This window comes from Rhizobium sp. Leaf306 (assembly GCF_001423425.1).
Taxonomy (GTDB): Bacteria; Pseudomonadota; Alphaproteobacteria; order Rhizobiales; family Rhizobiaceae; genus Neorhizobium; species Neorhizobium soli.
This window is the reverse complement of record NZ_LMNX01000003.1, coordinates 749,582-864,924: the sequence shown is the minus strand read 5'-3', so window position 1 is coordinate 864,924 and position 115,343 is coordinate 749,582. Positions and strand designations below refer to the sequence as shown.

The 115,343-nt window shown below is 60.1% G+C and carries 97 protein-coding genes and 1 pseudogene (2 of these 98 running past the window's edge); 39 read left to right on the top strand and 59 right to left on the bottom strand.

The genetic code is table 11. From position 1 onward, the window contains the following. From ASG19_RS17315 to ASG19_RS17305, 3 genes are all read left to right on the top strand, one after another. On the top strand, window positions 1-513 hold the 3' portion of the coding sequence (locus ASG19_RS17315; RefSeq protein ID WP_062460040.1) for an acetamidase/formamidase family protein. The gene continues 432 nt to the left of window position 1, outside the view; 513 of the gene's 945 nt are visible here — the last part of the coding sequence; its start codon lies off the left edge, out of view; its stop codon occupies window positions 511-513. Further along, complete coding sequence (locus tag ASG19_RS17310; protein ID WP_062460038.1) at window positions 510-2,195, top strand: ABC transporter ATP-binding protein; 1,686 nt, start codon at window positions 510-512, stop codon at window positions 2,193-2,195. The genes ASG19_RS17315 and ASG19_RS17310 overlap by 4 nt, the downstream gene beginning before the upstream one ends. A gap of 236 nt (window positions 2,196-2,431) precedes the next feature. After that, window positions 2,432-2,866 (top strand): RbsD/FucU domain-containing protein, encoded by a 435-nt coding sequence (locus ASG19_RS17305; protein WP_062460521.1) that lies wholly within the window; start codon window positions 2,432-2,434, stop codon window positions 2,864-2,866. A 252-nt stretch (window positions 2,867-3,118) separates the two neighbouring features. On the opposite strand, the gene atzF is transcribed toward ASG19_RS17305, so the two are convergent. Genes atzF through ASG19_RS17255 form a run of 10 tightly spaced genes read right to left on the bottom strand, consistent with a single transcriptional unit; the run spans window position 3,119 to window position 13,530 of the window. Next, the gene (gene atzF, locus ASG19_RS17300) at window positions 3,119-4,936 is read right to left on the bottom strand and encodes an allophanate hydrolase (RefSeq protein ID WP_062460036.1); all 1,818 of its coding nucleotides are present in this window, start codon (window positions 4,934-4,936) and stop codon (window positions 3,119-3,121) included. Beyond that, window positions 4,933-5,286, bottom strand: a complete 354-nt coding sequence (locus ASG19_RS17295) for a cupin domain-containing protein (protein ID WP_062460034.1) — start codon at window positions 5,284-5,286, stop codon at window positions 4,933-4,935. The genes atzF and ASG19_RS17295 overlap by 4 nt, the downstream gene beginning before the upstream one ends. Next, window positions 5,279-5,947, bottom strand: coding sequence for a cysteine hydrolase (locus tag ASG19_RS17290; RefSeq protein WP_062460032.1), 669 nt, complete (start codon window positions 5,945-5,947; stop codon window positions 5,279-5,281). Before ASG19_RS17290 ends, ASG19_RS17295 begins: the two co-directional genes overlap by 8 nt. Beyond that, on the bottom strand, window positions 5,947-7,497 hold the full coding sequence (locus ASG19_RS17285; protein WP_062460030.1) for an ABC transporter ATP-binding protein: 1,551 nt from the start codon (window positions 7,495-7,497) through the stop codon (window positions 5,947-5,949). Before ASG19_RS17285 ends, ASG19_RS17290 begins: the two co-directional genes overlap by 1 nt. A gap of 1 nt (window position 7,498) precedes the next feature. Further along, window positions 7,499-8,563, bottom strand: coding sequence for a ring-opening amidohydrolase (locus ASG19_RS17280; protein WP_062460518.1), 1,065 nt, complete (start codon window positions 8,561-8,563; stop codon window positions 7,499-7,501). Window positions 8,564-8,580: 17 nt separating this feature from the next. Continuing rightward, window positions 8,581-9,282 carry an isochorismatase family cysteine hydrolase gene (locus tag ASG19_RS17275; protein WP_062460028.1) on the bottom strand — a complete coding sequence of 234 codons (702 nt, stop codon included), beginning with the start codon at window positions 9,280-9,282 and terminating at the stop codon, window positions 8,581-8,583. A gap of 10 nt (window positions 9,283-9,292) precedes the next feature. Further along, a complete protein-coding gene (locus tag ASG19_RS17270; RefSeq protein ID WP_062460026.1) occupies window positions 9,293-10,309 on the bottom strand; it encodes a formamidase in 1,017 nt (338 codons plus the stop codon). A 13-nt stretch (window positions 10,310-10,322) separates the two neighbouring features. Then, a complete protein-coding gene (locus ASG19_RS17265; protein WP_062460024.1) occupies window positions 10,323-11,249 on the bottom strand; it encodes an ABC transporter permease in 927 nt (308 codons plus the stop codon). After that, window positions 11,249-12,379, bottom strand: coding sequence for an ABC transporter permease (locus tag ASG19_RS17260; RefSeq protein WP_062460021.1), 1,131 nt, complete (start codon window positions 12,377-12,379; stop codon window positions 11,249-11,251). The genes ASG19_RS17265 and ASG19_RS17260 overlap by 1 nt, the downstream gene beginning before the upstream one ends. A gap of 23 nt (window positions 12,380-12,402) precedes the next feature. Further along, the gene (locus tag ASG19_RS17255; protein ID WP_062460019.1) at window positions 12,403-13,530 is read right to left on the bottom strand and encodes a BMP family ABC transporter substrate-binding protein; all 1,128 of its coding nucleotides are present in this window, start codon (window positions 13,528-13,530) and stop codon (window positions 12,403-12,405) included. A gap of 323 nt (window positions 13,531-13,853) precedes the next feature. On the opposite strand from ASG19_RS17255, the gene ASG19_RS17250 reads away from it, so the two are divergent. Together ASG19_RS17250 and ASG19_RS17245 are read left to right on the top strand one after the other, a co-directional pair. Continuing rightward, window positions 13,854-14,528 (top strand): GntR family transcriptional regulator, encoded by a 675-nt coding sequence (locus ASG19_RS17250; protein ID WP_062460017.1) that lies wholly within the window; start codon window positions 13,854-13,856, stop codon window positions 14,526-14,528. A 203-nt stretch (window positions 14,529-14,731) separates the two neighbouring features. Further along, window positions 14,732-15,409: an HAD hydrolase-like protein gene (locus ASG19_RS17245; protein ID WP_062460515.1), complete on the top strand. Its 678-nt coding sequence runs from the start codon at window positions 14,732-14,734 to the stop codon at window positions 15,407-15,409. Window positions 15,410-15,422: 13 nt separating this feature from the next. On the opposite strand, the gene ggt is transcribed toward ASG19_RS17245, so the two are convergent. The 10 genes from ggt to ASG19_RS17195 all read right to left on the bottom strand — a co-directional run bounded on the left by ggt (window position 15,423) and on the right by ASG19_RS17195 (window position 26,169). Beyond that, the gene (gene ggt, locus ASG19_RS17240) at window positions 15,423-17,012 is read right to left on the bottom strand and encodes a gamma-glutamyltransferase (RefSeq protein ID WP_062460015.1); all 1,590 of its coding nucleotides are present in this window, start codon (window positions 17,010-17,012) and stop codon (window positions 15,423-15,425) included. Between the two features lie 91 nt (window positions 17,013-17,103). Next, on the bottom strand, window positions 17,104-17,874 hold the full coding sequence (locus tag ASG19_RS17235) for a glutamine amidotransferase (protein WP_062460014.1): 771 nt from the start codon (window positions 17,872-17,874) through the stop codon (window positions 17,104-17,106). Window positions 17,875-17,970: 96 nt separating this feature from the next. Continuing rightward, complete coding sequence (locus tag ASG19_RS17230; protein WP_062460012.1) at window positions 17,971-18,813, bottom strand: ABC transporter permease; 843 nt, start codon at window positions 18,811-18,813, stop codon at window positions 17,971-17,973. After that, window positions 18,810-19,754: an ABC transporter permease gene (locus ASG19_RS17225; RefSeq protein WP_062460010.1), complete on the bottom strand. Its 945-nt coding sequence runs from the start codon at window positions 19,752-19,754 to the stop codon at window positions 18,810-18,812. Before ASG19_RS17225 ends, ASG19_RS17230 begins: the two co-directional genes overlap by 4 nt. Window position 19,755: 1 nt before the next feature. Beyond that, window positions 19,756-20,826: an ABC transporter ATP-binding protein gene (locus tag ASG19_RS17220; RefSeq protein ID WP_082476385.1), complete on the bottom strand. Its 1,071-nt coding sequence runs from the start codon at window positions 20,824-20,826 to the stop codon at window positions 19,756-19,758. Beyond that, complete coding sequence (locus tag ASG19_RS17215) at window positions 20,823-21,815, bottom strand: ABC transporter ATP-binding protein (protein WP_062460008.1); 993 nt, start codon at window positions 21,813-21,815, stop codon at window positions 20,823-20,825. Before ASG19_RS17215 ends, ASG19_RS17220 begins: the two co-directional genes overlap by 4 nt. Window positions 21,816-21,819: 4 nt before the next feature. Continuing rightward, window positions 21,820-22,722 carry a ribokinase gene (locus tag ASG19_RS17210; RefSeq protein ID WP_062460006.1) on the bottom strand — a complete coding sequence of 301 codons (903 nt, stop codon included), beginning with the start codon at window positions 22,720-22,722 and terminating at the stop codon, window positions 21,820-21,822. A 6-nt stretch (window positions 22,723-22,728) separates the two neighbouring features. Then, window positions 22,729-23,586 carry a BtpA/SgcQ family protein gene (locus ASG19_RS17205; RefSeq protein WP_062460004.1) on the bottom strand — a complete coding sequence of 286 codons (858 nt, stop codon included), beginning with the start codon at window positions 23,584-23,586 and terminating at the stop codon, window positions 22,729-22,731. Between the two features lie 95 nt (window positions 23,587-23,681). Beyond that, entirely contained in the window at window positions 23,682-25,202 is a 1,521-nt protein-coding gene (locus ASG19_RS17200) for an ABC transporter substrate-binding protein (RefSeq protein WP_082476384.1), read from the bottom strand. A 196-nt stretch (window positions 25,203-25,398) separates the two neighbouring features. Then, window positions 25,399-26,169 carry a GntR family transcriptional regulator gene (locus tag ASG19_RS17195; RefSeq protein WP_082476383.1) on the bottom strand — a complete coding sequence of 257 codons (771 nt, stop codon included), beginning with the start codon at window positions 26,167-26,169 and terminating at the stop codon, window positions 25,399-25,401. Window positions 26,170-26,470: 301 nt separating this feature from the next. On the opposite strand from ASG19_RS17195, the pseudogene ASG19_RS17190 reads away from it, so the two are divergent. Continuing rightward, window positions 26,471-26,762: pseudogene (locus ASG19_RS17190) on the top strand (FCD domain-containing protein); the annotation flags it as partial. 111 nt (window positions 26,763-26,873) lie between these two features. Here ASG19_RS17190 and ASG19_RS17185 read toward each other — a convergent pair. Next, window positions 26,874-27,923 (bottom strand): DUF2278 family protein, encoded by a 1,050-nt coding sequence (locus ASG19_RS17185; RefSeq protein WP_062459994.1) that lies wholly within the window; start codon window positions 27,921-27,923, stop codon window positions 26,874-26,876. Window positions 27,924-28,094: 171 nt separating this feature from the next. After that, on the bottom strand, window positions 28,095-29,561 hold the full coding sequence (locus tag ASG19_RS17180; protein WP_062459992.1) for a hypothetical protein: 1,467 nt from the start codon (window positions 29,559-29,561) through the stop codon (window positions 28,095-28,097). Between the two features lie 606 nt (window positions 29,562-30,167). On the opposite strand from ASG19_RS17180, the gene ASG19_RS17175 reads away from it, so the two are divergent. Both ASG19_RS17175 and ASG19_RS17170 read left to right on the top strand, forming a co-directional pair. Beyond that, window positions 30,168-31,196, top strand: coding sequence for a four-carbon acid sugar kinase family protein (locus ASG19_RS17175; protein ID WP_062459990.1), 1,029 nt, complete (start codon window positions 30,168-30,170; stop codon window positions 31,194-31,196). 2 nt (window positions 31,197-31,198) lie between these two features. After that, a complete protein-coding gene (locus tag ASG19_RS17170; RefSeq protein ID WP_062459988.1) occupies window positions 31,199-31,903 on the top strand; it encodes a FadR/GntR family transcriptional regulator in 705 nt (234 codons plus the stop codon). 92 nt (window positions 31,904-31,995) lie between these two features. Here ASG19_RS17170 and ASG19_RS17165 read toward each other — a convergent pair whose 3' ends face one another. The 3 genes from ASG19_RS17165 to ASG19_RS17155 are packed head-to-tail and all read right to left on the bottom strand — an operon-like array spanning window position 31,996 to window position 35,266. After that, window positions 31,996-33,117, bottom strand: a complete 1,122-nt coding sequence (locus ASG19_RS17165; RefSeq protein ID WP_062459986.1) for an iron-containing alcohol dehydrogenase — start codon at window positions 33,115-33,117, stop codon at window positions 31,996-31,998. Further along, complete coding sequence (gene pdxA / locus ASG19_RS17160) at window positions 33,114-34,073, bottom strand: 4-hydroxythreonine-4-phosphate dehydrogenase PdxA (protein WP_062459984.1); 960 nt, start codon at window positions 34,071-34,073, stop codon at window positions 33,114-33,116. Before pdxA ends, ASG19_RS17165 begins: the two co-directional genes overlap by 4 nt. Next, complete coding sequence (locus ASG19_RS17155) at window positions 34,070-35,266, bottom strand: exo-alpha-sialidase (protein ID WP_062459981.1); 1,197 nt, start codon at window positions 35,264-35,266, stop codon at window positions 34,070-34,072. Before ASG19_RS17155 ends, pdxA begins: the two co-directional genes overlap by 4 nt. Window positions 35,267-35,614: 348 nt before the next feature. On the opposite strand from ASG19_RS17155, the gene ASG19_RS17150 reads away from it, so the two are divergent. From ASG19_RS17150 to ASG19_RS17125, 6 genes are all read left to right on the top strand, one after another. Further along, complete coding sequence (locus ASG19_RS17150; RefSeq protein WP_062459979.1) at window positions 35,615-37,132, top strand: ABC transporter substrate-binding protein; 1,518 nt, start codon at window positions 35,615-35,617, stop codon at window positions 37,130-37,132. A 97-nt stretch (window positions 37,133-37,229) separates the two neighbouring features. Beyond that, window positions 37,230-38,144: an ABC transporter permease gene (locus ASG19_RS17145; RefSeq protein WP_062460512.1), complete on the top strand. Its 915-nt coding sequence runs from the start codon at window positions 37,230-37,232 to the stop codon at window positions 38,142-38,144. 8 nt (window positions 38,145-38,152) lie between these two features. Further along, window positions 38,153-39,088: an ABC transporter permease gene (locus tag ASG19_RS17140; RefSeq protein WP_062459977.1), complete on the top strand. Its 936-nt coding sequence runs from the start codon at window positions 38,153-38,155 to the stop codon at window positions 39,086-39,088. Continuing rightward, the gene (locus tag ASG19_RS17135) at window positions 39,081-40,706 is read left to right on the top strand and encodes an ABC transporter ATP-binding protein (protein ID WP_062459975.1); all 1,626 of its coding nucleotides are present in this window, start codon (window positions 39,081-39,083) and stop codon (window positions 40,704-40,706) included. The genes ASG19_RS17140 and ASG19_RS17135 overlap by 8 nt, the downstream gene beginning before the upstream one ends. 15 nt (window positions 40,707-40,721) lie before the next feature. Continuing rightward, on the top strand, window positions 40,722-41,603 hold the full coding sequence (locus ASG19_RS17130) for a dihydrodipicolinate synthase family protein (protein ID WP_062459973.1): 882 nt from the start codon (window positions 40,722-40,724) through the stop codon (window positions 41,601-41,603). Between the two features lie 503 nt (window positions 41,604-42,106). Further along, complete coding sequence (locus tag ASG19_RS17125) at window positions 42,107-42,652, top strand: amino acid ABC transporter permease (RefSeq protein ID WP_200933915.1); 546 nt, start codon at window positions 42,107-42,109, stop codon at window positions 42,650-42,652. Window positions 42,653-43,057: 405 nt separating this feature from the next. On the opposite strand, the gene ASG19_RS17120 is transcribed toward ASG19_RS17125, so the two are convergent. From ASG19_RS17120 to ASG19_RS17105, 4 genes are all read right to left on the bottom strand, one after another. Then, complete coding sequence (locus tag ASG19_RS17120; protein WP_062459971.1) at window positions 43,058-46,186, bottom strand: efflux RND transporter permease subunit; 3,129 nt, start codon at window positions 46,184-46,186, stop codon at window positions 43,058-43,060. Between the two features lie 29 nt (window positions 46,187-46,215). Beyond that, on the bottom strand, window positions 46,216-47,328 hold the full coding sequence (locus ASG19_RS17115) for an efflux RND transporter periplasmic adaptor subunit (RefSeq protein WP_062459969.1): 1,113 nt from the start codon (window positions 47,326-47,328) through the stop codon (window positions 46,216-46,218). A gap of 53 nt (window positions 47,329-47,381) precedes the next feature. After that, window positions 47,382-47,666: an EF-hand domain-containing protein gene (locus tag ASG19_RS17110; protein ID WP_062459967.1), complete on the bottom strand. Its 285-nt coding sequence runs from the start codon at window positions 47,664-47,666 to the stop codon at window positions 47,382-47,384. A 233-nt stretch (window positions 47,667-47,899) separates the two neighbouring features. Then, window positions 47,900-49,798, bottom strand: coding sequence for a mechanosensitive ion channel domain-containing protein (locus ASG19_RS17105; protein WP_062459965.1), 1,899 nt, complete (start codon window positions 49,796-49,798; stop codon window positions 47,900-47,902). A gap of 204 nt (window positions 49,799-50,002) precedes the next feature. Between ASG19_RS17105 and ASG19_RS23595 the strand changes: the two genes are divergently transcribed. Further along, window positions 50,003-50,350 (top strand): hypothetical protein, encoded by a 348-nt coding sequence (locus tag ASG19_RS23595; RefSeq protein ID WP_082476433.1) that lies wholly within the window; start codon window positions 50,003-50,005, stop codon window positions 50,348-50,350. 65 nt (window positions 50,351-50,415) lie between these two features. Here the strand turns inward: ASG19_RS23595 and ASG19_RS17100 are convergent, their stop codons facing one another. From ASG19_RS17100 to ASG19_RS17065, 8 genes are all read right to left on the bottom strand, one after another. Continuing rightward, the gene (locus ASG19_RS17100) at window positions 50,416-51,942 is read right to left on the bottom strand and encodes an ATP-binding protein (RefSeq protein ID WP_162238155.1); all 1,527 of its coding nucleotides are present in this window, start codon (window positions 51,940-51,942) and stop codon (window positions 50,416-50,418) included. A gap of 382 nt (window positions 51,943-52,324) precedes the next feature. Then, a complete protein-coding gene (locus tag ASG19_RS17095; RefSeq protein ID WP_062459961.1) occupies window positions 52,325-52,999 on the bottom strand; it encodes a response regulator transcription factor in 675 nt (224 codons plus the stop codon). Window positions 53,000-53,257: 258 nt separating this feature from the next. After that, a complete protein-coding gene (gene ugpC / locus ASG19_RS17090; protein WP_062459959.1) occupies window positions 53,258-54,328 on the bottom strand; it encodes a sn-glycerol-3-phosphate ABC transporter ATP-binding protein UgpC in 1,071 nt (356 codons plus the stop codon). After that, the gene (locus ASG19_RS17085) at window positions 54,325-55,152 is read right to left on the bottom strand and encodes a carbohydrate ABC transporter permease (RefSeq protein ID WP_062459957.1); all 828 of its coding nucleotides are present in this window, start codon (window positions 55,150-55,152) and stop codon (window positions 54,325-54,327) included. Before ASG19_RS17085 ends, ugpC (ASG19_RS17090) begins: the two co-directional genes overlap by 4 nt. Continuing rightward, complete coding sequence (locus ASG19_RS17080; RefSeq protein ID WP_062459955.1) at window positions 55,149-56,051, bottom strand: sugar ABC transporter permease; 903 nt, start codon at window positions 56,049-56,051, stop codon at window positions 55,149-55,151. Before ASG19_RS17080 ends, ASG19_RS17085 begins: the two co-directional genes overlap by 4 nt. Before the next feature lie 118 nt (window positions 56,052-56,169). Beyond that, entirely contained in the window at window positions 56,170-57,405 is a 1,236-nt protein-coding gene (locus ASG19_RS17075; protein WP_062459953.1) for a sugar ABC transporter substrate-binding protein, read from the bottom strand. Window positions 57,406-57,483: 78 nt separating this feature from the next. After that, entirely contained in the window at window positions 57,484-58,386 is a 903-nt protein-coding gene (locus tag ASG19_RS17070; protein ID WP_062460509.1) for a sugar phosphate isomerase/epimerase, read from the bottom strand. A gap of 14 nt (window positions 58,387-58,400) precedes the next feature. Beyond that, window positions 58,401-59,435, bottom strand: coding sequence for a Gfo/Idh/MocA family oxidoreductase (locus ASG19_RS17065; protein WP_062459951.1), 1,035 nt, complete (start codon window positions 59,433-59,435; stop codon window positions 58,401-58,403). Window positions 59,436-59,568: 133 nt separating this feature from the next. On the opposite strand from ASG19_RS17065, the gene ASG19_RS17060 reads away from it, so the two are divergent. Further along, the gene (locus ASG19_RS17060; RefSeq protein ID WP_062459946.1) at window positions 59,569-60,585 is read left to right on the top strand and encodes a LacI family DNA-binding transcriptional regulator; all 1,017 of its coding nucleotides are present in this window, start codon (window positions 59,569-59,571) and stop codon (window positions 60,583-60,585) included. A gap of 85 nt (window positions 60,586-60,670) precedes the next feature. Here ASG19_RS17060 and ASG19_RS17055 read toward each other — a convergent pair whose 3' ends face one another. After that, on the bottom strand, window positions 60,671-62,521 hold the full coding sequence (locus tag ASG19_RS17055) for a heavy metal translocating P-type ATPase (RefSeq protein WP_082476381.1): 1,851 nt from the start codon (window positions 62,519-62,521) through the stop codon (window positions 60,671-60,673). Window positions 62,522-62,824: 303 nt separating this feature from the next. Next, window positions 62,825-63,655: a universal stress protein gene (locus tag ASG19_RS17050; protein ID WP_082476432.1), complete on the bottom strand. Its 831-nt coding sequence runs from the start codon at window positions 63,653-63,655 to the stop codon at window positions 62,825-62,827. Between the two features lie 250 nt (window positions 63,656-63,905). Between ASG19_RS17050 and ASG19_RS17045 the strand changes: the two genes are divergently transcribed. Then, a complete protein-coding gene (locus tag ASG19_RS17045; protein ID WP_062459941.1) occupies window positions 63,906-64,607 on the top strand; it encodes a CBS domain-containing protein in 702 nt (233 codons plus the stop codon). Between the two features lie 131 nt (window positions 64,608-64,738). Here the strand turns inward: ASG19_RS17045 and ASG19_RS17040 are convergent, their stop codons facing one another. The 5 genes from ASG19_RS17040 to ASG19_RS17015 all read right to left on the bottom strand — a co-directional run bounded on the left by ASG19_RS17040 (window position 64,739) and on the right by ASG19_RS17015 (window position 71,398). Further along, the gene (locus ASG19_RS17040) at window positions 64,739-65,473 is read right to left on the bottom strand and encodes a CBS domain-containing protein (RefSeq protein ID WP_156466539.1); all 735 of its coding nucleotides are present in this window, start codon (window positions 65,471-65,473) and stop codon (window positions 64,739-64,741) included. Between the two features lie 69 nt (window positions 65,474-65,542). After that, window positions 65,543-65,902 carry a TraR/DksA C4-type zinc finger protein gene (locus tag ASG19_RS23590; RefSeq protein ID WP_082476380.1) on the bottom strand — a complete coding sequence of 120 codons (360 nt, stop codon included), beginning with the start codon at window positions 65,900-65,902 and terminating at the stop codon, window positions 65,543-65,545. Between the two features lie 143 nt (window positions 65,903-66,045). Then, the gene (locus ASG19_RS17030; RefSeq protein WP_062459935.1) at window positions 66,046-68,451 is read right to left on the bottom strand and encodes a phosphoketolase family protein; all 2,406 of its coding nucleotides are present in this window, start codon (window positions 68,449-68,451) and stop codon (window positions 66,046-66,048) included. Between the two features lie 73 nt (window positions 68,452-68,524). Further along, window positions 68,525-69,721, bottom strand: a complete 1,197-nt coding sequence (locus ASG19_RS17025; RefSeq protein ID WP_062459933.1) for an acetate/propionate family kinase — start codon at window positions 69,719-69,721, stop codon at window positions 68,525-68,527. Window positions 69,722-70,657: 936 nt separating this feature from the next. Continuing rightward, a complete protein-coding gene (locus ASG19_RS17015) occupies window positions 70,658-71,398 on the bottom strand; it encodes a response regulator (protein ID WP_062459930.1) in 741 nt (246 codons plus the stop codon). A 39-nt stretch (window positions 71,399-71,437) separates the two neighbouring features. Here ASG19_RS17015 and ASG19_RS17010 point away from each other — a divergent pair, with 39 nt between their 5' ends. From ASG19_RS17010 to ASG19_RS17000, 3 genes are all read left to right on the top strand, one after another. Next, a complete protein-coding gene (locus ASG19_RS17010) occupies window positions 71,438-72,262 on the top strand; it encodes a helix-turn-helix domain-containing protein (protein WP_244473959.1) in 825 nt (274 codons plus the stop codon). A 21-nt stretch (window positions 72,263-72,283) separates the two neighbouring features. Then, a complete protein-coding gene (locus ASG19_RS17005; protein ID WP_062459928.1) occupies window positions 72,284-74,200 on the top strand; it encodes a PAS domain-containing sensor histidine kinase in 1,917 nt (638 codons plus the stop codon). 440 nt (window positions 74,201-74,640) lie between these two features. Then, window positions 74,641-75,141 carry a cytochrome b/b6 domain-containing protein gene (locus ASG19_RS17000; protein WP_062460500.1) on the top strand — a complete coding sequence of 167 codons (501 nt, stop codon included), beginning with the start codon at window positions 74,641-74,643 and terminating at the stop codon, window positions 75,139-75,141. Between the two features lie 65 nt (window positions 75,142-75,206). On the opposite strand, the gene ASG19_RS16995 is transcribed toward ASG19_RS17000, so the two are convergent. Continuing rightward, complete coding sequence (locus ASG19_RS16995) at window positions 75,207-76,409, bottom strand: Xaa-Pro peptidase family protein (protein WP_062459925.1); 1,203 nt, start codon at window positions 76,407-76,409, stop codon at window positions 75,207-75,209. 215 nt (window positions 76,410-76,624) lie between these two features. Between ASG19_RS16995 and ASG19_RS16990 the strand changes: the two genes are divergently transcribed. Continuing rightward, the gene (locus tag ASG19_RS16990; protein WP_062460497.1) at window positions 76,625-77,329 is read left to right on the top strand and encodes a GntR family transcriptional regulator; all 705 of its coding nucleotides are present in this window, start codon (window positions 76,625-76,627) and stop codon (window positions 77,327-77,329) included. A gap of 101 nt (window positions 77,330-77,430) precedes the next feature. Beyond that, window positions 77,431-78,393 carry a dihydrodipicolinate synthase family protein gene (locus ASG19_RS16985; RefSeq protein WP_062460494.1) on the top strand — a complete coding sequence of 321 codons (963 nt, stop codon included), beginning with the start codon at window positions 77,431-77,433 and terminating at the stop codon, window positions 78,391-78,393. 144 nt (window positions 78,394-78,537) lie between these two features. On the opposite strand, the gene ASG19_RS16980 is transcribed toward ASG19_RS16985, so the two are convergent. Beyond that, window positions 78,538-79,803, bottom strand: coding sequence for an FAD-dependent oxidoreductase (locus ASG19_RS16980; RefSeq protein WP_062459923.1), 1,266 nt, complete (start codon window positions 79,801-79,803; stop codon window positions 78,538-78,540). Window positions 79,804-79,939: 136 nt separating this feature from the next. Between ASG19_RS16980 and ASG19_RS16975 the strand changes: the two genes are divergently transcribed. From ASG19_RS16975 to ASG19_RS16940, 8 genes are all read left to right on the top strand, one after another. Continuing rightward, the gene (locus ASG19_RS16975; protein WP_062459921.1) at window positions 79,940-80,872 is read left to right on the top strand and encodes a LysR substrate-binding domain-containing protein; all 933 of its coding nucleotides are present in this window, start codon (window positions 79,940-79,942) and stop codon (window positions 80,870-80,872) included. Further along, the gene (locus tag ASG19_RS16970) at window positions 80,865-81,773 is read left to right on the top strand and encodes an alpha/beta hydrolase (RefSeq protein ID WP_062459919.1); all 909 of its coding nucleotides are present in this window, start codon (window positions 80,865-80,867) and stop codon (window positions 81,771-81,773) included. Before ASG19_RS16975 ends, ASG19_RS16970 begins: the two co-directional genes overlap by 8 nt. Then, window positions 81,763-82,716: a LysR family transcriptional regulator gene (locus ASG19_RS16965; RefSeq protein ID WP_062459917.1), complete on the top strand. Its 954-nt coding sequence runs from the start codon at window positions 81,763-81,765 to the stop codon at window positions 82,714-82,716. The genes ASG19_RS16970 and ASG19_RS16965 overlap by 11 nt, the downstream gene beginning before the upstream one ends. Window positions 82,717-82,838: 122 nt before the next feature. After that, on the top strand, window positions 82,839-83,861 hold the full coding sequence (locus tag ASG19_RS16960) for an ABC transporter substrate-binding protein (protein WP_062459915.1): 1,023 nt from the start codon (window positions 82,839-82,841) through the stop codon (window positions 83,859-83,861). 43 nt (window positions 83,862-83,904) lie between these two features. Continuing rightward, window positions 83,905-84,672 (top strand): ABC transporter ATP-binding protein, encoded by a 768-nt coding sequence (locus tag ASG19_RS16955; RefSeq protein ID WP_062459913.1) that lies wholly within the window; start codon window positions 83,905-83,907, stop codon window positions 84,670-84,672. Further along, entirely contained in the window at window positions 84,665-85,510 is an 846-nt protein-coding gene (locus ASG19_RS16950; protein WP_062459911.1) for an ABC transporter permease, read from the top strand. Before ASG19_RS16955 ends, ASG19_RS16950 begins: the two co-directional genes overlap by 8 nt. Window positions 85,511-85,541: 31 nt before the next feature. Further along, on the top strand, window positions 85,542-86,573 hold the full coding sequence (locus ASG19_RS16945) for an alcohol dehydrogenase catalytic domain-containing protein (RefSeq protein ID WP_062459909.1): 1,032 nt from the start codon (window positions 85,542-85,544) through the stop codon (window positions 86,571-86,573). Continuing rightward, complete coding sequence (locus tag ASG19_RS16940) at window positions 86,573-87,295, top strand: hypothetical protein (RefSeq protein ID WP_062459907.1); 723 nt, start codon at window positions 86,573-86,575, stop codon at window positions 87,293-87,295. The genes ASG19_RS16945 and ASG19_RS16940 overlap by 1 nt, the downstream gene beginning before the upstream one ends. A 143-nt stretch (window positions 87,296-87,438) precedes the next feature. Here the strand turns inward: ASG19_RS16940 and ASG19_RS16935 are convergent, their stop codons facing one another. After that, complete coding sequence (locus tag ASG19_RS16935; RefSeq protein ID WP_062459905.1) at window positions 87,439-87,993, bottom strand: Pycsar system effector family protein; 555 nt, start codon at window positions 87,991-87,993, stop codon at window positions 87,439-87,441. Window positions 87,994-88,120: 127 nt separating this feature from the next. Here ASG19_RS16935 and ASG19_RS16930 point away from each other — a divergent pair, with 127 nt between their 5' ends. From ASG19_RS16930 to ASG19_RS16920, 3 genes are all read left to right on the top strand, one after another. Further along, window positions 88,121-91,765 carry a FecR domain-containing protein gene (locus ASG19_RS16930; protein WP_244476203.1) on the top strand — a complete coding sequence of 1,215 codons (3,645 nt, stop codon included), beginning with the start codon at window positions 88,121-88,123 and terminating at the stop codon, window positions 91,763-91,765. A gap of 36 nt (window positions 91,766-91,801) precedes the next feature. Then, entirely contained in the window at window positions 91,802-93,571 is a 1,770-nt protein-coding gene (locus tag ASG19_RS16925) for an adenylate/guanylate cyclase domain-containing protein (RefSeq protein WP_280136956.1), read from the top strand. Window positions 93,572-93,775: 204 nt separating this feature from the next. Beyond that, a complete protein-coding gene (locus ASG19_RS16920; protein ID WP_062460492.1) occupies window positions 93,776-94,399 on the top strand; it encodes a pyridoxamine 5'-phosphate oxidase family protein in 624 nt (207 codons plus the stop codon). A gap of 81 nt (window positions 94,400-94,480) precedes the next feature. Here the strand turns inward: ASG19_RS16920 and ASG19_RS16915 are convergent, their stop codons facing one another. Then, a complete protein-coding gene (locus tag ASG19_RS16915; RefSeq protein ID WP_062459900.1) occupies window positions 94,481-94,747 on the bottom strand; it encodes a hypothetical protein in 267 nt (88 codons plus the stop codon). A 349-nt stretch (window positions 94,748-95,096) separates the two neighbouring features. Between ASG19_RS16915 and ASG19_RS16910 the strand changes: the two genes are divergently transcribed. Then, window positions 95,097-95,747: a hypothetical protein gene (locus ASG19_RS16910; RefSeq protein WP_156466538.1), complete on the top strand. Its 651-nt coding sequence runs from the start codon at window positions 95,097-95,099 to the stop codon at window positions 95,745-95,747. Window positions 95,748-95,826: 79 nt separating this feature from the next. Here the strand turns inward: ASG19_RS16910 and ASG19_RS16905 are convergent, their stop codons facing one another. Together ASG19_RS16905 and ASG19_RS16900 are read right to left on the bottom strand one after the other, a co-directional pair. Next, window positions 95,827-96,420, bottom strand: coding sequence for a hypothetical protein (locus tag ASG19_RS16905; protein ID WP_062459898.1), 594 nt, complete (start codon window positions 96,418-96,420; stop codon window positions 95,827-95,829). Window positions 96,421-96,572: 152 nt separating this feature from the next. After that, on the bottom strand, window positions 96,573-98,789 hold the full coding sequence (locus tag ASG19_RS16900) for an EAL domain-containing protein (RefSeq protein WP_244476202.1): 2,217 nt from the start codon (window positions 98,787-98,789) through the stop codon (window positions 96,573-96,575). 363 nt (window positions 98,790-99,152) lie between these two features. Here ASG19_RS16900 and ASG19_RS16895 point away from each other — a divergent pair, with 363 nt between their 5' ends. After that, window positions 99,153-99,902 carry a transporter substrate-binding domain-containing protein gene (locus tag ASG19_RS16895; RefSeq protein WP_062460486.1) on the top strand — a complete coding sequence of 250 codons (750 nt, stop codon included), beginning with the start codon at window positions 99,153-99,155 and terminating at the stop codon, window positions 99,900-99,902. 214 nt (window positions 99,903-100,116) lie between these two features. Here ASG19_RS16895 and ASG19_RS16890 read toward each other — a convergent pair whose 3' ends face one another. The 6 genes from ASG19_RS16890 to ASG19_RS16865 all read right to left on the bottom strand — a co-directional run bounded on the left by ASG19_RS16890 (window position 100,117) and on the right by ASG19_RS16865 (window position 108,319). Further along, the gene (locus tag ASG19_RS16890; protein ID WP_062459894.1) at window positions 100,117-102,048 is read right to left on the bottom strand and encodes a beta-galactosidase; all 1,932 of its coding nucleotides are present in this window, start codon (window positions 102,046-102,048) and stop codon (window positions 100,117-100,119) included. Beyond that, entirely contained in the window at window positions 102,048-103,145 is a 1,098-nt protein-coding gene (gene ugpC, locus ASG19_RS16885) for a sn-glycerol-3-phosphate ABC transporter ATP-binding protein UgpC (protein WP_062459892.1), read from the bottom strand. The genes ASG19_RS16890 and ugpC (ASG19_RS16885) overlap by 1 nt, the downstream gene beginning before the upstream one ends. Beyond that, complete coding sequence (locus ASG19_RS16880; RefSeq protein WP_062459890.1) at window positions 103,142-105,244, bottom strand: alpha-galactosidase; 2,103 nt, start codon at window positions 105,242-105,244, stop codon at window positions 103,142-103,144. Before ASG19_RS16880 ends, ugpC (ASG19_RS16885) begins: the two co-directional genes overlap by 4 nt. Then, window positions 105,241-106,092: a carbohydrate ABC transporter permease gene (locus ASG19_RS16875; protein ID WP_062459888.1), complete on the bottom strand. Its 852-nt coding sequence runs from the start codon at window positions 106,090-106,092 to the stop codon at window positions 105,241-105,243. The genes ASG19_RS16880 and ASG19_RS16875 overlap by 4 nt, the downstream gene beginning before the upstream one ends. Next, on the bottom strand, window positions 106,092-106,910 hold the full coding sequence (locus ASG19_RS16870; protein ID WP_156466559.1) for a sugar ABC transporter permease: 819 nt from the start codon (window positions 106,908-106,910) through the stop codon (window positions 106,092-106,094). Before ASG19_RS16870 ends, ASG19_RS16875 begins: the two co-directional genes overlap by 1 nt. Before the next feature lie 173 nt (window positions 106,911-107,083). Next, a complete protein-coding gene (locus tag ASG19_RS16865; protein ID WP_062459884.1) occupies window positions 107,084-108,319 on the bottom strand; it encodes an extracellular solute-binding protein in 1,236 nt (411 codons plus the stop codon). Window positions 108,320-108,464: 145 nt separating this feature from the next. On the opposite strand from ASG19_RS16865, the gene ASG19_RS16860 reads away from it, so the two are divergent. Together ASG19_RS16860 and ASG19_RS16855 are read left to right on the top strand one after the other, a co-directional pair. Continuing rightward, window positions 108,465-109,388, top strand: a complete 924-nt coding sequence (locus ASG19_RS16860; RefSeq protein ID WP_062459882.1) for a helix-turn-helix domain-containing protein — start codon at window positions 108,465-108,467, stop codon at window positions 109,386-109,388. Window positions 109,389-109,585: 197 nt separating this feature from the next. Next, window positions 109,586-110,968, top strand: coding sequence for a gluconate:H+ symporter (locus ASG19_RS16855; protein WP_062459880.1), 1,383 nt, complete (start codon window positions 109,586-109,588; stop codon window positions 110,966-110,968). A 124-nt stretch (window positions 110,969-111,092) separates the two neighbouring features. Here ASG19_RS16855 and ASG19_RS16850 read toward each other — a convergent pair whose 3' ends face one another. After that, the gene (locus ASG19_RS16850; RefSeq protein WP_244476201.1) at window positions 111,093-111,509 is read right to left on the bottom strand and encodes a DUF393 domain-containing protein; all 417 of its coding nucleotides are present in this window, start codon (window positions 111,507-111,509) and stop codon (window positions 111,093-111,095) included. Window positions 111,510-111,724: 215 nt separating this feature from the next. On the opposite strand from ASG19_RS16850, the gene ASG19_RS16845 reads away from it, so the two are divergent. Together ASG19_RS16845 and ASG19_RS16840 are read left to right on the top strand one after the other, a co-directional pair. Then, window positions 111,725-112,720, top strand: a complete 996-nt coding sequence (locus tag ASG19_RS16845) for an FAD-dependent oxidoreductase (RefSeq protein WP_062459876.1) — start codon at window positions 111,725-111,727, stop codon at window positions 112,718-112,720. Continuing rightward, the gene (locus ASG19_RS16840; protein ID WP_082476376.1) at window positions 112,717-113,145 is read left to right on the top strand and encodes a DUF3429 domain-containing protein; all 429 of its coding nucleotides are present in this window, start codon (window positions 112,717-112,719) and stop codon (window positions 113,143-113,145) included. The genes ASG19_RS16845 and ASG19_RS16840 overlap by 4 nt, the downstream gene beginning before the upstream one ends. A 134-nt stretch (window positions 113,146-113,279) precedes the next feature. Here the strand turns inward: ASG19_RS16840 and ASG19_RS16835 are convergent, their stop codons facing one another. Together ASG19_RS16835 and ASG19_RS16830 are read right to left on the bottom strand one after the other, a co-directional pair. Continuing rightward, window positions 113,280-114,977, bottom strand: a complete 1,698-nt coding sequence (locus ASG19_RS16835; protein WP_062459873.1) for an extracellular solute-binding protein — start codon at window positions 114,975-114,977, stop codon at window positions 113,280-113,282. Window positions 114,978-115,071: 94 nt separating this feature from the next. Beyond that, window positions 115,072-115,343 carry the end of an NAD(P)-dependent oxidoreductase gene (locus ASG19_RS16830; protein ID WP_062459871.1) on the bottom strand. It continues 631 nt past the right edge of the window, so 272 of the gene's 903 nt are visible here — the last part of the coding sequence; its start codon lies beyond the right edge, outside the window; the stop codon is at window positions 115,072-115,074.

Genomic DNA, 115,343 nt, shown 5'->3' with positions numbered 1-115,343 from the left:
GGTGTCGCTCCTGCCGAACCGGGGACCCATTCGGTCGTGCCGCCGCGCCGTGTCGGGGGCAACCTCGATATTCGCGACCTGTCGGCCGGCGTCACGCTCTACCTCCCGGTTGAAGTCGAGGGTGCGCTGTTCTCGATCGGCGATACGCATGCCGCCCAGGGCGACGGCGAGGTCTGCGGCACGGCGATCGAAAGCCAGATGAATGTCGAGGCGACGATCGAGCTGGTCAAGGATGCGAAGCTCCAGTCCCCGCGCTTCACCGTGACCGAGCCGGTGACCCGCCATCTCGACGGCGCCGGATACGAAGTCACGACCGGCATCGGGCCGGACCTGATGACCGGTGCGCGCGAAAGCGTCATGCGAATGATCGATCTGCTGACCGTCGAACACGGGTTGAACCCAGTCGATGCCTATATGCTCTGCTCGGTCTGCGGCGATCTCAGGATCAGCGAGATCGTCGATGCGCCGAACTGGGTGGTGTCGTTCTATTTCCCGCGGATCGTCTTCGCGTGAACGAGCATTCCGCAACAGCTGCGATGCCGATCCTCAGCGTCCGCGATCTCGATGTCGATGCGCGGACGCCCGAGGGGCGCAAGCCCGTTCTGCGAAACGTGAGTTTCGATCTGGCGGCGGGCGAAACGCTCTGCATCGCCGGCGAATCCGGGTCGGGTAAATCCGTCACCTCACTGTCGATCATGGGACTGTTGCCGAAGGCCTCGCTGACGGTGACCGCGGGTAAGATCCTGCTCGGCGATCGCGACCTGACATCGCTTTCCGATCGGGCGATGCGCGCGGTGCGGGGTCGCGATATCGCCATGATCTTCCAAGAGCCGATGACCTCGCTCAATCCCGTGATCTCGATCGGCACGCAGCTGACCGAAGCGATCCGCGAGCATCAGGGTCGCGACAATGCGGACGCCGTGGCGCTTCAGATGCTCGACGCGGTGCATATGACCGAACCGGCTCGTCGGCTGAAGCAATTTCCGCACGAGCTTTCCGGCGGCATGCGGCAGCGGGTGATGATCGCCATGGCGCTGTCCTGCCGGCCAAAAGTGCTGATCGCCGACGAGCCGACGACCGCGCTCGACGTGACGGTACAGGCGCAGATCCTGAAGCTGATGCGCGAATTGAAGCGCGAGTTCGACACCTCGATCATCATGATCACCCACGACATGGGCGTGGTGGCGGAAATGGCCGACCGCGTCGTCATCCTGCAGAACGGCAGTATCGTCGAGCAGGGCGGCGTCATCGATATCTTCCACCGGCCGCAGGCTGCCTATACGCAGCAATTGCTGGCCGCCGTGCCGATCCTCGGTGCGCATGCGGGAATCGACGGTCCGCCGCGTGTCTCGGCCGAACCGAAGCAGCCGCTTCCCGCGCCGGATCGGTCGCCAGTCCTCAATGTCCGCGATCTCGGCGTCAGCTATGGCAGCGCTGCCGGCCGGATTTTCAAGGGCAAGCCGCCGGTGAATGCGGTCAGTGACGTCGCCTTCGATATCCTGCCCGGCGAGACGCTGGGTCTGGTCGGCGAAAGCGGATCGGGCAAGTCGACCACCGGAAAGGCCGTCCTCGGGCTTATTCCCTTCACCGGCCAGGTGATGATCGACGGCCGCAAGATCGGCATGCTTAGCCAGCGCGATATGCAGGCGGTGCGCCGGTCGGCGCAGATGATCTTCCAGGATCCCTATGCCTCGCTCGATCCGCGCATGGCGGTCGGGCGGGCAATCGCCGAACCACTGGTCATCCACGGTATCGGCAACAGAACCGAACGACAGGACCGGGTCGCAGACCTGCTTCGCCGCGTCGGGCTGCCGCCGGAGGCCGCCAGCCGGTATCCGCACGAGTTTTCAGGCGGCCAGCGCCAGCGCATCTGCATCGCCCGGGCGCTGGCTCTCGAACCCAAGCTCATCGTCGCCGACGAAAGCGTTGCGGCGCTCGATGTCTCGGTGCGCGCGCGCGTGCTCGACCTGATGCTGGAACTGCAGGAGACGATGGGGATCGCCTATCTGTTCATCAGCCACGACATGGCGGTGATCGAGCGCATGTCCCACAATGTCGCGGTGATGCGCGGCGGGTCGATCGTCGAGATGGGCCGCCGCCGGAACGTCTTCGAACAGCCGAAAGACGACTATACGCGGGCGTTGATGGCTGCGGTGCCGATCCCCGATCCCGCTGCGCGTCGCCATCACGGTTAAGGCGACGCGTATTCGTGGATTGCCTGACCTCGATGCGGGACTGTCTTGCCACGGTGCAGCGGCTGACGATAGACGCTTTACGACGAGGATAACGTTGGAGCGTCAACACGTATGCCGAACACAAGACACGGATTTCGTTGCTACTCATCGATTTTTTTGACAGCTTGTGCCGCAGATAGCCTTGGCCATCACACCAACGATACAACTCTATCAGCTATAACGGAACACGTATGACAATGTTGAAGAACATCCCAAAGCATTTGAGCCCGGATGTGCTGTGGGCACTCGCAGCAATGGGGCACGGTGATTGTCTGGCTGTGGTTGATGCCAACTACCCAGCTTATTCTCGTCATCAACGTGTCTTACCGATTGTGGGAGTGCCGCTCGTTTCAATCATCGCCGATATATTGAAGCTGATGCCGGTCGACGACTTTCTCGAAAAACCCGTAGTTAAAATGGTCCCTGACGGAGACCTGAGCTACGCCGCGTCGGTTCATTACGATGTCGAAAAGATAGTAAACGACACGGAGGAGCGGCAGGTTAGCTTCGAGCCCGTCGAGAGGACGAAGTTTTACGACGTTGCGGCTCGCGCATTCGCTGTTGTCGCGACTACGGATGACAGGCCCTTTGGTTGTTTCATTTTCACAAAGGGCGTCATCCGATCCGTCTAGTTTCCGTCGGCGCCATCGGTTCGATTTTGCGAGACTTCTGATATGGTTAGGCGTCCTTTGATCTCTGATTCAAAGCTGTCGGGATCATGACGTGGATGCGCTTTTTCATGTTGACGACCTGCGTGATGCGAATATCGGCCGCCAAGCTGCAGCGCCGTTCATGTCACCGAAGCCGTCTGCGGCTATGTCGGATCGAGTGCTGTCAGGTTAGAAGCAGATCGAGGTTAGGTAGAGACTACATGCCGCCAGCAATCAGCCGCTTTTGCAATAGGCGCGCCAGCCTCCGTATCGGCTAATGTCGCTTGCGCCTGTCTTGAGCGCGATCTGTTCGCACAGGAACCCCTTTGCCGACGTTCCGTCCGAAAGCGAGATCGTGCCGATCCCGAGAGGTGAGGGGATGGCTGCGACAAAACGGCCGAAGGCTGCGGGGGGCAGGCGCCAGATCTCGACTTCGATTTCGCTACCCTGTCCCTGGGCCACTTTCAGCATGCCCGGCTTGGCGGGAACGGTGCCGGCGAGGGCGTAAAGGCGGTAGTCTCCGGAAGTCCGCGCCGTTCGTGAAAATTTTCCATCGAGCGCGATGAGCTGTTGGTTGAGCGGCATTCCCGAAAGATGCGCGCCGACCACGACCAGATCGATCAGATCATCTGCCGTTACGACAGGCGGTGCCTCGGTCGGAGCCGGTAGCGGCCAGCCCGTCGCGCCGAGCGTCAGCCCGCTCGCGGCGTGAAGATCGCGGGCAAGCGTCGCTGTCAGCCCGTCCTTGCCGGCCGGCGCTAGAAGGGTGACGCTTGCCGGCAGGCCGTCCGGTCGCTTGCCGGTCGGGACAGCGATGCCGCACAAATCGAGCAGATTGACGAAATTTGTGTAGGTACCGAGGCGGGAATTCTCTCGGATCGGTTCGGCTTCCAGCTCCGCGACCGTGAAATGCCGGGGTGCCGTGGGCACGCAGAAGAGATCGACGGAGCCGATGACCGGCGCGAGTTTCTTCTTGAGTGCCTGCAGCGCGTACAAGCCGTTGAATGCGTCGGCCGCCGAGAGCGCTTTCGCTCCGCTGTAAATGCTGCGCGTTACGGGATGGAACTTGTCCTCCTGCGCATCGAAGAAATCCTTCACTGCTGCGTAGCGTTCTCCAACCCAGGCGCCTTCGTAGAGCAGGTCGGCTACCTCGTAGAAATCGGCAAAGGGAATTTCGACGAGGTTGTGTCCGAGACCGGTGAGGACGGCAAGTGCTTCTGCGTAGGCCGCTTCCATCGACGTGTCGCCGAAGAACCTCAGGTCGGCCGCCGCCGGCACACCGATCCTCAGCACGGGGGGCGCGGCGCGATAGCCTGTGGTCGGAGCCGTTCTCGAATAGGCATCGGTCTCATCCGGTCGGGCTGCGACCGAAAACACGGTCCAGGCGTCCTCCACCGTCAACGCGAAGACCGAAACGCAATCCAGCGTCCGGCACGCGGGAATGACCCCCGTGGTGGAAAAGGCGCCAAGGCTTGGTTTCAAGCCGACGATATTGTTGAGGCCGGCCGGAATGCGCCCGGAACCCGCCGTGTCCGTTCCTAGCGCGAACGAGACGATACCGTGTGCGGTGGCAACGGCCGATCCTGACGATGAGCCGCCCGGCACGAGTGTCGGGTCAATGGCATTCTTCGGGACCGGGTAGGGCGAGCGCAGGCCGACAAGGCCGGTGGCGAACTGGTCGAGATTGGTCTTGCCGATGACCAGCGCTCCCGCCTCCTTCAGCAGGCGCACGATGGTCGCATCTTTTTCCGGCGTGTAGGCGTAGTCCGGGCAGGCGGCGGTGGTTGGCATGCCCGCGACGTCGATATTGTCTTTTACCGCAAAGGGTATGCCGAACAGCAGCTTTGCGGGATCGAAGGCGCCGAGCTTTTCCGCTTCCGCCAGGATCTCGAGTTTATCGCCCAGGTGGATGAAGATACCGGGGTCATCGACCTCGGCAATCCGGGCAAACACGCGCTCGACGATCTCGGTGACGGTGCCGCCGTTGCGATAGAAATTCGACAGCGAGACGATGTCGAATGCGGGTAGATCCGTCGATGTGGAGTAAGTCATGCCATGCTCTCTTCAAGTATCTTCACGGGCCGGTCCCACTGGATCAGCACCACACATCCCTTATCGCTCCAGACCGAATGCTCGGTGCCGGCGGCGTTGACCACGTAACTGCCCTCACCGTAATCCCCCGCTTCATCGGACTGCACGCCGTTGAGAACGAGGATGGTTTCGAGCCCCTGATGGAGGTGGCGTGGCACGGATGCTCCCGGCTGATACTTCAGTATCGCCACGCCCGGTTGGTCGCCCTCGAACGCTCTGATCCAGTGGATCGTCACGTCTTTGCGGAACGGTCCGAATTCCAGGTCCTTCCAGCCTCCAGACGTCAGCATGGCGCGTGTCGTTTCAGGCATGGGGCAGTCCCTTCAGGATGTCGTCGATATGCGCCGTCCAGCCGACGATCGCGCCCTGAGCGCGGATCATGGCAATGGCAGCGGCCTTGAATTCGGGGAAATAGCTTTCGGTCGCCTCCTCGCAAAGCAGGCATTCATAACCACGGTCGTTCGCTTCCCGCATGGTCGTCTGAACGCAGACCTCGGTGGTCACGCCGGCAAAGACGAGCTGGGTGATGCCCTTCTGCTTAAGGATTTCGCCGAGTGCCGTCGCATAGAAAGCGCCCTTGCCGGGCTTTTCAATCACCACTTCGCCGGCGATCGGAGCGAGTTCCGGCAGGATTGCCGTGCCCGGTTCTCCCGCAATCAGCACACGGCCCATCGGCCCTTCGTCGCCGATCCGCAGAGCGGGGTTGCCGCGATCACGCTTGGCCGGCGGCAGGTCCGATAGATCGGGCCTGTGGCATTCCATCGTGTGGATGACGGGAATGCCCGAGGCGCGAAAGCCTTCGATGAGGCGTTTCACGTCCGGCACGATCCGGGTGATGCGAGAGACGTCGTTGCCGAGGCTTGCGCCGAAGCCACCGGCTTCCGCGAAATCGCGCTGCATGTCGATCACAACAAGCGCCATTTCGGCAGGTCGTGACGGGAAATCGAACGGTTCGGCCTTGATCATCGACATCAGTGATGCCCCGCCATATGTGCCCCGATCACGCCGATGTCGGCGCCACGCGCTGGCGTCTCGTAGACCAGCCGTCCCTCGGAAATGACGATGATGCGGTCGGACATTTCGAGAAGTTCGTCCAAGTCCTCCGAAAGCAGCAATACGGCCGTTCCGGCATTGCGCGCCTTCATGATGCGGGCCCGGATTTCCGCAACGGCCGAAAAATCCAGCCCGAAGCAGGGATTGGAAACGATCAGCAGATCGACGTCGCCTGTCAGTTCGCGGGCAAGCACGGCACGCTGTACATTGCCGCCGGAAAGCGCAGCAATCGGTGATGACGACGACGCGGTCTTCACCTTGAAATCGGAAATGAGCGCGGTCGCCCGTTCCTTCATGCCGGCCTTGGAAAGCCAGAGTGCATCTCGGCCATCGGCCTTGAGGTCGAAGGTTCGGAAGGACAGGTTCTCGCTAAGGGTCATCCGTGGCGCGCAGGCATTCTGCAGAGGCTCTTCGGGAATGAAACGCACGTTATTCGCCCGCGTTTGGGCACGTGTCGCCCCATAGGACGAGCCATTGACCTCGATATTGCCGGCACTGAGAGGTCGCTGGCCGGACAGGATCTCGGCAAATTCCTTTTGTCCGTTGCCGGATATGCCGGCAATCCCGACGATCTCACCTTCGTGGACCGACAGGTCGTCTATCTCGATCGTCTTCAGCCCGGATCGATCCGGCGCTCTGACGTTGCTGAGCCTGAGCACCGTCTCCGCAGACTCTCTCACCGGCGCGCGGCTGTCGAGTTCGGCGAGCTTCACATTGCCGATCATCATCGCTGCCATGTCGGCGGTCGAGAGGTCGCCGACCTTTCCCGTCCCGACCAGCTTGCCGCGACGCAGGATCGAGACGTCGTCGGCGAATTTGGTGATCTCGTGAAACTTGTGGGATATCATCAGCACGGTCAGCCCGCCGCTCTCCGTCATGCCGCGCACGAGGCCCAGCATCTCGTCGGCTTCGGCGGGCGTCAGAACTGATGTAGGCTCGTCGAGAATGAGGAAGGACCGACCGAGATAGAGCTGTTTGACGATTTCGAGCTTCTGTTTCTCACCGGCGGCAAGCTCGCTCACCGGCCGGTCGAGCGGGATCCGGAACGGCATACGCTCCATGAATTCAGCAAGTTCGCGGCGCTCCTTCGCCCAGTTGATCACGGCTGGCACTTCCGCCCGGCTGATCACGAGGTTTTCGGCACCGGTCAGCGAAGGGACGAGGGTGAAATGCTGGTAGACCATACCCAGCCTGTGGGTGGCCGCATCCCGTGGAGACGCGATCGCCACTTCGCGTCCGTCGACCGAAAGCGAGCCCGACGTCGCGTGGTAAAAGCCCATGATGCATTTGACCAGGGTCGACTTGCCCGCGCCGTTCTCGCCGAGAAGCGCGTGGAAGGATCCGGCCGGAACGCTGATCGAAACGTCATCCAGCGCCGTAAACGCACCGAACCGCATCGTCATTCCCAATGTTTCGATGCTGGCCGCCCGGCCACGCTCCGGAAGAGGGGTATCGCGAACAATGCTCACTTCATCTCTCCTTTTCTACGATGATGGCGACAGGCCCGCCGCCGGGTGGTCCCTGGTGTTCGGCGCCACCAGAGACGTATAGATCGGTCATGCCGAACACGCCCGCGAGCACGCCGCCGACAAAGGCGCGGGCATGGCGGGTGCCCGCAATGTCTGAATCGTCTAGCATCGTGTGACGCCGACCACCGACCATGCCGGAGGGGTCGGGTTCCGCCTTGGCCAGTACGGCTGCAATCGTCGCCCTTTCCGGCAGGCGCGCACGGGCGCCGTGCACGGAAGCAGTATCGATGGCGCTCGCCATGACGGCGTGATCGATCGCAAGCGGTCCGCTCCAGGCTCGGCTCATTCCAAGTACGATGATCTCGTGATCGGTCAGTTCGACGCCGGCGGATGCGGATGCGCGACGTGAAAAGAGGTCGTGACGGGAGCCGATGACCTCATCGGTAATGGTTGCGGCATCGACTTCGCCAAGTGCTAGGGCGACGCCCAGCGCCGAGGCTCCACGCGAAAGTCCCATGGACTTGAGTGTCTCGCGCGTGGCGACGGCGTGCCCCGTACTGTCTGCTTCGCCGATGCGGGCAAGCGTCAGAAGCGGGCATTTGATCTGGACGAAATGGACGTCCGCGGGGTCGTCGATGCCTGCATCCGCCATCGCGGTTCTTACGCCTTCGGCGACCATAAGCGCCTGTTCACGACGCCCGAGATGATGGAATGGGAGGTGGGGCGTTCTGGATGTACCGATGGCGAGAGCGGGCCCGCCTGCATCTGCGGCGTCATCAATCAAGCTCTCACGCGCAAAAACCGTCCAGTGCGGCGACAGGGCTCCTTCGGTGCCACCGGACATCACCAGCGAGACACCCTCGACGCCGTGGCGCGCGAACAGTGCCTCGAAACTCGCCGTGGCGAAGCCCCGCGTGAAATCGTTGACGCATCCGTTGCCCTCCGTCTTTCCGAGGATCGCAACGACGTTTTCCGGCTTCAGCCCTGCCGCGAACAGGGCTTCTACGCCCGATACATCGGACGGACCGCTCGCCGCGACGCGAAAGACTTGAGCACGCCTGGTCATGGTGGCGGCTTGCATCATCACGGGAGTGCCTCGATCAGCATTTTCGAGTTGGCCACCGCGCCGAAGACGCCGCCCTGCATCTTGACCATCTTGATCGCAGCGAGGTGGTTGCCGTAATCGGTCGCGCCGCAGCAATCCTCCAGAAGCAGGCATTCGAAGCCGCGGTCATTGGCCTCACGCATGGTCGTCGAGACGCAGACATCTGTTGTGATGCCTGTCAGAATGAGGTTCTCGATGCGCTTCTGGTGGAGGATCAGCTCCAGATCCGTCGCGCAGAAAGAACCCTTGCCGGGCTTGTCTATGATCGTTTCACCCTCGATCGGATAGAGTTCCGGAATGATGTCCCATCCCGGCTCGCCCCGGGTCAGGATGCGGCCGCAGGGACCGGGATCGCCGATGCCAGCACCGATGCGCTGCGAGCGCCAGCGCTTGTTGGCGGGAAGGTCGGCCAGATCGGGACGGTGGCCTTCACGCGTGTGGATGATGTGGTAGCGTTTGGCACGCATGGCCGCGAGCACCGATCTGATCGGCTCGATCGGCGCCTGTACCAGCGACAGATCATAGCCCATGTGGTCGACATAACCGCCCTTGCCGCAGAAGTCCGTCTGCATGTCGATGATGATGAGGGCGGTATTGTCGGGCCGCAGCTTGCCGTTATACGGCCACGGATAGGGATCGGCGCCGACATAGGTCTCGGTTGTTTCGACCATCGCATCCATGGAGTCTCTCCTATTCCGCTGCCGGCTTGAGGGTTTCGCCATAACGGCGCGACGGCTTGTCGAAACCGCAGGACGTGCCGTCGGTGACTTTGACCTCGTTCTCCCAGGGCAGCTGGTATTTGCCGGCGATCAGGTCGTGCATGTAGCTGTAGGGCGCATCGCCGGCGCCGCCTTCGACTGCGACGTAGCCGCGATGGCCGAACTGGTAGATATTGTTTTCCACGCCCCAGCCGCGCCGCGCCTCGCGCACAAGATCCGGACGGACTTCCGCTGTGATGATCTCGTTCGGCCGCCCGGACGTCCCGTGTGCAATGACCGAGCCGTCGAAATTGCAGATCATGCCTTCACCCATGCTGTCGAACGTGCCGTCCGAGCCGCACATGCAGACATTGGCGGTGACCATGAGATTGCAGAAGGCATTCGACTGGTTGGTAAAGCACCAGGCCTCGCGGATCGGGGCCGTATAGCCTGCCGTCCGGATCATGATCTCGGCGCCCTTGTAGGCGCATTCGCGCGCCATCTCCGGGAACATGCCGTCATGGCAGATGATCAGTGCGAGCTTTGCGCCCTTGGGCCCGTCGATGACAGGTATGCCGAGATCGCCGGGTTCCCAGGGCTCGACCGGCACCCAGGGATGCATTTTGCGATAATAGAGCTTCAGCTCACCCTGGTCGTCGATGACGATGCCGGAATTGTAGGGCATGCCGCCCGGGTTCAGTTCCATGATCGAGAAGCAGCCCCAGATCGCATTTTTGCGGCAGGCTTGCTTGAACGCAGCGACCTCCGGCCCGTCCAGCGAGCACATGATCTCAGGATTGATGTCCATCGAGAGACCGTGCAGCGCATATTCTGGGAAGACGACGAGATCCATGCCGGGCTGGTTGCGCCGCGCCTTCGCGACGAGATCGACGATCACCTGCGTCTGGCGGGCAAGGTCCGCTTTCGTCACTGTCACCGGCAATTGCAGCTGCACGAGACCGATACCGACGCCGTGTTCGGATTTGTTGAGGCCGCCTAAGCCATTCATGTCGCAACTCCTATCATTTCGTCAGGGAAAGCGCGCCCGGCGCGCCGGAAAGCGCGCGGTGGGGCGAGGATGTGGCAATCAGTATGGCAAGCGTCAGCACGTAAGGCGCCGCGTAGAAGAGGTAGTAGCCCTGCGTCACGCCCACCGATTTCAGCGCCGGTCCAAGCGCGCCTGTCCCGCCGAAGAGAAGTGCTGCTAGGAAGCAGTGGATCGGGTTCCAGCGGGCAAAGATCACGAGCGCCACGGCCATGAGGCCCTGGCCGGAGGAAATGCCCTCGTTCCAGGAGCCGGGATAGTAGAGCGAGAGATAGGCTCCGCCGACAGCCGCCAGCGATCCACCGAGCGCGGTGGCAAGCAACCGCACGCGGTCCGGGTTGATGCCCATCGCGCGGGCCGCATCGGTGGAGTCCCCGACGACCCGCAGGATGAGGCCGGGACGGGTATTGCGGAAGGCCCAGAACAGAAAGAGAGAAAGGGCAAAGCCGATGAAGAAGAGGACATTGATATTCAGCGCCGCCTGGACCTGCGGATAGGACGACCAGTTGCCGAGCGGGATGGACGGCAGCTTTGGCGCGGAAGGCTGGATGAAGGGCTTGCCGAGGAAGAAGGCGAACCCGAGCCCGAACTGCATCATGGCAATGCCGATCGCGATGTCGTTGACGCGCGGGAAGCGGCAGATGAAGCCATGAATGAGCCCGAAGACCGCTCCTGCCGCCATGGCCGCGAGCACACCGAGCCATGGCGAACCGGTGAGGACGGCGACGGCGTAGGCCGTCATGGCACCGAAAACGAGCGTGCCTTCCAATCCGAGATTGATGCGTCCGGAACGCTCGGTAATGGCTTCGCCGAGCGAGACGAAAATAAACGGAGTAGAGACGCGGATTGCCCCGGCGAGGATCGCAAGCGGCACGCCCCAGAGACCAATGTTTGTCTCGTCCATCACGTTCTCCTTTTCCAGAGGTCGGGATTGAAGACCTTGAACCTGCCGTAAAAGGTCTCGCAGAAGAGGATGACGATGAAGAGCGTGCCCTGCAGCGCAACGACGGTCGCATCAGGCAGTCCCATCCGGCGCTGGATCAGGCCGCCGGATGCCTCGAGCCCTCCGAGCAGAAACGCGATCGGGATGATTGCCAGTGGATTGTGGCGCGCCAGAAATGCCACGAGAATGCCGGTGTAGCCGTAACCTGCCGCAATCGAGCCGTTCGCACTGCCCTGCACGGCCGCCACCTCCAGCATGCCGGCAAGCCCGGCGAATGTGCCGGCGATCGCCGTGAAGCCGACGATCAGTCGACCGACCGGCAAGCCCTGGATCTGTGCGGCGCGTACATTTCCGCCGGCCATCCGAGCGGCAAAGCCGTAGCTCGTCATCTCGATCAGGATCCAGGAGCCGACGCAGGCTATGATGCTGATGACGAGGCCCCAGTGAACATCCATTCCGGGGATATCGCCGATCATATATCCGGGTGGCAGCGGCATGGTGGAGGGCTTGTTCAGGCTTGCCGGATCCCGCAACAGCCCTTCCACGAGCTGGTTCATCAGCGCGATCGCGATATAGGCCAGCAGCAGCGACGAGATCGTTTCGTTGACGCCGCGGTAGTGCCGCAGAAACCCTACCGCACCGATCCAGATGCCGCCGACGATCATGGACGCAACCGCCATGACGATGAGCGCCGGATAGGGAGGAAGGAAGCCGGTCAGTGGTGCGGCAACCGCTGCGGCTGCAACGCCGCCGAGCACGAGCGCGCCTTCTCCGCCGATGATGACCAGACCGAGGCGTGCCGGCAGTGCCACGCAGAGCGCTGTGAGGAGGAGGGGCGCTGCGCGCGAAAGGCTGTTTTGCAGCGAAAACCAGCTGCCGAAACCGCCGGTATACATGAGCTGGAAGAGCGCGACCGGCGACTTGCCGATCGCGAGAATGAAGAGGGAAAAGAGCATGAGGCCTGCCAGAATGGCAGCAGACCCGATCACGACAGGCTCCGCCCGCCGCGCCAGCCATTCCAGAAGCGGGCGGAACGTGGCTCCTCCGCCGGCATTCAACGAGAGCGCTGGATCGTTTGCTTGTACCGTCATGACGCTTCTCCCTTCACCTGATGTCAGGAAGTGGAGCCGACCACGCCCTCGACGAGGTAGGCCATGCTTTCGAGATCGATCGCATCCTCCGCATAGGCCTTGTCGGCAGCGATTACGGCATTGCCCTTGTTGTCGTTGAGGGGGCCCTTGAACACGGAAAGCTTGCCTGTCATCGCCTCGGCAAGCGTCGCATCGAACATCTTGCGGCCTTTCTCCGATACACCGGGACCAAGCGCGCTCATCTTGACGAACCCGTCCTTCAGTCCGCCGCGAACGAAATTCCCGAGCTTTTCGCCGGCCTGGGCCTTCGTGATGAAGTCCGTATAGACCTTGCCCCAAGCCCATTCGGCGCCGGTCAGGTATTTCTCAGGCGCAAGCGGGCTCTGGTCGGCGTGATAACCGCAAACGAACGCGCCGCGGCCGGCGGCGGTCTCGACAACGACCTTCGGGCTGTCGACGTGGCAGGTGATGACATCCACCCCCTGATCGACCAGCGCGTTGGTGGCTTCGGCTTCCTTGATGGCGAGCGACCACTCACCCGTGAAGATCACCTGGCAGGTGATGGTCGGGTCGACGGAACGAGCCCCGAGCAGGAATGCATTGACGTTCTGAACCACCTGCGGGATGGGCTTCGCCGCGACGAACCCGATCTTCTTGCTCTTGGTCGCGTTCCCGGCGGCAACGCCGTTCAAATACTGACCCTGATGGATGTAGCCGAAATAGGATCCCGTATTGGCCGGGTGCTTGCCCGCCTGCCACAGGCCACCGCAATGGCGGAACTGGGTGTCGGGATACTTCGCTGCCATAGCCAGCATGTGGGGATCGAAATAGCCGAACGACGTCGGGAAAACCAACGACGCGCCATCGAGGTTGATCATCGATTCCATCGTCTTCTGGACATCGACGGTCTCGGGCACGTTTTCCTCTTCGACGAGCGTGACACCCGGCATGGCCTTGATGACCGCAGCACCTTCGGCATGGGCCTGATTGTAACCGTAGTCATCCTTCGGTCCGACATAGATGAAGCCGACCGTCAGCGCGGTCTGCGCCAATGCCGTTCCCGGCGTGAGACCGGGAAGTGCGCTTGCGGCAAGTCCGGCCGCAGACACCTGCAGAAAATTCCGGCGGTTCATGGAAAGGAGTTTCGTCATCGTCATTCTCCCTCGCGGCGCTCGGCCGTTCGCTATTGGACAAGGGACAGCAAGCAACAGGCGTGCCACTTTGTAAGTCATTGAAAACGCTGGTGCCGACTGAATAGATAACAAGAACTGACAAAACTGCATGCAGTTTTGGACGAGCGTGCTGATTTTAGTGTCACTGTATGAAAAATATTCGGAGAAACCGAGATGCGCTCCCAGCGCTATCTAGGATGTCTGGACGAAAAGCATTTAAGTTCAATGCATTGAGGAAAGCGTTGACATGGCGGAACACGAACTGCATCTGTATGCACTACGTCTAAAGCGCCGAGAGTGTCTTGACTGAGGTGAAGCGAAGAAGATTAGTCCGGGCCGGGACGACTGTGGCGCAGATGGTGAGAGCCATTGCCGATATGATCGTGACCGGCGAGATGCCGCCTGGCGAAAGGCTCGACGAGCTTTCTCTCGCCGCCCGGTTCGAAGTCTCCCGGACGCCTGTCCGGGAAGCTTTGCGGGAACTCGGCGCAATGAGCCTGGTTGGCCGGGAGCCCAATCGCAGCGCCGTCGTGATGAACGTGACGCAGGCCCGCCTCCACTCCATGTTCGAGGCCATGGCGGAACTGGAAGGCATCTGCGCGAGGCTCTCTGCCGAGCGCATGACGGTCGACGAGCGACGTGGCTTGGATATCGAACATCGCAGTTCGATACATCTCGTGCATTCGGGCTCGCCGGAGGACTATTCCGCTTACAACACCGAATTCCACAACAGGCTTTACCGAGGAGCTCACAACGATCACCTTCTCGAACTGGCAACACAGACCAGGGCAAGGCTGGCGCCATTTCGCCGCGCGCAGTTTCGTCTGACCGGGAGGCTCTCGAAGTCATACGATGAGCATGACCGGATCGTTACCGCCATTCTGCGCGCCGATTGCAAAGCCGCCGGGCAGGCGGCCTTCGACCATGTGTCGATCGTCAGCGACGCCAGCGCGGTTTTTGTTGCAGCGCATGGTTGAGGTTTTGACGTCGCGGATTTTCGAAAGGCTAGCTCTTCGAGAGGCGAGGACGACGGTTTGCTTCCCATCAAGGAGTGCGAATGTTGGGCTGTGACGAGATCTCCGCAAAATTGCATTGAGACCGTTGGGAAAGACTATATTTGTCTTATTCAACGGCATACCGATTGGTGCTGCTGTATGACCTGTCCAATGAAAGCGTTTTCATGCCGTATGCCGCCGCACCTGCAATCCTGCTAGATCTGGATGGAACTCTAATCGCGTCGGAACCCGGAATTCTGTCGAGCTGCAGGGCAGCCCTTCGTTCCCTTGGACATGATACTGATCCTGCCATGGACATCAGGTCGATCATTGGCCCGCCGATCGAGGACGTCATGCGGTACCTGCTCGGACAGTTCGGCGACGACCGGGTCACCGAAGGGGTCGATGCCTACCGGCAGGACTACGGGTCGCGAGGCCTTCTTCTGAGTGAGGTCTATGACGGTATCCCGGAAGCTCTTTCCAGGATGAAGAAAGAAGCCAGGCTTTTCCTCGCGACATCCAAGCGCGAAACGTTTGCGCGCCGCATACTGGAAGACAAAGGCCTAGATGCTCTGTTCACCGGTATTTATGGATCGACCCCGGCCGGCGACATCGACCATAAGCCTGAACTGATTGCGCACATCATCCAGCAGCATGAGCTTGACGCGGATCGTTGTGTCATGATCGGCGATCGAAAATACGATGTCACCGGCGCCCATGCCAACGGCATGCGGGCTGCGGGTGTGCTCTGGGGCTACGGTGAGCAAGCCGAACTGGAGAGCGCGGGAGCGGATCGCCTGGTCGTACAGACCGCGGAACTGGCCGATGTCGCGCTTGGCATGGTGTCCAGCGCCGAACGATAATCCAGGCTGTCGCTTAATAACCGAGCGCGATGCCGTCCTTGCGGTGGTCGGTGGCTCCCAGCAGAACGCCCCGCTCGTGGTCGATGTAGATTGCCTGCGCACCGCCGATCGGTTCGTCCGCCCAGACGGTTGTGTGGCCGCGACGTTCCAGATCCATCCGCACGTCGTCGGAAATGGTTGGCTCGAGACTGAGCTTGCCATCGAAATAGAAACTACGCGGCTGGTCGCTCGCCTGCTGCGGATCCATGTCTCGATCGAGGATTTGGCTCAGCAGATGGCAATGGCCGACCGCCTGGTATTGCCCGCCCATGACCCCGAAGGTCATGCGCGTCTTGCCGCCCTCGGCCAGCATGCCGGGGATGATCGTGTGGAAGGGCAGCTTGCCGGGGCCGATGGCGTTGGGGTGGCCTTGTCTGACCACGAAGCCCGCGCCGCGGTTCTGCAGCAGCACGCCGGAGCGTGGCGCGTAGATGCCGCTGCCAAATGCGAAGAAGATGGAGTTGATCAGCGAGACGGCGTTGCCGTCGCGGTCGACCACGGTCACGTAGACGGTGTCCTTATGCGTCGGACCTTCCCAAGTGCCAGCCGGAGCGGCCTTTTCAAGGCTGATCTTCGAGCGGATCGCGTCTATCGAGCGATCCGACAGGATGGCATCGACGTCGGCCGTCATATGGGCGGGATCGGCGATCACCTGGTCACGCCGGGCATAGGCTGCCTTCGATGCTTCGGCGAGAAGATGGATGCGGTCTGCCTCCGACAGCGTCGGATCGCGCAGGTCGAAGCCGTCGAGGATGCGCGCAATCATCAAAGCGGCAAGCCCCTGGCCGTTTGGCGGGCATTCCAGCACATCCCGGCCCCGATATTTGGCCGAGATGGGTGCGGTTTCAAAGGCGGCGAAACTGGAGAAGTCACTTTCCTCGTGCAGGCCACCTAGCGACTGCAACAGGCCGACGATCTCCTCGGCCACCAGGCCCTTGTAGAAGGCGTCGCGGCCGCCCGTCGCTATGGCGCGCAGGGTGGCGGCCAGCGCCGGGTTGGTCATCCGCTGGCCGGTCACCGGCGCCTTGCCGTTCGGCAGGAAGTAGCTTGCGGAGCCTGCGAACTTACCGACGCGGGGGCTGTAGCGCGCCCAATCGAGCGCGACGCGTGGGGTGATGCAATAGCCGTCCTCGGCAGCGGCAATCGCTGCGGCCAGAACACGGTTCATCCCGAGGCTACCATGGCTTTCCATCAGCCGGCACCAGGCATCCACTGCGCCGGGTACGGTTACGGCATGTGCGCTATCGTCGGGGATGGAGGAGAAGCCTTTGTCGATGAAATAGGCTAGCTCGGCCTTCTGGGGTGCACGGCCGGATCCGTTGAGCGCGACTGGCGTTCCGCCGGCCGGTGAATAGAGCGCAAAACAATCTCCGCCGATGCCGGTCATCAGCGGATCGATGACCGACTGCAGCGCAACCGCTGCCACCGCCGCATCGACCGCATTGCCGCCGGCGCGCAGGATGTCCACCGCCGCGAGAGTCGCCTGCGGATGAGAGGTCGCAGCCATGCCGCGGTCCGAAATGGCGACCGAACGTCCCGGCTTGAAGAAATCGCGCGATGTCATGGCATCTGCTCCTGATCTGCGAAGATTGGGTATCGGCGGCTGGCCGGTGGTCTCGCATCCGGCCAGCCGCGTGTTTCGTCGTGCGCTGCCGTCAGCGTGTTTCGGTCATCCAGCCGAGGATGTTTTTCCAGAGCCTGGCGTAACCTTCCCATTCGCAGAAAGCCGGCGAAAGCCAATGAGGGCCGATGTCCGAAGTCCACGCCACGGTGCGGCCTTCGCCATGGGTGCCGGTCACCAGCAGCGGATGGCCGCCTTGGTCTTCGGGCAGGCGGGCGAGCACGTCCACATCGGCGCGGTCGCGCACCTCCACCTCGTTGACGCCCAGAAGCAGAGGCCATTCGCCGCTAAGGCCGGCCATCACCGGATGGTCGGGCTTGAGGACGACGGCGGTCGAACCCTCGGGTATTTCAACCCGATCGTCGTAGGGCAGGCAGGTGACGGGCAGCGTGTCCTCTACGGCCGTGCGGCGCCAGCGTGCCTTGCCGTCGATGCCCTGGAACGAGAAATATCCGCCGACCATCAGCAGTCCTCCGCCCTTTTCCACCCAGGCCTTGATGAGCCTCAGCCGGTTGGGCACGGTCTTGGAATGCAGCCATACGGCCGGCGGCAGCAGCAGCGAGTTGGCGCCGATATCAGAGAGGATGATCGCATCGTAGGCGTCGAGCCCGGCCATCTCGAAGGGGAATTTCTCGACTGCGTCATGGGCCGGCATATAGGTCAATTCGTACTGGCTGCCATCGAGCGCCTTGACCAGCGGCTCGGCGCCGAGGTGGAAGGTGACGCTGCCGAACTGGTCGAAGCCCTTGTAATGGGTGGCGGAGCTGATCCAGCTTTCGCCGACGAGAAGCACTTTCTTGGTCATGTCTTACCGGTCCTCGTGAGGAGTTGAAATATCGCTCTTGGTCGCGTCGGTTGCACCTTGAGCGAGGTGGAAGATGGCGGGTCCAGTGGCATCGGCTCAGTCGCGCGGATCGAGACGGTCGCGTAAACCATCGCCGAAGATGTTGAAGCCGAGCACAGTCAGGAAGATTGCAGCACCCGGAAACCAGGCGAGCCAGGTTGCCTGGTCGATAAAGCTGATTGCATCACGCAGCATGCTGCCCCAGGTCGGGGTCGGCGGCTGGACGCCAAGACCGAGGAAGGAAAGATAGGACTCCGTGATGATCGACGAGGCAAGCAGCAGCGATGCCTGGACCAGGACGGGCGACAGGGCATTGGGCAAAACGCTGCGGGTCATGATCGTCAGATTGCTAAAGCCGAGCGCCCGGTTCGCCTTCACGTAATCGAGGCTGGAGACCAACATGGTCTGGGCGCGGGTCACCCGGGCGATGGTCGGCGTGTTGATGACGGCGATCGCGATGATCGTGTTGGTAAGCGACGCGCCAAGCGCCGCTGTGATGCCGAGTGCCAGCAGGATGCCCGGAAAGGCCAGTAGAACGTCCATGCAGCGCATCAGAACCGCATCTGTTCTGCCGCCCAGGTAGCCGGCAACAAGGCCGATCGGCAGGCCGAAAAGAACCGCGCCACCGACGCTGATCACGCCGACAAGCAGCGATACCCGTGCACCGGACAGGATACGCGACAGCACGTCGCGACCGAGATCGTCGGTACCGAGAAAATGATCGGCTGACGGTGGGGCAAGCGTTGCCATGAAATCGGCAGCGTCAGGCGCATAGGAGGACAAGACCGGTCCGAACACCGCAGCCAGGACAAGGATGCTGACCAGCGCCATGCCGAAGGCACTGCGGCTGTCTTCCACAAGACGGCGTATCAACGAGTGAGATGCGGGAGCTGTGGTCATGCACGTTTCCTCAGTCTGGGATCGAGCGTCGCGTAAAGAAGGTCGGTGGCAAGATTGATGAAGACGAAGAGTACGGCGGATGCCAGGATGGCGCCTTGCACCACGGGATAGTCACGCGCGAAGATCGCATCGACCGTCAGCTTGCCGATGCCCGGCCAAGCGAACACAGTCTCCGTTACCACCACGCCGCCCATCAACTGGCCGAGCTGCAGGCCGACCAGCGTCGTTACCGGGATCAGGGCGTTTCGCAGCGCATGTTTCCAGACCACACGTCGAAAGGGCAGGCCCTTGGCGCGCGCCGTCCGGATATAGTCCGCATTCAGCACGTCCAGCATGGCGGCGCGGGTCATGCGCATGGTCGACGCGGCCATGGCGACGCCGAGCGTGATCGCCGGCAGGGTGATGTGGCGTAAAGCGCCAACGGGATCTTCGCCGATAGGCACATAGCCGGAGGAGGGGAAAATCTGCAGACGGATCGACAGGAAGAGGACAAGCAGGATCGCCAGCCAGAAGCTCGGCAGCGAAAGGCCTGCCAGCGAAATCAGCGAGACGCTATAATCGGCGACGCTGTTGCGGCGTGCTGCGGAAATCACTCCGGCCGGAATGGCGATGACCAGCGAGATCAAAAGCGCCGCTAAGCCGAGCTGCATGGTCGGCACCATGGCGGTCATGACCATGCTGAGGACCGGTCGGCCCGACTGGATGGAACGACCGAGATCGCCGATCAGAAGATGCCCGAACCAGGAGATGAACCGGAGCGGCAAGGGCTCGTCTAGAGCAAATTTTGCGCGCAGCGCGGCGATCGCTTCCGGCGTGGCATCCATGCCGAGCATGGCGGTGATCGGATCTCCGGGGATCATCGCGAGCAGCGTGTAGGAGAGCACGCAGAGGCCGAAGAGGACCGGAATGACCGAGAGGACGCGGGTGACGATCAGCTTCATGTCAGATGTCCTCAGCCTGTTGCGTTTGGCGGTCACGAGCGCGGCGATAGGCGGCCATGCGGGCAGAGGCGGACGTGCCCGGCAGGGTGTCTGGGAGCGTTTCGACCTGCGGAAGCGTCGTGGCGAAGAAACAGGCCGACAGGTGGGCCGCATTCACGGGCACGAGTGGCGGCTCCTCCTGCGTGCATCGGTCCTGCACATAGGGACAGCGCGCGGCGAACCGGCAACCGGCGATGCGGTTGGTCGGATCGGGTGGCTCGCCTGTCAGAAGCACATGCGATTTTCTCTGGATCTCGACGCGGGGTGCGGCGGCCAGAAGCGCCCGGGTATAGGGATGTCGGGGATTGTCGAAGAGTTCGCGGGTGGGCGCCTGCTCGACGATCCGGCCCGAATACATGACCGCGACATCGTGGGCCAGATGGCGAACGACGGCGAGATCGTGCGAGATGAAGATGAAGGCGACGCCGGTATCGCGCTGCAGGTCCTGCAGAAGGTTGACGACCTGCGCTTGCACGGAAACATCCAGCGCTGACACCGGCTCATCGCAGATAATCAGATCCGGCTGCACCGACAGCGCCCGGGCGATCGCGATGCGCTGCCTCTGGCCGCCGGAAAACTGGTGAGGGAAGCGGTCCAGCTGTTCAGCGGACAGACCGACCGCTTCCATCAGGGCGGCGGCGCGCTTCAATGCTTCCGGCCTGTCGCAAAGCCGATGCAGCAGCATGGGGCGGACCAGGACCTCGCGAATGCGTTCGCGAGGATCGAGCGATGCAAAGGGATCCTGAAAGACGACCTGAACCCGCCGACGAAAGCGGCGAAGGCCGTTGCTGTCGAGAGCCATGGCATCCTCGCCGTCGAGACGGATGCTGCCGCTGTCGGGATCCTGAAGGCGCAGCAGCAGGGAGCCGACCGTGCTCTTGCCGCAGCCGGATTCACCGACGACCGCAAGCGTGCGGCCACGCTCGACCGAAATGCTGACAGTGTCGACCGCATAAAAGCGCTTGGGCTTTCCCCAGCCGGTGGAGACGGAAAACGATTTCACCAAATTTTCGGCGGCGAGCAAGGGCGTCATGCCAGGTCCTCCACGGGCGCGCGCCAGCAGGCGACATGGTGGTCGACGCCAATCTCGCGCAGTGGCGGAAGCTTGGCGCATTCGGGTGCCGCAAACGGACAGCGCGGCGCGAAACGGCAGCCGAGCTCCTCCTCCCAGGGCGGCGGCATGCGGCCGAGGATGGGCTCGAGGCGTTCCACCGTCGCGCCCAGATGCGGCATCGCTGCCAGGAGGGCCAGCGTGTAAGGATGCTGGGCATCGGTAAACAGAGAGGCGGCCGGCGCTCTTTCGACAATGCGGCCGGCATACATGACCGCCACGTCGTCGGCGATTTCCGAAACCACGCCGAGATTGTGGGTGATGAACAGGATGCCCATGCCGGAGCGCTCGCGAAGCTCCATCAGCAAGGCAAGGATCTGCGCCTGAATGGTGACGTCGAGCGCCGTCGTCGGCTCGTCGGCGATCAGCAGCGACGGTTCGCAGGCCAGCGCCATGGCGATCATCACGCGCTGGCGCATGCCGCCTGAAAGTTCGTGCGGATAGGCATCGAGCCTGCGCTCGGCGGCAGGAATATGAACGCTCTGCAAAGCCGCGAGCGCCTTTTTCCGGGCTTCGGCCGCGGATACCTTCTGATGAAGCTGGACTGCCTCGGCAATCTGGTCTCCGATCGTGAAGACCGGATTTAGACTGGTCATAGGCTCTTGAAAGATCATCGCCATGCGGCTGCCGCGCAGCTTGAGCATGTCGCGTTCGGTCAGAGCCTTGAGATCCTGGCCTTCGAACAGCGCCTTCTCTGCCGTCATTTCCGAAATATCGTCCGACATTAACCGCATCAGCGACATGGCGAAAACGCTCTTGCCGGATCCTGACTCTCCGACAACGCAAGTGATACGGCCAGGGGCAATTTCCAGCGAAACATCCCTCACGATCCGAACTCGCTTGCCCGGCGGACCGAGGGCCACGGACATGCGATCGATGTCCAGAAGCAGATTCTGTTCTGTTTGCGCCATCACGTCAGGCCTCCGTTTTGCAAAGGGCGGAGAGTTCGGCAGGGCTGGGCAGTGCGCGGAAGGCGCCGGGACGCGTGGCCGTGATGGATGCAGCAGATTGGGCATAGGCGATCGCTTTCTCCAACGAATGGCCGAGCGAGAGGGTCGCGCACAGCGCGCCGCAAAACGTGTCGCCGCAGCCGGTCGTGTCCCTGACCTTGACGGCAATCGCTTCGTGGTGCCGAGTGGTGCCGCTCGAGTGCACCAGACAGCCGTCGCCACCGAGCGTGATGATGGTGGTTTTCGCGCCTCGTTTGTGAAGCCTTGCAGCCGCAGCACGGGGATCATCCAGACCACTGATGGCTTCGGCCTCACCGCGATTGACGACAAGAATATCGCAGTGGGCAAGCAGCGGCGTGGCATCCCACCAGATCGGGGCCGGGTTGAAGACCGTATAGGCGCCGCGGTCGCGTGCGGCCTTGAACCCGGCAAGTGTCGTCTCCTGCGTCAGATTTCCCTGGGCAAGGAAGAGATCGCCTGCCTCAGTGTTGGCGGCGAAGCGGGACGCGGCTTCTTGAGAGAAGGCGGCGGCACAGGCGCCGGCGGTGACGATGCTGTTTTCGCCATCGGGCAAGACCATCAGGAGCGAGAAATCGCTTGAGCCTTCCAGCCGCTGCGGTTCGAAGACCAGGTTTTGTTCGGCCCCGAGGATTCGGATGATCTCCTCGCCCATGCCGTCCTTGCCGATCGGGCCGGCAAAGCGCGTATCGGCCCCGGCGCGGGCGGCAACGACCGCCTGATTAAGGCCCTTGCCGCCAGGCGCACGCATGGCACCGTCGCCGAGCAGAGTTTCGCCCCGCTCGGGCAGGCGTGGCATCTGCAGGCTGATATCGAGCCCGGCATTGCCGAGTACAAGGACCTTAGCCACGCGCGGTCAGCTCCTTGCCTTCTTGACGGCCTGCATAAAGACGTTCAGGCGCTCGGGATCGACCGGGTTCCACCAGACGCCATCGCGTTTCAGGTAGCTTGCGACGATGACGGCGTCTGCGACCGAAAATATATCGCCGACATTGTCTGGCGTGACGCCGGAGCCGACGGCGACGGGAAGCGACGTGCCGCTATCGATGGTCTGGAGCTCTTCCATGGTGGCGGAATCGCCGGTGCGCTGGCCTGTGGCGATCGCTACGTCGGCGTCGAAGAATTCGTTGTCGCGGGCAAGTTCCTGGATGGTGCGGTCGCCGGTGATCGCATGGGCGCCGTGCTTGACGTGCACGTCGGCGAAGATCTTGATGTCGCGGGCGCGGAGGTACGCACGGTAGCGCGCAGCTTCGCCGGCAGGTCCGTCCATCAGGCCTTCGTTTGCGACATAGGCATTGGACCACTGGTTGACGCGCACGAAGGCGGCGCCAGCGGCCTTGGCGACGGCGATCGCCTGGATCGCGCCGTTGGCCAGAACATTGACGCCGACCGGGATGCCGGTTGCGCGACGCACCGCATCAGTCATGACAGCCATCGAAGCGGCGGTTTCCGGGCCGAGATTGTTCGGCTTGGCGAACGGGATGTCGCCGTGGTTCTCGACGATCAGTCCATCGACGCCGCCGGTCTTGTAACGCTCTGCCTCGGCAACGGCAAAATCGACAATCTCGGAGAACGGCTGACCGTCATAATCCGGCGAGCCTGGAAGAGCGAGGGAATGGATCACTCCGATGACGGCCTTGCGGCGGCCGAAAATCTGCTCGATGGCATTTGGCTTCACGCGGAAGACCGGTTTTGCCTTTGGTGTATCACTCATCTGGTTGCCTTTTTGCTTTTGCAGTCTTTTGGCACCGTCGCGACGCAGCAGGGCGCGCGACGGTGTGTCGTGAGGTTAGAGGAGAGCGGAAGGGATCACTTCTGCAGCCACGCGTCTCCAAGACGGAAGGCGGTGTCTGGGTAGGGGGTCCAGTGAAGCTTCTTGGTCGAGCCCTGCAGCGTTGAGTCGAAATGCAGGAACAGCATTCCGGCGTCGTCGGAAATCATCTGTTGTGCCTGCCTGTACATCGTAGCGCGTTCGGACTGGTCGGCGCTGACACGGGCCTTTTTCATCAGGCTGTCGACGTCATCATTGCTGTAGCCCGAGAAGTTGTTCGGACCGCCTTTGGTGAACCAGTTGTACATGTTGCCGTCCGGGTCCGGACGACCGGTCCAGGGCGACCAGGAGATATCGAAGTCCTTCTTCTGAAGGACCGAGATCAGGCTTGTCGCGTCAACCTGACGGACAGAGACCTTGAAACCGGCTTCCTGGGCCTGCGCCTGGATGATCTGTGCGACGCGAAGCTGCAGTGGCGACGCGACGACGGTGATTGCAAACGGTACACCGTCCGGATGACCAGCCTCGGTGAGGAGTTGTTTGGCCTTTGCAACGTCACGCTTGTAGGGCTTGAAGTTCGGATCGAACGCCCAGGTGATCGGTGGTGGAACGGGACCAAAGGCAGGCGAACCCGTATTGAAGTAGGCCACCTTGTTCACGACGTCCTTGTCGACGGAATACAGCAATGCCTGACGGACCTTCATATCGTTGAAGGGGGCCTTGGTATTGTTGATCGAGAAGGCATTGAAGCCGAGGCCCGGAATGTCGGCCACATTGACAGATGGATCGGTCTTGATCTGCGCCAGGCTCTGCGGCGGGACGATGTCGACCAGTTGGAGATCGCCACTTTTCAGGCCGGCCGTGCGCAGCGTTTCGTCAGGGATTGGTCGAATGATGACCTTGTCGAGGGGGGCACGTCCCTTGTGATAGCCGTCGAAGGCAGAGAGCACCATCTGGCCGTTTTTGGTCCAGCTATCGAGCTTGAAAGGTCCGGCACCAACCCCCTTGGTTGCGAAATCAGGACCGAGTTTCTGCAGCGCGGTCGGCGAGACGAAAAGGCCCGCACGGTTCGTCATCACCAAGGGAAACTGCGCGTAGGGCTGAGAGAACTTGACGGTGAAAGCAAGCGGCCCCGTAACCTCAACCGATGCGATCGGGCCGAGATCCGAACGACGTGGCGAACCGGTCTTTTGGTCCAGCATGCGGTCGAGATTGAACTTCGCGGCTGCAGCGTCGTAAGGGGTTCCGTCCTGGAACGTCACGCCCGGCTTGATCTCGAACGTGTAGGTGAGGTCATCGACCTGTTTGTAACTGGCAATGCCCGGGACGACCTTGAGTTCTGGCGTCATGGTCAGCAGGGGTTCGTAAATCAGGTATTGCTCGTAGAGCTCGAAATAGGAGGCGAAGAAGGCGGGATCCAGCGTCACGGGATCCGAGACGACGCCGATGTTCAGCGTGCCGCCTTTTTCGGGCGTCTGAGCGGAAGCTGCGACGGGCAAAAGAGACAGGGAGAGGGCTGCTAGGCCCAGAAACGAGCTGCGTATAGTCGTCAACGTCATGTTCCTTCTCTGGCGATTATTATTGTTGTTCTGTGTTCAGTATTCTTCGGGACGCACCTGTCCTGCGCCGGGAAGCCCGTCGGGACAGATGGATACGAATGTTGTGAGTATCGACGGCTGCCGAAACGGCACGGATAGCCGGCAGAGCCCCCGACCAAGCCGCGGGCTCCTGTGTTGCGATCAGCCTTTCGAGCTGTCAGGCTTTGATGAGCTTCACGTGGAAGCTGTAGCGTTCTGCGAGATAGTGCAGAACGACGTATTCCACTGGCTGCCTGTCGGGCATCCAGGAGGTTCGGTGGCAGATCAGCACGACCGCCGGCTGCCGGACGTTGAGGATGCGGGCCGTCATGGTGTCGGCCATTGCGGCTTCGATGCGTTCGTCGCCACCGGCGAAAACGATGTCGTCGCGCCGCAGTCTTTCGTAAAGCGAGCCGCTATCCAGTTCCTCGATCGTCGGAATACCCGACTTCTTGAACAGTTGCGGGCGCAGATATGTGATCGAGGTTGCAAGCGGCATGCCGTCCGCCAGCATTGTCCTGTCGATCTCCACCACGTCGTCGCCGGGCTGGAGTTGTAGCTCCAAAGCGATTGCCGCACTGGCGGACACGACCTTGACGGATCGTGTTCGATAGCCGGGTGTCAGACCGCGCCGACGCATGTCTTCCGAAAACGAGGAGATCTGGTTCAACGGACGCTCGACACGCGGTTCGATGACGATCGACCCGACGCCGGAGCGTCGCTTGATGAGACCTTCGGTTTCCAGATAGTCCAGAGCTGCCCGTGAGGTACTCCGGCTGACACCGAAGCGCTTGTTGATCTCCGCTTCCCCCGGCAGAACATCGCCAGGCTTGAAACTGCCGCTCTCGATGTCCGTCCGCAACCGGTCCGCAATCTGCGACCAGCGTGGTATCGGGCTTTCTTCAAGATCGGTATCATTCCAGCTCATGGTGATAGAGTATAACGTCATGACATTTCGTCAAGGCTATTTTTGAGCAATTTGCTGTGCGCTTAGTTTTTGGGCGAGTTGAGTATTATTGAACAGCGCTCGCCGATGGACGGTGCCGAGGTGACCGTTGAAGTGCGGTCCCTCCAACGCGGAAAGTATGTTCGTGGTCGAGTGCTCCACCGCCTTGGAGCCCTCCATCTTGGGGTAAGGTCAAGTCGGGGCGGCAGGACGGCTCGTCAACATAAGCCGTCCCGTCGCAAACGGAGCGAGCGTTGCTCTTCCACCATCGCCAGCTTCCTCACATTCAAAAGCGCTGAACTCTGACATCATCGAACACCAACGCCGATCCATGGGAAAAGCCGAGGAGTTTATCGCAGCAGATATGCAGTTTCACACGCGCATCGCGCAGATCACCGGAAACCCGATCTTAATTGCAGTCAGTGAAGCGATGCTGGCATGGCTGATGACCTATTACACGGACGTGCTGATCTGGACCGGCAAGGAGAAATTCACGCTAGTTGAGCATGAAGAGCCTCCATCGACTGGCGGCTAAGGATGTTGGCGGTGCGGTCCTTACGCACCTTGGACGGTCGCGGGCATCGTACACGCGATAGCAAGACCATAAAGGGACGGATGTTCTGACGGCAGGTCGATGGTTCTCGTCCGTTCAACTTGAAGGCTCGGAAGCGGATGTCGCGATAGTGCTTCTCTGTGGTAAAGTTTGGTCACGGCTGAAATGGAATGGTTCGCCCAGGTTGGCGCGCCTGACCCTTGGTGTAGGAAACACCATGCACCTTGACGCCATCGACGTTCAACAGAGTTATGATCCCTCCCTTGTTAGACAAAGCGGTTGGGGGCTTGATCTCGATGCTCATGGTCGCGCCAGCAGCGATCGTGCCGGAAAGCGTCATCGTATTCTTCTGCTTATCCTTGATCATCCATCCATCGAGCTGAACGGCAACGTCGGCCGTATTCAGTAGGGTGACGGTCTCGCGTTCGGGGGTGCGCACGTCGTTGACAAGTGCTGCGATGATTCGCACCAGTCCATCAGGAACGTCAAACGGCGGAATTCGGTCGCGATCGACCGGTGTATGTGGCTCACCATCGTGATCTGGATTGGCCGGGACGATCGGATCGGCGCTATCGTCGTCGGAATGCCAAGCTTGCGTCTGAAACTTGAGGAAGATCGCCACCCACTGGTTTTCGTTCGGGAATTCGAAAATCAGCGCACCATCTTGGAATTTGCCGTTGTCGCCCGCGAATTTACCGGGCGGGTTACCCTGGTTCATATGGATATCATGAATGCCGCGACCTGGCTTAAAACCGAAATACTTGTCCGCTTTGTCGGGTTCTGGACCCCAGATTTCGCCAAATGCATAGATCCACGAATCTTCATCGGACATGGCGCGCTGTACATAAGCGTCGATCTTTTCGTTCAGGTCGTTGTCTGGCCCTGTGGCTGAAAGCGGCAAGGGCTTTAGCTCCCAAGGCTGCATGAGATTGCTCCGAATGAAGTCGAGAGCGATGCCATCTGGAACGCTTGCTGCGCGGTGAAGCCCCTCGGACAACGCCGCAATCTCTTCCGTGATCGGATGCTCAAAGGCCGAGCGGACCAAGAACTGTACTTCGCTCCCGTCCTGTGATCTGACATTGATCGCAATGCGATGCATGGTTCCGTTTTCGGATACCAAAACCTGATAGTGGGGATTTGCGCCTGTTGCGAGGCGGTTGTTCGTCGGACGTCCCTTCAGGACGGCGTAGTTTTTCAGCGGCATGTCAGGGCTCCCACAGTTAGAATTCATCGAATAGCAGTGTCGTGACAATTGCAGGTTGGTTGATCGGCTTGAGAACGACAGTTTCTGTAAAGTCTGACGTCCTCCGATTGCGAGTGGATCAGTCAAAATGACAGGGCAAGCCAACGCGCCGCGTGGCTGCGGCAGTTTAGCCTAAAGCTTTGGCGCCGCCCGCCTCACGGCTTTTGCTGCGAACGAAATCTCGCCTGTGGCCGAGACCGTAAATCGATACGCCTCGTTCATAAGTTTCTTGCCTGAGTGAGTGAAAGCGAGCACCCGCTCACCATCTGTCCTAACGTGAGAGATACCGAAATTGGTTCGCTCAAAAGCGAACACCTTCCTCGCGGCATCCTTGGGGTCATTCACAGAGCCAAGGACCTTGAAAAAAGCCGCGAGCTCAGTGCAGAATATGATGGAAGGTGTTGTTCGCCCGGCTTTTCCAAGAGCTGCTATAAGAGTGGCGCGTGGGTGAATGTATTCCTTAGCTTCGCTCTCGTCTCCTGACGAAATCAACGACACGACCGGAGAGACCTCCTTGAGAAACTCCATGTCGAAGTCGGCGGACCCATGGTGAGGCGCCTTCAGGATTTCCGCGCGGACGGCTGCACCGGGTAGCGCCTCTCGCAACCGTTGCCCGGCCTCCTGGTTCATGTCGCCGGTAAAAAGAAACCGAACGTTGCCGTAGCGGAGACGGAAGTTGATCGAATGTCCGTTGATCGTATGAGACGCGGAGGGAGAGCCAACCTTGGCGGCGACAGTCCCTAACATGAGATTTGCATCGTCCGGTGGTTCACCCAAAAACCGCAAGCCGACATTCTTGTCGATAATATCGGTAATGGGGCCAAGAAGCTCCACCGAGATATTGTCGGCGGCGAGAAAGTCGAAGGCACCTACGCTTGTGTGATCAAGACGCCGCTTCTCAATCGGCTTCCCGGTTGCGCGTTCGACGCGTGGTCCCCACGCTTCGAGGGTCTCGACCCAAGTGTTGAACTTCCCGTTTCTGTCAACTTCCGGGACGGTAGCTTGATCGTCCACGAGGTCGACAATGAATATCCTTCCATCTGCCTCTACGGTCCTGCCGAACATCTCGGTTTCTTTTCGGCGTTCGCCGGTAAGCTTCTTCAGCGGGCGTTTCACGATGCCATTGTGAAAAATCCGCTTCGGGGCGACAAATATCCGCTTTTGAGGTCTCGTATCGGTTTCCGACTTTCGCAGTTCGGTAAGGCCATCAAAATGGTCGGCGTCACCGTGCGTGATGAGAATGAGATCGACAATCAGTGGATCGTCATCGCTTGTTTTCGGAAATCGCGCATTGGCATGCCGAGCAAAGAGCTGGTTGTCGCCGCCGTCGATGAAGATCACTTTACCGCTCGGCGTTTCGATGATCAGGCCATCGCCTTGCTGGACGTCGACCATCGACAGACGGAGCAATGCATCCGACCGAAGTCGAGCCCGCCCATCGATAAATCCTCGGTCTACAACTCCCCGGAGACCGACGATCTCAACCTCTTTTTTGCCCTCTGGCTCAGACAGGACATTGCAGCCATCACCCCAGTAGTACTGGGCTTCCGAACCGTCGGGTCGCCGAAGATTTACGATGTCGTCATCAAGATATTGCATCGAAACTCCTCCACAGAGAACGATCAGCAACAAAAGTTTAGATTAGTATTCTATCGAGTCAACTAGAGTCTAAGATTAAAATCGTTCAAAAGCAGTCATAAGTTATTCATAAGGTTCAAGAATATTGTATTTATCAATGCCATATAAAAAGAGTGACTGAACTCCGTCAAAGATGCGAAGCATAGGCCTTTAGTGCGGATCGCAGCGGTTTGCGCTTGCCTTGTCGGGTGGCGGATCGCGCACCATGCTCTCTCGGTGTCCTGCTGAGGCGGGCAGTCAGGCAGGAGCATCAGTGTTATGTAAAGCAGCCGCGTGACGGCTGACGGCTCCTAAACCGATCGACCGTGTCTCAAATGGACGCGATCCAAGCCTGCCTCGATCTGGCAATTTGTGCGACAGATAGCAAGCTGAGGCTGTAGGAATGCTCCGGACGAAGACGCTCGCCAAGATTCGCAATGTCGACGAAAAAGTCGAGCAGCGCGTCAGCTGGCCCAGTCACGTCGTGGTTGACGGTGACCATACATTTGTCATTTCACTCCATACCCATGTTGACTTATAAGCACTTTTCCGTGGTATAAAGCTTACAACATAAGTAGGTGGAGGCGTATGTTAGTCATTCTTGCGGACGACCTGACCGGTGCGCTCGACTCGGCGGCGCCTTTTGCCGGGCGAGGTATTCGCACCGACGTGGCGCTCAACCTTGATGCAATTACGGGGATCGTCGCCGATCGCCCCGACGTTCTGTCCATCAACCTCAACACCCGCGAAACAAGTGCCGGCGAAGCACGTGCCGCCACGGCTGCGACAATCACCTTGCTGCCGCCGGGAACGCGGCTGTTCAAGAAGGTCGATTCCCGCCTCAAGGGAAATATCGTTGCCGAACTGGACGCCATCCCTTTCACACGTGCCCTCGTTGCGCCTGGGATACCAGAGTTCGGTCGGGTGGTTGCGAACGGATGTGTCACGGGCTTTGGTATCGACGCTCCGATCGTGATCGCCGACAGGCTCGGTGCGCACACAGCTCGTGCCCATATCCCTGACGCTAGCTCAGCCGCCGACATGGACGTTGCGCTCGACGTCGCTGAGAACAACGGGACCGATCTGCTGATCGGCGCTCGCGGTCTTGCAGAAGCGCTCGCCCGTCGCATGACGAACAAGGTCGATGCGCAGGCAGCGACCATCCCGTCCGGTCCGATCACATTTGTCATCGGATCGCGCGATCCGATCACGCTTGCGCAGATCGACGCCCTGCGCAACGGCCACAGCCTGACGTATCTGCCTGCGCCGAACGGCCGGCTGGACGCGGAAAGTGGGACAAGACCTGATCTGACGCTGGTGCACGCGACGCCGGGTGAGGAAGAGCTCGATGCGCAGCTTGTGGCGGAAGCTCTGGCTGACGGCGTGCACGAGAACCTTGCCGGTTACGACGGAACGCTGCTTCTCTCCGGTGGAGCGACGGCCGAGGCGGTGCTGCGTCGGCTGGGCCTGTCGAGGCTGCGTCTGCATGGCGAATGCCTGCCGGGTCTTGGTCTTGCGTCGGCACAAGGGCGCTGCATTATTGCAAAATCGGGTGGCTTCGGTCATCCCCATACGTTGAAGCAAATTGCAGACATGGTCCTGCGAAAGGCAGGTTGACGATGGGACTGGAAACGGGAACCGCCCGCAAGGGCCTTGCGGATATCGTGTTCGAGCGGATGTTGCGCGCAATCAAGTCCGGTGCGTACAAGCCCGACGAGCGCCTGCCGACGGAACACGATCTGGCCGCCGAATTCGAGGTGTCCCGACCCGTCATCCGCGAAGCACTGAAACGGCTGCGCGACCAGAGCCTGATCTATTCAAGGCGCGGTGCCGGCAGTTTCGTCCGCTCGGTAGGCTTGCGGAATCCGCTAGGTTTCGGCCAGCTGGAAAACGTTGCCGATCTTCTCAACTGTTACGAATTCCGCCTGACGATGGAGCCTGCCGCAGCTGCGGCCGCTGCCGCCCGTCATGATGCCGACAGTCTGAAAGCCATCCGCCAGGCGCTCGAACTGCTGCGCGATGCCACGAACCGTCAGTCACACCGCGAGGATGCCGACTTTCAGTTCCACCTCGCCATCGCCCGTGCCGCGCAGAACAATTATTTCACCACGGCCATGGAAGCCCTGAAGGATCATATTGCCGTCGGTATGAAATTCCACGGCGCCTCGATCAAGCGCGAAGCGTCCGGCCTGTCGCGCGTGTTTGGCGAACATGAGGCCATTGCAACAGCGATCGCCAACAGCAACGAGGATGATGCGCGCCGTCTGATGTTCGAGCATCTGAAGGGATCGCGGGAGAGGCTCTTTCAGTCGTCGCATCTGTAGGCTCGATCTTGAGGATCGCGAGCGATTTGACTTCGGTATGGTACGCAAAAGGCGGTGCTGGCGGCACCGCCTTTTTCACTGGAGCGAGGATCTCAGAAGCTCGCGCGATAGATCGCCAGAACGTCATCCACGCTCATATCGGCCGGGTTGTTGTCCATGAGGCGACGGATAGCGTGCGCATCTGCGGCAAAGCGCGGAAGATCGGCTTCGGTCGCGCCATGTTTTGCCAATGACATCTCGATGCCGAGATCAGCACAGAAGCCATAGGCCTGCGCGGACAGGTCGGCCTGCGAGAGATTTTGGCCTAGCCCCAGCGCCTGTGCTACTTCCGCAGTCTTGTCCTTTGCCACTGGCGCGTTGAACGCCAGGACGTGGGGAAACACGATGGCATTGGCCAGCCCGTGCGGCAGATGCAGCAGCGTGCCGAGCGGATAGGCGATGGCATGGCCTGCCGCGGTATTGACAGGCCCGAGGCAGATGCCGCCGTAGTAAGACGCCAGCATCAGACCTTCGCGTGCCTCACGATCTGCGCCGTCCTTGACCGCGCGGCTCAAGAATTTGCCGACGAGGTGAATGCCCATGCGCGCAAAACCGTCGATCATCGGATGCGAACGCTTGCTGGTAAATGCCTCCACGCAATGCGCCATCGCATCGACGCCGGTTGCAGCGGTGACGGCCGGCGGCACCGAATAGGTGAGTTCCGGATCGAGAACCGCGAGATCGGCAATCAGGTACGGAGATTCGACGGCGATCTTCGCGCCCTTTACGGTGTCGGTGATCAGCGAGCGGATGCCGGCTTCGGAGCCTGTTCCAGCCGTGGTGGCAACCTGCGCCAGACGCGTGCTGCGCCCCGCCACCTTGTTGGGGCCGGCGACATCGGACAGGGTCTGCTCGCTATCCCAAAGGGCCGCGACAAGCTTGGCGACGTCCATGACGGAACCGCCGCCGAGGCCGATAACGAGATCCGGCTTTGCGGCACGGGCAGCTGCCAGCGCGGCATCAAGCGTTTCGATCTCCGGCTCGCCGGGAATGGCATCGAACAGGGTAACCTTCCCCGGCAGTTTCAACCGGTCGATGAAGCCGGCTGTAATCGGTGTTGCGATTACCAGCGTGGAGGAAACCGCTCCAGCCCAGGTGCCGACCTCGCCGACACTACCGGCGCCGATGACAAGTCGTTTTGGTTGATGCAAGACGATTAATGGAGCGCTGCTCATGTCTGCTCTCCCTTGCCGCCAGCTACCAGCTTGCGGGCATAGGCAATGGCCGACAGCATGTTGCCGTGGTTGGCGATGCCTTTGCCGGCAATGTCGAAAGCTGTGCCGTGGTCAACAGAGGTGCGGTCGATCGTGAGATCGACGGAGACGTTTACAGCCGTATCGAAAGCGACGAGCTTGATCGGGATATGGCCCTGATCGTGATACTGCGCGACGACGAGGTCGAAGCCGCCGGAATAGGCACGGTGGAACACGGTGTCTGCCGAGATCGGGCCGTAGGCGTCGATGCCTTCGGCGCGGGCGGCAGCCACGGCCGGCGCGATCTGGTCGTCATCCTCGGTGCCGAACAGGCCGTTTTCACCGCAGTGCGGATTGATACCAGCAACCGCGATGCGTGGACGCTCGTAACCCGTGCGCTTCAGGTGATTGTTGCCGGCCTTGATGGTGGCCAGCACCCGTTCGGTGGTTGCGCGGCGGATCGCTTCCTGCAGCGAGACATGGGTGGAAACGTGGATGACCTTCAGCTTTTCCGAAGCGAGCAGCATATAGGCGGCTGCCGATTTCGTCAGGCTGCGCAGCATGCCGGTATGGCCGTCGTAATGATGGCCGGCAAGGTTGAGGGCTTCCTTGTTGATTGGGGCGGTCACGATGCAGCCGATCACGCCGGCTTCGGAATCGCGCACGGCCTTTTCGATAAAGCGGAATGCCGCATCTCCGGCGACCGGTGAAAGCTGGCCCCAGGGTAGCGGTGCCCCTTCGATCGGCAGGTCAACGACATAGGCCGCAAGATCGATCTCGACGTTCAGCGCCTTGCGGGCGGCTTCCAGCGTCGGCAGGTTTCCGTAGATGCGGGTGACGGCACGATCCGCGTCGCTCATTTCGGCAAGCGCCCGTACCGTGATCTCGGGTCCGACGCCGCAGGGGTCACCCATGGTGATGCCGATGATGTTGCTCATGCTTGTTCTCCCGCTGCTGAACTGGCCCAGCCTGGCGCCAGACGAACGTATTTGATGGAGCGCCTGTAATAGGTGTAGGCGATATGAAGACTGCCGTCGTTACCCTCAAGCAGCGACGGATAGGACATTTCCTTGTTGTGACCGTCGATCGAATTGTTCGACAGGCAGGTGCCGGGACCATCCTCGATGATGATCCGCTGCGAGAAGCTTTTTGCTCCGTCGTCGGAAATGCAGACGGCAACCGGCGCACGTGGCACACCCCAGATCGGCACGCAGCCGCCATCCGGATTGGCATCCGGCCGGTCGTCGCCTTCGCCCAACTCGTCGTAAAGCGAGGCGCGGCGGTCTGTGGACATGTCCGCATTGGTCGGGTTGCAGATCATCGCGATACGGCCATCCTGCAGGCGGGTTGCGGCGATCGATGAATTGTTGTTGGGAACGTCGGTCGCTTCGGGCGCGGACCATGTACGCCCGCCGTCGGCACTCTCGGCGCGAAAGACGAAATCGGCCTGCCTGCGGCGGAACACGGCGGCGTACTTGTTGTCTCCTATGGACACCGGGCTCATATGGACGCAGCCGGTCGACTGATCGAGGTCGTCCAGACGCCAAGTTTTGCCGTGATCTTCGGAAATGCCGAGGGCTGCGCGATCATGGCTGCCGTTCCATTTCTGGCCAGGACGCTGGATGCAGCGGAAGATCGGCAATAGCCAGGCTCCATCGTCGCGAACGGTCAGCGGTGCTCGAACGAAGCAGCCGCGCGGCAAATCGAGATAGCGTCCATCGCTGACCGTCAGTTTGGTCGCGTCACCGGCATCGCGATTTACCTCCGCCATGCGGATACGGCATTCGTCCTGATTGCCTGAAGGCTGAGACGTGTGGAACAGGAGCAGGCCGCCTTCAGGTGCCGCAAACAGAACCGGGTTCTGTTCGGAATGGGCGGGGTCGAAACTCAACCGCTGCGGCTCGCCCCATGTGTCAGACCCCGGCGCCAGAACGGAAGCAAAGATCGAGATATCCGACTTGCCTTCCAGCGTGCCGCCGAACCAGGCGCAGATCAGCGCGCCGTCTTCGGCGAGGTGCAGGAATGAGGCGTGGTTCTGGATCATCGGGGAAGCCAGCATGGCCTCGTGTCGTCCATTTCCGACGGCTTTCACCGTGCCGGTCATGACGGTTGCAATCTGTTCAGGCGTCATCGGCGTCTCCTCTGGCCACCGTGAAAATCACCAAAATAACAAAGTTGTCAAGTTTGAAGGACTTTGAAATTTGAAGATTGAGGCCAGTTCTTCAGCCTCATCATCATGATAATAAATGGATTTATCCTCACGAAAGTTTGTCCAAATCCTATAGCGGAATAATTAATTTGACAAACTTGGTCAGACATCAGATGGTCTGCGTCAGCCCGCTTATGGCGACGAAACGGACGGAGGCATCCCGACCGACGCACAGGGCCACACGGAGGAATGCCTGAAGCGCACAGTCGGGAGACCATCGCAAGATGAGCACTGACCAGTGCGATCCGCAGCTAGAGGGAGGAGAATGACATGAAAACTTCGCATCTATTTGGAGCCTTTCTGTGCTCTGTCCTTGCACTTGGTACCGGTTTTTCTCCGGCGCAGGCTGCGTCGAGCGACATCAAAATCGTCTTGCCTGAGGAAGCCGACCTGCTTGAGCCCTGCATGGCGACGCGCTCCAATATCGGCCGCGTCATCATGGAGAATGTCAGCGAAACGCTGACCGAGCTCGATGTGCGCGGCAAGCAGGGCGTGATGCCGCGACTTGCTGAAAAGTGGGAGCAGACCGGCGACGGCACCTGGCGCTTCCATCTCCGCCAGGGCGTGACATTCTCCGACGGCAAAGCCTTCGGCGCCAAGGACGTCAAATACAGCTTCGATCGTATTTTCAGCGACAAGAACATCTGCGAATCCCGCCGTTACTTCGGAGGCATGAAGTTCGACGTGAAGATCGTCGACGACACCACCATCGATTTCAAGGTCGATCCGGTGCAGCCGATCCTGCCGCTGCTGCTGTCGCTCGTTACCATCGTTCCTGATGGCACGCCGCTCGAATTCATCCGCGAGCCCATCGGCACCGGCCCCTACAAGCTGTCCAACTGGACGCCGGGCCAGCAGATCGTGCTCGACGCGCGTGACGACTACTGGGGCAAGAAGCCAGCGGTTACCAAGGCGACCTATCTCTTCCGCTCCGATCCGGCCGTGCGCGCTGCTATGGTTCAGACCGGCGAAGCGGATCTTGCTCCGTCGATCTCGCAGGTGGAAGCGACCAACGAGAAGACGGACTTCTCCTATCTCGACAGCGAAACCGTCTATCTTCGCATCGATGGCAATATCGCGCCGCTCAATGATGTCCGCGTCCGCAAGGCGCTGAACCTGGCGATCGACCGCGAGGCGTTTATCGGAACGCTCGTGCCGCAGGACGCGGTGCTTGCGACGGCTCTTGTGCCGCCGACGACACTCGGCTGGAACCCGGATGTCAAGGTCTTCCCGTATGATCCGGATCAGGCAAAGAAGCTGCTCGACGAGGCGAAGGCTGACGGCGTTGCTGTTGACACGCCGATCACCGTCGTCGCGCGGACAGCCAATTTCCCGAACGTGACGGAGATCATGGAAGCCATCCAGGCTCAGTTGCAGGATGTCGGTTTCAAGATCGACCTGCGCTTCGTCGAAGTAGCCGAGCATGAGGTCTACTACTCGAAGCCGTTCAAGGAAGGTCGCGGTCCGCAGATCGTTGCCGCCATGCACGACAATTCCAAGGGCGACCCGTCCTTCACCATGTTCTTCAAATACGACTCGAGGGGCACCCAGTCGGGTTACTCCGATCCGAAGGTCGATGACCTCGTTACCCGCGCTTCGGCTGCAACCGGTGATGAACGTGCAAAGCTGTGGTCGGAGCTGATCGCCTATGTCCACGACGATCTCGTGGCTGACGTGTTGCTCTTCCACATGGTCGGTTATTCCCGCGTGTCCGAACGTCTGGAGTTCAAGCCGAGCATTGCGACCAACTCAATGCTGCAGCTTTCCGAGATCAGCATCAAGAACTAACCCCGGACCATAAGCTGAGGACGACCCTGATCGTCCCAATCGAAGTGAAATGGGCGGCGCTCCTGCCGCCGTCCATTCCAGCAAGATCGAGGTCACCATGCTCACTTTCGTTCGCAAGCGCGCCTTTGCCAGCCTCATCTCGCTCGTCGGGTTGCTGGTCATGGTGTTTTTCCTGTCGCGCCTGACAGGCGACCCGGCTTCCCTTTTTCTCCCCGTCGAAGCATCGGCCGAAATGAAGGCCGAGTTCCGTGCACTGCACGGCCTCGATCAGCCGCTTCTCGTGCAGTTCGGCCAGTATGTCGGCAATGTCGTAACCGGTGACCTCGGCGAAAGCCTGCGCAAGGCGCGCCCGGCACTCGATGTCGTTCTCGAAGCCTTCACCTGGACGCTGTGGCTTGCCGTCATCACCATGACGCTGGTCACCATCGCGGCCATCGTCGTCGGCTCGCTTGCCGCGTTTCGCACCGGCGGCTTCTTCGACCGGTTTTCCTCGATGGTGTCGCTGATCGGCGCTTCCGTCCCGGATTTCTGGCTCGCGATCGTCGCGATCGTGGTGTTTGCCATCCAGCTGTCCTGGTTGCCGACCTCGGGCACGGGCACGCTTTCGCACTGGATCCTGCCGATCTGCGTGCTGTTCGTGCGCCCATTCGGTATCATCGTGCAGCTGGTGCGCGGCTCGATGATTTCAGCGCTGTCTTCGGCCTATGTGAAGACGGCTCGCGCCAAGGGCGTCAAATCCGGGCCGATCATCTTTATCCACGCCCTGCGCAACGCCATGCTGCCGGTCATAACCGTGATCGGCGATCAGGCCGCCAGCCTTCTCAACGGCGCGGTGATCGTCGAAACCATCTTCGGTTTCCCGGGCGTCGGCAAGCTGATGATCGACAGCATCCTGCAGCGTGACTTCAACGTCGTGCTCGCGGCGATCCTTGTCACCGCTTTCGCCATCTTCCTCATGAACCTCGTGATCGACCTTGCCTACGCTTTGCTTGATCCACGCATCCGCTACTGAGGATCGACATGACCATGGCCGTCCCATCCCCAACGCCCGACAATGCCATCGCCGCCGAGCCGGGCTTCTTCGTCCGCATGGCACGCATGCTGTGGGCCGACAAGTTTGCGCTCTGCGCCGCCATCTTCCTCGTCTTCGTCATTGTCATGGCGATCATCGGCCCGACCCTTCTTGATGACCTCGCCACCAAGCAGAACCTGCGCGGCCGCAACCTTGCGCCGTTCGATTTCAGCCGCGACTGGTTCATTTGGCTCGGCGCCGATGCACTGGGACGCCCGCTCTGGCCGCGCATTATTGTCGCCACTCAAAACACGATCATGGTCGCTGCCGGTGCCGTGCTGATCTCCGCTGTCATCGGCACGCTGCTTGGCTTGATCGCCGGCTTCGCGTCGGAGCGAACGAGCCAGATCATCATGCGTATCGCCGACGTCATCATGTCCTTCCCGTCGCTGCTGGTCGCGGTGATCGTGCTCTATATTCTCGGCTCCTCCATCCTCAACCTGATGCTGGTCTTGTCGATCACCCGTATTCCGGTCTATCTGCGCACCACCCGCGCGGAGGTTCTCGAAATCAAGAGCCGCATGTTCGTGCAAGCCGCCCGTGTCATGGGCGCATCGTCGAAGCGTATCCTCTTTCGCCACATCCTGCCCGTCGTCTTCCCGACGCTGATGACGCTTGCCACGCTCGACTTCGCCTATGTGATGCTGGCCGAAAGCGCACTTTCGTTCCTTGGCATCGGCATCCAGCCGCCGGAAATCACCTGGGGCCTGATGATTTCTCAGGGGCGCCAGTACCTGACCAATGCCTGGTGGCTGTCCTTCTGGCCCGGGCTTGCAATCATTCTGACCACGCTGTCGCTCAACCTTCTGTCCAACTGGCTGCGTATCGCGCTCGACCCGGTCCAGCGCTGGCGCCTGGAAATGAAAGGATCGAAAAATGGCTGATCATCTTCTCGAGGTCCGCGATCTCTCCGTCGACTTTCACACCGTGACCGGCACCGTCCACGCCGTACGCAACATCTCCTACTATCTCGACCGTGGCGAAACGCTCGCCATCCTCGGCGAAAGCGGTTCTGGCAAATCGGTATCGTCAGCGGCGATCATGAACCTGATCGACATGCCGCCGGGCAAGATCACGTCCGGCGAGATCCTTCTCGATGGCAAGGATCTCTTGAAAATGTCGGGGGAGGCTCGCCGCGCGGTCAACGGCCGGCGCATCGCGATGATTTTTCAGGATCCGCTCAGCCACCTCAACCCGGTCTATAGCGTCGGCTGGCAGATGCGCGAGGCGCTAAAAACCCACGGCATCAGCACCACACAGGCGCAGGCCGAAGCCTTGCGTCTCTTCAAGCGCGTGGCGCTGCCGGATCCTGAAGCTGCGCTCGACAAATATCCGCACGAGTTTTCCGGCGGCCAGCGTCAGCGCGTCATGATCGCCATGGCGCTGGCGCTCAAACCCGACCTGCTGATTGCCGATGAGCCGACCACCGCGCTCGATGTCACCGTGCAGGCGGAAGTGCTGGCACTTTTGAAGGAATTGCAGCGCGAAACGGGAATGGGTGTTCTGATCATCACCCACGATCTCGGCGTCGTCTCTGAGGTCGCCGACCGCGTCGTCGTGATGGAAAAGGGCCAGCTTGTCGAAAGCGGCACGGTGCGCGACGTCTATCGTAACCCGCAGCACGCCTATACCAAGAAGCTGATCGCCGCCGCCCCCGGCAAGGGCGACATGCATGAGCCGGACGCACACGGCGCATCGATCCTCAGCGTCAAGGATGTCCGCAAGTTCTATGGGGGATTCGAAGCGCTGAAGGGCGTGTCCTTCGAGCTGAAGCCCGGTGAAACCGTCGCCGTCGTTGGCGAAAGCGGGTCGGGAAAATCGACGCTTGCCCGCGTCCTGTTGCGCCTCGAAGAGCCAGATGGCGGCACTGCGCGCTGGAAGGGCAAGGACCTCTTCACGATGTCGCCGGGCGACCTGTTCAAGCTGCGCCGCGATCTGCAGATGGTGTTTCAGGACCCGACGCAGTCGCTCAATCCGCGCATGACGGTCTATCAGCTGATCTCCGAGGCCTGGGTCATCCACCCGGAAATCCTGCCCAAAGCCAAATGGCGGGAGCGTGCCGCCGAACTGCTCGATCAGGTCGGCCTGTCGCCTGAGCATATGGGGCGCTATCCGCACCAGTTTTCCGGCGGTCAGCGCCAGCGCATCGCCATTGCCCGCGCCCTTGCGCTCGAGCCGCAACTGATCGTCTGCGACGAGGCCGTGTCGGCACTCGACGTGTCTGTCCAGGCGCAGGTGATCCGGCTGCTCGACGGCTTGCGCAAGAAGATGGGCATCGCCTTTATCTTCATCGCCCACGACCTGCCGCTGGTGCGCGATTTCGCCGATTACGTGATGGTCATGCAGAAGGGCGAGGTCGTCGAGTTCGGCACTGTCGCGCAGGTCTTCGACAATCCGCAAATGCCCTATACGCAGGCGCTTCTTGCCGCGAGCCTCGATCCGGATCCGGATGTGCAGGCCGCAAACCGCAATGCGCGCCTCGCACGCGTTTCCCAGATTTGATCCCGGAGTAGAATAATGACCAAGAAAGCCTTCGTCGCGATCGTGACATGCTTCAACGACGACGAGACCATCAATTACGAGGCCACGCGCGCCCAAGTGCGCCGTCAGGTCGCGGCCGGCAACAATATCATGTGCGCCGGCACCAATGGTGATTTTTCGGCGCTCACCCACGGCGAAAAGATCAAGCTGCTCGAAGAAGTGGTCGATGAAGTCGGAGGCAAGGTCGATGTCATCGTGAACGCCGGCATGCCGGCCACTTTCGAAACGCTGCAGCTTGCCAAGGAATTCGACCGGATCGGCGTGACCGGCATCGCCGTTATCACGCCCTTCTTCATCGCCTGCACGCAGGATGGCCTTGTGCGCCACTTCTCGACGGTCGCTGATGCCGTCGACACCCCGGTCTATCTCTACGATATCCCGGCCCGTACCCAGAACCATATCGAGCCGGAAACCGCCCGCAAACTGGCGACCCACGGCAACATCGCCGGCATCAAGGATTCCGGTGGCGCGCAGGAAACGCTCGCCGCCTATCTTCAGGTTTCCAAGGAGGTCGAAGGTTTCGAAGTCTATTCCGGCCCCGACCATCTCGTGCTTTGGGCGCTGCAGAACGGCGCTGCCGGCTGCATCTCCGGTCTCGGAAACGCCATGCCTGACGTGCTTGCCGGCATCGTCGGCGGCTTCAATTCAGGCGATATCGCAGAAGCCGAACGTCAGCAGGAGATCTACACCGCTTTCCGCACCGCTCTCTACGCCCACGGCTTCCCGCCGGCCATGGTCAAGCGCGCGCTCTACCTGCAGGATCCCTCCGTCGGCGCCAGCCGCCAGCCCGCACTGCTGCCAAATGCCGAGCAGGATGCCCGCATCGGCGAAACGCTGAAGACGTTCGGACTGCTGTAAGCAACGACTGAGATATTGAAGGTCCGGACCGGAATCGTACTGCAGTCATGCAGCGCTGACGGATCCTGATGCTGCGATCAGCTATTCTGGGGCACTCGGTCACGAAGAGTGGAGTCAGGCAGCACGAGGCCCGATTAACATCCAAGACTCGTCCGAGAACTGGTTTGGCGAGAGATGCTCCCCAAATCGAGCGCCGGCTGCCTCTGCAGATCTAGCTGGAGAGATCACGCACTGCGGAGCTTCCAACAAGAGTCGACGATCCATGGGGTCTCGGGATCAAGAAGGATGAATTCGGCCTGCTGAAGGCGGTGAACAGCGCCCTCGACGAAGCCGAATCCTCTGGCGAGGGACGAAACATCTAAGACAAGTGGTTCGGCGACGCGACGGACTACAAGCTGAAGCGCTCTTTCACCATCGGCCCGATCGCCGCCGAATAATCGAGGTCAACCGGCAGGTTGCGATCCCGTGGCAAGGAACGTGACCTGGCTTTGCGTGAGGCGAGAATGGACCTACTCACGGCTGATCAGATCCAGCAACTGCTTTGGGGGCTGAAGACCACCATCCTGCTGTCCGCGGTGTGCTCGTTGATGGCTTTCACCATTGCGCTCGCATTCTTGGTGGCCAGAGCAACCGAGATCGCGACCTGCAGATGGATCGTTGATGCGTTTGTCGCCTATCATCGCAATGTGCCGCTGCTCGTGCAGGTCATGTTCTGGTATTTCGGCATGCAGGAATTGTGGCCGGAGGGCCTGCGCTCCTGGCTCTACGACCACAATGCCGAATTTTGTTTCGCAGCCATTGCGCCGGCACTCGGCAATTCCGCCTATCTCGCCGAGGACATTCGAAGCGGCCTCCGCGCCATTCCGCACACCCAATTCGAGGCGGCACGGTCGCTTGGCTGCAGCTACATGCAGACCATGCGCTACATCGTCGTACCACAGGCATTGCGCATTTCCCTGCCGTCGCTCGTCGGACGCGCCCTGCGACTGTTCAAAAACACCAGCGTTGCAATGGCTATTAGCGAGGCGGAACTCACGTACGAGACGTGAGAGGACGAAAACCTGACCTTCAAGACGTTCACCGTCTTCGATATTGCCACCCGCCTCTACCTTATCGGAACCCTGTTGATCATGGTTTTCGGCTCGTGGCTGGAAAAGCGGACCCGCATCGGTAAGAAGGACGCTTCCCATGCTTGATATTATCCACGAGTACTGGCTGAGCTTCCTGGTGGGGCAGTATCCGAACGGGCCGCTCGGCGGTCTAGCGATGACGCTGATTGTGGCGGTCATCAGCATTCTCCTGTCCTTACCGCTCGCCATCGGCCTGGCACTGTCACGCCTGTCGGCCTTCCGCTGGCTGCGCCTGACGAGCACATCCGTCGTCAACATCGTGCGCGGCATACCACTGTTGATGCTCATTTTCAGGTGCTACTTCGTCATTCCGATCGCGATTGGTTATGCGGCCAGTGGAACGCGACGTTTGAAGCGCTCTTCCAATCTCTGCAGGACGACGAAGAGCGACGGTACGAAGACGACGGTCAGGCAGGTTGAGCCCATCATGCCGGTCAGAACCGCGATCCCGATCGACTTTTGCGCGCTCGCTCCCGCCCCGGTCTGCAGCACGAGCGGCACGACGCCGAGGATGAAGGCGATCGACGTCATCAGGATCGGTCGAAGCCGCGTGATCGCGGCCCTTATGGCCGCATCCACAATCTCTGCGCCGTCATGCAGCCGCAGATGCCGCGCGGTTTCAACGATCAGGATCGCGTTTTTGGCCGACAGTGCGACGAGCAGCACCAGACCGATCTGCGTGTAGAGGTTGACGGCGGCATTGAGCGACAGCAGCGTCGTAGCCGTTCCGATCAGCGCAAGTGGGACGGTCGCGATGACGCTGAACGGTGCGTACCAGCTCTCATATTGGCCAGCCAGAACGAAATAGACCAGAAGCAGGCTCAGGCCGTAGACCAGATAAATCTGTCCGCCGAGTTCTCGTTCCTGGTAGGACACAGCCGTCCATTCCCGTTCGAAATTGTGAGGCAGCAGCGACTTTGCGATCCCGTCGAGTGCATCGAGCGCCTGGCCGGTCGAATAGCCTTGCGCCTGCGAGCCGATGATTTGAGCGGATGGATAGAGATTGTAGAGGCTGATCAGCGCAGGCCCGGTGGCCAGCTTCACATCTCCGATCGAACCCAGGGGCACCATCTGGCCGGAGGCGCCGCGCAGCCTGATCCGCTCCAGGTCGGCGACTTCGGCGCGCCTCGAGGCGTCTGCCTGTACATAAACCTGGAAAATGCGGTCGAAGAGGTTGATCTGGCCGGAATAGGACGATCCGATGTACTGGCTGACAGCGTCGTAGGCCCCGCCGACATCGATCTCGGCGCGCTGAGCCTTGCTTCGGTCAATCGAGACGGCAAATTGGGGGGCGTCGGCACGGAACGGACTGAAGGCTTCGCGGAATGTCGGATCAGACCCTGCTGCACGGGCGATGCTGGCCGCCACTTCTTCCAAAGCCGCATAGTCGAAGGCGCCGTCACGGGCCTCTACCTGCATGGTGAAGCCCGCCGCGTTGCCGATACCCTGGATTGGAGGCGGCGGAAGCACGAGCGCCTGTCCGTCCGGGAGATCGGCAGTCAGGCTCCGCAGGGATGTGTAGAGCGACAACAGGTCATCTCCCTGTTGTCGAAGGCTCCAGTCCTTGAGGATCAAGTAGAGGACACCCGCGTTGGAAATGCTGGCATTGTTGTTGAGGGCGGAAATGCCGCTGATTGCGACCGCCGTTTCAACGGCATCCAGCTTCTCGACCCGCCCGCGTAGGTTTTCGATTGCGCGGCGGGTGCGCTCGAGCGACGCGCCCTCGGGCAACTGGACAGATACCAGAAAATACCCCTGATCCTCGATCGGCAGGAAGGCCGTCGGCACCTGTGTCAGCAGGGAGAGCGAGAGCGCGACCAACAGCAGTGCCACCAGCGAGACTGTCACACTGAAACGGGCCATGATCCTCACCAGCACTGCATAGACCCGTTCGACGGCGTCGTAACTTGCGTTGAAACCGCGGTAGACGATGTTCTCGCGCGGCTTCAGGGCATGTGGTTTCAGCCATAGGGCGCATTGGGTCGGCTTCAGGGTCACGGCGTTGACCGCGCTGATCAGGGCCGTGGCGGCAATGACCAGCGAGAACTGGCGATACATTTCGCCACTGAGGCCAGGCAGAAAGGAGGCCGGGAGGAACACGGCAAGCAGCACAAGTGTGATGCCGATGATCGGGCCCATCAACTCGTCCATGGCAAGCGCTGCCGCCTCGCTTGGCGTTTTTCCGTCATCGAGATGGCGAGCAGCGGCCTCGACCACGATGATTGCATCGTCAACTACGATGCCGATGGCAAGGATGATGGCGAACAGGGTGGAAAGATTGATGGAGAAACCGAACAATGCCAATGCGCCGAAGGCGCCGATGATGGTGACAGGCACCGTGGTGGCAGGCACCAGCATCGCGCGCCAATCCTGCAGGAAGATGAGGATGACAACCAGCACGAGGAACGCGGCTTCCACCAGGGTGTGGTAGACATCACCGATGGCGGCCTTGACGAACAGCGTCGTGTCGAACGGCACGGAGTGGCGAAGCCCTTCGGGGAAGTCGGTCGACATGACCTCCAGTTTCGCCTTGACCGCCGCTACGACGTCAAGCGCATTGGCCTCGGGCAACAGAAACAGTGCGAGGCCTGCCGCGGGCTTTCCATCGAGACTGAAATCCTGGCTGTATTGCTGAGCACCCAGCTCTACCCGTCCCACGTCGCGCAGGCGCACGACATCACCATTGTCATTTGCGCGCAGGACGATGTCTTCGAAGGCCGCCACATCGGCGAGCTTGGAGTCGAGCTTCAGCGTGTATTGGAAATCGCGCCCATCCGGCACCGGTGGAAGGCCAAGCTGGCCGGCGGACGATGTGCGGCTTTGCTGGCGGATAGCGTTGTTCATATCTGACGGCATGAGACCGCGTGCCGCCATCAGGTCCGGATCCATCCAGATGCGCACCGCATAGTTGCCGGCGCCGAAAACCGAAACACTACCGACGCCGGGGATGCGAGCGATCTGATCGATCAGGTTGATGGTTGCATAATTGGTCATGAACAGGCTGTCATGATCCGGGTTGTCAGAGGTGAGTGCTACAATCGCCAGAATAGCCGTCGAGCGCTTGGCCGTCTGCACGCCTTGCGCCTGTACGGCATCCGGAAGGGAAGGCGTCGCACTCGCCACACGGTTCTGCACAAGGATCTGCGCCGCGTCGGGATCGGTGCCGATGGCAAAGGTCACGGTGAGTGCGTAGGTGCCGTCACTGGTGGAGGTCGATTGCATGTAGAGCATGCCCTCGACCCCATTGACCTTTTGCTCGATCGGCAATGCCACATCCTGGACGATCGTCTCGGCGTTGGCGCCGGGATAGCGTGCTGTGACCTGCACCGAGGGCGGTACGACATTCGGATATTGTGCGACAGGCAGGCCGACCAGCGCCACCAGACCGAGTATGACGGTCAGGAGCGCGATCACGTTCGCAAGCACCGGTCTATCGATAAAGAACCTGGCCATCCTGGGCATTTCCTGTTTCTGTAAGCAGATCAATCGAGTGCCGTCACGACTTCGACGACTTCTCTGGCACGCAACCCAGCCCCGCCCTTGACGATCACGCGGTCGCCCTCCCTTACGCCGTGGACAACTTCCCGTCGGCCACCGGCGGTTTTTTCTCCGAGCGCGACCTTGACGGTTGCGACCCTGCCTTCGGCATCGACGATTTGAAGCGTTCGGCCCAACTGGGAATTGCCGATCGCGGCTTCCGGCACGGTCAATGCCTTGCGCGTGACGATCGGGACTCGGACGCGGGCAAACATGCCCGGCGATAGCAGGCGTTGCGTGTTGGCAATGACGCCGCGAAGGGTCATGGTTCCAGTCGCGCTGTCCAGCTCGGGGGCGATGTAGTCGAGATATCCACTGTAAGGGTAGGTCGCGTCACCCTGAAGACCGGCTTCAACTCGGATCGCCCCGAGGCTCCTCAGGTCTATATGGCGCTCAGCCATCGCGCGGCGAATGGCGATTACCTGCCGCTCATCGGCCGAAAAGATTACGTGGAGCGGGTCCGGTTCGACCAGCGATGCGAGCTTCGGAGCCGATGCGGCATTGATAAAGGCGCCGAGATCGGCCGCGCGTGCGGATAGGATACCGTCGAAGGGCGCCTTCACTTCCGTGTAGCTGAGGTTAATGTCAGCACTTCGCACCTTGGTCTTGGCGGCTTCGACCTGTGCCTCGGCTGCCAGTCGCTGTGCCACCGCCGATTCATTTGCGCTTAGCGATACGACCTGCTTGGCAGAAAGCCCTTCCTGCCGGGCCGCGTTTGAGACCGCCTGTTGCAGGTTGGCCTGTTGCTGACGCAGTTCTGCTTCGGCAGCTGCGAGGCTGATGCGATAGGGTTCGGGCTCTATGAGAAAGACGACGTCACCTTTTCGCACGGTGTCGCCGTCGTTGAAGTTCACTTTCTCGAGCGTACCGGAGACTCGGGCGACGAGGTCAACCTGGTTGACCGCGCGGAACGTTCCTGTCGTCTCCAGGTACAGCGTCACCTCGACGAGGGTAGGTGCCTCAACCATGACTTTCCGCTTCTCGGCCTGGGCGCAGGCCTGCCCGACCCAGGCAATCAACAGAGCTGCGGCCACCAGGGGCAACAGTGCATGTTTCATGGAAAGATCCTTCCCTTGCGCATGTCGTGGCAGGCCTGCTCAGGGAGCGGCAGCTATTTCAGCGACTGCAACTCGTTCGGCGTCAGGAGTCCGTTCTTGTCCTTGTCGATCCGGCCAAACGCCAGGTTGTAGCGACCGGCCTGCTTGACCTTGAGGGCTATCGGCTTTCCGGACGCGGCCATCGTGTCGATAAAGACCTTGAATTCGGGTTGGTCCAGCATCGTGTCGGCGTTCTTGTCTGCGGTCATGAAGGCCTCCTGTTGCGCATAGCCGCTCGAAGCGACGGCGAGCCCCCCGAAGACGACCAGAACAGGGGTGATCAGCTTAACGTTTGCCATTTCGATCTCCTTTGAGTGTTGCGATATCCGCCAGGTTGATCCCTGTGTCGGGAGCCTCCTGCCGGGCGGACGCGGTCAGCAGTCCATTCTTCAGTTGCGGAACTGCCAGCATCAACTAATCCGGACCAATTCTTCGCGACGAGGCCGCAGGACTTGCTCCAAGGGACTGGTCAATGTCCCTGCGATGCTGGACGGCACGATCAACCAAAGGCTGCAGTGAAGCCATCCCATGTTCATGGGGTCTGCACCTCGTCCAGCGTGCCAGCCATCGGGTCTGCCGTGGCGCGCCTTTCAGCAAGGGAGACATGGACGCCATCTGGCGCCAGATCGAAGCCGGAGGCTTCGAGCACTTCAAGCAGCAGAGAGCGGATCAGGGGAATGGCGGTCACCGCTGCGGCACGCGCCAAATTGAAGCTCAACACCAGCTCCCTGGTCTGCAGATGGGCTTCAGGCGGGCTGATGGCGATCTTGCCGACGATATCGGCCTGAAGCCTGGTTTCGCTTCGAAGGGTCGACGCCGCCAACCGCAGTAACCGCGCGTGCCCGACGGCGTCCGTTTCGTTCTCCAGTCTCAGGCTCACCCGAGCGAGGACGAGTCCGCGACTGCGGCTGACAACGGTCTCGATCTGGCCGTAGGGAATTGTATGCAGCCTGTCATCCAAGCCGCGCAGTCTGAGACTGCGGATCAGTATCTGCTCCACCCTGCCGGGAGTGGAGTCGATCTCAATCTCTTCGCCGAGCCGGAAAGCATCGTCCAGCATCCAGAAAATGCCCGATATTACGTCCTTCACCAACGCCTGGGACCCGAGACTGATGGCCAGACCCAAAATGCCGGCGCCGGCTATGATGGGAGTGGTGTCGACCCCTAAAACCGACAGGGTCACCAGCGAGAAAATCGATCCGATGAGCCCCAGCAAGACTACACGAAGGATCGGCAGAACCGTTGTCATACGCGCAAGGTGCAACTCCGCGTCTTCCAGCGAGGTGAGAGCCTCCTTCGGCATCATGCGCGACTCTACCCATGCGTGGGTAACCGCGGCGAGCACGGCAGCGAGCACCAATACCAAAAGCGAAAAATTGATCTGCCGCGAGTATTGCGGCCAATCCTGTTGCGGGATGACCGCAAGCGTGCCGACCAGCCAGTACTCGACGATCAGCCTGAGGATGACAGCTGCCGCCAAGGCATCGATCACCACCCGCACCACGAACAGTCGACGCATCACCTCGGGCTTGCGCGACAGCTGGATCGAGAGGGCGATCGAGCGATCGAAGGCCAGCGCCAGCATAAGGGCGATCGTTGTTCCCTTGATGCCCTGGTACAGGTCAAACTGCTGCATCAGCCAGCCCCATATCCACAAGCCTGACACCAGCAGGATCATCCAGGCGGCGACCATGTGTAGCAGCGGCGTCAGGCCGTGCCGGCGCAGAAGATGCAGCAATCGCAGAGCCGCCGCCGTCATGGCAAACGCGCCGAGTATCGCCAGCAGCCGCACAGAGTTCGGCGGCATGCCGACGCGGGCGGCTGCTGCCAGAAGGCACACCATCAGGTATCCGCACGCCAGGATCACGGCGCTTCGCCGAAGTCCTTTTTCCGCGCCGCTCTCGTCCAGCGGCAGAAGCCGCAATTGAGGAGTGCGGGGCGAAAAGACAATGCCGAGAAAGGTAATGGCAGACAGCCAGTAGATGACGGAAACGAGAAACTCCCTGGCAAAACCATCCCCAAGCGGATCGGCGCTCAGCAGTCGAACGGCTATTGCGCGCCCCACTGCGATGGCGGCCAGCAACGGCACAAGGCTCCAGGCCGTCCGTTTCAAGACGGCGAGGAATGGGACGCGTTCGCGCGCGGCAGCCTCGCGTCGGCCTCTCAGACCGTAACTGCTGAGCAGAAAAATCAGCATGACGACACCGCCGGCGCCAAGGCTGAGGGCAAGAACCCTGGGCGCCGAGGTCATGGACACCGTGCCCGCCCATAACAGTTCCTGATCAAGATGTGGCAGGGCGAGCGCCGTGTCCACCAACGCCGTCTCGAGACGATCGAAGACCTGCTCTGCGCTGACGATCCAGTCCGCGACGTTGACGACAGACTGATCGGGGGCCGGGGACGGGCCTGTTGCAGTCGCGGAGACGTCCATCGTGCCAGTCCCGTTCGCACTTGCAGAGAAACTACGGCTCGCCGGGCAAACCGGCCTGGCGAGCAACCGATAGTTTCAACCATTAGGTGCGTTTAAGATGCGCATCCACCCCATGTTCATGGCGTATTCGCGGCACCGGAAACGGGCATGATGGGGTCAAGCCGGTATCCGTCGGCGCAGTTCAGAATCCGGGAGACATTCGCCATGAAACATCGCCCAAATGGTTTCAAGGCCGCATTGGCCCTTACCTATCTTGCCGTGCTGGCAGCGCCAATTTTCACGGCCGCGCCGGCGGCGGCCGTCGTGTATTGCAACGCCGTCGGCGTCCCAAAAGGCTGCGTGGTGCGCCCCCCGGCCGCGGTGGTCGTTTACTGCACGGCGCCGGGGGTTCCGCTTGGTTGCGTGGCGCGTCCCGTGGCAAGGACCGCGATCTATTGTACTGCTCCGGGCTTGCCGGTTGGGTGTGTCCGCAGGCCGGGCGTTCGCGCACCCGGTCTCGGTGTAGCGCCGGTCAATCGTGGTGGCCCGAGGAACCGTCTCGGCATCAGATAGTCCAGGCGATGAAAGTTTCTCCGCGCTCGGTTCCTATGACCTTATACGCGCGCTCCCCGCTGGCATCAGCCCCCTTGGGTGGCTTCGGGGAAGTCGGCGGGTAGCAGCAGCGAGACCGTCGTGCCGAGCGGTGCGCTTGTGACGGACAAGGTCACATCGCAGAGGGCTGCGCGCTTTTTCATGTTGAGCAAGCCTCGGCCCTGCACCGTCCCCGCCCCATTCACCGCATCGACCGCAAAGCCGCAACCGTTGTCCCTGACGGAGATCTGGCCCCTCGCGTCGCCGTCGGGGCCAGCTATGGTCTCGATCATGATCGTCACCATCGATGCGCCCGAGTGTTTGATCGCATTGGTGACAGCTTCGTCAAGCAGCCTGATAACCTGGATAACGTGCCTTGGACGAAGGCCCGGATAGACCGGAAGTCCGTGTGGCGACTGCACGCTCCAAACCAGCTGCATGTCGTGGGCGCGCAACTGGCCTGATATCCGCTCCCTCCAGGAGCCAAGGGCAAGCATGAGGTCGCCATCGATCTCTTCCATTGCGTTGATGACCAGACGAAGATCGCGCAGCGCAGCGCGAGCGGCATCTCCGATTGTATTCGTTGTATCTCTCGGCTGTTCGGCAAGAGCGACGATGCTGACGAGTTGCCCGCCCAACCCGTCATGCAGGTCCCGCATCAATCGCGTCCGCTCCGAGGCCAAAGCCGCCGCCCTTGCGCGTTCTTCTTCGCGGGAAAAACTTGCCCTGAGCTTGACCTCGGCCTCCGACACTTGCTTCACCAACCGGTCGGCGAAACTGTCGGCATCATTCAAAGCTTGGACGAAACGCCAGGTCAGCCAGACTCCGATGACGATCAGGACGATCGAATAACCGAACCAGCCGATAAAGATCCGTTCACCCGGAATGAGCCGGCTGACCGTCAGGATATCGTTCAGGGCGCATCCCAGCATGACTGAGAATACAGGCGCCATTATCAGCGCCTTTCGGTTTCCGCGCAGAGCTGCGTTGCCCAAAAGGAGGCAAGCAACGGCGGCGCAGAGAGCAATCGTTGGTGGCCCTAGCGGCAGGAAGATGGCGTGAAGTAAATCATGCTGTCCCGTAAGGCCCGCAAAGGCAATGATAATGCCCGGTACGAATGTAAGATGTAGCCACCGCGGTGGCGGCATGTCGATGAAGCGTACGATGAAGTGCAGAACCAGCGGCGCTTGCGTAACAACGGCAGCGCCGACGAGGCCGAGAGTTTGTGGTGATGCTGGCATCGAGACGAAATACTGAAAAAAACCGATCAGCATGGCGAGCGCAAGCAGCCCATAGCTGCGATCGTTCCGGCGGTTGATCCAGATCAGGCCGAGGATCGCTCCTAATGTCGCCTGTCCGGCAACGAGGATGAGGGGCAGGGTCTCGAACATGATCGACCGCTGATCGTGAACCGGTCTCAGGACCTTGTCCGGACCGGCATAAACGCTGTCCAGATAGCCGCCGACCGGCCCCCATGTGACGAGGTGAATGATCAGCTCATTGCGCCCCTCATGCAGCAGGCTTTCCGGAATCGTCGCTATGGCGGACGTATTGCGGTCGGGTCTGCGGCTCATAACATTCCGGTGCGTATCGTGGATCATTGAGCCGTTAACCTCGAATTGTACGCCCGTGGTAAAGCGCGGCACGAAAATGCTCCATGCCAAATCTTTCTGTGTAGTCGGTCGTTCGAGTGAGACGCGATAAATCGCGGAGGAGGTTGCGTCTTCGGAGACGGGGCGAAAGTCCGGGAGGTCCACAGAACGGAATTGGCCTGTCGCGTCTTGAAGCTCAACGCCGCTCAGTTCATAGACCGCGGGAGGCAAGGGCGGGCCGATCTGGCGGGCCAGGATGCAAAGGACGATGATGACAGGTTGCAGCGCCAGGTACAGCAGCAGCCAGCCGATCCTGCCATGCGGTCGAGCCATCCTTCCAACTTGGTGAGCGGCAGCTTTCATCCTAAAGCTTTATCAAGCCCTGCTGCAAGGCTTCGAATACGGCCTCACCGCGGGTATTCACCTCGAGCTTGCGATAGATGTTCTTTATATAGCCGGGAACGGTCTGGCGTGAAATACCCAGATAATCCGCGATGTCGGCGTAGCTGAAACCCTTGGCGATGCCCCAGAGAATGTCGATTTCGCGCGCTGTCAGCTTGGCGGTATTCAAGTCCGTCCCGACGACGGGATCCTTGACGCCTTGCGTCCGTTTGACGATGAAACGGGCAATCGAGGCCGAGATTGGCGAGTGGCCCCGCATAAGATCGCGCACCGTGTCGGCGATGTCGGTCAGCAGAGCGTCCTTCAGCAGATAGCCGTTGGCACCGAGTAAAATAGCGGAAATGACGCTTTCTTCATCGCCCAGGATGGAGATGACCAAGATCTCGGTGGTCTGGCTATGCTGGCGGACGTCGCGTATCAGGTCCATGCCATGGCCATCGGGTAGCTGGAGGTCAGTCAGAAGCACATCAGGATAACCAGACCCCAGCACTTGGCGCGCCTCCGAGAGCGTTCCCGCCTGAAGAACCGAAAATGCGGAAGCATCGGACAGGCCGTCAGCGATACGCTGACGTGTTGGTCCATCGTCCTCGACGATGACAACGGATATAGGTCCGGCTCTCTCCGTTTGGGTGTTCAAGATAACACTCGCTTTCAGGCCTCGGCTTGGCCAGAAAGGATTATTGAGCAAATTCCCAAACCGCGCCAGCCATGAACATGGGGGTGTGGCGGGTCAGAATTGGCGGACCGCAAGGGGAAAATGCGGAGAAGAAAGCCGCAGCGGAAAAACAACGGTGCCAGCTGCGCTCAGCAAAACCGGCCAGAACGATTTCTGAAAGCCGTCGGACGCAGCCACCCGGCTCAAGCGCGTGGTTACGCTTGTCGCCACAGGCATCAATCATTCAATCCGACTGTCCGTTTCCGCATCGAACAGATGAATGTGTTCCTGCAGGAAATTCAATCCGACGGTTTGACCGCCGGTTATTGGAACTCGTCCGTTCACGACGACGACACATTCGGGCGTCGTTGCCGTTGTGACGAAGGTCGTTGACCCTGTCGACTCGACCAAGGCCACTGGTGCTTCCAACAAACCCTTGCCGTCTTCGGCGATGGTTAGATGTTCGGGCCGCAGACCGACGACAAGATTTCGATTGGCCGGAATGGTTCTGTCGAGACCGATCGTCTGTGGCCGGCCAAGATCCAGGATGAGGCTTTTTCCATCCAGTCCTGTCGTTGCCGGAATGAAATTCATGGCCGGCGATCCTATAAATCCGGCAACGAAACGGTTGACCGGTCGGTCATAGAGTTCAAGCGGCCGGCCCTGTTGCTCGATCACGCCCTGGCGCATGACCACGACGTGATCAGCCATTGTCATCGCTTCGATCTGGTCGTGCGTGACATAGACCGAGGTCGCGCCAAGCCGGTCATGCAGTGCCCTGATTTCCTTGCGCATATGGACACGCAGGGCGGCGTCGAGGTTGGACAGTGGCTCATCGAACAGAAAGGCTTTGGGATTGCGGATAATGGCCCGGCTCATCGCGACACGCTGTCGCTGTCCGCCGGAGAGTTCGCGGGGATAGCGATGCAGCAGGTCCGACAGGCCGGTAATGGCGGCCACGTCCTCTGCCGCCTTCTTCGCCTCCGCCTTCTTGGTGCCGCGAATGCGCAGGCTATAGGTGAGGTTTTCCTCAACCGTCATATGCGGGTAGAGCGCATAGGACTGGAACACCATGGCGAGATCCCGCTTGCGGGGAGGTACATTGTTCATGCGGTCGCCGGCAATAACAAGGTTACCTTCGGAGATCGATTCAAGCCCTGCGAGGGCGCGCAGAAGCGTTGATTTGCCACATCCGGACGGTCCCACCAGGGCGACGAAAGCGCCTTTGCGAATGGTGAGGTCGATGTTCTTCAGCGCGTGATAGGCACCGTAATATTTGTTGACGCCCGACAATTCAATTTGATTGGTCATTTGAGAGCTCCCGATGTGAGGCCGGAAACGATGCGGCGCTGCAGAAGGACGAAGATGGCAAGGATCGGGGTTACGTACATCGTTGCGTACGCCATGATGTTGTTCCATTCGCTGGTGTTTGGACCCATGAACGAGTTGAGACCGACACTTGCGGGCTGCAATTCGATGTTCTGGATCATCGACTTCGAATAGACGAACTCGCCGAATGCCTGCATGAAGATGAGGATGGCGCTGACAAGAATACCGTTGCGGGCAAGCGGGAGCACGATGTTGAAGAAGGCACCGATGCGCGAATTGCCATCGACCAAAGCGGCCTCCTCAAGCTCCATCGGCACAGCCATGAATGTTGCCCGCACGAGAACCACGAAGAACGGCATGCTCTTTGCCGCTATCGCCAGGATGACGGCAAAGCGCGGGTAGTCCAGCAAACCGACTTGAGAGAACCCGACGAAGATCGGCGTGATCATCAGCGATGCGGGCAGAACCTGCAGCATCAGAATGAGGAAAAGGCCCACATCCACCCAGCGGTTACGGTAACGCGCCAGGACATAGGCGCAGCCCGTACCGAGAACCGCGATCAGCGCTACCGAGCCGAAGGCGATGAAGGTCGAGTTCCACAGATAACGTCCCATGTTCCGGCTTTCCCAGACATAGGCGAAGGTGTTCCACTGCGCTGTCGATGGCCAGAAGCTCGGCGGCGTCGCGAACATTTCCGAACCCGTTTTGAGCGCCGTGACGTACATCCAGTAAAGCGGAAAGAGGTAGATCGCCGCCATGATGATGGCGATGGCGAGCATCAGGCGGTTTCGGTTGGTTTCAGTCATCCGCGCACCTCATGACGGGTCGAGCGCACATAGACGATAGCCGCAAACATCACGAACACGGTCATGATGACCGAGATCGTGGCACCTTTGCCAAAGTCGTATTGCCGGAAGGAGAGGTCCCAGGCCCAGTATTGGGCGACATTGGATGAGTTGTTCGGCCCGCCATCCGTGATTGCCGCGAACAGATCGAACTGTTGCAGTGTGAAGATAAGCCCGAGCGAAATGATCGCGCCGATGGTGGAGCGCATCATGGGCAGTGTGATGGTCCAGAAGCGCTGCCAGGCGTTTGCACCGTCCAGCTCGGCTGCTTCATAGAGATCGCCGGGTATGGCGGAAAGACCGACGGACAGAAGGATCATATTGAACGATGTGCCAAGCCAGATATTGGCGAGCACGACCGCCCAGAGCGAGAAATTGGGGTCTGAGCGCCAGAAGATATTGCTGTCGATCAGGCCGCTTTCACGCAGAAAGAAGTTCAGGACGCCAAAGTCCCCCGAGAGTATCCAGTTCCAGATCGCACCGACGACCAGACCCGGCATGACCCAAGAGACCAGAAACAATCCACGAAGCCACGATGATCCCGGAAAGTTGACCCAGAAAAACAGCGCAAGGCCAAACCCGATGAGAAACTGGCCAGCGATCGAGCCGACCACGAAAATGACGGTGTTGAAGAGAATGGGCAGGGTTTCGGGCTGCTTGAACAGATCGATGTAATTCTTGAAGCCGACGAATGGCCTGATGATGCTTCCCAGACTGAACATGTCCACTTCCTGAAAGCTCATCAGGATATTGTAGAGCAAGGGCAAGCCCGCAAGAATGAACAGGAAGGCAAAGGGAACTCCGACCAGGCCAATGTCGAAGCCGCGGCCGTCCGTGATGCTGGAAAGTATCCTTTTCATGGAAACCCCATAAGATCCGGTGTGGAGCTGTCCGCTCTTGACGAACGAGACAGCTCCTTCCGGGAGGAAAAGGTGGATGGCACGAGTGCCATCGGCTCCTGAGAAAGGCAGTCCTGCCTCAGCCTTCGATTAGCTTGATCTTCTCTGCAGCCTGATCGAGCGCGGCCTTAGGCTCCATCTGTCCGGTCAGCGCCGCCTGGACGGCATCTTGAATTGCCTTGGAAATCTTCGGCCATTCTGGCGAAGGGCCGCGTGGCTTGGCATATTTCAGCTGTTCCACGAAGGTCTTGAGGGCCGCATCCTTAAGCGCATTTCCGGTCGGCGGGATCGGCAGGTCGGAACGGGCAGGGATCTGGCCGAAATCCTTGTACATGGTGACGTCTTTGGAGGCGAAGAACTCAAGCGCCTTGAACGCCTCTTCCGGATGTTTGGTGTTGGAGAAAATTGCCCAGTTGTAGTCGCCCATAGCGGAAGAGCGCTCGGCACCTTCCTGCGGCACCGGCAAGAGCGCGGTTCCCCAGTCAAACTTGGCATCGGTCACCATGCGGTCGATTTCCCAAGGTCCGGATATCGCCATCGCCGCATTGCCCGCATTGAAGGTTGCCGTGGAATCCCACTGGCTGCGCGTCAATGTGTCGGGAGATGTCATTTTGCCGTCGAGCAATTGCTTCCAGATCGTCAGCGCCCGGACAGCCCCATCACTGTTGATGGACTTGTAGGTGGCGCCGCCCATCTGTGCCCAGGGCAGGAACTGGAACGTGCCTTCCTCATTGGCTTTGGCCGAGAAGGTGATGCCGTAAACATTCTTGGATGGGTCGGTCAGCTTCTTGGCGGTCTGAAGCAACTCATCCCAAGTCTGCGGCGGCTTTTCCGGATCGAGGCCCGCGGCCTTGAACAGATCCTTGTTGTAGTAGAGCGCGATCGTATTCGTCGCTTTCGGCACGCCGTAATATTTTCCGTCCCAGGTGGCGGAGGCGAGCGGGCCGGGGAAGTAGTTTTCCGGCTTGATCGTGCTTGAACCGGCAATCATGTCGGTAAGGTCCAGAAATGCCTTGCGGGACGCAAACATGGCATGATTTGGGTTGTCGATTGCGATAATGTCAGGTGCTTTACCGGTCGAATAGGCTCGCATCGCCTCGCTGACCACATCGTCGAACTGAATCTGGCGATATTCGATCTGGATGCCGTTCTTCTGGGCGTTGAATTCCTTGATGAGATTGGGGGCGGGCTGAATGTCGCGGTCGAGCGACCATAGCGTCAGCTTGACGTCTTCTGCTTGAGCGCTGAGCGCAAAAAGCGATGCAGTTGCTGCAAACGCCGTAGCGATGGCGATCGTATATGTTCGGATACCCATTTTGTCCTCCTTTGTGGTTCTCCGGAATGCACTTTCGCGCGGCGCGGCCTCCTCCTTGCCGCGCCAACATTGAACGATCTAAACCGGGTCGACGACGAAATCGCCGCCGCGCGCCTGTTTCAGGTGATTGAGACCGTGAACCTGTCCGGTCATCTCCAGCCCATCCCGATAGACCGGGTCGTGCCAGCCTTCGATGTCGATGGAGCCGGACCAGCCCGCCAGTCGCAGCTCGGAGATGATGTCCGTCCAGTTGCTGTCGCCGAAACCGGGTGTGCGCATCAAAACGAACGGATGTTTGCCGAAAATGCCATGTTCGCGAATGACGTCCCACCGAATGGTCGCATCCTTGCCGTGGACGTGAAAGATCTTCGAAGCCCATTTGCGGATCTGCGGCAGTGGGTCGATGAGATAGACCATCTGATGGCAGGGTTCCCACTCAAGCCCGATATTGTCATCGGGGGTCTCGTTGAACATCAGCTCCCAGGCATCCGGATTGTGAGCGATATTCCAGTCGCCCGTCGCCCAGTTGCCGTCCATGGCGCAGTTCTCAAAAGCGATTTTCACACCCTTGTCCGCCGCCCGCTTGGCCAGCTCACTCCAAATCTGCTTGTAACGTGGAAGGCTGTCGGGCAGGGGCTTGTTGCGGATGCGGCCAGTAAAGCCGGCAACGCACGTCGCTCCAAAATGGTGGGCGTTGTCGATGCAATCCTTCCAACCCTGCAACGTCTGAAGGTCCATGTCGGTCTCTTCGAGCGGGTTACCGAACATGCCAAGTGTCGACATCGTAATGTCGCGATCTCCAATCGCCTCGCGGCAGCGCTTGCCGAGCTCGGCAATGTCCTGACCATTGGTCGTCTGCCAGAAAAAGGGCTCGAAACTTTCAAACCCCATGTCGGCGATCTGCGAAATGCGTCCTGCAGCCTGCCCCTTCGAGGCGCTGACCATGGTGCCGATGCGAATGGATTTTTCCTGCTGGTTGATCAATGTCACGGTCCCTATGCTGAAATGTCGACGGATTGGCCCGACTTGGCGCTTTCGATGGCGCCAAGCACCATGGCCAGGCTTTTGATATTGTCGTGGTTGACTGTTTCGGGTTCGCGCCCGGTGCTGATGGCATCGAGGAAATCGGCGATCACGCTGGCGTGGCCGTGGGTTTCCTCGTCTCTGGCAGGGGCAGGCACGTCAATTGACGTAAAGCCCGGGAGGAGGCCGGGATCGTTCCCGGCAACTGCAGCCCTAAACGTGTCTTCGCCATCCCAGGTCAGCATGCCTTTCGAGCCGACAATGCGCCACGCGCTTTCCCAGCTGGTGCGCTCGCCTTCGGCACACCAGGAACCTCGATAGGTAAAGACCACATCGTCCGAGAAGCGGAAAATCGCATTGGCCGCAGCGCCATGGGCGTACCATGAGCCGGCCGGATTGGTTTCAACGCAATAGACCGAGAGTGGCGCCTTGCCGGACACGAAACGCGCTGCATCAAACGTATGGATCGCCATGTCGAGGAGCAGGACATTCTCCATCTCTTCTCGAAAGCCACCGAAATGTGGGCCGAGGAAGAAATCGGAATGAATGCCCGTGACCTCACCGATCGCGCCGCTTTCGACCAGACGACGCATGCGGCGGACGCCTGCAATGAAACGTCGGTTCTGAACGACGGCATGAATACGACCCGCTGCGCTGGCGGCACGGCGCAGATCCTGCGCTTCCTCCATGGAGGTTGCCATCGGCTTTTCGCTTAAGACGTGGCAGCCGTGGGCGAGGCCGGCGCTGACCACCGAATGGCGAGCGTTGGGGATGACGACATCCAACAGGATATCTGGCCTGGTCTCCGCGAGAACAACTTCCAGATCCGTCCCGATAACCGCTTGTTGAAGATTGAATTCGGTTGCAAGCGCCTCAGCTGTCGCTCGGTCGAGATCAACGAGGCCAACGATTTCTATGGCATCTTTGATGTGGGGCGTGTCCCGCACCGCCCGGAGCCAGCCTTTGGCCATAGCTCCGCATCCACACAAAACAGCATTGTATGTCACTGGTATCCTCCTCCTTACGGAAATCGAAACTCCTCTTCCGATTTTCCGTAAACGTTTACGGTAGTATGGACAGGAGCCAGAATTTGTCAATATTGTTTTGGGCGACGCATTCGGGTCCGCGGAAAGGCAGTTCATGAAGGGCATTCGCCAGCTGGCAAATTATCTAGATATATCAATAGGAACTGTGTCCCGCGCCTTGAACGGAAAGGCGGACGTGAATGAAGAGACGCGGCGCCGGGTTCTCGAAGCGGCCACTAGACTGGGCTATGTCGCCAACCAGTCGGGGCGTTCTCTGCGCAAGGGGTCGACAGGCGTCATCGGCTTCATGATGCAGACGGGACCCGAAATTACCGGCCAGGGCGACACGTTCTTTATGAGTGTCTTCGACGGCGTGCAAACCGTCCTTGCCCGTCACAAGCTCGATCTCGTCGCGCTGCTGTGTTCATCCGACCAAGACCCGGACGCCTATCTTCAGCGCGTCGTCGCGCGTGGCTTCGCGGATGCTGTCATTCTCTCTGCCACCCGTCTCCACGATGCGCGTTTTGAACTGCTCGCTCGCCACAATATTCCCTTCATCACCTTGGGGCGAAGCCAGACCGATGTCGGCCAGCCTTGGATCGATCTGGATTTCGAGGGCATGGCGGAGGTCGCCATCGAGCGGCTTGTGAAAAGCGGTCACCAACACATCGGCCTGATCTGGCCGAATGGTGATCTGAACCTCGGCCATCTGTTCGTTCACCGATCCCAGGAGGTTCTTGCCCGGCACAATCTGTCGCTTTCGCCGGAGCACATTTTTCGTGCCACGCCGAGCGAAACGGGTGGCTATGGCGTGGCTCGTCAGATCATGGACTGCGAAACCCGTCCGACGGCTGTTGTCCTTGTCAACGAGACGTTGGTGACCGGGCTCTACCGTGGGCTGGAAGAGGTCGGGCTGATGCCCGGCAAGGACATCGCCATCATCGGGCGGCAGAGCCCGCAGGCCCAGTTTCTCAAACCAAGCCTGACCTGCTTTAGTCTTTCTCTTCGCGATCTCGGCATAAGCCTTGCCGAGGGTCTGTTATCTGTCATGCCGGAATACAAGCTGCACTACCCTGATGCCGTCAAACGTTTGGTATGGCCCATGGACCTGATTGAAGGTGAGAGCAGCTGAGAACTGCCGCCTCTGTAGATCGGGTCGTCGATCCAAGCCAAACCAAGCAGTGGCGGTAGAATAGACAGGCGCGACGCCAATCGCGTTATGACAGACGCGAGGCGGAAGGTCGGATTCTTAGGGCACGCAGGGCGTTGAGGATGACGGCGATATCGATGATTTCCTGAAACAGTGCTCCTTGCACCGGCGTCAAATACCCCGCTGCGGCGAGGATCATCGCGCCTACCGATAGACCGATGCCCGCAAAAACACTCTGTAGCGCGATCCGTCGACAGGCGTGCGCAATCGCGATGCCCTCCACAATCCTGTCGAGCCTCTCGACCAACAGAACCGCATCGGCCGACTCGATGGCGGCAGCTGAGCCATGCGCACCCATGGCAAGTCCGATATTCGCTGCAGCAAGGGCAGGCGCGTCATTCACGCCATCGCCGATCATCATCACCGGCGCACGTGTCTTTTCATCCTTGACGATGTCGATCTTTTGGCCTGGCGAGAGGTTGGCTCTGACCTCATCGAAAGGCAGGCCGGCGGTGATTTGGCGTGCGACAATCGCGCGGTCACCCGTGGCCAGAATGATCCGCGTTACCCCAATTGCCTTGAAACCGTTCAACGCCGAAGCAGCTCCCGCCCTGAGTTGATCCGAAAACAACAAGATGCCGGCAAATTTCCCGTCGATCGCGACCGCTGCGGCGATGGTTCCTGGTGTGTGTGCGTCGTTGATTTCAACGCCGTAGGCCGAGGCGATGAAGTTGATGCCACCGATGGCAACCTTTCTGTCGCCAACCGTCCCGGCAATTCCTTCGCCGGGTTCCTCGCTCACCTGTTCCGGCGAAACAAGGCTCAAGTTCCGGGCATGCGCTGCATCAACCAGCGCCTTGGCTGCCACGTGGCTCGATGCTTGATCGAGCGAAGCGACGAGCCGCAGAAACTCGTCCTCCGGCCAAGATGTAGAAATTTCTCGCAGGGTCGGTCGGCCATCGGTCAGCGTCCCTGTCTTGTCGAGCACCAGCGTCCGGATCATGCTTAGCTCTTCAAGGATTTTTGCCCCCTTGATCAGAAGACCGGAGCTTGCCGCCCTTGAGACACCAGCAGCCCAAGCAATCGGTACGGCGAGGATGAGTGGGCAGGGTGTTGCGACCACGAGGACAGCGACGGACCTGACGGGATCCCCGGAAATCCACCAAGCCAGCAAAGCGATTGCGATTGTGACGGTCAGGAAGACCAACGCGTACCGGTCTGCCATGCGGGCCATCGGCGCCTTGCTCTGCTGGGCCGCCTCAACAAGCTTCAAGATGCCCGCATAGGTACTGTCGGAGGCTGCTTTTGTGGCGGTCATATTAAAGAGGTCACCGACATTGGCGGCCCCGCTCATGACGATATCGCCCGGGCGTTTCTTGGCAGGCAGCGGTTCGCCTGTCAGTGCGGACTCGTCAAGAACAGCCTCGCCGTCATTCACGGTTCCGTCGACCGGCACCAGATCGCCACGCCGAACAACAAGGCAGTCGCCAACCGCTATGGAATCGACCGACACTTCCTCCATCTGGCTTTCACGGCGCCTCGTTGCCACATGAGGTGCACGCGAAAGAAGCGCGGTCATCTCGCGTCGGGCTCTGCCCTCGGCGACATTCTCGAGATATTGACCGCCGGAATACATCAAGGCCACGATCGTCGCCGCAAGGTATTCGCCGAAAAGTAGGGCTCCGCCCATTGAGAGAAGCGCGATGACATCCAAACCGATTTCACCGGCGCCAATCCGCGCGATGATCTGGGCAACGAGGGCGACCATGACGAGGCCGGTCGCAAGCGCCAGCGATGTGACATAGAGATCCTGAAATCCGCCGTGCCAGGCGATCAATCCAATAGTCAGCCCTATGATCGGGGCCGCGACGAGAAGGGGCCGTAACGGCCGGAGCCAGTGTTCCAGGGGCATAGTCATCCTCGTCTTCAAGCGATTGCTGTTGAGGCAGGGGACCGTCACCGGGATCCGCTACCAGGGACCGACCGCATGATCAGGATTGCAATCTTAAGAGTGCGGTATTCCCAACCCCGGTTGCCGCCGAGACGATTTGCATAGGATCGACCGGGTCAGCGACGCGGGAACGTGCCGGGCGGACCAAGCCATGAACCACGAGAACCATCGGGCGCGCGACGGCCGTGAGGCCGTCAACGCGCCGGACGGAACGAGAGGCCCGACCGCAGCCGATGCCCCTAAGGTTCGGAGACTGTGCGTGACAGCCGCTCATCGGGCCATGAATATCGGAAAATCCGAAGATTCCAGCAAGGTTGCCGTCACACCGCCGAAGATACGTTCATGCAGCCGCGAATGGCCGTAGGCTCCCATGACGATCATGTCGCAGCCGGTTTCCAATGCATGCTGCGTGAGAATGTCCTCGGTTGCTCGGCCGCCGCTCGCCAGCTGTTCGACGACAACCTTGATGCCATGTCGTGAGAGAAATGCGGCAACGTCTGCGCCAGGCTCGCCCCCGTTTTTGAAGTAGGCACCATCCGGATCGACGAGAACGACATGCACGGCATCGGCTCGTTTTAGAATATCCAATGCATCCTTGGCGGCTGTTGCGGATTCCGCTCTGGAATTCCAGGCGAGAAGAACATTTTTGGGCGGAAAAGTGATGTTGCCCTTGGAAGGGATCAGCAGGATCGGCGTGCGGGCGTCAAAGGCTGCAGCCGAGACCACAAGACGTCGCAACCCTCTTTCGCGCCGGACGCTGTTGCCGAGAATGACGAGGTCGGCATACATGGCGCGCACGCCGATATTGCTCTGGAGAATGAAGTTGTCGTCGTAAAAGTGATCGATATCAAAGGAAATGGCGCTCTGGCTGCACAGCGCCTCGGCGGCCGTCTTGACGTTGACCAGCGCCTTTATCTCTTCCTGCCGTTGCTCAAGCCAGGCGGTCCCCACGGGATAGTCGGACGTGATCGGCTGCAACGCCGTGCCGATGACCATGATCGAAAGATGCGCGTTTGACTCAATTGTCAGCTCGATGGCCTTGGCAATATCGGCGTTGGCGCCGTGTTCACCGACGACAGCAAGAATAGTTTTGAACGACATGGTTGGCTCCATCCATTTCAGAGGTCTTGGATGAAGCAAGCCTAGAAGCCTCGGAAGAGATGGCGATGATCTTTGTCAATCGATGGGTACGAAAGCGCTTTCGGGAGACCGAACAGGACCATTATCTTCAGACCGGCCTCTTCGCACGCGCGTTGCCCGGACTGGGGCGCTCGAAGCGGTGATCGTTGATGAAGATCAAGGACGGCCCCAGCCGCGGGTTTAACCTCGCCCCAAAGAGGGAGAAAAGACCATGCAGACCGTGCGATCAATCATGACGGCAGATCCGATTTCTGTTCACCCAGACGCCAAGATCTGGGAGGCGGCCAACACCATGTTGGATTGCGGGTTCAGCGGTCTGCCCGTGATCGATAATGACGAGCAGGTGCTGGGCGTGATCAGTGAAAGCGATTTCCTGCGACGCGGGGAGCTTCGGTCGCAGGCTTCGCCCGGGATATGGCGTAGGCTGTTTTCGTCACGCGGTGCGTTGGCGGAGGATTACGCGAAAGCTTTCGGGAAAGAGGTGAGCGAAGTCATGTCCTCGCCGGCGATCACGGTCGAGCCATGGATAACCGTCGAAGATGCCGCGAACCTGATGGGCGATCGCGGCATCAAACGCCTGCCGGTTGTCGAAAATGAAAAGCTTGTCGGCATCGTCACGCGAGCCGACATCATGCGCACCCTGATCCGACAGATGTCAGCGTCCGCCGTCGATCGGATCGATGCGGATATCAAAGCCGGACTTGAGGCTGAATATGACCGGCAACGGTGGGGTGACACCATCACGGTGGCCGTCGACGCGACTGTGGTCACACTGGAAGGCAGGGTACTGGATGCACGCGAAAAGACGGCTGCGCGGGTCGCGGCTGAGAACACTCTGGGTGTCACCAAGGTGATCGATCAGATTCTGGTTGTCGGACTACCGGAAATGCCAGTCTCACCTCCAGGATTTTAAGCCGAACAGTGCCTGCGCAGGACGGACCGTACGAAATCGCTCGCGCATGATCGTCTTCGTTTTGAGGGGCGGTCGCCGCCTGCGCCGCCTATGTGGACAACCGAAAGGCGTCAGAAAGGGCGAACGTCGCGTCAGTGGTCCAGTGTCTCAACGCAGTTGGTTTCGAAAATCAGGCCGGCTACACCAGCAACGCTTTCTGCGACGACTTGCATGGCACGCCGTTGCGCAGGCGAGGGGACAGGGCCGAAGATTTCGACGATCGAATTCCTGACCTCAACTGTAAGTCGCTCTGGCTCGAGGCCGAGCTCCGAGCGCAGCCGCGTCAAAACTGCAAGCCGCAACGCGACATCTCCTTTTGCCACCGCATCGCGGTTTGCAGTCACGGCCCGTATGATATCGCTCCGACTGATGATCCCCACGAGCCTTTCCGACTGAAGAACGGGCAACCGTTTGATACCATGCGTCCTGACAAGCGCTGCAACATCCGCAAGCGATTGTTGTGGCGAGACGGAGATAACGTCCTTTGTCATGGAATCTGCCACGGTGGTGCCGTGCGCTCGCACGTAATTTTCGAAGAAACTATCGTCAGGATCTTTCGGTGGAGACTGTGGGCCGAGATTGAAAACGCTCCGACTCAAGAGATCGCCTTCCGTCAGCATCCCGACGACTTGACCATCGTCGCTGATCACCGGCAGACCGCTGACCTTGTGATCGAGCATCAGCTGGATCGCATGTTTGATACTCGTGTTCGCCGACACGCAGATCGGCCTCTGTGTCATGAAGTCCCTTACCAACATCAAACAATCCTCTCGCAGCTTTTGTTCACTTTGACAGATGCGATGCTGGAGACCTTTGATCTTGCGCAACGCAAGGCGCCCGAGACGCAGCCACCGCCGGAATTCACGCCGTCGCCCGTAACGCCGCCATAGGGCTGTCTAGAGATGCTGAAGCGCGTGTGCGCAGGATTGGCAGAACGGCGTGTGCGGGACGACGTCGAGACGTTGGTCGCTGATGGCATTGCCGCATTTGGCGCAGATACCGAAAGTGCCTTCCTTTACCCGGTGAAGGGCGGCCTCGATCGCCAGCAGCTCCGTTTGCCCCGCCTCGCCGAGCTCATCCAGAACCTCGTCGTTGTTGCGTTCGACCGCACGATCGTCGTCGTCGCGATTACGAGGTTGTTCAAAGTCATGCTCGATTTTTTCGAGGCGTGTTTGCAGATACTGCTGGCGTTGGAGGAGGATCGCCTTGAACTTCGTCTCGCGCTGCTGCCGCTGCTCAAATGAGAATGTCGTCATCGTGTCCCCGAGTTTTGAGTGTGAGACCGGATAGTCTTCCACTCGCAGGAAAGGGCATTGATCGTGGTCAAGGGGACTTGGTGCTTCCGCTCAAAGCAGCCCGAGCGTGATAGGTCGGGCTGCTTCGTTTGATGTCCGGCCTTTTATCCAACCGTCTTGGAGGTTTTCCATTTCCAGTCGCGAATTTCCGGCATGTCCTCGCCATGTTCGCGGACATAGCGTGTGTGTTCCGCCAGCTTGTCCTCAAGCATCGCGATCACGCTGCCTGCCTTGTCCTTCAAACCGGGTACGCGTTCGATCGCCTCTATCGCGAGATGGAAGCGATCGAGTTCGTTCAGCACCGTCATGTCGAATGGAGTTGTCGTCGTGCCTTCTTCGATGAAGCCTCGAACATGGATGTTCTGGTGGTTGGTGCGTTTGTAGGTCAGCCGGTGGATGAGGTAGGGGTAACCGTGATAGGCGAAGATCACCGGCCTGTCGGTGGTGAACAGACGATCGAACATCTCGTCTGAGAGACCATGGGGATGCTGGTCCTGCGATTGCAGGGCGAGCAGGTCGACGACATTGACGACGCGGATGCTGAGTTCCGGGATCGCGTCCCGCAGCAGGCAAACCGCCGCCAGCGTCTCGAGCGTCGGCACGTCACCGGCGCAGGCCATCACCACGTCGGGTTCGACCGCACCGTCCTCGTTGCCAGCCCAGTCCCAGATGCCGATGCCGGCCTCGCAATGCCGGATCGCTTCGTCCATAGTCAGCCATTGCGGTTCAGGCTGTTTGCCGGCAACGATCACGTTGACGCGGTCCCAGGTCTTCAGGCAGTGGTCGCCGATCCACAACAGAGTATTGGCGTCCGGCGGCAGGTAGATGCGCACGATATCCGCCTTCTTGTTGGCAACGAGATCGAGGAAGCCCGGGTCCTGGTGGGAAAAGCCGTTATGGTCCTGCCGCCAGACATGCGAGGTGAGCAGGTAGTTGAGCGAGGAGACGGGCTTGCGCCATGGCAGTTCACTGGACACTTTCAGCCACTTGGCGTGCTGGTTGAACATCGAATCGATGATGTGGATGAAGGCCTCGTAGCAGGAGAAGAGGCCATGCCTGCCGGTCAGCAGATAACCTTCCAGCCAGCCCTGGCAAAGATGCTCTGAAAGCACCTCCATCACACGGCCGTCACGGGACAGATGCACGTCGTAGGGCTCGATCTTCTCCATCCAGACGCGGTCGGTGACCTCAAAGACATTTCCGAGCCGGTTCGATTCCGTTTCGTCCGGGCCAAAGATGCGAAAGTTCGAATTCGCGTCGTTGCGCTTCATCACGTCGCGCAGATACTTCCCGAGGATCTCCGTCGTCTGCACCATGTCGGCGCCCCGCGTCTTTACGGGAACCGCGTAGTCGCGGATGTCGGGAACGATGAGTTCCTTGCGCAAAAGGCCGCCATTGGCGTGGGGGTTGGCACCCATGCGGCGTTCGCCGCCGGGCGATAGCGCCTGCAATTCCTCTTTCAGCCGGCCGTTGGCGTCGAACAGATCGTCCGGATGGTAGCTCCGCATCCAGTCCTCGAGGACCTTGCGATGCCCGTCGTCCTCACGGCAGCCGGAGACCGGCACTTGATGAGCGCGCCAGAAACCCTCGACCTTCTTGCCGTCGACTTCCTTTGGTCCCGTCCAGCCCTTGGGGCTGCGAAACACGATCATCGGCCAGCGTGGGAAGCCTTCCGACACCGCACCGTCGCGGGCTTCGGCCTGTATCGTGCGGATGCGATCGAAAACCGTCTCGAATGCCGCAGCCATCTGCCGGTGCATATCGGCAGGCTCATGGCCCTCCACGAAAAACGGTTCGTAGCCGTGTCCGCGGAAGAGGTGTTCGATGTCTTCGTCGGTCATGCGGCCGAGAAGCGTTGGGTTGGCGATCTTGTAGCCGTTCAGATGCAGGATCGGCAGCACCGCACCGTCGCGGGCGGGGTTCAGGAACTTGTTCGACTGCCAGCTTGCGGAAAGCGGTCCGGTCTCTGCCTCGCCATCGCCGACGACGCAGGCGACGATGAGGTTCGGATTGTCGAACGCTGCGCCATAGGCGTGCACCAGAGCGTAGCCGAGTTCGCCGCCTTCATGGATCGAGCCCGGGGTTTCCGGGGCCGCATGGCTCGGAATGCCGCCAGGGAAGGAAAACTGCCGGAACAGTTTCCGCATACCTTCGGCATCCTCGGAGATGTCCGGATAGATTTCGCTATAGGTGCCCTCGAGATAGGTGCTCGCCACCATGCCGGGACCGCCATGGCCGGGACCGCAGACATAGATCATGCTGAGATCGCGGTTGCGGATCATCCGGTTGAGATGCGAGTAGATGAAGTTGAGGCCGGGCGTCGTGCCCCAGTGGCCGAGCAACCGTGCCTTGATATGCTCCGGCTTCAAGGGCTCCTTCAACAGTGGGTTGTCGAGAAGATAAATCTGCCCGACTGAGAGATAGTTTGCCGCCCGCCAATAGCGGTCGATGAGCGTCAGCTCCTCGGTGCTGATCTCAGGCGTGACGGGCAGGTTGTTACGTAGCTGCATCTTCTTGCTCCTTCGAAAGGGCGAGTGATCGAAAATTACTGTCGTGACTGGGAGCGACGCCTCCGGGGTGCCGTCAGGTGGCGGGATTTTCCCCCGCGCGAAAAACGGACAGGCACTCCTCCGCGATCATCTGTTCTTCATCCGTAGCGATGACATGAAGGGCAACGCGGCTTGCCGCGGTGCTGATCGTGAGCGCGTTGTTTTGATTGGCCGAACCGTCCAGCTCTACGCCCAGCCACAAAAGCTGGTCTGCAATACGCCTGCGGATCTCCGGTTGGTTCTCGCCAATGCCGGCGGTGAAGACGAGGCCGTCGAGCCCGCCGAGCGTGGATGCAAGCCTCCCGACCTCGCCGGTGATCCTCAGTGTGAAGAGATCGATTGCCTCCCGCGCTTCTTCACTGTCGTTCTCCAGGAGCTCGCGCGTATCGCCGCTAAGGCCTGAAACACCCAGCAGGCCGGACTTGTGGTAGAGCATGTCCTCCACGTCTTCGACCGACTTGCCGAGCGGCCCCAGAAAATGCAGCAGCACACCGGGATCAAGCCAGCCGGGTCGCGTTGCCATCGGGATTCCGTCCAGCGTCGAAAAGCCCATGCTGGAATCGCGGCTGAGACCGTTTTCGATGGCGCAGAGGCTGGCGCCGCTTCCCAGATGGGCGATGATGACCTTGCCGTCCGCAATACCGGCCGCCTTGGCGGCCAGTGCACCGGCGACGTAGCGATAGGACAGTCCATGGAAGCCGTACCGCTTGATACCCTCGTCATGATAGGCGCGCGGAATTGCGAGACGCCGCACGAGGTCGGACTGTGTCGCATGGAAAGTCGTATCGAAGGAACCGGTCTGGAACAGATCAGGGCGCAGGTGCCGGACGGCTTCGATCATCCGTAGCGCCTGGGGCTGATGGAGTGGCGCAAGTGCCGTCAACGACCGAACCTTCGCAGCAGTCGCGGTCGTCAGTTCCACGGGACCGTCGAAGACGTCGCCGCCATGGACGATGCGGTGACCGGCGGAGGTGACGGCGTCGAGATCGAAATGGGCACTCAGTTCCCCGAACACCTTGTCCATCAGGCCGGCAAGATCGTCGCCGGAAGCGCCTTCCAGCGACAGTTCGAACTGCGCCGGACCTTCCTTCAGATGCAGCGACACGGGGTCGCTTGCAAAATCGACCACGGCTTTGCCGATCCGCTCAGGCCTTTCACCGTCCACTCTGAAGATGCCGATTTTCACGGATGAAGATCCGGCATTGAAGGTGAGGAGAAGCTTGTCCGTCATAAAGGCGTCCTTGTTTCACGTCCTCTTGCAGCCCGCGGCTCGACACGGCGCTGTAATGGCAATCATTCAGTAGTCCTGCGACCGCATGGCTGGGCTTTGGGGCCGCGTGTTCAAAACGGTCGTTCTCGGTGGCTCGCCTCCGGTAACTCTTTCACCCGGAATGGTGCGGCTCTCATTGATAAAGCGCAATGCAACGGGGCGTTGATCGTCGAGCCATTGTGGGTCAGGCGTTTGTGGCGCAGCGGATGTTGGCAGAGGTCCAGTTGAAGACCGTCGCCTGATTTCCGAGCAGGCATGCCTTCCAGGTTCATCGGGCGAATGGATAAGCACATCCTTGCGCTCTCCTTCGATCCTCACGCTACGCGCTGAAGAAGGCGCTTCAGCGTCCATATTGCGTCTTTCTTCACCCGCGCTGACCCTTCGACATCTGCAGTCGTTGCGTTGACCGCCGTCAATGCAGGCTCAGCCGGTCCACCAAAGATTAACGGTGCAATGGGGGGATGGAGATGGATGCGGACTATACGGTCAGTGCGCTTCGAGCCTCGGACGTTGCTCGTGCTTACGCAATCGTTCGGCATCTCTTTCCGAACATTGCTCTTGCCGAGTGGCAGGCAGCGACTTCCACAGAAGACCTCCGGAGAAATTGGCTTACTGTAATCGACCCGGCAGGGGTTGTCCGCGGGATTTCCCTGGTATTTGTCAGCCCGCAAAGTGGCTTGAGCAAACAGCTGGAAGTTCCTGTTCTCGCGTCCGTAAGTCTCCTCAATGAGCACAGCGTGGCAGGGCGCTTGTTGGAGTATGCGAAACGCCGCGCTGCAGAGGAAGGATGCAATCGCATCCACGTCTGGCCCGTCGCCAAAACCGACCACTGGCTTCTGGGCGACACCTCGACTTTCAAGGTACCGCGGGCCGGTTTAACGTATGACCTATCGCCCTCTAAGCAACCTTCGCCGCGCTGACGCGTGCGGCGAACATGTAGCCGACGCCCCGGATGGAGCGAATGATTTGCGGCTGTTTGGGGTCGATCTCCACCTTGCGCCGGATCCGGACGATTTGAGCGTCGATTGCCCGATCATAGGCATCGAGATGGCGCCCTTTTGTTTCCTCTAGCAAGAAATCTCGCGACAGCACGCGTCCTGGATGGGCCACAAAGGCAGCGAGGAGGTCGTATTCGCCTGTTGTCAGATGGATACCTTCGCCATCCGCTGATGACAGCTCGCGTCGCGTAAGGTTCAGAGCCCAGCGGTCGAAATGGACGATCTTGTCGGTCTCTTCCTGCTCGGGAGGTTGCACGTTTCGCCGGCGAAGAATGGCTTTCAGCCTGGCGTGCAGCTCCCTGAGGTTAAACGGCTTCGCGAGATAGTCGTCGGCGCCCATCTCAAGCCCGATGATCCGGTCCACAACGTCATTTCGACCGGTCAGCATGATGATCGGGGTATCGGACGCCGCTCGCACCTCCCGAACAAGATCAAAACCATCGGCCCCTCCGGGCAAAGAGACGTCCAGCAGGATGAGATCGACCTGTGTGTGCGCAAGTTGCAGGCGCATCTCCTCACCATCCTTGGCCTCGCTGGTTAAATAGCCCTCTTCGTTGAGATATCGCTTCAACATTTGAGTGATCCTCACATCATCATCGACGATGAGGATGTGAGCTGTCGCAGGATTTTGCCGCGCCATTATCCCCTCCTGTTACAATGTGTTACGCAATTCCATAGATTGTCACGGAAACAGCATCCGCCCGTCACGCCACGCGAGTCAACTGCGCGCATCGAGATTGGAGGCACGGTTATGCTCAGTACAACTCAGAATTATGAAAGTGGGACGACTGCTCTTCACGCAGTCCATCACCAAACCAGCCTTCACAGCCTGTTCTGCAAGCAGCCGTTTGAACATTTGACAGCGGGAAAAGCGCTTTTCTTTGAGAGCGACGATGCGGTCGATGTTTTCGAAATTCTCGAAGGTACGTTGAGAATTTTTCGGATCATCGCCGACGGACGGCGGGTGATTACCGGCTTCCTCTATCCAAACGATATCGTCGGCATCTCGCTTGGCGGGCGTTATCTCTACAGTGCCGAGGCGGTGACGTCTGTAACCCTGAGGCGATTGTCACGACGCCGGTTCGATGCAGCGGTGACCGAGAGTGATCACTTGCGCCCACAGCTCTTCGCTCTGGTCTCCGACGAGATGGCGGCAGCGCAGGATCAGATGGTGCTCCTGTCATCCAAGAACGCGGAGGAACGCCTTTGTTCCTTTCTGCTGGCGACACTCCGGCGCCAAGCGGCTTCCTCAGGCAACCGGACCACGCTGGAGCTTCCCATGGGGAGGCAGGACATAGCCGATTACCTTGGACTGACAATCGAAACAGTCTCGCGCACCATGACAAAGCTCATCGGCAAGGGTGCCATCCAAATCGACGGTGTGGCGGCTCGAAACGCGATAACGATCTGCCGTCCGGTTCTGCTTGCGCAGATGGCCGGAGATGAAGATGATCGTTCCCGCGAGCCCCGGTTAACGATCGTCCGCGGGGGACGGTCCCACTGAGCGTGCGATCATGGGAAAGCTATGTCATATAGAGGCAGTCGAGATGAGCTCGAACGACAGCTTTCTGCTGTTACAGGCTTGCTGGATGCGGCAAACATCATTGTTCACGGAACGGATGGTATCATCCGCAGCTGGACTGCAGGATGCGAAAACCTCTACGGATGGTCACGCATCGAGGCCGTTGGCCAAGAGGTTCACGAGCTTCTCGGCACGCAGTTCCCTGAATCTGTTGAAGAACAACGAAACCGGTTCTTGGCTGCGCAGTCTTGGAGCGGCGAAGTCATCCATCACCACAAGGATGGCCGCCCTCTCTTCATTGCGACCCACTGGGTTCTTCTGTCGCCGCTGGGCTCGGCCGAGCAGGTCGTGGTCCAGACAAACAACGATGTCACGGCGATGAAAGTGATGCAGGAAACCGTCGCCGAGCGCGAGGCCCACCAGCTTTCTATCCTGGATACCGTTCCTGACGGGATGGTCGTCATTGATGAAGCGGGCATCATTTCATCGTTCAGCGCGGCTGCGGAACGGCTGTTCGGATACAAGGCAGCAGAAGTCTGCGGACTGAATGTCAAGGTTTTGATGCCCGATCCCGACCGCGCGGCGCACGATAGCTACATTTCCAATTACCTGACGACCGGCGAACGGCGCATTATCGGATATGGCCGGGTTGTGACCGGACGACGCAAGGACGGCTCGACCTTTCCGATGGAGCTTTCGGTGGGCGAAGCAGCAACCCACAACAAGCGGATCTTTACGGGCTTCATCCGGGACCTGACGAGCCGACACAAGATCGAGGAAGAACTGCGCCAATCGCAGAAGATGGAGGCCATCGGCCAGCTGACTGGCGGTTTGGCTCATGATTTCAACAATCTCCTGACCGTGGTCAGCGGCAATCTGGAAATGATCGATAACAAGCTTGAGGATCCAAAGCTTCGAGTGCTTCTGCGTGAGGCGCAAAGCGCGGCAGATGACGGTGCCAAACTGACAAGCCAGCTTCTCGCATTCGGACGGCGTCAAAGCCTCAATCCGAGAACGGTGGATATAGGGCAACTCGTCGGCGGCTTTTCGGACCTGTTACGCAGAACCCTTGGAGAAGCCGTTGAGCTTCGCACGGTTATATCAGGCGCGGCCATCGAGGCTTCGGTCGACGGATCGCAGCTCCAGAATGCCATCCTGAATTTGGCGATAAATGCGCGCGACGCTATGCCAAAAGGCGGAAGGCTGACGATCGATATCTCCAGCGTCAAACTCGATGCTGACTACGCGAAAACCTATCCGTCGGTAAGGACTGGTGACTTTGTCTTGATCTCAGTAACGGACACGGGTTCGGGAATGACGGCCGAGGTTCGCGAGAAGGCTTTTGACCCGTTCTTCACAACGAAGGGCCTTGGTGCCGGGACAGGTCTGGGTTTGAGTATGGTCTACGGTTTTGCCAAGCAATCCGGTGGAAACATCCAGCTCTACAGCGAGCCCGGGCAGGGAACGAGCGTCCGGCTCTTTCTGCCTTCCGCCCGGTCAAAAGCTGACGAAGAGATCACGCATTTCGACACGGCAGAAACCGCTCCGTTGCCCCGAGGCCGGGAAAAGCTTTTGGTCGTCGAAGACGATCCGAGGGTGCGTCGAGTGGTGGTCGCACGGCTTGCAGACCTCGGCTACCAAATCATCGAAGCAGCAACTGGAATTCAGGCGCTCGAACTTCTCCAAAAGCACGATGACATCTCGCTCCTCTTTACCGACATCGTCATGCCAGGCGGCATGACAGGCAACGAGCTTGCGGATCAAGTGAGGATGGCAAAGCCGACGATAAAGGTTCTGTTCACGTCCGGATACGCCGAGCCAACCATCGCAGGTAAAAAACTGGCTCAGTCAGGACGATGGTTGCGGAAACCACATACTGCTCGGGAGCTCGCGACGGTCTTACGCGAACTTTTGGATTGACTCCCCTGAACACGGCGTCTGTTTTTCTTCTGCTTTCGCATACGCTTTGAATGATCGGTCTTTCACCCCGTGTAATTATATCCGTGACCGCAACGGCTCCCGCGGATGAAGCTTTCCACGGCGACCGGCACGGTGTTCGGGCCGTCCGGAACGGGACGTCGTGGCGGCTGGGTCTCTCTACCTGATGCAATCGCAAAACGCTTCGAGACCGCGTCATGGCAGCGGAGGCAGGCGTTGGGAAATGACCCTGAGCGCCTTCAGTTCAATGTCAGCTTCGGCCTCTAGTCGATCATCCTGACAACCGAAGGAATGAAACGGTGCGTGTGAAGCTGAAGTCCCCGCACCAGGCGATCTCGATGATCAAACCCAATGCCCCGTCGACGCTCACCATCCGATCGCCCCATGCGACGTCTGAGACAACCACGATGGAAGGATCACCAATGACAACGTCTAGACCTCTATCATTTTCCGTATCTCAACGCGTCCTGCACTGGCTTACCGCTGCGCTCGTCACTTTCAACCTCGTCCTGCCCGATGGCATGAGCGACTGGAACCGGAGTATGGAGCGAGACGGGATGGCCTCTGCCGACCAAGTGGCAAGTGCCAATATTCACGCCTATGTGGGCGTTTCTATTCTGGCTCTCGTCGTTCTTCGCCTGATCCTCCGCTTCACCCGTGGCGTTCCGGCATCCCCGCCGCAGGAACCCCCGATTTTTCGGATGGCTGCCACAGCCGCGCATGCCGCGCTCTACATTCTGCTCGTCGCAATGCCGCTGACTGGCATGGCTGCATACTATCTTGGCTACGGCAGTGCAGGGGAACTGCATGCCGATGTCCTCAAAGTCGCCTTATGGGTGCTGATCTCCGGCCATGTGCTGGGCGCTCTTGTCCACCAGTTCTATTGGAAAACAAATGTTCTGCGCAGGATGACGACTGGCTAGAAGGCTTCGCCGGCCGACACAGGTGACGCCGGCCCCGGCTCACGCCCTCGGATAGACTCGCCTCGTCAATCAAACGGCCGCTCGAGAGAGGACGACGGCTGCGTGAAGAAGGCGGGCCCCTCTTTGGTCATGTAGATGATGTCTTCCAGGCGGACGCCGCATTCCCCGTAGAGTGCCAACATCGGTTCGTCGGAAAACACCATGCCTGGAGCAAGAGGTGTCTTGTTGCCGCGAACGATGTAGGGGTCTTCGTGCATGTCCATGCCGAGCCCGTGTCCGGTCCGGTGCGGCAGGCCGGGAACCTGATAGTCGGGACCGTAGCCGGCATCGGTCAGCACCTTGCGGGCGGCAAAATCAACCTCTTCGCAGGCGATCCCGATCTTTGCCGCGTCAAAGGCGGCGCGATGGGCTTTCTGTTCGAGCGACCAGATCTCGCGCTGGCGTTCCGTCGGCTCTCCGAAGACATAAGTGCGGGTGATATCAGAGCAGTAGCGGTGGATATGCGCGCCGAGATCGATCAGCACCATGTCGCCCGCCTTCAGCGTCTGCGCGTAGGGAACGCCGTGCGGATAGGCGGTCGCTTCGCCGAACTGCGCAGCGGCAAAGATGTGTTTCATACCGAGCTTGGCATGCGCAGCGGCAATGAAATCGGTGACTTCCGTTGTCTTCACGCCCTCGTAGAGACCTTCCCAGACGGCCTTGTGAACACGAAGGCTCGCGGTCATCGCGGCCTGGATGATCGCGATCTCGTTCGCCGACTTGATCTGCCGGCACTGGGCAATCAAGTCCTTGGCGCCGGTAACCGTCAGGCGGTCGCCGAGATGCGTGGTGATCGGGCTGGAAAATGCGAATGGCGTCGCCGAATCGAAGGCCAGAATGTTCCCGTCTGCGGCAAGGCTGCAGATCAGGTCAGCGACCAAACGGGCCGGATCCTCATGCTCCTCCCAGACCGCGATCTCGCCGGGGATCGTGATTAGCGTCTGGGTCTTCGGCTCCTCGAAGGCGGGGCTGATATAGATCGGAGCGCCGCGCGAAGGGATGATCGCACCATGCATGCGTTCGCTCGCCCCGAGCGTCATGGCGGTAAAATAGGTGAGGCTCGTCGATGTATCGAGATAGACCGCCTTGACGCCTCCGTCGCGCATCAGCCCCTGCAGCTTGGCTATGCGCGCGTTCAGTTCCTCCTTCGAGATCGGCGGAACCGCGGCAGCAATATTGTCAAAACCGGCAAGCGACTGTTCGAACGATATGTAGGCAGGGGCACTCATGCTGGGACTTTCCTGAAAGCGCTGTTCGGCCGGCGGGGCCTACGCGAGGGGTGAGATCTTTGAGCGTGCGCAGTTGGCGTAGCGGTAGCGTTTGGCGATGAATATGCTGCTGGCGACGGTCGTCAAGACTTTCGTTCGAATTGCCGGACGGGCTGACGACGAGGAGAGGATGCAGTAGTGCATGAATGACAGATAAAAACTTTGTGGGTGCCGGCATGGACGACAGCAATCAAAATCATGCGCTGGAGCGCAAGAGGGGGTCCGGCGCGAGGCAGGTCTATGACCTCTTGCGGGATGAAATCCTTGATCTTCGCCTCGCCCCCGGAAGTGCGATCGACGAAGTGCAACTGGCAACGCGGTTCGGCATGTCGCGCACGCCGATTCGTGAAGCTCTGGTGCGGCTTGCCGGAGAGGGGCTGATCGAGACCCTGCCGAACCGGTCGACCATGGTGTCGAACATCGACTTTCTCGGCATGCACGCCTATTTCGATGCGCTGGGTTTGATGTACCGGGTCACGACGCGGCTCGCCGCGCAGCACCATAAGGCAGGTGACCTCGACAGCATTCGAGTTCATCAGGCAGAATTCAAAGCGGCTGTCGAAGCCCAGGACGCCTTGGCCATGATCGCAACCAATGCGGACTTTCACGCGGCGATCGCTGCGGCTGGCCGCAATGAATACTATGCGCGCTTCTTCGAGCGTCTGCTGGGCGAAGGGCGGAGAATGCTGCGTCTCTACTACCAATCCTATGATGATCGGCTGCCATCCCGCTTTGTGGACGAACACGAGGAAATCATCGCGGCGATCGAAGCGCGAGACGTCGAGGCCGCGGACAGGCTCGGCCGCGCTCACAGTGAGCAGATCGAAGCCCAGATCGAGCGGTTGCTGACCCGCCATGATAGGCTCGACATTGTCCTGTAGGTATTTGTATTTTTCTTGTCGACAAGATTGAAGAAGACGCTATGCTGCTCGTCGATAGGGACAGGGGCGCGTTTCCGTGCGCCGAAACGAAGGAGCTTTCCGTGACTGCAAGCATATTTTCGGGCGTCGTTCCGGCGCTGATGACACCGTGCACCGCAGACCGCATGCCGGATTTTGACGCGCTGGTCCGTAAGGCACAGCAGTTGATCGAAACGGGCATGTCGGCAGTGGTCTATTGCGGATCCATGGGTGACTGGCCCCTGCTCACAGATGCGCAGCGCATGGAAGGCGTCTCGCGTCTGGTTGAGGCTGGCATCCCCGTGATTGTCGGCACTGGCGCGATCAACTCCGCATCTGCCGTCGCGCTTGCCGCACACGCCCAGAAGGTCGGCGCAAATGGTCTCATGGTCATCCCGCGGGTTCTGTCGCGCGGCTCTGTGATCGCCGCCCAGAAGGCGCATTTCAAGGCAATCCTGTCCGCTGCACCGGACCTGCCTGCGGTCATCTACAACAGCCCCTATTACGGCTTTGCCACGCGCGCCGATCTGTTTTTCGCGCTTCGCGCGGAACACCCCAACCTTGTTGGTTTCAAGGAATTCGGCGGTCCGGCCGACATGCGCTATGCGGCCGAAACCATCACCAGCCGCGATGACGACGTTTCTTTGATGATCGGCGTCGATACCGCCGTCTACCACGGCTACGTCAATTGCGGCGCAACCGGCGCCATTACGGGCATCGGCAACGTTCTTCCCAGGGAAGTGCTGCATCTGTGCAACCTCGCGAAAGCCGCGGCCACGGGTAACGCCGATGCACGCTTGCGCGCCAAGGAACTGGAAGAAGCGCTCGGCGTGCTTTCCTCCTTCGATGAAGGCCCGGATCTGGTTCTCTACTTCAAGCACATGATGGTCCTGAAGGGCGACGCAGAATATGCGCTGAACTTCATCGAAACGGACGTGCTCAGCGACAGCCAGCGCGGCTATGTGGAAGCCCAGCTGACGCTGTTCGACACCTGGTATGCCGACTGGTGCAAGCTCCCCGGCGCTGTACAGACCTGCAAGCCCTGATCTTTGCGCTCGCGGGTAAAACGGTTCCTGTTTCCGCGACGATAAAAGCCGTGGCCGTGTTGAACTCAACGCGGCCCCGGCACTGCGGTGATCAAAGTCATTGTTGTCCCGCAAATTTCCGGCCGCCAGTGAACCTGCAGGATTTCAAATCAACGCGCCCTGGAGCGTAAGCGCTGCCCGCACGTCGTCGGCCGAAACTGTTGCGCTCGAGGCGCGCAATGCTGCGGCAACGCCGGCTGCATGCCCTGTTGCGAAAGCGGTTCCCATCACCCTCAGCGAACCATAGGCTGCCTGATCGGCCCCGGCGACGCGGCCCGCGAGGAAAAGATTGGAAGCTCCGGCAGCCTCGATCGATCCCATCGGGATGTCTGCAAATCCTTCTCCCCCAAGATCGACGAAACGAACTTTCCCAGGCGCCTCGTGAACCTCCATCGGCCAGGCTGCGCGGCCGATACCGTCTTCGCGCCGCTCGCCTTTTGCCAGGGCTGCACCGGTCAGATCGTTGCGCGACCGTGTCCGGCGCGTTTCGCGGATGCCGATCTGCGGTCCGGTCGCTGCGATGAAGGCCGTTTCAAAGCCCGGTAGCTGCCGCAGCAACTGAAGGTTTCGCCACGCTTCTCGTCGTGCCTGGCGTTCCGCTGATCCAAGACTTGCGCCGCTCAAACCGTCCGTGTCGAGGTCGATCGTCATCCACCAGTAGTCGTTCGATGTCGGAAGCCGCAGCATAACGCCCCCGTCTGCACGGTGGATTTGCGTATCGCCGCTCTCGTTGTGCCTTGCAATCAGGTCTGCCATCCGCGCCCGGTCGAATGAAACCCCTGGCGCTACTCCGCCGATGCGAACCGGCAATGAGGCCGGCTGAACCTTGTCGCCTGCCATGCTGTTGACTGTCATTTCGAACCCGGCGAGCGATGCGAGCGCTGCCTCGCCACTGGCATCGACGAATCCGGCGGCAGTGATCTCGTAGCAACCGGCGTGGTCAGTCACGGTGATTGCGGTCAGGCCGTCCGAGCCGGTTGCGACGGCTGTCACGCGAGAGTGCAGCAACACGTCGATACCGGCAGCGTCGGTCATCTGGTCGAAGCCGAACTTGATTGCCTCCGGATCCAGCATGACGATCCAGTTGCCGCTGCTCGACCTGATCGGCGCGACCTCCTGGCCGAGCGTGCGGAGGGTGTGCAAGAGATCCGCACCTATTCCGCGCACGGCAAAGACCGGTTCGGGGCCTTTCTGGTAGAAGCCGCAATAGGCGAGAACCAGAGAATTTGCGGCTGCGCCGCCGAGAAATCCGTACCGCTCGACGAGCAGAACTCGTGCGCCCGATCGGGATGCGGCCACCGCCGCGCTCATGCCGGCTGCACCGCCTCCGACCACCACGACATCATATCGACCACCACGCATAATGCTCATCCTATGGTTCTCAATCGATGATGCTCACTGCGGTTGCGAGCATAAAAGGCGACGATAGGCGGCCGCGGGTATTGACGCCAATACAGTTTCCGAACCAGGGTATAACCCGGATTTATAGGACGGAGACCCGTGGCGGATGCCGAACCCCAAGCTCAAGGAACGGCAGATCGAGATTTTTCGGACGATCATGGCGACGGGTTCGCTGACGGTTGCCGCAAGACATCTCGGCGTTTCGCAGCCCAGCCTGTCGACCGCGATCAAGCGTCTGGAGGACCAGCTCGGCATCGCGCTGTTTGCCCGCATCTCCGGCCGGCTGGTCCCGACGCAGGAGGCCGAACTCATTCTTGCCGAGGTCGAGCATGTTCATCAGCAGTCGGAAATACTGTCCGATGTCATCTACTCGATTGCCCGGGGCGACGCGTCCACCTTCCGCTTCGGCTCCACGCCAAGCCTTGGCGCCCGGCTGATCCCGAAGGCACTGAAGCGCTTGCAGCAGCAAGGCACCGCCGGCACTTTCTACAGCGATTCCTTGTCGCAGCGCGATGTGCGTGACTACCTCCTCTTTGGCCAAGGGGCCTGCGTCGCGACGATCGCGGAGGTTAACGATCCGGTTATCCAGACTGTCCCGATCGCCACCGCTGGCCTGGTCTGCGTGGTGCCTGCTGGCCATCCGCTGGCAGGTAGACGGTCCGTCAGGCCAGCGGATCTTTCGGACGAACAACTAATTTCGTTTGGCGCGACCACGACGCACGGTCTTCTGATCGATCAGACCTATCAGCGCTGGGGCGAGACGCGCAAAACGGCGGTCTACGTCCATTTTGTCGACGCCGCTCTCGCCTTCGTCGCCGAACGTATCGGCATCAGCGTTCTCGATGCCTTTTCGGCAATCGACTGCGATGTCCATGGGTTGGTGGCAATACCGATCGAAAACAGCGCCAGCGTTTCCGCCTATGTTCACGTCTGCGACCGTCGTCCAAGACAGAAAGGCGTCGACAGCCTAATAACCGCGCTCCGAGAAATCGCGGCAGCTGTGACAAACACGCAAGCAGGAGCAAAAACCGATGAGTAGACCGGCAAACGCCCTGTTCCCGGGGTTCAAGGACCGTCGCGTCCAGACGGCTGATGTCGATTTCGCCGTCCTCACCTCAGGCTCCGGCCCTGCCATCCTGCTGCTGCACGGCTATCCGGAAACCCGTTCGGCCTGGCACCGGATCGCGCCCGTGCTCGCTGCTTCCTATTCCGTGGTCGTGCCCGACCTGCCGGGTTACGGCGATAGCCGGGTCACCGGGACGCTCATGGATATGGGGTCCAAGCGCCGGATGGCGAAGAGCCTGCACGAGATGATGCGAGCCCTTGGGCACGACCGCTTCGTCGTCGTCGGCCACGATCGCGGCGGAAGGGTTGCCTATCGGCTCGCGCTCGATTTCGAGGAGGAGGTGCGCGCACTGGTTTCCGTCACCGTCGTGCCGACGCCGGAAATGTGGGAAGGGGCAGGCAAGGCTTTCGGGCTTGGCGCCTGGCACTGGTTCATGCTGGCGCAACCCGCACCGCTGCCTGAAACGCTGATGGCGGCCGATCCGCGTTTTCTTATCGACTTGACGCTCGCCAAGATGGCCGGCGACATCCGCCTGATCGATCCTGCGGCGCTGGAAGACTACCGGATGGCCTTCGACAGTGACGAGGTCCGTCATGCGATGTGCGAAGACTACAGGGCTGGCGCGTCGGTGGACGAGGCAGACGACCTTGCCGATCGCAACTCCGGTCGAAAGATACAGGCGCCGGTGCTGGTGCTCTCCGAACAAGGCCGGCTCTACGGTGGCGGACGCACGCCGCTCGACATCTGGGCTGACTGGGCGGTCTCGGTAGAATGCGAGGGTCTTCCAGGCGGACATCTGCTGCCCGAAACGGCGGCTGACCAGATGATCGAGAGGTTGCTGGCCTTCCTTGGGAAAATCACCGATGCCCGCTGAGAACGACGACCACCAGCACAGGGTGCCGGCCACCACCGACGGATTGCTGAGCCTGCGCCAGATGGAGGTTTTCCATGCGGTAATGCAGGCGCGTTCGATCACCGGCGCCTCCAAGGTTCTCACCATATCGCAACCGGCGCTCAGCCGCACGATCCGCCGGATTGAGGACCTGCTTGGAATCGCGCTTTTCGCCCGTGATCGTAACGGGCTGGTGCCGACGTCCGAGGCGCTGGAAATATACGCGGAAATCGATCCGTTGATCCGCCAGCTGACCGGTGTTGGAACGCAGATCGGCCGTATCGCGCGCGGCGAAACCGCCGTGTTTCGGGTCGGCTCGACGGCCAGCGTGGCGCGGGCGCTGGTTCCGCAGGCGCTGCGGACGCTCTCCGTCGAAGTGCCGGGTATCGAGTTGTTCTTCGACGTGCTGCCGGTCGACCAGATCGAGGAATATCTGATTACCGGCCGCGGTGAAGCGGTGGTGACGATTGCTTCGCTGGACCATCCGCTGATCGAAAGGGAACATGTCGGGCGCGTCGATCTGGTGGCCGTCATTCCCAAGAGCCATAGCCTTGCGGCCCGTCCCGTCATCCATGCAGCGGATCTTGCCGACGTGGATTTCATCAGCTTTGCCGCCGGGGGTGCCCATCAGACAATCGTTGATCGTTTCCTCAGCCGCGAGAAACTGAAGGTCAACACCCGTGCCGTTGCGCGCTTTTCCGACACTGCCTTGGCGCTGGCGAACGAAGCCATGGGTATCGTCCTTGTCGACTACGTCACGACTCTCGGTCCGGTTGGCAGCAATCTTGTCATCCGACCGATCCACAACGCACCCCAGTTCTCGATATCCGTCCTGTGGAACCGTCGTCGCTCGCACTCTGCCAACCTGCGCAAACTGATCGAGATCATCGCCGCACGACTGTCAGCCCTGCCGCCGCTGCCCTGAGAGGCCGGATAACATGCTCTGAAGGCATGGGAGGCATAATCATTGTTTGTTGTCTTCTGGTGCGGTGAGTGGCAATGAGGGGCACTGGCGTAACGCAACGCCGTCCTTGGAGGAGGATAATCATGAAGTTTCAAATGAATCGCCGTCAGGCACTCATCGGCATGGGTGCACTCGGCAGCGCTGCGGCTTTTGGTCTGCCTGCGCGGGCTGCAACCCGTAACCTCGCCGTGCTTCACCTTGCCAGCCACGCACCGAGCTTCATTGCCTTCGAACGCGGTTACTACAAGGACGCAGGGCTGGACATCGAACTGAAGTTCTTCGAAGCAGCGCAGCCGATGGCCGTGTCAATCGCTTCGGGTGATGCCGACTTCGGCGTTACCGCGATGAGCGGTGGCTTGATCAGCCTCGCGCAAAAGGACGCCATCAAGGTTATCGGCGGCGCGCTGACCGAACAGAAGGGCGTTACCGGCGCGATCATCCTGGCGTCGAACAAGGCTTATGAGGCCGGTCTCACCGACCCTTCGAAACTGTCCGGCAAGAGTTTCGGCATCACAACGGCCGGATCCTCCTTCCATTTCATGGCGCACAAGATTGCCACAGCCAACAACATCAAGCTGTCCGACATCCAGCTGCGTCCGCTGCAGAAGCTTGGCGCAATCGTCGGCGCCCTGACCACGGGCCAGATCGATGCCTGGGCCATTCAGCCGAATGTCGCCAAGAAGATGATCCGCGAAGGCGCTGCCAAGCAAATCGGCCTCGTGTCGGACTACGCACCGGATTACCAGGTGACGACCGCCTTTACCTCGACCAAAAACGCCGCCAACGAGCGCGACATGACAGCGTCTTTCGTCAAGGCCTATTCGCGGGCGATCGCCGACTACAACGCTGCCTTCGTCGACAACAAGGCAGATGACGCCGAGCGCGACGCCCTGGCCAAGATCGTCCACAAATATGTGGAAAGCGACAGCCCATTCGAAACGGCCAAGCAGAACCTGATCGAAGGCGCCATGCGCGTCAACGAGGGCCTCGCATTGTCGCTTGGAAGCTGTGTCGAACAGCTCGAATGGTTCAAGTCCGAAGGAATGGTCAAGGACGCGATCACCAACGAACAGCTGTTCGATACGTCCTACGTCAAGACCATCTGACCGGTCGAACCCGCGGCAGCACTGCGGCCTGCCTGGAGTACCCATGGATCTGAAGCTCAACAACATCAGCCACTCCTATGGAGCCGTCGAGGTTCTGAAGGATATTTCGCTCGACATTCCACAAGGGCAGATCATCTGCCTGATCGGACCGTCGGGCTGCGGCAAGTCGACCCTGCTTCGGTTCCTGGGTGGCCTGGAGCGGCCGACCTCCGGCAACGTGCTGCAGGTCGGCAATCCGCCGGCAGATTCGCTCAACCCGCTGACATACGTCTTCCAGCATTTCGCTCTGCTGCCCTGGCGCACGGTCGAGGGCAATATCCGGTTGGTCCTCGAGGACCATGGGCTGAGCGGACGTCAGATGGACGAAATCGTGACGGATGTTCTCGATCGCACCCGCCTTTCCGAATTCCGCAAAGCCCTTCCCAAGCAACTGTCGGGCGGCATGCGCCAGCGCGTGGCGATCAGCCGGGCTCTGGCGGTCCGTCCCGCAGTCATGCTGATGGACGAACCGCTGTCGGCCCTCGACAGCCAGACCCGCGAACTGCTGATGGATGACCTGATCTCGCTCTGGACGCGCCAGCCGTTCACCTCGGTTTATGTAACCCACAATCTCAACGAGGCGGTCCGGCTCGGGCACCGCGTCGTCGTCCTGTCTCGCCGACCAGGCCGGATCCGCGAGATCGTCGATATCGACATTCCACTGTCAGATCGGCATCTCGGCGATCCCGTATTGGAAGAAAAACAGAAGCAGCTCTGGGACCTGATGCGCGAAGAGGCCATGGCGGCCGACAAGGAGTTGGTCAATGTCTGACGTCACAACGTTTTCCAGCCCTGTAGAGACATCAAGCAGGGGTGAAACAGGAAAGATATCGACCGTATCGTTCCGCGGTGGCGGCTTTGCACCGATCCCGGTGCAGGGCGTCGGCATTGCAGTCTTTGTCGTTCTGATCGCGCTCGCCGAAATCGGCACCCGTAGCGGGTTCATCTCGAACCTGACGCTGCCACGGCCCTCGGCTGTCCTCGATACCTTTGTCCAGCTCTGGCAGACGGGTCTGCTGTGGAAGCATCTTCTGCCTTCACTGCAGCGGCTTTTCGTCGGTGCGTTCATGGGCATCAGCGTCGGCATAGCGGTCGGCGTGCTGATCGGTCTTTTCAGTTATGTCCGCGCCGGACTGGTCCCGCTTGTCGCCGCGCTGTTTCCGATCCCCAAGATCGCGCTCCTTCCTCTGTTCGTCATTTGGTTCGGCATCGACGAAATGTCGAAATACGCACTGATCGCTTTTGGCACGTTTACGCCGACCGTGGTTGCCACCTATGGCGCCGTCGACAACGTCGATCGCACGCTGATCCGCATGGGCCAGAGCTTCGGGCTGAATTGGTGGTCGATCGTCCGCAAGATCGTCCTGCCCGGGGCATTCCCGGCCATCCTTTCGGGTCTGCGCGTCTCGATTTCGATCGCGATCATTCTTCTCGTCGCCGCAGAGATGCTCGGTGCGCAGTACGGCGTCGGCTCTTACATCCTTGAGGCCGGCTCGCTCTACGACCTGGAAAAGCTCTTTGCCGGCGTCACCATCCTGTCGGTCATGGGACTGCTCGTGAATTTTGTAATCGGGCAGGTCGAAAAGCGCTTTCTGAGCTGGCGCGGCTAAACACCTAAATATTATCGAAGGGAACGACACCATGCTGGCATTGCAAAAGGTCCGGCCCGCCAAAGGCGTGGAGTTTCGCGAGATCGGCGTGCCGGAAGCTCTTGCTCCGCGCAACGTTCTGGTCCGTGTCCATTCGGCCGGCATCTGCGGAACAGACCTGCACATCGCGGAGTGGACGCCGGGCTACGAGTCGATGGAGCGCGCCATGCCCGTCACCCTTGGCCACGAGTTTGCGGGCACGATCGAACGGGTAGGGGAGGCTTTGTCGGAAACGATTATCGGCACCCGCGTGACCGCAAGACCCTCTACCACCTGCGGCCGTTGCGATGCCTGCCTTCGCGGCGACGAAGACAATTGCACGGCGCGCAAAGGGATCGGCATCGGCCGCAACGGCGCATTTGCAGGGTTCGTGTGTGTGCCCTACGATAACTGCCACACCCTTCCCGACGATCTCGACATGGATGTCGCGGCTTTGACAGAGCCGATGACCGTCTGCGCCGAGGCGGTCGCGACTGCGGAGGTCCTGCCGGGTCAAACCATTCTGGTGATCGGTCCGGGTTTCATCGGACAGGGCATCGCCATCATGGCACGGGCGATAGGTGCCAAGGTCGTAGTGATCGGCCGCGATGACGGGCCGCGGCTGGATGCACTCCGCGCGGCCGGTTTCGAGCAACTGATCGATACGGCGAAGACAGACATGGCGGGCGCCCTGGCGGACCTTGCGCCGTTCGACGCGATCATCGAGGCGGCCGGCGTACCCGCGCTCGTCAGCGCGACGCTGCCGTATCTCAAGAAGCGCGGGATCTTCACCGTTGTCGGCATCCACCCTCGGCCAGCCGAAATCGACCTCACATCCGTCGTGCGCATGCATCAGCAGATCCGCGGCTCCTACCGGGCACCTGCTGCCGACTGGGACGGCGTCATTGCCTTTCTTGACGCCAATCAGCCGCTGATGCGACAGCTGATTTCGCACACGCTCCCACTGTCGGACGCGCTAACGGGTTTCCAGGCCGCGCAGGATCGGGTCGCGTCTAAGGTCGTCCTGCGCATGGGAGAGCCCTGATGAGCCCCGCCATTCTAGCGCTCTGGAACGATTACCCCGCCACCATGGCCGAAGAATACGAGGCCTGGCACACATTCGAGCACGTGCCCGAGCGCCTCACGGTCCCCGGCATGCGTGCCGCCCGTCGATACGTGTCGGCAGCCGGAAAAGAGAGCTATTTCACCCTCTACGAGCTTGAAAGTCTCGCGGTGATCGAGCAGCCGTCCTATCTCGATCTTGTGCGAAATCCGACGCCCTGGTCTCAGAAAATGCGGCAGCATTTTTCGAGCGTGCTGCGGATCCCGGGCGAGATCGCTGTGAAAGCTGGAAGCGGTATCGGAGGCGCAACACTCGTGCAGGCCTATTCTGTCGAAAGCGGAAAGGCCCATGCATCGATACCGACAATGGAAGAAATTCTGCGCCAGCTGATGACCCAGACCCGCATAACGGGCTTCCAGGTCGTACTCGCCGAGCCCAACCAGGTGTACGAGGTTTTCGAGCAGGATGAAGCGACCGACCCTGATACGGTCAGTGTTGTCATCATCGCCGAAGGAACCTCCGTCGAAGCTTTATCGGTCATGCAGGCCGCATTGACGCGTCAGATCGAGCACCGTCTCGAACCCCGCAAAAGGCTGCGCAGCGACCTGTTCAAGCTGCTGATCAGCTACCGCGGCGAAGACTTTCCCTCGCATCGGTCCGAGATCGACACCAACACGATGTGGCATAGCGGCGATCACACCTGATCCAAATCGACGTCAGAAACGGAATGGATCGACCTCTTTCGAAAGACCGATTCCGCGGTCGCTTGGTGGGTGCCGCAGCCGTGCCGATGTGACGATGAACAGGACCGGGGTTGAGTACCGCTCATCGCCTCCAAATGGCGGGATTAGCGGATGTTCTGCGTCGCCAGCAGGAGAATGACATAGGCGAGGACCGTCAGGACCAGTCCGCGGAAGGCGAACGACACGCACTTGTACTTACGGCGCGAGATCAGCGACAGGATGTCGGCGTTATCGAGATATTCGTTGAACAGGTAAGAGACATCGCGGTTCGCCGCAGCGAGCTCGAACAGCGGGCGATGATGCGGCCAGGTGCCCCAGAAGAGAGACGTCGAGCGGGGGATGTTGCGGGGGAGGACAACGAGGATTGCGCAAATGATTGAAAAGACTGACGCGCAGGCCAGTATGGCGCGAAGCAATGCCTCCGGAATGTCTGCCTTCGCATAGAGCGCCCAGTCGAACACACTTCGCCCTTCCGCAGAAGAGATCAAGAAAGCCAGCATGAACGTGAAGATATAGGCGGCCTTTTGGTCGGCTATCTTGATCTGGTCATAGAAGACGTCGTTGATCTTTCGGATGTGGTTTATGTACTCCTCCGTCACCTCACCGCTCGCCATGGTCAGGTCAAGCATCTCCGTAGGTGCGCTATCAAAGTCACTCACGTGAAAATTCTCCGCTTACAAAGTATCCTCTCTAATAAGACTCTGGCGGCTATTCAATAGTCTTGCTAGGGCGACTACGACACTTAGTTGCTTAAGGGTGGAGCGGCGGGGGATGCCGGATTGTAGAGTGAAACTTTTTAAGGCAGCAACAGTGCTGTCGCTGACGACGGCTGTTCTGTTGTCGGCTGCACTTGAGCCTGCGGGTGCGGAGCCCGTTCCGCGCTCAGGTACTGCAGCTGGGGCCGTCATCGCACGTAAGACTGGCGAGGAAGTCCGCTTTATTGACGTGTCCGACTGGCGGTCCGTCGATCTCAAACAAGACCTGATGAGCGGCGATATCCTGCGCACGAACGCGGTCGGCCAGCTCGCCATCGTTTTCTCGGACCGTACCCAGGTCAGGCTCGGCCGCAACACCTCGATGGTCGTGAAGCAGATCACCAGTGAGACGAGTTCCGACACGGTGTTGCAGCTTCAGTCAGGAACGATCTGGGCCCGGGCCGAGCGCGGAGGGCCCGGCGTACAGGTCCAGACGGCCGCAGCGGCTGCCGCTATTCGAGGGACCGACTGGACCATGACGGTCAGCGGCAACGACACGTCGCTGACGGTTCTCGACGGGGTCGTGCAACTCGCCAATCCACAAGGCATGGTCGACGTGCGTGCGGGTGAGGCGGCAGCAGCCACCTTGGGTCAGGCGCCTCGCAAGGTGGTTATCGTCGACTCCGATGACCGCGAACAAATGCTGTTCTACCTTCCGCCGCGAGAAGCGTTCGAGCGTATGCCGCCAGCAGCGGTCCCATTTGCAGACATGCGCCGAAATGCCGATCGTATTCTGGCGATTCCACCTGCGAAGCGTTCGACCGCCGACCTGGTCGATCTTGCGGAAGCGCAGTTGTCGCTTGAAGGCCCGGCAAAGACAATGGAGATGCTTGGTGCGCTGGAGCGCACGCAGTTATCATCAACCCAACGGGACCGGCTGATCCTGATCAAGGCCATCATCGCAGCCAACCAAGCGCGATACGGTGAAGCGGCGGCCCTTTTCGCGCAGGTTTCTCACCGCCTCGATCCCCGCAGGAGAGCGATCGCGCTCTGGGGTGGCTATTATGCACGGTCGCTGGCAGATCCAAGCCGTGTCGAGCCGCTGCCACCGAGCAATGGTGGACCGGAAGCCGCATTTCTGCGGGCCTATGCGGTCGGTTTCCTGAAGGACCTGAACGCGTCGATCGAGGCTCTTCGCGAAGCGGAGCGACAGTACCCTTCCGACCCCTCGCTTCCGGCCTATCGCGGCTGGATCGCGTTGTTGTTGAATGACCGCAAGCAGGCGGAGGAGGCGATAAACCGCTCACTGTCTCTCGATCCGCATGAGCCCACTGCGCTGGAGGCGCGATCTCATTTCAAGGCAGGGTTCCAGGGCGATAACGACGGAGCGCTGGCAGATCTCTACGAGGTTCTGAAGGTAACGCCGGGAAGCAGCACCACCTGGAATGCGATCGCCGACATACACTCGACCAGGGGTGCCAATCGAGAGGCAGAGGCAGCGCTTCGAAAGGCGATCGAGCTGGATCCGATCGATCCTATATCGCACTCGAATCTGGCGATCTTCTATCTGGACACAAACCGGGTGAAGGAGGCGAAGCGCGAGATCGATCTTGCCATGGCTGCGGATCCGGCGCTGGATCAGGTTCTGATTGCGAGAGGTCGCTACTATCTCCAGACAGGCGAGCCCGACAAGGCGGTCGAAGACCTGCTCGCAGGCACTGTTTCCAATCCGGCGGATGCCCAGGGGCAAATTGTTCTTGGCGCGGCCTACTACCAGAAAGGGGACCGTGTCGCTGCAGAACAGGCGATCGACAATGCCGATAGACTGGATGACAATGATCCCGTCATCTCGGCGGTTCGGGCCTCGGTGGCCATTTCGGAGTATGATGCGCCGGGTGCGATCCAACATGCGCGAGACTACGTCCTGCGTGCGCGAGCGCGCGGTGGTGAGTACACGTCGCTTGGCGCAAACCAGCAGGCGGGTTCGATTCTCAACAGTGCGTTCCGCTTTCAAGGCCTGAACGCCTGGGGAGAATTCTACAGCGATGCCGTCTTCGATCCATTTTCCGGTGCTGCCTATATCGATGAAAGCATCCGTGGCAGCGTCAACCCTTTCGCGAACAGCTACCTCTATGGTGAGGATGTCATCAACAATGCCCCGAACGGGCAATTCTTTTCATCAACGCTTCAGGGGCTCCTGCTGGAGCCGACACTGATCTCGTCTCCCAGTCGCGGGTTTGACATTCTCACCCGGCCGTTCTTCGAAGTATCTGTCGGAGGTGGCTTCACTGCGGCGGGCGGAGGCACCGGCGGGACGGGCGAGGCAGAGATTCAGGGCTATACGAACATCCCGAACCCGAAGAGCTACTATGCCAATTTCGAATGGCAGAAGTCACTCGACGCCCGCGATGCCGGCTTGATCACGGATATCGGGACAGAGCTGGAGGTGCTCGGCGGCAATGTCTTCCTGACCACCAGTCCGACCTATTACGACCGCATCGTTCTCTATTACAACGACGCCAAGAGCACCTTCGACCAAGAGGTGACAAGCTCTGGAGCCTTCCCCCTTGTGAGGAATGAGATCGTCGGGAGAAGCCGCAACGGCGGCTTAGGCTGGAGCCACACATTCGCCTACGAGAATGTCATGAACGCGGCCATTCTGTACAGCGGGACAAGGCGCAATGACACCCGGTACAGCGAGATCGACTTTGGACCTCCGTTCCCGACCCTTCCATTCGCGCGGGAAAGCGATGAGTTTGAAGAAAATGCTTATATTGCCGCAGCCAGCCATACGTTCAATGCGGGTGATCTGACTTGGCGCTATGGTGTTGAAGGAGGCTGGATCTCCGAATCCCAGTCACAGACGTTAGAAGACCTTCTTAACGGGGGTGCTAGGACCGTCAGCAGCTCGGATTGCACGAGCGTCGCAAGCGTTTATGTCGATCTGCTCCACGAGATCCAGTCAAACTTGAAGGCTGAGTACGCCGTATTCGGTAACTACCTCAGCAACGACGCATCTGACGGTGTTCGCCTAGAGCCGCGTCTCGGCCTTGCCTGGTCACCGGTCGAGGGACAGTGGCTCCGCGCTGCCGTGATGCGCAGCAGCACGGATCTGTCGACGCCGACGCTGTCGCCGGTCTCTGTCGTCGGCCTGCAGCCGAATGCTTTCGATGTTGCACCCGAAGGACGTGCCGATACGGTCGCACTTCGGTGGGATGCGGAGTGGACAGACAGGTTCTTCACGGCTGCGGAGTTCCAGCACCAGGACGTGCGCGACATGCAGATCGCAGTTCCACTGACAGCCGTTCCCTTCACCACCAGCGAGGGACGCATCGATAGGGCGAGTCTGACAGGCAATCTTCTCTTAGGGCACGGCTTCGGTCTCTCGTCCACGATCGCCTACGCGGATTCGGAAGAAAAAGGCGGCAGCCTGCCCGCCGGCTCATCCTTGCCGTTCATCCCGGAATGGGCAGGCCAGCTGGCGCTCACCTATGTCAATCCGGCCAATGTCCAGGTTTCGCTGGCCGCCAACTACATTGGCGAGCGGATAGGCAGTGCCGGGACTGGCCTTGGTGACTACTGGACGCTCGACAGCAAGCTGACCTGGGAGCCTCTCGACAAGCGGATGGCGCTGATACTGGAGGCTTTCAATCTGCTCGACGAAGAGTTCGAAGTCGACGCCGGCGTTCCCGCATGGGGAAGATCCTTCAAGGGTACGTTGAAGGTTCGTTTCTAGATGTCAGGTAGTCGGTCGAATGCCCGCGGCGGGCCCATGCTCGGGTCTCGGCAGCTAAAGCTCACGGCGCTGTCACTGATAATCTACGTCGCATTGACGTTGATCGCTCAGCTTCCAGCTTGGTCGCTGCTCGACAACCGTGCGTTCGACTATCTCTCGACCCTGAACCCTTTGCCGCTTGCCTCGGACAGCCCGATCGTCGTTGCGATCGACGAACCGTCTCTCGCCGAAATCCAGAGCCAGTGGCCGTGGCCACGAGGCCTGCATGCCAGACTGATCACGGCGTTGCGCGCGGCCGGTGCCAAGACGATCGGCATGGACATCATCTTCGCGGAGCCGTCCAATCCGGAAGACGACGCCGCCCTTGCCGCAGCGCTTGGACCAGACGTCGTGCTCGCCGGTGACGAAACGCTTGTGACGTCTGCGCAGGCGGATCAGTTTGTGCGGGTTCTGCCGCTGCAAATGTTCAGTGACGCCTATGCTTTGACGGGCATTGCCTCGATTACGCTTGATCGCGACGGCGTTCTGCGTCGTCTGCCACCCTATGACGATGGCTTCGCCGCCACGGTTGCGACTGCTGCAGGTTTCGAAATTCCGGTGGGAGTGCCGAACAAACTGCTTCAGGTTTACGGGCCAGCCCGCACATACCCGACAGTTTCCTATTACCAGGCGCTCGAGCCGGAGCGGTTCCTGCCCGAAGGGTTTTTCAAGGATAGGATCGTTCTGGTCGGTCTAAGCCTTCAAACCGCAGCGACGGTGGAGAAGGGCGGAGCGGACGCCTATGCAACACCCTATACCGTCCACACCGGTCACCTGACGGCCGGCGCTGAAATCCAGGCGACGATCGTCGATAACATCAGACTGGGATCTTCCGTTACAGAAACTGACCAGGCACTGCGTCAATTTCTGCTGTTTGGTGCGGTCGTCATCGGGGCGCTGCTGGTCCGCAAGGATACGGGTTGGAAAACCGTGTTGTACAACAGTGTCGCGCTTGTCGTGATGCTGGGTGGAGCTTACGCCGCGTTGCGGTTCGGGAGGGTGTTTGTGTCTCCGGTCTCGCCCGCATTGGCGATGCTCAGCCTGAGCGCTGCGCAGGCGGGGCTCGATTACGCGAAGGAGCGGGCGGGCCGTCGCCAGATCACGCAAGCGTTCGCTCAGTACCTATCGCCTGACCTTGTTTCTCAACTGGCCAGCGATCCGACCCGTTTGAAGCTTGGCGGTGAGAAGAAGAAGCTGAGCGTCCTTTTCTGCGATGTCCGCGGGTTCACTACAATCGCCGAACAGCTGAAGGATGACCCTCAACACCTCACCGAGCTGATAAACCGGCTGTTGACGCCGCTTTCGGATATAGTGCTCTCCCATGGGGGAACGATCGACAAATATATCGGCGACTGCCTGATGGCATTCTGGAATGCGCCGCTCGACGATCCCCACCATGCCGATCACGCGGTTTCAGCCGCGCTTTCAATGCTCGCTTCAATGGCGAGCCTGAACGCCGAGCTCGCGCGTGAGGCGGAGATCGCCGGTCGAATGCATCACGAGCTGCGTATCGGTATCGGCATCAATACGGGTGATTGCGTCGTGGGCAACATGGGTTCGACCAGGCGCTTTGACTATTCCGCACTCGGCGATGCCGTCAATCTGGCAGCACGTCTCGAGGGGGAATCCAAGAACCTCGGCGTATCCCTACTGATCGGGGCCGGGACCGCGGCCAGCCTGGCCGACACGAGCGGTGTGAGGGAGCTCGGCCGCATCCTCGTCAAAGGCAAGAGCGAGGAAGTCTCGGTTTTCACTGTTGTGCGGTAGGAGATCGGACAGGAAGAATTTGGCCGGAGAAAGCGTGCATCGATAGAGACGAGCCGAAGAGTGTGATCCCGATCAACTGCGGCCGGAATGTCCACCGGCCGGAAGAATGAGCATTCCAATCTTTGATTTGGTCGAGCTATAGTCCAATCCGCGGCGCCGCACCGTCCGGTCACCATGCGGGCCCGCCTGAATATGGGGGTTCACGTGCCGTATCATTTCCTGGAAGTCGCCGTGACGCCGAGCGTGAGAGCCGCACAGGCGGATATGGGTGCGGATCAAATATGGTTGGGCTACCACGACCGCCCCTCAGATACATTCACGGAAAACGAAATCGCCTTCATCGCCTCGCGCGACAGCTTCTACATGGCATCGGTGTCTGAAACCGGGTGGCCATACGTTCAACACCGTGGAGGGAGAGCTGGTTTTTTGAAGGTCGTCGATCATCGAACCATGGCATTTGCCGACTATCGAGGTAACCGCCAGTACATCAGTGCAGGAAATCTCGCAGCCAACGACCGGGCCTGCCTGTTCCTGATGGACTACGTCCGACGAGCCCGGCTCAAAATCTACGCACATGTCGAGCGGCTAACGCTAGATGCCGATCAGGCTCTTACAGATCTGGTCTCCGATGCCACCTACAAAGGCAGGCCTGAGCGGTTATTCAAGCTTCGGCTCGAGGCTTACGACTGGAACTGCCCACAACACATCATCCCGCGCTATACCGAGCAGCAGGTCGAGGAAGCGGTAGTACCCCTTCGTCAAAGACTGCACCAGCTGGAAGCCGAAAACGCGACACTGCGCGCCCGCTTGGAAGGCAAAGCCTTGTGATCGACGCTCGAACGATCGTCTAAGACTTACGCACGAGATTGCGTGGTCGGTCGCCGGGCAGCGTTGCCTCAGCCGCTGGTCTCAACGTTCGTCGCCGGATGATGGTATAGCAGGCGATCCCAGCTGTACGTGGCTCGCCCGTTCGCTGATGTAACGATCAAGGGACGCGATCATCTCTTGGGGACTGTCGCAGCCAGCGCCATATGCCCTCAACAGATAGGCAACCGCTTCCTCCCCCAACACGCTGGTCGGCTCAACGGTGTTAACGGCGCACCAGTCGAGGTGCGCGTCTCTGATCAAGTTGAGTTGCGTAACGTCAAATACACCCGCCGCCATCTTCGTCTCCATTATCGATCTCTTCGCAGTTACCATGAGACCGTTGCGACGATAACGCATGGACGCGGTTCTTGTTGCCGGCGACGAAGCCTGTTTCGCGTGACAATGCCTCGTCAAGGAGACACGGAGAACCTCTATGACGTAGGCCCCGCGCTGAAGGATGGGCATCGCCCGCAGACTTGAACACGGCTGCTCGGCATCACATCTATTGCCAGTAACGTCCGCTCCATCTTGAAAATCTCATCAAACTGGAACGGTAACGTTTGTTTTCTGCACGCTTCGGTGCAGACTGTCACTTGGAACGATTCCGGTTTTTACTCTTCAGTCGACTCCACGACGGGCTTACTTAACGAGGTACTCGGTGATTGATTTCTTCGGCACAACGCAAGGTTTCATGACGTTGGGAGCGCTGATTGGCGCTGGTAGCTTTGCTCTGGGATCCGCCAGTCGGTCCATCCACAAACTCGGCATTCTCGTCCGTCCGGGACAGACAAACCGGAACGCGCGCAGCCTTGCAATGCGAACGATGCTGGCGCTCGATGACTACGTCGGGGCTGCCTACGCAGCCGTCCATGACCGGCCTGAGTTCAATCCTATGGACCAGGAGGAGTTCGCGTTCCATCTTCCCGAACCAGTGCTGATCCTTCCTGACGACGCGGACTGGCAACTTTTCGGGGCGGATCTTGGCGAAGAGATATTGTGGTTTTCAAACCGTGTTAGCAACCACGAGAACGCTCTCGAAAGCCTCGATTTGTCGAAACCTGCGCATGACGGCTTTTTCGAGCGCCGCATTGAGGGTTACGCCCGGCTTGCTGCAAGAGCGATGGATCTGATTGCTCGGATCAGCAGCGAGTTCGACCTGACCCTTCCTGAAAAACCGGACTACTATCGTCAGGCGGAAGGGCTAGCAAAGATTCTGCACGGCCTCGATAAGGCGACCGCAAACAAGCTCCAACCCGCCACCGGGAATGCAACCACGAATGTGACTCCACTGTTCCCAAAGTCAGTGTGATCTCCCGCCGGCATCTGCTGATCGACATTTCCAACGTCAGGCTATGCGATCAGGCTGAGCCTGATACGGGCCTTTTTTGTCAGAACTTGTACCGGACCCCTACGACATTGGCGTTCGAGCCGCCGTGCATGTCGCCCAGCGTTCCCCATGCGCCTGAGCGATGGTGGAGCCGCCAGAACACCTCCGTGTTCGGGAGCTTGTCGCTCGAAAGGCTCAGCTCGGGTCCAAGGTAGAACAGGGTGCGTGCGTTGCCGTCCCGTTCCTGCTCGTGATCCCGCTCCCGACCTTTCTGGCTTTTGGTGACATGGCTGAGGCCGAACGTGAACGATGGCGCGACAGACACAGGACCAAGCTTGACGCCGTCATGTCGGCCCACGACACCGCCCCACACCTCGCCGCTCGTGCTCTGGCCGAACCGACCAGTAAGACCCGCCTCCAGGCCGAATCTGAACGTCCCGAACTGGTATGGGAACACCTGGTACCCCAACCCAATCAACGCGTTATCTTCGTAGTCAGAACCGAACACGTTGGCAGCGTCGAGCATATTCTCATCGACCATAGCGCCACCGAACACCATCACCGACTGATCCAGATCAGGACGGTCTGCTCGCGCATGACCGAGACCCAACTGCAAGACGACGGCCACCAAAGCCACCCTCGGGAAGAAATTCATTCCAGCTTTCCTCCTCAGGAGTTGTTTCGCGCGCCGTAACGTTAGCAAGACAACATACGACCTGATCCGTTGTAGGCAAGACGTCATCGACTGTCGAGAGTTGTGGCAGATCCGAAACGACCGATGGAATTCTGCCACCGTTCGTGTTCCGTTTATAACGAGAGGCGTATTTGGCTCGGCCGCACCTGGTGGCCGAAGGCCTCGATCGGTATGGGTCGCGAGAAAAGGTAACCTTGCAGCTCGTCGCATCCCGCTGCGATCAGGAACTCCCTCTGCTCCTCGGTTTCGACACCCTCGGCCGTTGTTGCCTTGCCCAATGTCCGGCTCAGACTGGCGATAGCGGAGACGATGGCGGCACCTTCTGCCTTGCAGCCCAGCAATTGGACGAAGGACCTGTCAATCTTTACGCGGTCGATTTTGAGGTCGATCAAATGGCTCAGCGACGAAAAGCCGGTGCCGAAATCGTCGAGCGCAATTCTCACCCCGCGTGACCTGAGTAGGTTCAGGTTCTCGGCCGCGCCTTCGTCGAGGTTGAAAATGGCAGCCTCTGTTACTTCAAGCTCCAAGCGATCCGGGGAAAGCCCGCAATCCCTCAGAATCGACAGAACCATCTGGGCAAAGTTGCGCTGTCCGATTTGTGACGGGGAAACGTTGACGGCAATCGAGAGATGAGCCGGCCAGGACGCAGCAGCGGCGGCCGCCGTGAGCAAGACCCATCGGCCAAGCTGGTTGATCATCCCGGCTTCTTCAGCAATCGGAATAAACTTGTCGGGCGACAGAAGCCCCCTTGTCGGGTGGCGCCATCGGACAAGAGCTTCCGCACCTGTAAGATCACCTGACCTGTCTGCCTGATGGACCCCTTGGGCAAAAACTTCCAGATGACCTACCCGGTTGTCGCGGATCACCCCTTGCGTGTCACCCGGACCTTCATCTCTTTCGAGCATGATGCGCAGTTCGTTCCGCAGTTCGGTGCGTTCGTTTGCGCGGGTGTCCAGCGAACTATTGTATTCTGCCGCGCGGCCGCGGCCACTTTCCTTGGCATCGTAGAGTGCGACGTCTGCCCGACGAAGGAGTTCCCGGGCAGTGGTAAACGCGCCCTCAGGGGCCGTGTATCCGATGGAGCCGCCGATAGAGACAACGACAGTACCGTTCACAAGATGAAACGGGTCGCTGATGCGCGCCATGATCTCGTTGCACAAACCGATGATGCTTCGGTTGTGGCCGAGAGAGGGGATGAGGAGGGCAAACTCGTCGCCGCCGAAACGCGCAAGTGTGTCACCAGGCCGAAGAAGCGACTTCATCCGCTCTACGGCGATACGCAACAGCTCATCGCCAGCGAGATGGCCGTAGACGTCGTTGACCTGCTTGAATCGGTCGAGGTCGATCAGCGCGACGACAGTCTCGCGGTCTTGTGTCCCGAGTTCGGTAAGACATTGCTCAAGTCTTGTCGCAAACAAAGCGCGGTTGGGAAGACCGGTCAGCACGTCGTGATGGGAAAGATGCCGCGCATGGGTCTCGCTAGCAGCGAGTTGTTTCAGGCTATAGCGCAGGCGCAGCAGCAGGGCGGAAAACAAGATGGTGACGACAAGTCCGGCGGCAGACAGGAAGGGCAGGAGACGCGCGATAACGCGAGAACCAGGCAGGTCCGGTTTCCAGACGATAAATCCGATGGGCTCTGCCGTGCGGGTGGACGCCACCTGGAACGCGACCTCACCCGGTTCGTAATCCGCTGTGCGAGCGTAACGTGCCCCCGCGAGACCCTGCTCCCTGCTCAACATATCGAGCGTCGGGCCGTCCAGGAACCGGATGGCGATCAGATAGTATTCCGCCTTCACCTTACCTGGATCATCTTGCACCTGATGAACCACCGGAACGATGCCCGCAATCGAGGGCCTGCCTTCCAGCCGGAGCAACTCCACCTGGTTCTTTTGGGGAGCGGGAGCGTGCTGCCCATCGGTTTCCAGGCCTTTTGTTACGGCCGAGATCATTGGCCAAAGGACGGGACGAACCCATTTGAAACGACGCACGCTATCGGGGTCAGGCTGGAGTGCGAGTTCTCCGTCGGGCGAAATCAGAAAAACGGCGCTGTAGCCAAAGACGGATGTGGCGATCCGACCAAACGTCTGGATCGACGCGCTTCTGGATATCTCCGTGCCGCTGTCCGAAGAGCCGGGCGATAAGAATGAAGCATAGCCTTCCGCCAGCAGTTGCATATCCTGTGCAACGCGGTCGACCTGATTTTGCAGCCTGCCGTCAACCAGCTCTCGTTGCCTGTCGCGCGCCGCAGAGTCGCTTTCACTTCCGGCCCAAATGGCTGCGAGAACAACGAGCCCTAATATTGCAAGACCGGTTCCGGTCAGCAGGATCAAAACCGACTGCGACGACGAACGAGCCGACAGTCGCGTCAACAATGAAAACACCCAGTTTGAAGACACGGAATCTCCCCTCGCCCACGGAAGTGTAGAGGGGATTAATTACGAAATGCTTTTAAAGCATGTCTCAAAATTGAAGCATTCGCGATTGATGACGAAAACACGCAATGCCGGAGACGGCCGGGGTCAAGATGAGCTTCTGGTTGGCTGCTGACAAGCATGCGAGAGAAGCTCTTAATCCTTGTATGTTCTAATATTCCCAATACGGGAATCGAGCCCGGACGACAAGAAGCGAGCCAGATGCCGAAAATGAACCCCAGAGCGCTGATCACACTGTGTATAGCTGCTTCGTTGCTCCTTTTGCCCACACATAACCTTAGAGAGGCAGTCGCTGCCGACCGGGCAGGAGATCAGAAGATCAAGGTTGCGTTTGAGGGAGGCTTTCCTCCCTTCAACTACGTGGACTCCAGCGGTCAACTGCAGGGTTTCGACGTCGACATCGCCAAGGCCCTTTGTGAGACGGCACGGCTTTCCTGCGAACTGGTCGTCCAGGAATGGACCGACATGATCCCCAATCTGCTTTCGAACAAATACGACATGATCGTATCGTCCATGTCGATGAGTGCAGAGAGACGCAAACTCGTGACATTCTCGGACAAATACTACGACAGTCCCTCCGTCTTTATCGCACGCAAAGACTCGGTCTTGACCACCATATCGGACGAAAGCCTCAAGGGCCTGCGCGTCGGCATCGCGGCGGAGACCTCACAGCAGGCATACATCAAGAAGTTTTTCCCAAGCGCCGAGACAACGGTGTTTCGCTCCTCGCCGGAGCTTTACAAGGCGCTGGCAAACGAGGACGTTGACGTCATGCTTGAAGACAAGCTTGCCGTGTACGACTGGCTCACGAACACGAACGAAGGACGTTGCTGCAAGTTCGTTGGCACCGACGTCAAGGACACATCGATCTTCGGCGAAGGTGCGGGCATCGCTTTCCGCAAGGACGATGCTGCGTTGACGGCAAAGATCAATGCGGCCCTGGCGGAGCTTCAGGCTGGCGAAGTCTATGACAGCATCAACGCGAAATATTTCCCCTTCAGCATCCGTTGATGCGGGCTATCTGGCATTCCTGAAGATCGGACCAGAATGTCGGGTCGACACCCTGCCGCGAACCGGCCTAAGCCGGAATCCTGATACAGCTCAGCGAATGTCGTAGTGGAGATCCGCTCGCATCATTTCGGTCAGTTCCGCACCGTTCCATAGGGCCCGTTCAGCTCCCGAGCAACCGTTTGGCAGGCGCGTGTTTGGTTGCTGTCTGGCTCGCTCACGCCCGCCAGACAGCAACCTCATACGGGCGAAGAGTGCGCTCGCCGAGCACGATGCTGATCCCGGTTGGAACCGTCCAGTCCTCCGCACCGTAGTTAAACGCGAAGACGAGCTCGCCGCGTCGCCGCATACGAACATGTTCCGGCAGCTCGAACGTGGGGATGTCCGCAGCGTCCAGAACCAGGCTCATCGTTGCGGCAAGGAGTGACTCATCCGGCCAGCAGGCCAGGTAATGGATCTTCTCCTTGCGGGTGAGGGCCGGCATGCCATCGCCGAAGCGGGCAAGAACATCGCCGGTCGCTTCTATATCTTCGCGCCAGCGGATCGCCGCTCCCGAGACCTGTCCCTTCACAGGCTGGGCAAGGCCCGGCCTCAGTGTCGCGACCTGCAACACGCGGTGGCCGGTGAGATCGGAGAGCGGACCGGGCGGCAGATTGTCGGGAATGGTGAAATTGCGGGTGCGGGATCCGGTCCGGGGGCCGATCAGGACTACACCGTCGAATTGGCGGAGTTCCCTCTCCAGATCCGCGGATATTTCCGTGACGCAGGGCAAAATAACCAGCGCGTAGCCATCCAGCGGCGCGCCGGGGCGCACGAAGTCGATATCGACGCCGAGGCGCCGAAGGCTTTCATACCAGCGGAAGGTCAGTTCTTCGTAACGGAAGTCCTTGCCCTGCGGCTGGATCACCGTCGTCCAGTAGCTCTGGTAATCGAAGACAACAGCAACTTTAGCCGTCTGTGTTTCCGGCAGAGTTCCGAAAGTGGCGAGCTCGCTCGCTACCTGTCCAGCTTCGCGGCCGCCGGGCGAAAGTTCGTCTAGGCCGGGAAGGTTCAGACCCGCGTGCATCTGCTCCTGAGCGAAGGGTGCCTGCCGCCAGCGGAAATAGCTGACGACTTCTGCGCCATGGGCCAGCGCTTCCCAGGTCCAGAGGCGCACCATGCCGGGCTTCGGGATCGGGTTCCAGGGCGCCCAGTTCACCGGGCCGGGTTGCTGTTCCATCACCCAGAACCGGCCACGGCCCACCGCGCGATAGAGATCGTGGTGAAACGGCGCGATATCCGGATGCGACGTCTCGGCCCAGCGATTGCGCTCCGCCTCCGAGAACGGAAACTTTTCGACGAAGCCGATCGGGTAGCTGTCCCAGGAGGCGAGGTCGAGATTGTCAGCCACCTGGAAATGGTCGAAATCGAGAACGAAGCCCATGAAGTTATGGGTGATCCAGCGATCCGGCGAATGCCGGCGGATGATCTCGCACTGCATTGCGTCATAGGCTGCGACCTGCTCCGAGTGAAAACGCCAGAAATCGAGCCGCGTCGCCGGATTGCTTTCGGTCACGGTCAGGTTCGGCAGCGCGACGTCGTCGAAGCTCGCGACTTCCATTGACCAGAACACCGAGCCCCAGGCTTCGTTGAGCTGCTCGGTAGACTGGTAGCGCAGCCGCAGCCAGCGGCGGAATGCCTTCAGGTCTTCAGGTCCAAAGGACAGCGTCGTGTCGTGGCAACCGTATTCGTTGTCGGTCTGCCAGCCGACGAGACCCGGATGGTCGCCGTACCGTTTCGCGACCGCCTCGACGATGCGGGCGCTCTCGCGCCACCAGGTTTCCGAGGAGAAGGTGTAATGACGCCGCGAGCCGAAACCACGCGGACGCCCCTGTTCGTCATAGGGGAGAATCTCGGGATATTCGTCGATCAGCCATTTCGGCGGTGTCGCCGTCGGCGTACCCAGCACGATCTTGAGGCCAGCCTTCGTCAGAACGTCCATCGCCCGGTCGAGCCATGCGAAGTCAAAATTGCCGCGGCTCGGCTGAAGCCGTGACCAGGCGAATTCGCCGATGCGCACGAAGGAAATGCCGAGTTCGCGCATGCGCCGCGCATCGGTTTCCCAGCGGTCTTCGTTCCAGTGTTCCGGATAGTAGCAGACGCCAAGCATTATCGTGTGAGATCTCCATTGACGACGGCATGGCCGTCGGTATCGAACAGATGGCAGGCCCTGGCCGGAATGCCGATGCGGATAGGGTCGCCCGCCCGCTGGCTTGCAAGGCCGTCGGCCTTTACCGAAATTTCTGCACCATCGGCGAGCGAAACGAAGAACAGGGTCTCGGAGCCGAGATGTTCGGCAAGTTTCACGCGGCCGTCCAGAACGACGTCGCCCGCGCCGGTCGCATCCAGATGTTCGGGGCGAATGCCAAGCGTCATCGTTGCGCCTTTCACAGAGGCGCCGTGCGTGTCGAGCGAAAGCGATGCGCCACCGGGAAGGCTTGCGGTGACGCTGCCGTTCTCTCCTGATGTCACGGGAACGGTGAGGAAATTCATCTTCGGCGAACCGATGAACCCGGCGACGAACAGGTTTTTCGGCCGGTGATAAAGCTCGAGCGGCGCACCGACCTGCTCGATGCGACCTGCCGACAGCACGACGATCTTGTCGGCCATGGTCATCGCCTCGACCTGATCGTGGGTGACGTAGATCATCGTCGCCTTCAGATCCTGATGCAGGTTCGACAGCTCCGAGCGCATCTGCACGCGCAGCGCCGCATCCAGATTGGAGAGCGGCTCGTCGAATAGAAAGACATCCGGATTGCGGACGATCGCGCGGCCAATTGCAACGCGCTGGCGCTGGCCGCCCGACAATTGCCCCGGCTTGCGCTGCAGCAGCGGCTCCAGTTGAAGCATCTTTGCCGCATAGGCTGTGCGCTCTGCGACAAGCGCTTTCGGATGGCCCGTCATCTTCAGGCCAAAACCGATATTCTCCGCAACAGTCATATGGGGATAGAGCGCATAGGACTGGAAGACCATGGCGACGCCGCGCTCGGACGGGCCGACATCGGTCATCTCCTGGCCGCCGATCGACAGCGAGCCATCGGAAATCTTCTCCAGGCCGGCGATCATCCGCAACAGCGTGGACTTGCCGCAGCCGGACGGGCCGACGAAAACGCAGAACTCGCCATCGGCAATATCGAGATCGACACCCTTGATGACATTGACGGCGCCAAAGCTTTTCTTGACGGCGCGCAGGCTGACGTCGCTCATCGCATCTGTCTCCCATTGTGAGGTGTTAATTCGAGAAGCAGGGCACTTTCGGGCCGAAGCATCGGCAAGGGCAGGCCTGCAAGCCCGGCATTCGCCAGATCGAAAGCGATCTTGCCGGAAAGCAATCGCTTCTGACCCTCCGATATGCGGATGAAATCGGGGGCTTCGGGCAGTACGGTTTCGATGCGCCAGGTTCCGCCGAAGCGGATGAGCTGTTTGGGCAAGCGCAGCGGTGATGGCTGTTCGCCCACCATCTGCGGTCCCTGCGCAACGATGACGACGATCTTTTCAGCGCTTGCGGCACCCCAGACATAACGGCCATCGATTGGCTCAAGCCGGAAGTTGGCGCCGGGCGCATGGAGAAGCGGGCGAAGCCGCTTGTGGGTCTCGATATAGAGCGCCAGTTCGGCGCGCTCTTTGACTGAGAGTTCGAGCGGGTTGAGTTCGACGCCGAAATGATAGGCCATTGCCACCAGCGCCCGGAAGCTCAGGGTATGGCGACGGTTGGTCTGGTGGTTGGGGTCTGCGGAGATGTGGCTGCCGAGAATTTCCGGCGGAACGAAAAGCAAGGCGCCGCGCTGGATTTCCAGCCGCTCCAGCGCATCGGTGCAGTCCGAAGTCCAGACGCGATGGGTGCGGGCGAGCGCTCCATAATCGATACGGCCACCGCCCGACGCGCAGCTTTCGATCTCGACATCGGGGTGAGCGGCGCGAACGCGATCCATCAGGGCGTAGACGGCGCGTGTCTGGGCGGCAGTCTTCGCCCTGCCGTCGCGACCGCCGCTATGGGTCAGGTCGCGGTTCATGTCCCATTTGACATAGGAAACCGCGTGGCCGCCAAGCACCGCATCCATCTTCGAAAACAGATAGTCTGAGACGTCCCGCCGGGTAAGATCGAGCACGAGCTGGTTGCGGGACGCAAGCAGTGGTCGCCCTTCGACCTGCAGCGCCCAGTCCGGGTGGGCGGTAAACAGGTCGGACAAGGGATTGACCATTTCCGGTTCGAACCAGATGCCGAACTGCATGCCGAGGCTTGTCACGTGATCGACGAGCGGTTTCAGTCCGTCCGGATATTTGCGGGGGTCGATATCCCAGTCGCCAAGGCTCGTCGTGTCGTCGTCACGTTTACCGAACCAGCCATCGTCCAGAACGAAACGCTCGATGCCGAGTGCTGCGGCAGCAGTAGCCTGCGCCTGAAGCGAACCCAGTTGGTGGTCGAAATAGTTGCCTTCCCAGGTGTTGAGCGTGACCGGCCTTGGGCTCATGGAACCGCGCGGCCACTGGACAAGCTCGGTGCGGACGAAGGCATGAAATGCCTCGCCATGCGGCCCGGCATAGGCAGTTGGGCTCTGGTAACTCTCGCCGGGCGCAAGAATGATCTCGCCGGGTTCGAACAGTTCGCCGAGATGGACGAGGCGCTGGCCGTCATCAGTACGGTCGATGGCGATCTGGTGATTGCCGCTCCAGCCGAGGGTAACGCCGAAACGCTGGTCACCGGTCTCGACGAACAGCATCGGCAACCGGTCATGCGAGGTGCGGCCGCGGCGGTTTTCCTGCATCCACAGGCCATTGCCGAGCGTTTCGCGACGCGTCTGGAACTCACGACCCCATGAGCCGGTAAAACTGGTGATCGTTGTCTCACCTGAGGGCGCCAGGAAGCTCGCGGCCATGCAGCGATCGAGCTGGTAATCGGTATCGCCCACATTGGAGAGCCAGGTTGCGATCGAAAGCACGCCGGACGCATGGTCAGTAAGCGTGATGGCGATCCCAATCCGGGCGACCGGGTCGCTTGCCGAAAGCACGGTCTGTGCTCCGTTCCGTGCCACCGACCAGCCACTGAACGCGAGAATGAAATCGCGGCCGGCGCGGTGGCCTGCAATCGCCGGCCAGCCGAAAAAGCCCATTCCGCCTGATGGCAACAGGACGGCCGAGGGGACGGCGATGTCCATGCCGTTGATACGGCTCGACCGTTCGATCTCAAACAGCGGATCGGCGACAACCGGCGGTCGGCCGAAGGCCAGAAACTCGGGCATTCCGGCTTCGGGCATGCGCAGGCTCAGCGCGAAATCGCCCGAGCCGACAGTTACGATGTCACTCATCCCTTGGTGGCTCCAAGTGTCAGGCCGGCAATGAAATGCCGTTGCATCAGGAAAAACATGGCGACCGGCGGCAGGGCCGCGATGATCGATCCGGCGGACACGAGATGCCAGGCGGCAACCCATTGGCCGTTCAGCGAGTAGAGGCCGGCAGTCACCGGCATGGCGTGCTGGCCTTGCACGAGCACGGTCGCCCAGAAATAGTCGTTCCAGACGAAGGTGAAGATCAGGACGGATAGCGCCGCAATCGCCGGCCGCATCAGCGGCAGCACGATATGGCGAAAGATCTTCCATTCCGACACGCCTTCGACGCGCGCGGATTCGATCAGGGCAAAAGGCAGGCCCTTGATGAAGTTGCGCATGAACAGCGTGCAGAAACCGGTCTGGAAGGCTGCGTGGAAAAGCACCAGTCCAGTTACGGTGTCGTAGAGGCCGAGTTTCAGCGTCAGGTCGCGAACCGGAACCATCAGGATCTGGAAGGGAATGAAATTGCCCGCGACGAACATGAAGAACAGGACGAGATTGCCCTTGAAGCGATAGACCGCCAGCGCAAAGCCGGTGAGGCAGGAAATGCCGACTGCGCCGATGACCGTCGGGATCGTCACCTTGAACGAGTTCAGGATGTAGAGACCGATCGGAGAATCCCGGAAGACGGCCGTGTAGTTCTCGACACCGGCGAAACCGGAGGGCATGCCGAAGTAATTGCCGGCTGCAAGATCGCCCGCCGGCCGCACCGAGGTGATGGCGACGCCGATCAGCGGCAGGAGCCAGAGGACGAGCGAGACAGGCAGGAGAACCTTGTAGCCGGTCCGCATCCATGGCGATGCGTTCTGAATGGGGGAGGGGAACATCAGGCGTTCCTTTCCTGGACCAGCATCCGCACAATGAAGAGCGAGATGAACACCATCATGATCAGGAACAGCACGACCGCGATCGCGGCGCCATAACCCATGCGGAAACCGTATTCCGACAATGCCTGTTCGAACATGAAGTAGGAGAGAACCTGGCTCGATCCGTAGGGACCACCGGCGGTCATGATCGAGACGAGGTCGAAGGAGCGCAGCGAACCGATGACGGTGACGACCATGGCGATGAATGTCGCCGGCGCAAGCTGCGGCAGGACAACGTACCAGAGGAGCTTGAAACCCTTGGCACCATCCATCCGCGCGGCCTCGACCTGTTCCGGATTGATGTTGTTGAGACCTGTCAGGTAGAGGATCATGCAATAGGCCGTCTGTGGCCACAGGCCGGCGATGATGATGCCGTAGGTGACGTAGCGCTCATCCGCCAGGACCGCCAGCTGCTCGCCCGTCAGCCACTCCAGCAGTTTCGAAAACGGCCCGAAATCCGGCGCGTAGAACCAGGTGAAGATCAGGCCGACCACGACCTGGCTGATGACAAACGGAAAGAAGAACAGCGATTTGTAGAGCCGGATGCCGGTGACCGACTGGTTGAGAAAAAGTGCTACGGCAAGGCCCGCAGGGATCGCCAGAAGATAGAGCAGCAGCCAGATGACGTTGTTCTTGAGGGAAACGTAGAAGGAATCGTCATCCAGAAGTTCGCTGTAGTTGCCAAGCCCGATCCAGACCTTTTCGCCAAGCCCGTCCCAGTCATGAAAGCTGATCCAGATCGACTGGAAGATCGGCAAAAGAACATAGACGATGAACATGAAAAGGCCGGGGGCGAGAAACAGCCATGGCGTGAGCCATTCCCTGTTGTTCTTCGAGCGGCGCGACGGCGGCGTTGCGGAATAGCTCACGACGATACCCCTGCAGATTTCTTCGGATTGCGGCCGGACGCAGGACCTTTCGGTCGCTGCGCCCGGTTTCCTGGGAGGAAGCGCTACTTGTAGACGCGGGTGCGGATCTTCTCGAGCCGCGCCAGGATGGCGTCGATCTTGTCCGGCTTGACCATGAACTCCTGGAAGCCTTCCATGCCGGCCTTTGCCATTTCGGCATTGGCATCGCGGTCATAGAACTGCGCAAGACCCTGGGCGCCCGATAGCATCGTGAAGCCCGCCTCGAGGAAGACGTCCTTAGGCTTTTCCGCCTGATTGTTGACGGGCAGCTGGCCAAGCGTCGCATTCATCGTTGACTGTGCCTGGGCCGAGCCGACGTAAGCGAGGAATTTCTTGGCGTCTTCCTTGTTCTTGGCCTTGGCCGGAATGTGGAACGTATCCGTCGGCGCTTCTTCGGCCCTCGGCAGGCCGGGGGTGATTTCAGGGAAGGGAAGGAAGCCGATCTGCTCTTCCTTCAGACCGCCGTCCTTCATCGTGGCGACGGCGAAATTGCCCATCAGATACATGGCGGCCTTGCCCTGGACGAGCTGCGGGACTGCGTCCTGCCAGTCGATCGCCGCATGGTTTTCGATGAAATAGCCGGGCTTGACGAGCTCGGCCCATTTCTCGAACACGGCCTTTACCTTGGGATCGGTGTAAGGAACCTTGCCGGCCGTCAGGTCCATGTGGAACTGGTAGCCGTTGACGCGAAGATTGAGATAGTCGAACCAGCCGCCGGTCGGCCAGAGCGCCTTGGTGCCGATCGTGAAGGGCGTGATCCCGGCAGCCTTGAGCTTGGCGCTCGCGGCGATCAGGTCGGCCCAGTTCTTTGGCGGGGTGATGCTCTTTTCGGCAAAGATGTCCTTACGGTAGTAGATGCCCCACTGGTAATAAGTATAGGGCATGCCCCACTTCTTGCCGTCGATCGTCATTGACGGTACGGCAGCCTTCATCTGCTGATCGTAGCCATTGGCCGCCCAGACATCGCTCACATCGGCAAACAGCCCCGCCTTGACGAAGGGCTCCATGCGGTTGCCGGCATACCAGGCGACGACATCAGGTGCGTTGGCGGTCAGGAAGTTGCGGATCGCTGCCTTGTAGCCTTCGTGGTCAAAATTGTTCCACTTGACCTTGATGTCGGGATTGGCCTTCTCGAAGGCGGCGATCAGATCGCCCATCGCCTTTTTCGGCACGGGATCCGAATGGTCTGAATTGACTGTGATTTCGCCCGCGAAAACCGATGGCGCAATTAGAAAAGTCGACAATACGAGGCCAAGCAGCCTCTTTCTTAGAACGGTCATGTGTTCCTCCCTTGTGACCATCGGTAACCGGATGAAGTCCTAGATTTCAGCCTTACCGATCGAGCTCCTCCAGCCCGTCTTGATGTTCCGCCACAAACCCGTAGAGTTCCACTGTATTTCAGGGAATGTTTTCCGGGATCCTAAGATGGATAAGGCCGCATCAACCATTTTAAAGGACGGATCGGTTCCGGCACATCCCGATCTCGATCCGCGGCACCCGCTTGTCGTGTTCGGCGACCATCGGTTCTGCGCGGGCGAAACTCTTGTCGTGCAGCGGATGGCTGGCCCGCATATGCACAGTCAGATCGAACTGAATTTTCTTACCCAGGGCCAGATGACCTACTGGTTCGACGGGCGGGAACTGACGATCGGCGCGGGTCGTCTCTGCCTTTTCTGGGGCATGGTACCGCATCAGGTGACGGAGATCGAAAAAGGTACGCGGTTTGTCTGTCTCTATGTTCCCATGTCCGTTTTTCTTGGTCTTGCCACTCTCAGCCGGTTCCGGGATGCCGTCTTCCGTGGTGCGGTCATCGAAGCGACCGTTATCAGGCCTTTCGATGAGGACGTCTTTCTCAGATGGCGCGAGGAACTCTTGCAGGGTGACGAGGGACTGGCAGAGATCGTCCGAACCGAGCTCACGGCCCGGGTTTTGAGGATCGAGCGGGAAGGTTGGCGGGATCTGCGCGAACACGCCCCTGCCATTGCCGGCCTCTCATCCAGTGACAGCGGGCGCGCCGGTCATGTGGAGCAGATGTTGCGCTTCATTGCCGAACACGCCCTCGGCGATATTTCCGTCGATCACGTGGCGCGGGATGTGGGACTTCATCCAAATTATGCCATGAGCCTGTTCAAGCGGGCGGTCGGCCAGACGATGAACCAGGCGATTGCCCGCCACCGGCTGGACACGGCTCGTTCGCTTTTGATCTCGACAGACATGTCGATCACGAATGTCGCCTTCGAATCCGGCTTCGGCTCGGTCTCGCGCTTCTACGAAGCTTTCACCGACCGCTTCGCCGACCGGCCATCCGCGTTTCGCCGCAGGATGCAGGCAAATGCGCGACGCGACTGACACTGCGTGATGACCAGCCGTTCTGGTTGAACGTCCGATTTCAAGTTGAATAGAGCCTTCGCAGGCAATTCCTGCAAGCCGCGCTGAGCAGCGGCCCTAACGTGGTCGTGCACGTCGATTGAGGTTGAGTTTGCATTCTGGGCGATACCTCCGTACATCGCGCAGACACAACCGCTAAGCCCTGTAGGAGTATAATTTTGCCGGAGTTCGAACAGACCCTGGGAGCGGGTACGCTCATATCCATTGCGGCTGGCGCCGTTGCGCTGCTGCTGGTACTTATCATCCAGTTTCGCATCCACGCTTTTGTCTCGCTCATTCTCGTCAGTTTCCTGACCGCGCTCGTGACGGGAATTCCGGCGGGGAATATCCTCACCACCCTCACGTCCGCATTTGGCTCGACCCTCGGGGGCGTTGCTTTGCTTGTCGGCCTTGGCGCCATGCTGGGTCGCTTGCTGGAAGTATCGGGTGGTGCGCAGGCTCTTGCGGATGACCTCGTCCGCCGATTTGGCGAAAAACGTGCACCGCTGGCGTTGGGCATCGCGTCGCTGTTCTTCGGCTTCCCGATCTTCTTCGATGCAGGCCTCGTCGTCATGCTTCCGGTGATGTTCACGGTAGGGCGTCGCCTTGGCGGAAGCCTTCTTCTCTACGGCATCCCGGTCGCGACCGCCTTCTCGTGCATGCACGTTTTCGTGCCGCCGCATCCCGGGCCTGTCGCCGCAGCCGAACTGCTGGGCGCCGACGTCGGACTTCTGATCATCGTCGGTCTGTTGGTCGCCATCCCGACCTGGGTCGTTGCGGGCCATTTTTTCGGAAGCTGGATCGGCAAACGCATCTACCTGCCGGTGCCCGACAACGTCACTGATGAGCAATCCTCCGACGACGAGAGAATCTCCCTGCCGAGCCCTGGCCTCGTCGTTGCACTTCTTCTTTTGCCGCTCGTTCTCATCTTCATGAATACCGGCCTCGATTTCGCGCGCGCACAGGAATGGGTCAGCAAGGATGCCAGCTGGTTCCAGCTTGCCCGCACCGTAGGCTCTACTCCAATCGCACTTCTGATTTCGGTTCTCGTCGCCGGCTACGTTCTTGGGCCAATGCGCGGTCGCGATCCCATCAAGGTGGAGCGCATCGTTGACTCTGCTCTTGGACCTGTCTGCTCTGTTATCCTGATCACCGGCGCGGGCGGCATGTTTGGCGGCGTTCTGCGTGCTTCGGGGATCGGAAATGCTTTGTCGGATGTGCTTGCCGATATCGGTATGCCCATACTGGTGGCAGGCTTCCTGATCTCGACCGCGCTGCGCGTTGCACAGGGCTCCGCGACGGTTGCACTCATCACGGCTGCTGGCCTTGTGCAGCCTGCGGTACAGGCTGCCGGTTATCAAGGTATTCAGCTGTCAGCGATCGTCATCGCCGTCGCATCGGGTTCTGTCATGCTGTCGCATGTCAATGATTCCGGCTTTTGGCTGGTCGGTCGCTTCTTCAACATGGACATCAAGACCACGTTCAAGACCTGGACCGCGATGCAGACGTTGGTGGGCCTCGTTGGCTTTGCGCTCTCCGGGATCATCTTCTGGCTGGCCTAACAACCCGGTTTCATAGCCAGGCACGCTCTTGATGAAGGCGTGCCTGGCTTCCCTCGCTCTAATCGGCAAATTTCGAGACGGTCGGCAGCAAGCCGCGTTCAGACAGCGCCGACCACGGTATCCATTACCGGAAAAACTTCTGCAGAGACGGCCTCAGTCGCAGGAAACCCAGGTAGGCCATCTCGAAGAATGGCGTGACGGGAGGCCAGCCTGCGATGAGACCGAGCGGGCGCAAAAGGGGTATCGCCCGCCACATTGCGGCAAAGGCTGCCGCCCCCGACAAAAGCTTGCCTCCTTCTTCGGCATGAAACCGCGACAGGATCTCCACACGATCGACAGGACACGATGCCTTGGGATCGCAGGCGTCGATGAAGCGGATTGCATTGCGCCGGGCCAGCCTCCGGATGATCGCGATCTCGCGCCGGCAAAGCGGGCAGCCGCTGTCAAACCAGACGGTGACTTGCTCCATCATGACGTGTGCTTTGTAGTGTTGATGAGCATGGCTAATACCTCGAGTGCGAAGAATGCCAAACCATCCCATCTGCACAGATGTTCCGCAAGCATAGGTTACATCACAGCCTACCTGCTGGATCGGCGCTCTCTATCCCCGATACAGGGCACCTTGCGCCCACAAGCGCCCAAGTATTCAACCAAGGCCGCATCCAAGATGGAAACCAGAGACGCAGCCTGATCGGCTTGCGGCGGCGGAACCTATGGGGCATTGATGCCCTCAGCCACCGCCGGAGATCGACAGACATGGCAAGACGAATACGACTGGGCATTGTCGGTGCAGGGATCGCCGGCCTGACTCTGGCCAGAGCCATGGCCGACTGTGCCGATGTCAGGATTTTCGAGAAAAGCAGAGGCGTCGGCGGACGGATGGCGACACGGCGAACCGATGCCGTGACTTTTGATCATGGAGCGCAGTATTTCACCATCAGGGACGGACGTTTCCGTGCAGCGCTGGAGACGGCGCAGGCCGACAGAGTGGTTGAGCCCTGGACCGGTGCGCTTGCAACGCTGCCCGACGGCAATCTCGCGGCTTTGTCGGGGGGCGACACCACGCGTTATGTCGGGAGCCCTTCGATGAACGCGCTTGCGAAAGCGATGGCGGCAGGCCTTGATATCCAGACCGACGCGCCTGTGGAGGCGATCAGCGGCACGGCGGGTAAGTGGTTCTTGAAAATCGGCGATCGCCGCGAGGGCCCGTTCGACTGGCTGGTTTTAGCGGCGCCAGCCCCGCAGTCGGCATTGCTTCTTCCTGACGAGTTTACGCATCACGGGGCGCTGGCAAAAACCCGGATGAATGCCTGCTTCACGCTGATGATTCGCCAGACCGAGGATGCAAAGCTTCCCTTTGCTGCCGCCCGTGTCGATGATCCGGTCATCGGCTGGATCTCCCGCAACAATTCCAAGCCGGAACGGCCTGACGACCCCTGTCTAGTGGTCAACGCGACGGCCAAGTGGTCCGACGATCATTTGGAGGAGCCACTGGAAGATGTTCGTCGGACGATGCTGGAGGCGCTCCAGCGCTATATTCCGATCTCCCCGAGTGAGGCTGAGGCTGCAACCATCCATCGTTGGCGCTATGCCAATGTCGATCGGCCGGCCGGACAGGCTTTCCTTCTCGATGATGTGTCCCAATTGGCGGCTTGCGGAGACTGGTGCATCGCAGGGCGGGTCGAGGCAGCGTTCCTCAGCGCCGCGGCCCTTGGCGATGCGCTCAAACAGATCGTAAAGGTAGCGCCATGACAATGACCCCGCGGACCATCTCCACGCTTCTGACCTATTGCGGGGCCCTGCCGTTCTGGCTGCTGGCAATTGCCCCCTCGACCGTTCTCGGTTTTGAAACGGCACCCGCATTCCTGTCCTACGGGGCAGTCATCGCATCCTTTATGGCCGGAGCCCTCTGGGGAAGCGCTCAAACCGGCAGGGGCGACCTGGTGATCATTGTCGCCAGTAACGTGCTGGCTCTCATTGCCTTTGCGACACTGGTTGCCAGTCCTTTGCCGATAGCCCTGCTGGTACAGGTGTTGCTGTTTGCCCTTCTGCTGATCGCCGACCACAGGACCCTTTCTACGGATCCTTCACGGCAGTGGTATTGGAAACTGCGGATCCGGATCACTGCGCTTGTCGCGCTTGCCTATGGCTTCATGCTTTTCCGCTACGCCTTTTGAACGGGTGGCAGAAACTGCGCTCTCAAGCGTCATCAACTCGATAGGTTGGCGAAGCCGCAGGTATCTCGATGGCACACTGCCGGTGGCCGTCTCAAGACGGCTTCCGTCCTTTTCTAGCTCGCAGGCCCGGTGCGTCATTTCCCTGAGGTTTTAAGCTCCCGGTTGATCCGATCGGCCGCATCCGCCAATGCTGTCCTGTCTGACTTTGCCCCCGACAATGCGTCATGCACTTCCTCGCCAAGGATCCTTTCAATCGCTGAATATTGCGGAATATTGGGTCGCTGCCAGGTGTGCAGCAGGTTCTTCTTCGCGAGCTGATCGACAAAACGCACGATCGGCGAACTCGCAGCCGCCTCCGGATCCGCACTGACTGAGAAACGTGGCGCGATCGGAAAGCCGTTCTTGACATGGGCCTTCATGGCCTCGCGCGACGCCATCCAGGCGATTGCGTCGGCGGCGAGTTCCACCCGGGCTTCGGGCAGATTGGACGGAATGCAGAAAAGGAAACCGCCGATCGGCGAGGCGCGGGTGCCGCCAGGCCCGGAGGGCTGTGGCAGGTACTCGACCCGCCGCTTGACCACGGACTGAACGTCGTACTCGAACCTTGCCGCGCGCATCGTCCAGAAATAGCCGAGACTGGCCTTTCCCTTCATGAACACGTCAAGCGTCTTGTCCCACGCCATGTTGAGAATGCCCGGCGGCGAGATCTCGATCAGGCGGCGCATGAAGTCCAGCGCGGAGAGGGCGGCATCCGACTGGATGGTACAGTGCAGTTCTTCGAGGTTCACACCCTCCAGCGTAAAGCCCGCCCGGGACTTGCGCAGTGAAATGGTCGGCTGGCCGCAAGCGCCGACAAAGAACATGAAGCTCGACGCGATCGGCATGCCGCGGGCACCGTCCCAGACTGCGCCATACATGCCGTGCTGCGGGGCGTGGAAATGCCGGCCTGCGGCAAGCACGTCCTCGAACTTTCGCGGGAAATCCAGCCCGGCATCGGCAAACAGGTCCCGCCGGGCGGCGAGGATCTCGATCGTGCAGTAGCCCGGAACGCCATAGTCCTGGCCATCCCAACGGGCCGTCGACCAGATGGAAGGATGGAAGTCGAGCGGGTTGATACCGGTTTTCTGAATGAGGGCATCGAAGGGGCGGATGATGTCCTTTTCGGCAAACTCGCCAAGCCAGGGCATGTTGATGGCGAGAACATCGTAGTCAGAGACCGGTTTGTTGCGATTGTCCAGGATGCGGCGATAGAGATCTGGCAGTGGCAGAAGGTCGAAGTTCTTCTTCGATGCGAGGTTGTTGCGGAAGTCGGCCCACATGTTGCGCATGGACGAAAAGTAGTTGTCGTCGTTGAGGAGGAAGCGCAGTTCGATATGCGACTCGACCCGCTTCTGCACCAGTCGCATGGGCGGGATGATCTGCGAGCCCAACGGGGTCCCGCCAAAGTAATAGTCTTCCTCCTGCTCGCCGCCGCGCAGGCCGAGCGTCTGGGCAAGCAGGGACTTCGTCTTTCCGGCATAAGCCTGGAAGGACTGCAGGAGCTTTTCGCTCGGTTGCAGGGAAAAGGTCTTGGCGCCGGGCCCTTTGGGGACTTTCAAAATGTAGCCACTGTCCACCATGCGATTGATCAGCCGCATGGAAGTTGCGTAGGGCAGGCCGGATTCCTGGCCGAGCGTTGAGATGGCGACAGTCTGGCTGTGGATATGGGCCTTGATGAGAAAGACCACGATTTTCCAGCCGGGGTCTTCGTCGAATCCGCCGATCACGTCGCCGAAGGGCCGCCGGGTCTTGTCTAGGAACTCAATCACCCGCAGCATTTCGTAGTCGTTCACGTCGGCCCCCCGTCCGTCGCGTCACTAGACGATGTTCGTAGCCATTGCAGCGCCTCTTGGCTAGGCGCTCCAGGTGCTGACGCGAATGTGGTGATTATTTTTCCGCTGGCGGCAGCAGACCCGCGCGGCGTTCGGACTGCTCGAACAGCACAAAGAAGTCCTTTTCAGCCAGCCCTTCCGTAAAGGCGGTCTCGTATTGCTGACGGATCATCGATGCCATGTACATCGGGATATGGTCTGCCCGGGCCGCGTCGAGGATCAGGTCGAAGTCCTTCATCATCTGCGACACCGAAAATGCCGGATCGAAATTGCGCTGGACCAGAAGGTCACGCTTATAGGCGATCAAAGGCGACGCAACTGCACTTT

Coding starts and splice junctions, on each gene's coding strand:
- ASG19_RS16965 (WP_062459917.1), top strand. CDS start 81,763: ATGCCCGCTGAGAACGACGACCACCAGCACAGGGTGCCGGCCACCACC.
- ASG19_RS17060 (WP_062459946.1), top strand. CDS start 59,569: ATGAAGGGCATTCGCCAGCTGGCAAATTATCTAGATATATCAATAGGA.
- atzF (WP_062460036.1), bottom strand. CDS start 4,936: ATGACTTACTCCACATCGACGGATCTACCCGCATTCGACATCGTCTCG.
- ASG19_RS16840 (WP_082476376.1), top strand. CDS start 112,717: ATGACAATGACCCCGCGGACCATCTCCACGCTTCTGACCTATTGCGGG.
- ASG19_RS17080 (WP_062459955.1), bottom strand. CDS start 56,051: ATGAAAAGGATACTTTCCAGCATCACGGACGGCCGCGGCTTCGACATT.
- ASG19_RS16860 (WP_062459882.1), top strand. CDS start 108,465: ATGGATAAGGCCGCATCAACCATTTTAAAGGACGGATCGGTTCCGGCA.
- ASG19_RS17030 (WP_062459935.1), bottom strand. CDS start 68,451: ATGCAGCTACGTAACAACCTGCCCGTCACGCCTGAGATCAGCACCGAG.
- ASG19_RS17025 (WP_062459933.1), bottom strand. CDS start 69,721: ATGACGGACAAGCTTCTCCTCACCTTCAATGCCGGATCTTCATCCGTG.
- ASG19_RS16970 (WP_062459919.1), top strand. CDS start 80,865: ATGAGTAGACCGGCAAACGCCCTGTTCCCGGGGTTCAAGGACCGTCGC.
- ASG19_RS23595 (WP_082476433.1), top strand. CDS start 50,003: ATGAAACATCGCCCAAATGGTTTCAAGGCCGCATTGGCCCTTACCTAT.
- ASG19_RS17275 (WP_062460028.1), bottom strand. CDS start 9,282: ATGGATGCGATGGTCGAAACAACCGAGACCTATGTCGGCGCCGATCCC.
- ASG19_RS16955 (WP_062459913.1), top strand. CDS start 83,905: ATGGATCTGAAGCTCAACAACATCAGCCACTCCTATGGAGCCGTCGAG.
- ASG19_RS17135 (WP_062459975.1), top strand. CDS start 39,081: ATGGCTGATCATCTTCTCGAGGTCCGCGATCTCTCCGTCGACTTTCAC.
- ASG19_RS17200 (WP_082476384.1), bottom strand. CDS start 25,202: ATGACGTTGACGACTATACGCAGCTCGTTTCTGGGCCTAGCAGCCCTC.
- ASG19_RS17235 (WP_062460014.1), bottom strand. CDS start 17,874: ATGACCAAGAAAGTGCTTCTCGTCGGCGAAAGCTGGATCAGCTCCGCC.
- ASG19_RS17115 (WP_062459969.1), bottom strand. CDS start 47,328: ATGAAACATGCACTGTTGCCCCTGGTGGCCGCAGCTCTGTTGATTGCC.
- ASG19_RS16865 (WP_062459884.1), bottom strand. CDS start 108,319: ATGACCGTTCTAAGAAAGAGGCTGCTTGGCCTCGTATTGTCGACTTTT.
- ASG19_RS17105 (WP_062459965.1), bottom strand. CDS start 49,798: ATGGACGTCTCCGCGACTGCAACAGGCCCGTCCCCGGCCCCCGATCAG.
- ugpC (WP_062459959.1), bottom strand. CDS start 54,328: ATGACCAATCAAATTGAATTGTCGGGCGTCAACAAATATTACGGTGCC.
- ASG19_RS17155 (WP_062459981.1), bottom strand. CDS start 35,266: ATGACGCCTGAACAGATTGCAACCGTCATGACCGGCACGGTGAAAGCC.
- ASG19_RS16915 (WP_062459900.1), bottom strand. CDS start 94,747: ATGGAGACGAAGATGGCGGCGGGTGTATTTGACGTTACGCAACTCAAC.
- ASG19_RS17280 (WP_062460518.1), bottom strand. CDS start 8,563: ATGACCAGGCGTGCTCAAGTCTTTCGCGTCGCGGCGAGCGGTCCGTCC.
- ASG19_RS17140 (WP_062459977.1), top strand. CDS start 38,153: ATGACCATGGCCGTCCCATCCCCAACGCCCGACAATGCCATCGCCGCC.
- ASG19_RS17185 (WP_062459994.1), bottom strand. CDS start 27,923: ATGCCGCTGAAAAACTACGCCGTCCTGAAGGGACGTCCGACGAACAAC.
- ASG19_RS16960 (WP_062459915.1), top strand. CDS start 82,839: ATGAAGTTTCAAATGAATCGCCGTCAGGCACTCATCGGCATGGGTGCA.
- ASG19_RS16850 (WP_244476201.1), bottom strand. CDS start 111,509: ATGGGATGGTTTGGCATTCTTCGCACTCGAGGTATTAGCCATGCTCAT.
- ASG19_RS16975 (WP_062459921.1), top strand. CDS start 79,940: ATGCCGAACCCCAAGCTCAAGGAACGGCAGATCGAGATTTTTCGGACG.
- ASG19_RS17220 (WP_082476385.1), bottom strand. CDS start 20,826: ATGACGCCCTTGCTCGCCGCCGAAAATTTGGTGAAATCGTTTTCCGTC.
- ASG19_RS17150 (WP_062459979.1), top strand. CDS start 35,615: ATGAAAACTTCGCATCTATTTGGAGCCTTTCTGTGCTCTGTCCTTGCA.
- ASG19_RS16940 (WP_062459907.1), top strand. CDS start 86,573: ATGAGCCCCGCCATTCTAGCGCTCTGGAACGATTACCCCGCCACCATG.
- pdxA (WP_062459984.1), bottom strand. CDS start 34,073: ATGAGCAACATCATCGGCATCACCATGGGTGACCCCTGCGGCGTCGGA.
- ASG19_RS16875 (WP_062459888.1), bottom strand. CDS start 106,092: ATGTTCCCCTCCCCCATTCAGAACGCATCGCCATGGATGCGGACCGGC.
- ASG19_RS17050 (WP_082476432.1), bottom strand. CDS start 63,655: ATGTCGTTCAAAACTATTCTTGCTGTCGTCGGTGAACACGGCGCCAAC.
- ASG19_RS17000 (WP_062460500.1), top strand. CDS start 74,641: ATGACAACGTCTAGACCTCTATCATTTTCCGTATCTCAACGCGTCCTG.
- ASG19_RS17045 (WP_062459941.1), top strand. CDS start 63,906: ATGCAGACCGTGCGATCAATCATGACGGCAGATCCGATTTCTGTTCAC.
- ASG19_RS17290 (WP_062460032.1), bottom strand. CDS start 5,947: ATGTCGATGATCAAGGCCGAACCGTTCGATTTCCCGTCACGACCTGCC.
- ASG19_RS17180 (WP_062459992.1), bottom strand. CDS start 29,561: ATGCAATATCTTGATGACGACATCGTAAATCTTCGGCGACCCGACGGT.
- ASG19_RS17265 (WP_062460024.1), bottom strand. CDS start 11,249: ATGGACGAGACAAACATTGGTCTCTGGGGCGTGCCGCTTGCGATCCTC.
- ASG19_RS17205 (WP_062460004.1), bottom strand. CDS start 23,586: ATGAGTGATACACCAAAGGCAAAACCGGTCTTCCGCGTGAAGCCAAAT.
- ASG19_RS17225 (WP_062460010.1), bottom strand. CDS start 19,754: ATGAAGCTGATCGTCACCCGCGTCCTCTCGGTCATTCCGGTCCTCTTC.
- ASG19_RS17175 (WP_062459990.1), top strand. CDS start 30,168: ATGTTAGTCATTCTTGCGGACGACCTGACCGGTGCGCTCGACTCGGCG.
- ASG19_RS17120 (WP_062459971.1), bottom strand. CDS start 46,186: ATGGCCAGGTTCTTTATCGATAGACCGGTGCTTGCGAACGTGATCGCG.
- ASG19_RS17270 (WP_062460026.1), bottom strand. CDS start 10,309: ATGAATGGCTTAGGCGGCCTCAACAAATCCGAACACGGCGTCGGTATC.
- ASG19_RS16905 (WP_062459898.1), bottom strand. CDS start 96,420: ATGAATTTCTTCCCGAGGGTGGCTTTGGTGGCCGTCGTCTTGCAGTTG.
- ASG19_RS17295 (WP_062460034.1), bottom strand. CDS start 5,286: ATGCCTGAAACGACACGCGCCATGCTGACGTCTGGAGGCTGGAAGGAC.
- ASG19_RS17015 (WP_062459930.1), bottom strand. CDS start 71,398: ATGGCGCGGCAAAATCCTGCGACAGCTCACATCCTCATCGTCGATGAT.
- ASG19_RS23590 (WP_082476380.1), bottom strand. CDS start 65,902: ATGACGACATTCTCATTTGAGCAGCGGCAGCAGCGCGAGACGAAGTTC.
- ASG19_RS17305 (WP_062460521.1), top strand. CDS start 2,432: ATGTTGAAGAACATCCCAAAGCATTTGAGCCCGGATGTGCTGTGGGCA.
- ASG19_RS16890 (WP_062459894.1), bottom strand. CDS start 102,048: ATGCTTGGCGTCTGCTACTATCCGGAACACTGGAACGAAGACCGCTGG.
- ASG19_RS17100 (WP_162238155.1), bottom strand. CDS start 51,942: ATGAGCCGCAGACCCGACCGCAATACGTCCGCCATAGCGACGATTCCG.
- ASG19_RS17085 (WP_062459957.1), bottom strand. CDS start 55,152: ATGACTGAAACCAACCGAAACCGCCTGATGCTCGCCATCGCCATCATC.
- ASG19_RS16870 (WP_156466559.1), bottom strand. CDS start 106,910: ATGTTCATCGTCTATGTTCTTTTGCCGATCTTCCAGTCGATCTGGATC.
- ASG19_RS16925 (WP_280136956.1), top strand. CDS start 91,802: ATGCTCGGGTCTCGGCAGCTAAAGCTCACGGCGCTGTCACTGATAATC.
- ASG19_RS17165 (WP_062459986.1), bottom strand. CDS start 33,117: ATGAGCAGCGCTCCATTAATCGTCTTGCATCAACCAAAACGACTTGTC.
- ASG19_RS17170 (WP_062459988.1), top strand. CDS start 31,199: ATGGGACTGGAAACGGGAACCGCCCGCAAGGGCCTTGCGGATATCGTG.
- ASG19_RS16880 (WP_062459890.1), bottom strand. CDS start 105,244: ATGAGTGACATCGTAACTGTCGGCTCGGGCGATTTCGCGCTGAGCCTG.
- ASG19_RS17055 (WP_082476381.1), bottom strand. CDS start 62,521: ATGACTATGCCCCTGGAACACTGGCTCCGGCCGTTACGGCCCCTTCTC.
- ASG19_RS17230 (WP_062460012.1), bottom strand. CDS start 18,813: ATGACCACAGCTCCCGCATCTCACTCGTTGATACGCCGTCTTGTGGAA.
- ASG19_RS16995 (WP_062459925.1), bottom strand. CDS start 76,409: ATGAGTGCCCCTGCCTACATATCGTTCGAACAGTCGCTTGCCGGTTTT.
- ASG19_RS17145 (WP_062460512.1), top strand. CDS start 37,230: ATGCTCACTTTCGTTCGCAAGCGCGCCTTTGCCAGCCTCATCTCGCTC.
- ASG19_RS17195 (WP_082476383.1), bottom strand. CDS start 26,169: ATGACGTTATACTCTATCACCATGAGCTGGAATGATACCGATCTTGAA.
- ASG19_RS17245 (WP_062460515.1), top strand. CDS start 14,732: ATGCCGTATGCCGCCGCACCTGCAATCCTGCTAGATCTGGATGGAACT.
- ASG19_RS17130 (WP_062459973.1), top strand. CDS start 40,722: ATGACCAAGAAAGCCTTCGTCGCGATCGTGACATGCTTCAACGACGAC.
- ASG19_RS17215 (WP_062460008.1), bottom strand. CDS start 21,815: ATGGCGCAAACAGAACAGAATCTGCTTCTGGACATCGATCGCATGTCC.
- ASG19_RS16945 (WP_062459909.1), top strand. CDS start 85,542: ATGCTGGCATTGCAAAAGGTCCGGCCCGCCAAAGGCGTGGAGTTTCGC.
- ugpC (WP_062459892.1), bottom strand. CDS start 103,145: ATGAGCGACGTCAGCCTGCGCGCCGTCAAGAAAAGCTTTGGCGCCGTC.
- ASG19_RS16990 (WP_062460497.1), top strand. CDS start 76,625: ATGGACGACAGCAATCAAAATCATGCGCTGGAGCGCAAGAGGGGGTCC.
- ASG19_RS17125 (WP_200933915.1), top strand. CDS start 42,107: ATGGACCTACTCACGGCTGATCAGATCCAGCAACTGCTTTGGGGGCTG.
- ASG19_RS17260 (WP_062460021.1), bottom strand. CDS start 12,379: ATGACGGTACAAGCAAACGATCCAGCGCTCTCGTTGAATGCCGGCGGA.
- ASG19_RS17075 (WP_062459953.1), bottom strand. CDS start 57,405: ATGGGTATCCGAACATATACGATCGCCATCGCTACGGCGTTTGCAGCA.
- ASG19_RS16950 (WP_062459911.1), top strand. CDS start 84,665: ATGTCTGACGTCACAACGTTTTCCAGCCCTGTAGAGACATCAAGCAGG.
- ASG19_RS17005 (WP_062459928.1), top strand. CDS start 72,284: ATGTCATATAGAGGCAGTCGAGATGAGCTCGAACGACAGCTTTCTGCT.
- ASG19_RS17110 (WP_062459967.1), bottom strand. CDS start 47,666: ATGGCAAACGTTAAGCTGATCACCCCTGTTCTGGTCGTCTTCGGGGGG.
- ASG19_RS16845 (WP_062459876.1), top strand. CDS start 111,725: ATGGCAAGACGAATACGACTGGGCATTGTCGGTGCAGGGATCGCCGGC.
- ggt (WP_062460015.1), bottom strand. CDS start 17,012: ATGACATCGCGCGATTTCTTCAAGCCGGGACGTTCGGTCGCCATTTCG.
- ASG19_RS16980 (WP_062459923.1), bottom strand. CDS start 79,803: ATGAGCATTATGCGTGGTGGTCGATATGATGTCGTGGTGGTCGGAGGC.
- ASG19_RS17255 (WP_062460019.1), bottom strand. CDS start 13,530: ATGACGAAACTCCTTTCCATGAACCGCCGGAATTTTCTGCAGGTGTCT.